This window comes from Saccharothrix luteola, from assembly GCF_020859565.1.
Classification (GTDB): Bacteria; Actinomycetota; Actinomycetes; order Mycobacteriales; family Pseudonocardiaceae; genus Actinosynnema; species Actinosynnema luteola.
Window position 1 is genome coordinate 1 of record NZ_JAJHUO010000042.1, and the last position, 92,322, is coordinate 92,322.

Below are 92,322 nucleotides of genomic sequence, written 5' to 3' on the forward strand. Positions count from 1 at the left end.
TAATGACACCGGTCCCGACACAGACGCGTCAACGGGATGAAGGCGTTACGGCTGTAGGTCACCACCCCCGCACGACCCTCCGCCAGCAGGTGCGCATCACGCACCCCACCCGCCGCCTGAAGCAACGCCTCCAGATCATCACCACGGGCGTGCAACAGCACCGCGGCCTCGGTCACGTCCAACACCGCACCATCAGCAGCACGGCGCAACGCACGTCGCATCGACGACCCACTGGGCGTCGGATCCGGCGGGGCGATCGAGATGTCCACAGCCACGACAACGACACTAGTGGCGGAGATTCCTGATCACGTTCAGTGTGATGTCCACCACGAAGCGCAATCGGTCACCGGACCGGCGCCCTCCCGGCGACGAGGAGCTCGGTGTTGCGGTCGGTCGGGGTGCCGACGGCGTTCGCGTTGGCGTGCGGGTCGTTGAACGCGAACTCACGGGCCAGCGACGCGAGGCCGCGCGGCGAGAAGTCGTCGTAGTCGGCCTGGTAGGGCGCGTCACCCTCGACGAGGGTCGTGAACAGGGACAACGTGCCGTCGCCGTTGTCGGCCAGCTCGATGATCCGGGCGTGCTGCGGGTGGTCGACGTGCGCGGCGGTGTTGATCTCCCAGAACGCCCGCTCGCCCGTGCCGTGCGGGACGATCCGGTTCTCGTGGGTGTGGCCGTTGACCCAGGCGACGACGTTCGGGAACCGGCCGAGGAGGTCGACGAGCGCCTTGCCGTCCAGCCTCGGGTCGAGCGGGCGGCGGCGGTCGGGCAGGACGTTGCCCATGGTCCAGCTGGTGTGGTGGCTGAACAGGATGAACAGCTCGTCGGTGACGTCCTGGCGGTGCGGGAAGCCGAGCACGTCGTAGTAGCGGGAGCTGCCGCGCTTGAGGGTGCGTTCCAGCCAGAGGTACTGGTGCAGGCCGATCGAGCCGTCGGCGAAGCCCGCGGTGGTCGTGGTGTCGAGGCTGACGCCGGTGACGCCGGGCGCGATCGGGAACGTGTAGAAGACGTCCACGCCGTCGGCGTTGTCGTCGGTGAAGCCGTGGCCGTGCGGGCCGGGGCCGGTGTGGCGCGGGTCGAGGTGCGCCTGGACGAACTCGGCGGTGGTGAACGGCCGGCGGCGCGCGTCCGGGGTGACCGTGCGGACCAGGCCGCCCTCGGCGACGACGGCTGCCGCGTCCAGCACGTGGGCGGGGTCGGTCATGGCCTTGACGAGCCGCTGCACCTGGCCGTCCGCGAAGCCCATGATCTTGCGGTTCGAGGTGTAGAGGCCGTCGACGATCGGGATGCCGTCGGGCAGCGTGCCGACCACGCTGTCGTCGTGGTTGCCGAACGTGCAGTACCACGGGATGCGCAGGCCGGGGCTGTCGAACGGGCGGATGGCGGCGTCGAGCAGGCCGGGCAGGTGCGGGAAGCCCTTGGCCTGGTAGTCGTCGAGGAGGGTGGAGTGCGGGTTCCAGTAGGTCTTCACGCCGGAGTCCTGCACGCCTTCGTAGCGGGTGGGGTCGCCGGTGTTGGCGGTGATCCGGCCGCCGTTGAGGACGGTGAGGAACCAGTCGAGCTCGATCAGCTCGTGGTTGTCGGTGTTGTCGCCCGTGGTCATCATGAAGTCGATCGGGCGGTTGGTGAACGGCCCGGTGCGGATCGAGTTGATCCGCTGGACCAGCGCCGTCGACGTGTGCTGGGCCAGCGTCTCGTGGGCGCGGAAGGCGCCGGCGCCCAGCAACGGGTGGGTGTACTCGAAGCGGGCGGGGCTCTGCGCGTCGACCATGTGCATGTCGGTGAACTGGACGAAGCAGGCCAGTGGCGTGCGCCGATCCGCTCGTCCCGCGCCGGGCGTCGCCAGGTCGGACCGCACCACCACCGGCCACCCCTGTCCCGCCTGCAACCTCCGGTACCCCGTGCCGCCGACCGCCGTGGCCGCCGCGTCCAGCGTCGTGCCGGTGGTCGCCGCCCAAGCGGGCCCACCCCACGACAACGCCGCACCCGTCGCCTGCAAGAAACGCCGCCGGCTGATCCCCATCGAACACTCCCGCGTCTCGGTTAGGTGAAAAGTTCTCACGAACCGGGGAGCGGGTCACGAACTCGGGGTGAAGTGCGGCCGAACGAGCGAAGTCGAACGTCGTGTTGACCGATTCCGTTGCGGTGCAACGAATCACCCTGACGACGGCCACCCGTCGAGCCGCCGGAACTGGCGCGGGTACCGCTCACAGCGGTCGCCGAAGTCGTCCGATCGCGGACTTCCGGTCAACCGGGTCCGCTCGACCACCTGGACCGGATCGGTCACCGGGGGCACGAGCATCCTGATGTCCTCGTCCCGGAACTCACCGCCGGCGCACTCGGCGAGCGCGGCCGGACCACCTGCGCCGCCAACTCCGGCCGGGTCAACCGCCGATCTTCTCCGACCCGCCGGCCCTCCTGATACCGACGCCCGCCGAACACCACGACCTCCGGCTCGCTCGACAGTGCGAGCAACTCGGCCAAGAACCGCTCGGCCGCCGCCACGAGGACGTCCAGCCGTACCGGCTGGGGCATGGTCGCCCCGAGATCAACGGACACCGACCGATGCGGGAGCGTGGTCGGACCAGCGCTCGGCGTAGGTGGCGGCCCGCTCGACCACGGCCGTGCGGGCGGTAGCGGCCAGGGCTGCCGTTGCGACCTGGAGATCGATCCGCAGCGGATGCGCGTTGTCGAACTCGTCAGTCGCCCGCCTGATCGAGCAGTCGGCGAAGCACCTGGTCCAACGCGGGCACCTTGTCGATGAGCGTCTGCCACACCAAAGCATCATCGACCGAGGCGTACCCGTGGATCAGGATGTTGCGGAACGCGACGATCCGGTTGACGTCCGGGATGGCCGACGCGAGTTCGGCATCAACCTTGCGAAGCTGGTTCAGGGCTTCACCGATGATCTCGAACTGCCGCTCGACCGCCGACCTCAGCATGGCGTCCGCCTCGTAATCCGTGAACGACTTGCCCGCACCGAACTGCCTCAGCAGCTCGACGGCCTGCAACGCGTCCCAGAGGTAGGCACGAGGGTCAGGCCGCATACAACTGTTCCCGGGTCTCCATCACGCGCTGCCGGAAGTAGGGATTGCGGATGCTGGAACCGCTCACGAGATCGACCGGGCGGTCAAAGATCCGCTCCAGCCCCTCCTTCAAGGCGAAGTAGCTGCCGAAGTAGTCGAAGCCCGGACCGGCGTCGAACTCCACGAGGATGTCCACGTCGCTGGACACCACGTCGAACGAGTCACCGACAGCGGACCCGAACACGTCGAGCCGGCGAACGCCCAACGCGCGGCACAGGTCCTCGACCTCGGACAACCTGGCCGTGATGATCTCGTGCACGGAGGTCACCTCCCGCTCACGATTGTGCCTGATCCTCGACCTTGGGCCAGTCGAAGCTCACCGTCACGGGAGCGTGGTCGGACCAGCGCTCGGCGTAGGTGGCGGCCCGCTCGACCGCGGCCGTGCGGGCGGTAGCGGCCAGGGCTGCCGTTGCGACCTGGAGATCGATCCGCCAGCCGGAGTCGTTGTCGAACGCCTTCCCCCGGTACGACCACCACGTGTACGGGCCCGCCACGTCCGGGTGCAGGGAGCGGACCACGTCGACGTAGCCCGCCTCGCCGTACACGCGGTCCATCCAGGCGCGCTCCTCCGGCAGGAAGCCGGACGACTTCTGGTTCGTCTTCCACGCCTTCAGGTCCTCGGCCCGGTGCGCGATGTTCCAGTCGCCGCACACCAGCACCTCGCGCCCGTCGGCGGCGGCCTTGTCGCGCAGTTCCACCAGGTACGGCAGGAACGCCGCCAGGAACCGGTCCTTCTCGTCCTGCCTCGGCGTGCCGACGTCACCGCTCGGCAGGTACAGCGACGCCACGACCACGTCGGCCAGCTCGACCTCGACGTACCGGCCCGAGTGCTCGAACTCCGCCACCCCGAACCCGATCCGCACGGCCTGCGGCGCCTCGCGCGTCAGCACGGCGACCCCGTTGCGGCCCTTGACCTCGGAGTACGCGTGCGCGACGTGCCAACCCTCCGGCGAGCGCACCTCGTCCGCCAACTGCCCCGGCTCGGCGCGCACCTCCTGCAGGCACACGACATCGGCCGCCGTCGCGGCCAGCCACTCGAGGTAGCCCTTCTTCGCGGCGGCACGCAGCCCGTTGACGTTGATCGAGGAGACGGTCAGCACCCGGGCAGCCTAACCGCGATCCGCGACCGCCCAGCCGTGCGGGTACTCGGCGCCGCAGCCCGTGCACGACGCGGTCAGGCCCCACATCAGCACCAACGGGCTGCTGCCCTCCGGCGACGGCACCCCCGCCATCTCGTGCCCGTCCACCACGGACCGCAGACCGGGCCACTCCGGCTCGCACGCGCACGTCACCACGCCACGCCGGAACGAACGCCACTTGAAGAACATCCGCCCATCACATCACGTGCAGCCGCTGTCCGAGGTGGGTGTCACGAACTCGGCCTTCACCCACCGCCCGTCCGACAGCAGCCGGAAGCCGTTCTCGACCCTCGCCTCCGCCCGCACCACCGCGTCACGCGGCATGGTCGCCACGATCGGCTGGGTGTCGGCCGGCCCGGACCGCACGTTGAGGACGTCGGCGATCACCGTCACCTTGCACTCGCGCGCGGCGGTCTCGTCCACCCCGAGCTTCTTGCCCTCGTTGGCGACGTACATCAACCCCGCCGCCGCGAGCACACCGACGACGACCATGCCGCGCACCGGAATCCCGAACATCACGCCTCCCGACACCTCTGCCGAAGTGCAGATATAGCGCGAGCCGGTGGGCCGCGGGCCGGTCGGCGGCGCATTCCACCCCACCGGGGAACCGGACGGGTGACGCCATCACGGAAACGGCACCGGAACGGTGCCCGGGGCAGCCCCGGGACGGAAAAGGGGACCGCCCGGAGGCGGTCCCCTGATCGTGCGAGCCGAAGGGCAGGCGTCAGCCGGCCATCTTCTTCTGCAGGTTCTCGTCCAGCGTGCCGAGGAAGTCCTCGGTGGTCAGCCACTCCTGGTCCGCGCCGACGAGCACGGCGAGGTCCTTGGTCATCCGGCCGCTCTCGACGGTCTCCACGATGACCTGCTCCAGCGTCTCCGCGAAGCCCGTCACCTCGGGGGTGCCGTCCAGCTTGCCGCGGTGCTTGAGGCCACCGGTCCACGCGAAGATCGACGCGATCGGGTTGGTGGACGTCGGCTTGCCCGCCTGGTGCTGGCGGTAGTGCCGGGTCACCGTGCCGTGCGCGGCCTCGGCCTCGACGGTCTTGCCGTCCGGCGTCATCAGCACCGACGTCATCAGGCCCAGCGAGCCGAAGCCCTGCGCGACCGTGTCGGACTGCACGTCGCCGTCGTAGTTCTTGCACGCCCAGACGTAGCCGCCCTCCCACTTCATCGCGGCGGCCACCATGTCGTCGATCAGGCGGTGCTCGTAGGTGAGGCCCGCCGCGTCGAACTGCGCCTTGAACTCGTCCTCGAACACCTGCTGGAAGATGTCCTTGAAGGCGCCGTCGTACGCCTTGAGGATGGTGTTCTTGGTCGACATGTACACCGGGTAGTTGCGCTGCAACCCGTACGAGAACGAGGCGCGCGCGAAGTCCTCGATGGACTTGTTGAAGTTGTACATGCCCATGGCCACGCCGCCGTCGGGGCCGTAGTTGGCCACCACGTGCTTGATCGGCTCGGAGCCGTCCTCGGGCGTGAACGTGATGGTCAGCTCACCCGCGCCGGGGACCTTGAAGTTGGTCGCCTTGTACTGGTCGCCGTGCGCGTGACGGCCGATGATGATCGGCTTCGTCCAGCCCGGCACCAGCCGCGGGATGTTCGAGATGATGATCGGCTCGCGGAACACCACGCCGCCGAGGATGTTGCGGATCGTGCCGTTCGGCGAGACCCACATCTTCTTCAGGCCGAACTCCTCCACCCGCGCCTCGTCGGGCGTGATGGTGGCGCACTTGACGCCCACGCCGTGCTTCTTGATGGCGTGCGCGGAGTCGATGGTGACCTGGTCGTCGGTGGCGTCCCGGTGCTCGATGCCCAGGTCGTAGTACTCGAGGTTGACGTCCAGGTACGGGTGGATCAGCTTGTCCTTGATGAACTGCCAGATGATCCGCGTCATCTCGTCGCCGTCGAGTTCGACGACGGTCCCCTGAACCTTGATCTTGCCCATACTCAGGGCGCTCCTCTCGCGACAATGCAAGCAAGACAAGCGTACTGCTATGTCGGGTTGCTTGCGTCCATCCGGGCGGAAAAAGGGAACGGCGTCACATCTGCGCCGAGGCCGTGACCGCCGGTGGCACGTGTGGTCTCCGGCCAATACAACCAGCCGCGCCGACGGGCCGCCGCACGGGGACGACCCGAGCCGAGGTTCGAACACGCGTTCGCGGAATGCGCCCTCCACACGCCCACGCCCCGCTAACCTCGACCCGTACGAGTGATCAAGGGGGCAGCGTTGTCGACGGGTCCGACCCACGCCATGAGCGGTCTGCTGGCCTGGGCGGCGGTGACCGCACTGGCCGAGAACCACCCCATCGGCCAGCTCACGCCCCAGAGCTGGGCGGTCGGCGCGGTGCTCGCCACCGGCGCCGCCCTGCTGCCCGACCTCGACCACCCGTCCTCGACGATCTCGCGCACGTTCGGGCCGGTCAGCGCGGGTGCGTCGGCCCTGATCAACACGATCAGCTCGTTCGTCTACCGCACGACCCGCACCCGCAAGGACTCCAACCGCGACGGCGGGCACCGCGGCCTCACGCACACGCTGGCCTTCGCCCTGGCCGCCGCCGTCGGCACGACCGCCGTGGTCCAGCAGTCGCAGAAGTGGGCGCTGCCCGCGCTGATGTTCGTGTTCGCGGGCCTGGCCGTGCGCGGGATCATGAACGACTGGTGCCCGCAGAAGGACGCCCTGCTCATCACGGGCGTCTCGGCCGCCATCACGGTCGCGTGCGTGGCCTGGACGGCGCAGACGCCCGCCAGCGCGGCGGCGTGCGGGGTCGCGGTGGGCGTCGGGTGCTTCGCCCACTACCTCGGCGACGCGATCACCGAGCAGGGCTGCCCGATCCTGTGGCCGATCCCGCTGATGGGCAAGACCTGGTTCCCGGTCGCGCCGCCGAAGATCATGCGGATGAAGACCGGCGGCACGGTCGAGATGGCGATCGTCGGACCGCTGGTCACGATCCTGAGCGTCTGGCTGTCCGCCGCCGCGTTGCAGCAGGCGGGCGCGCTCCCGTTCCTCGAAAGTTTCGACCTGCTCCCCATCTGATTTTCAGATAACGGCCATTCGGCGGCTACCACTTCATCACCCGAACGGACTAGCCTCCTCCGAAATCCTGTCCCGCGCCGATCGCGTCGAGGAGGACTTCGTGCCCCACCCCACGCACGACAACGTTGTCGAGGCGGCCGGATGACCACCTGGCTGGGCCTCAACGCCGGTCACGACGACCGGACGACCGCGGACGCCGTCGCGGTGTCGCTCTACGAAACGCTGCTGTTCCACGCCCAGCTCGTGTGCGTCCACGACGTGGAAGGGCGGCACGCGATGTCGTTCCGGCTCACCGAGGAGCCCTCGGAGAACACCGTGTCGACGCTGATCGAGCGCGGCTACGGCGTGGCGGTGCACAACGGCTCGCTGCAACGGCTCGCCGGGCCCGAGGAGCTGACCCGCGGCGCGCTGCGGGCGGCGTTGGCGCACCGCGACCGGCGGGAGGGCCGGGCGCTGCGGTTCCCCGGCCAGCGCACGCTGCGCGGCCGTTACGGGGTGTCGGACATCCTCGCGTTCAGCGCGATCGAGGAAGTCCTGCCGCACGGCACGAAGAGCGTGGACGCGCGCGGCGACCTGCAGCCCACGTTCGTCAACGGCAGGCTGGTGCTGGACTGCGGCTGAGACCGGCCCTCAGCCGGGGTGCGCGCCGACGGTGTCCTTGATCTCGGCGCCGAGGCGGTCCGCGCTGCGCGCGCAGTGCGCGCAGCAGAAGAACCGGCCCCGCACCTCGACTCCGTGGCCGAGGATGCGGCAGTCGCAGTGCTCGCAGCGCGGCGCCAGGCGTTGGATCGCGCACTCGAAGCTGTCGAACGTGTGCACGCCACCGCCGACCGTGCGGACCTCGAAGGCCATCCAGTAGTCGTTGCCGCAGACGTCGCAAGTCGCCATGGCCGAAGCGTGCGCCGGTCGCCGGGCACCGGCAACTCGAACCCCGGCCGACGACTGCCCGGACCTCGCGCGCACGAGGTCCGGCCGAGCGGACCAGGCCGGACTCGAACCGGCGTCCTCCCTCCCGGGGGGAGGGCGCGTCAACCACTGCGCTACATGGTCCCGAGCCGGGCCGGATTCGAACCGGCGTCCTCCCTCCCATGGGGAGGGCGCGACAACCACTGCGCTACCGGGCTCCTGCCCAACACTAACCATGACCGAGGTCCCGGAGACAGGGCCGCTAAGGTCTGCCCTCGTGCGCGGAGTCGACTACTACGAACTCCTCGGGGTCGGCCGCTACGCGTCCGAGGCGGAGATCAAGTCCGCTTACCGCTCCCTGGCCAAGGTCATGCACCCGGACGCGGGCGGGTCCTCCGGCACCTTCCGGATGCTGCAAGAGGCATATGACACCCTGCGGGATCCGGCCCGCCGACGTGACTACGACCGCGGGTGGTCGTTCACCCGTCCGGGCGCCCGGCCGACGTCGCCGACCCGCCCGCCGCGCTCCGGCCGGACCGGTCGGTTGCGGAACTTCGGCGAAGATCCCGACTTCGTACCTCCGAAGCCCGTGGTGGACCTCGGCGGCCTCGCGTGGTGGCACCTGGTCGACGTCGGCCAACGGGTCCGGTACGCGCCCGCCGCCGGTCCGGGCCACGCGCCCGCGCTGGCGGCCATGTGCGGGTGGTTCTTCCTGCTGCTGCCCGTGGTCGTCGTCGACTTCTCGCCGTTGGCGCTCGGCGTCTGGCTGCTGGTGGTGGCCGCCGCGGCGGCGGTGGCGTTCCGGCTCGTGCGGCGGTACCTGGCGGCGATCCGGGCCGACCGGTCGTTCACGTCGGACCACGACACGGGCGTGGTGCACGGGACCACCGACGACCGGGTCTGCGAACGGCTCACCGCCGACCTGCTCAGCCGGTACCTGACCCGGCTGCCCGGCGCGCGGATCTTCCACGGCCTCGCCTGGCCCGGCTCGGTGTTCGCCGACGTCGACCACGCCGTGCTGTGCGGGCGGAAGCTGGTGCTGATCGAGTCGAAGTCGTGGCTGCCGGGGCACTACGAGGCCGAGGACGACGGCACGGTGTGGCGCAACGGCCACCCGTTCCGGGGTGGCGGCATGCGGATGCCGCGCAGCCTCGCGGTGTACCGGAAACTGCTGCCGTGGCTGGAGATCCGGACCGCGCTGCTGGTCTACCCGAGCCGCGACGGCGTGGTGACCACCGAGGAACCGGCGGACGCCATCGTGCCGCCGATGACGCCCGCCCAGTTCGTGGAGGAGATCGGCGACTGGCTGGCCGAGGACCCGGCCACGGTGGACCGGGAGGCGTTGCGCCTGCTGATCGGCCAGGTCGTGCCGATCGTGCGGACGGCCGGCTGAAGACGGCCACCTCCGCGAGCGCGCGCGGGCTACGTTCCGACGAGCCCACGGGAGAGTCGGCTGTGAAGATCGACGTCTTCAACGAGATCCAGGACCCGCGCCCGTGGCAGGAGGGGCACCAGCACGCCCGCATCACGGAGGCGTTGGCGCAGGCGCAACAGCCCCACCCGCCGCTGTGGCAGGCGGCGGCGACCCCGGCGTCGTTCGAGGAGGCCGGGCGCCGTGGCGTCGGGGTGCTCGGGGCGTTCTTCACGTTCGTGCACTGCGCGGAGACCGACGAGCAGGCGATTGTGGTGATCGGCCGGGTCCTGCGAGGCGACGACGTGGCGCCGGACCCGGGCATCGACCGGCTGATGGCCTTCCACCAGGTCGACAGCCTGAAGCACGAGGACGTCATGCGGAGCCTGCAGCTGGTCGGCGACCTGATCCCGGAGTTCGACAAGTCGGGTTGATCCCCGGGTTCGGCGAGTGAAGTCGCGGGATCCGGTGGGAGGATGGCCCGCATGCCGAAGAAGCTGCGCCTGACCGGTGACCCGGCCGCCGACAAGCTGCTGAGCGACGACCCGTTCGCGTTGCTCGTGGGGCTGTTGTTGGACCAGCAGTTCCCGATGGAGCACGCCTTCGCCGGGCCGCGGAAGATCGCGGACCGGATGGACGGGTTCAGCATCACCAAGATCGCCGAGACCGACGTGGAGGCGTTCGTCGAGCTGTGCGTGCAGCCGCCGGCCATCCACCGGTACGGCGCGTCGATGGCACGGCGGGTCCACGCGCTCGCGTTGCACGTCATCGAGCACTACAAGGGCAAGGCGGCGAACATCTGGAAGGCCGGCCGGCCGGATGGCAAGGAGGTGCTGCGCCGGGTGAAGGAACTGCCCGGGTTCGGCGACCAGAAGGCCCGGATCTTCGTCGCGCTGCTCGGCAAGCAGCGCGGTGTGACGCCGGACGGGTGGCGGGAGGCGGCCGGTGCGTACGGGGAGGAAGGGTCGCGGCGGTCCATCGCCGACGTGACGAGCGCGGAGACGTTGGCCGAGGTGCGGGCGTTCAAGAAGGCGGCGAAGGCCGGCGGTCAGGCGGAGGCGCAGCCGGCGGTGAAGGCGGGAGCGAAGGGCAAGACCGCGGCGAAGGGGAAAACGCCGGGCAAGGCGGCGGCGAAGAGCTAGAGTCCCCGCGTGGAGTTGCCTGGTCTGACCGATCTCACGCCGTTGGGCCAGGGTGGTTTCGCCACCGTCTACCGGGCTCGCCAGGTGCAGTTGAACCGCGACGTCGCGGTGAAGGTCGACAACCGGGTCTTGCAGAGCGAGCGTGACCGGCGGCGGTTCCTGCGCGAGGCGCACGCGGCCGCCCGGCTGTCCGGCCACCCGCACGTGGTCTCGGTGCACGACGCGAACTTCACCCCGCAGGGCACGCCCTACCTGGTCATGGAGCTCTGCACGGGCGGGTCGCTCGCCGACGTGGTGCAGCGCGACGGGCCGCTGCCCGCGGCGAGGGTGCGCGAGTTGGGCGTGCAGCTGGCGGACGCGTTGGCCGCCGCGCACGCGGAAGGCGTGCTGCACCGGGACATCAAGCCGGGCAACATCCTGCTGGACCGCTACGGCACGGTGAAGCTGGCCGATTTCGGGTTGGCGGCGCTGCTGGACGCCGAGGGGTCGAGCACGGTCACGCGGGACGCGTTGAGCCCCAGCTACGCGCCGCCGGAGGCGTTCGCGATGGCTCCTCCGACGCCGGCGGCGGACGTGTACTCCCTGGCGGCGACGCTGTACGACCTGCTGGCGGGCAAGCCGCCGCGGCCGGTGCCGTGGCCCGTGGAGTCGTTCGACCAGTTGGGGCACGTGCTGCGCGCCCCGGTGCCGTGGGTGCCCGGTGTCCCGCAGGGGATGCACGAGGCGCTGGTGCGGGCGTTGGAGCCCGAGGTCGGTCGTCGGACGCCCACGGCGGCCCGGTTGCGCGACGAGTTGAGCCGGGTGGTGGAGGCGTCGGTCCCGCCTCGGGTTTCGGGGCCGGCGGCGGAGTCACCGGCCTGGGGGTCGCCGCCGCCGGCCGGGTCGCCGCCGCCGGCCGGGTCGCCGCCCCGGGACTCGCTGCCCCCGGCACCCTGGGACTCGCGGCCGGTGGCGGGCGCGCCGCCCCGGGTGTCGCCGCCGTTGGCGGGGTCCGGTTACGTCCGGCCGCCCGCCAAGAAGCCCTGGCCGTTGGTGATCAGCGCCGCGGTGCTGGCGACGCTGGTGGCCCTGGGCACGTGGTGGTGGGCGTCCAAGTCCACCGCCAAGTCCACCACGCCGACGCTCGAAGCCGGGGCCACCACCGAGAGCTCGGGCAAGCCCCTCCCGCCGCCCGACCTGGAGGAGTGCGCGACCGGTTACTGCGTCGCCGAACCGACCTGCTACCGCGGCATCGTGTCCGTCGGCGGCAAGGCGGCCAGTGCGCGCAAGGTCGGGAACTGCTCGGAGGAGCACTTCTGGGAGGCGTTCGCGGGCGGGTGGTTGTCCGGGCCGGTCCCGGACGTCGACAACGACGAACTGGCCAAGGCGCCCGAGGTGGCGAGCGTCTGCACGGCCGAGGTGATGGCGGCCAACACCCGGCCGACCGTCGACACCTCGGGCTGGAGGTTCACGGCGGTGGGCTTCACGGACGGCGACCTGGCTTACTTCCACTGCCTGGCCGCGCCGTCCGCGGGCGGCGAGACGACGACCAGCGCGTTCGGCGGGTCCTGACGCGGTTCGGGCTTGAGCGTGAAGATCAGCATCACGAGGGCCACCAGGGCGAGGACCGCGGCGATCGGGGCCAGCGGCACGAGTCCGACCCAGCTGATCACCACGCCCCCGAGCACGCCGGACAGACCCACGCCCAGGTAGATCGCGGAGGCGTTGAGCGACAGCAGCAGGCCGCTGTTGGCCGGCGCGAGCTCGATCAGCCAGCTCTGGATGGGTGGGTTCGCCGACCACGTGAGCGCGCCCCAGGCGAAGAGGGCGACGGCGGCCGACACCGGGGTCGTCGCGGTGAGGGGCAACGTCGCCAGCACGACGGTGAAGCAGCTGAACAGGACGACGAGCAGCTTGCGGGTGTCGAAGCGGTCCGTGAGGCGGCCGGCGCCCCAGTTGCCGAGCACGGAGCCCAGGCCGTAGGCGACGAGCAGGATGCCGATCGTGGCGCCCTCCACGTCAGCGGTCTCGGCGAGCAGGGGCGCGATGTAGTTGAAGACGCTGAACACGGCCAGGCACGCGAGCACGGTCAGGCCGAGGACCATCAGCACGCGGCGGTCGGCGGCGGGTGCGAAGCGCTGCCGCAGGCCGACGACGGGCGGGGCGTCGACGCGGGGCAGCCAGAGGCGCACGGCGATCGCGGCGAGCACCGAGACGACCGCGATCAGCGCGAACACGCCCTGGTAGCCGAGGGGTCCGCCGAGCAGGTTGCCCGCGGGCACGCCGAGTGCGAGCGAGAACGACAGGCCGCCGAAGACCAGGGCGACGGCTCGGCCGCGGTGCTCCGGCGGGGTCAGGACGGTGGCGACGAGCGTCGCGGCGGGTGTGTAGACGGCCGCGCCGAGCGCGCTGATCACGCGGGCGACCATGAGCAGCGGGTAGTTCGGGGCGAGCGCGGCCAGGAGGTTGCCGAAGGCGGCGACGCCGAGGGCGACGACGAGCAACTTGCGGCGCTCCCACCGCCCGGTGAGGACGGCGAGGAGGGGTGACGAGACCGCGTAGGCGATCGCGAACGCGGTGAGCAGCTGTCCCGCGGTGGCGTGCGAGACGTCCAGCTCCTCGCTCACGGCCGGCAGCACGCCGGAGACGATGTACCCGCTCGTGCCGATGGCGAACGCCCCGGCGGCGAGGAGGTAGGTGCGTGCCGACATGTGTGATCCCCCAGTCGAGTGCGTTTCGGCGGGGATCGTACTACGACGTTCATCGAAGTTTGATGGGGCTCGTAGTATGGGTGTTATGACTGTTGTGCTCCCCCACCCGGAGCGGGACGAGATCCGGATCGCGTCGGTGCTGCACGCGCTGGCCGATCCGGTGCGGCTCCGGATCGTGCGCGAGCTGGCGACGCACGAGGAGGGCCTTTCGTGCGGTGTGCTGCCGCTGGGGGTGACGGCGTCGACGCTCACCCACCACGTGCGGACGTTGCGGGAGGCGGGTGTGGTGCGCGTCCGACCGCAGGGGACTTCGCGGATCAGCTCGTTGCGCCGGGAGGACCTGGATGCGCTGTTCCCCGGGCTGCTCGACGGCGTGCTGGCGGCACGCCGGTGAGTGAGGCGAACGACTGGGAGTGGGTCCGGGTGCTCGCCCAGGGGCGGGTGTACGACGAGGAGCGGCCCGCCGTGAACCGGTTGGCGTGGGCGGCGGTGGCGTTGGCGGCCTCGCACGGCGGTGAGCGCAGCGGGGTGCGGCGGGCTCGGGCGGTGGCGGACCGGTTCGCGTTGCGGGCTCGGGTGGTGCGGTCGCTGGGGGCCTGGGCGGCGGATCCGGACGTGCTGGCGGCGGACGTGCTGGCCGAGGCCGGGTTGTCCGGGAGGTACGAGAAGGCGGTGGCACGCGCGGTCGAGCCGGTGGTGTCGCAGGTGCGGGACGACGGGTTGCGGCACCGGGTGCAGGGGTGGGTGTTGGCGCGGTCGTAGTCCCATTAATGAGTTGCGGTGGTTCCTAGGGTGAACAACCGTGCGCGCTTACGCCTTTCTAGCGCTGGCCGGATTCCGCAGATATTCCACCTACCGACAGGCGATGGTCGCCGGAATGGCGACGAACGTCGCGTTCGGGCTGCTCAGGATGGCCGTGCTGCTCGCCGCGGTCACGCAGGGGCCCGTCGCGGGCTATGACGTCGCCGCCACGGCGACTTACGTGTGGCTCGGCCAAGGATTGATGGCCGTGGTCGTCCTCTGGGGCGACAAGCACCTCTCCGATCGGGTGCGCAGCGGTGACGTGGTGGTCGACCTCTACCGACCGTGGCACTTGCAGCTGGCCTTGTTCGCCGAGGACGTGGGGCGCGCGGGGTACGCCGTGGCCGTCCGGCTCGCCCCGCCGGTGGCGTTCGGGGCGTTGTTCTTCCCCTTCCGGTGGCCTTCGGTCGGCACGTTGCCGGTGTTCGCGGTCAGCGTGGCGCTGGCGGTGACCGTCAGCTTCGGCCTGCGGTTCCTGCTCAACGCGACCACGTTCTGGCTGCTGGACAACCGCGGCGTCCAAGCGCTCTACACGGCGCTCACCTGGCTGTTGTGCGGGTTGGCGGTGCCGCTCGCGTTCTTCCCCGAGTGGGCGCTGCCGATCGTGTGGTCGACGCCGTTCGCGGCCATGCTGCAGGCGCCGATCGACATCTTCCTCGAACGCGGCTCGCCGTGGCCTTTCCTCGCGGGGCAGGCGTTCTGGGCCGTCACCGTGCTGGCCGCGGGTCACCTGGTGCTGACGCGGGCGGTGCGGAAGGTGGTGGTCCAGGGTGGCTGAGAGCGTGTACGTGAAGCTCGTCGGCGCGCGGTTGCGCGGGCAGATGTCCTACCGCGCGTCGTTCCTGATGCAGTGCCTCGCGCAGGCGATCAACCAGCTCGCCGAGTTGGCCGTCATCCTGGTGCTGTTCAACCGGGTGAGCGCGCTGGGCGGGTTCTCGGTCTCGGAAGTCGTGCTGATGTACGCGATCGCGGGCACGGCGTTCGGGATCGCCGACATGGTGGCGGGGCAGCTGGACGAACTGCCCGCGTACATCCGCACCGGGACGTTCGACGTGCTGCTGTTGCGCCCCTTGGGCACGTTGGCGCAGATGATGGCGTCCGACCTGCACCTGCGGAAGGTCGGGCGCATCGTCGCCGGCATCGGGGCGATGGTCTACGCCTTGAGCCACAACGACATCGCGTGGTCGGTGTGGACCGCCGGGCTGGTCGTCCTGGCGCCGATCAGCGGCGCGGTGATCTTCTCCTCGATCTGGGTGGCGGCCAACGCCGTGTGCTTCTGGGTCGTGGACGGCCAGGAGTTGGCCAACACGGTCACGTACGGCAGCAACGCGTTCACCTCCTACCCGGCCACGGTCTACGGGCCTTGGCTGCGGCGGTTCTTCGCGTTCGTCATCCCCGGCGCGTTCGTCGCCTACTACCCCGCCCTCGCCCTGCTGGACCGACCGGACCCGTTGGGCGGGCCCGCCCTGCTCGGGTGGATCTCGCCGGTGGTCGCGGTCGCGGCGGCGGTCGTGGCCGGTCTGGTGTGGCGGACGGCCGTTCGGCACTACCGAGGGACTGGATCATGATCGAAGTGCGCGACCTGCGCCGCGAGTTCACCGTCACCACCAAGGTCGGCCGATTCCGGCGGGAGAAGCGGGTGGTGCGGGCGGTCGACGCCGTCGCGTTCGACGTGGCGGCGGGCGAAGCCGTCGGGTACGTCGGGCCCAACGGGGCGGGCAAGTCGACCACCATCAAGATGCTGACCGGGATCCTGGTGCCCACCTCCGGTCACGTCCGGGTGTGCGGGGTCGAACCGTCGCGGGGCAGGCGGGAACTGGCGCGGCGGATCGGCGTGGTGTTCGGCCAGCGCAGCCAGCTGTGGTGGGACCTGCCCCTGCGGGACAGCTTCGAGTTGTTGCGGGCGATCTACCGGGTGCCCCTGGGCGATTACGGGAATCGGTTGCGGGAGTGCGTCGAGCTGTTGGAGCTCGGGCCTTTCCTGGACACGCCGGTCCGGCAGTTGTCGCTCGGCCAGCGGATGCGGGGCGAGGTCACGGCGTCTTTGCTGCACGGGCCGGAATTGCTGGTCCTGGACGAGCCGACGATCGGGCTGGACCTGGAGTCCAAGGAGCGGCTCCGGGAATTCCTCGCCGACCTGAACGCGCACCGGGGCACCACCCTCCTGCTCACCACGCACGACCTGGACGACATCGAACGCCTGTGCCCCAGGTTGGTCGTCATCGACCGGGGCACGGTGCTCGCGGACGGCGCGCTGGACGAGCTGCGCGCCGAGGTCGCGCCGGAGCGGGTGTTGGTGGTCGACCTGGAGAAGCCCAGCGGTGACCTGGCCGGGCTGCCCGGCGTGACGTCGAGCCGGATCGAGCCGAACGGTTTGCGACACCACCTCACGTTCCGCCGGGCCGACACCACGGCGGCGGCGCTGATCTCGGCCGTGGCCACCCGGGCGGACGTGCACGACCTGGTGGTTGTCGAGCCGGTAATCGACGACGTGGTGCGTCGGCTGTACGCGCGTCGGTAGAGTCGGACGAAACGGTCAACGTAGAACGGGAGCACCCTCATGCGCGCAGGTCGTCCGGTAGCCACCCTCTTGCTGGCAATGGGACTCGCCGCCGCGGTCTCGGGCTGCGAGGCCGTGCAGCAGGCCTCGGACACCGCGAACCAGGTCGGCGCCGCCGCGGACAAGGCGCAGCTGTGCATCGACGCGCTCAAGCTGGCCGGCTTCACGCCCGACGCCACCGACCCGCAGAAGGCGCTGGAGGAGACCCAGAAGAAGGCCGAGGAGCTGAACGCGCTCGCCGCCAAGGCAGGCGACACGACGCTGCAGGACGCCATCACCGGCGTCTCCGACACCATGGGCAAGGTGACGGTGGAGGACCTGAACCCGGCCAACATCGGCGCGTGGTCGCAGCAGAAGCTGGACCAGGTGGCGAAGCTGTCCAACGCCTGCGCCTGAGCGGAAACGTCAGGCTGTCGGTACCTTCGGAACAGTCCTACGCTGTGACGCACCGGAGGTGTTGCAGATGCACGCGACAGTAGGCGACCGGTTGCACATCCACAGCCGCGCGGTTGGTCTCGACGAGACGGTCGGCGAGATCCTCGAAGTGCGCGGCCCGGAAGGTGCGCCCCCGTATCGGGTCCGCTTCTCCGACGGCCACGAAGGGCTGGTCTACCCCGGCCCCGACAGCCTGGTGGAGCCCCGGACCCCCGAATCACCCAGGATCAAGGACTCGACCTCGGCGCGGTAGAGCAGTGCCGGGTCGATCCCCATCGGCCCGAACTGGCCGGAGACCTCCAGGCTGAGCACGCCGTGCAGCCTGGTGAACGCACGCAGGCCGGTGAGCAGCACGGCGGGGGGCACGTCGCCCTCGCCGCGCGCGCCCGCCCACCCCGCGAGCTGGGCGTCCAGTGTGGACGACCCGGCCGCGGCGGAGCCGTCGCGCGGCAGGACGCGGAGCAGCGCGCTCATGGTGCGGTGCGCCAGGAGGATCGTGTCCTGCGGCGCGTGGTAACCCGGTAGTGGCGTGCCGAACAACAGCAGGTACCGGTGTGGCTGGCCGACGCCCCACGACCGGAACCCCTCGGCGAACGCACGCACCCGATCGGGTGGTGGTGCGCCGCCCGACGCCGCCACCGCCTCCTCCACCGCTTCCGCGAGGTCCTGCCACGCGTCGCGGACCAGGTCGTTGAGCAGGTCGTCGCGACCCTTGAAGTACCGGTAGAGCGCCGGACCCGTCACGCCCATGCGCTTGGCGATGGCGTTGACCGAGATGCCGGCGATCCCCTGCTCGGCCAGCTGCTCCAGCGCGATGCGCTTGGCCTCGGCCTTCGTTTCCTCGCGGTACCGCTCTCGCCGGACGTTGACCACTGCTGCCCTCCTTGACAGAAGCACTCTAACTTGTGTTAGAACTTCTAACAGAAGTTACGGCTTGATACGGGGGGCGCCATGACAGCGGTCGTGCTGGGTGCGGGGCGGGGCATCGGGTGGGAGGTCGCCCGACAGCTGGTGGCGGACGGCCGCGAGGTGCGGGCTGTCACTCGTTCAGGTGGAGTTCCGGAGGGCGCGCGGGACGTGCGGGCCGACCTGATGGACCGGGCGTCGACGGTCAAGGCGGTGCAGGGCGCTTCCGTCGTCCACTTGGCGGCGAACGTGCTGTACTCGGACTGGGTCGAGATGCTGCCGACGATGGTGGAGAACACGATCGCGGCGGCCGAGGCCGCGGGCGCCAAGATCGTCTACACGGACAACCTGTACGCGTTCGGGCCGGTGTCGGGGCCGATGCGGGAGGACACGCCGGAACGGCCGGCAGGCGTGAAGGAGAAGCTGCGCAGCGAGCTCGGCAAGCGCTTGCGGGCGGCCTCCGTGCCGGTCACGACGTGCCGGTCGTCGGACTACTACGGGCCCGGCGGCACGGGCTCGCTGCCCGGTGAGCTGCTGATCAAGCCGATGGCGGCGGGCAGGGCGGGCATGTGGTTCTGGCCGCTGGACCTGCCGCACACGTTCGCCTACCTGCGCGACACGGCGCGGGCGCAGATCGTGCTCGGCGACGACGAGCGGGCCGACGGGAAGCTCTGGCTCACGCCCGCGGCGGAGACGTTGACCGTGCGGGAGTTCGCGGCGTTGACCGGGCGGGTGCTCGGCAACGCGCGCAAGCCGATGCGGCTGCCCGCGTTCTCGGTCGCGGTCGGTTCGCTGTTCGACAAGCGGCTGCGGGGCTCGGGCGAGATGGACCACCAGCGCACCGCGCCGTGGGTGGTGGACCACTCCGCGTTCGAGGCCACCTTCGGGCCGTTGCCCGTCACGCCGCACGAGCAGGCGATCGAGGAGACCGCGCGCTGGTACCGGGGTTGAGCGAAACGGCAACCTGGGAACGGTCTCAGCCCAGGATCGTGGTGATCAGGTCGTCGGCGAGGGCGGGCGTGGCGGCGGCGACGCCCGACCAGCGGCGGGACAGGTCGAGGTCGAAGGTCAGCGGCCGGCCCCGCACGTCGAGCAGCGCTCCCCCGGCGGCGGGCACGGTGACGAGGGCGGCGATCAGGTCCATCAGGCGGTGCGTGTCCGAGCCGGGGTCGGCGAACGCGTCCACCGCGCCCTCTGCCACCAGGACCGCTTCCAGGCACGTGGTGGCGAGGATCCGGACGCGGTCGGCTCGGTCGGCCACGCGCATCCAGGCGTCCTCGGTGCCGCGCTTGGGCCGCATCATGCAGATCGAGGCGCCCTTGAGGGCGGTGCGGCCGGTGGTGCGGTAGGGCGTCGGCCTGCCGGCGTGAGCAGACCAGGCGCGACCGGTGTCGAACCAGACGGTAAGGGCCTCCACCGGCTCGTCGTCGATCACCAGGGCGCCCGCGAAGCAGGACAGCGGCACGCCCATGGCGGCGTTCGCGGAACCGTCCACCGGGTCGACCACCAGGGTGGCGGCGGAGCCGTTGTCGAGGAACCCGGCCTCTTCGGAGAGCAGGTTCACGCCGGCCTGGGCAGCGGCCTCGGCGATCGCGGCCTCCACGATCGCGTCCACCCGCATGGTGGGCGTGCCGTCGGCGCCGTCGGCGACCTCCTCGCGCAGCTGCACGCGGGTGAACTCGCGCCGTGCGCCGTCGTAGGCGGCCGATGCGGCGCGCGCGGTGGCGGCGAGCGCCGGGTGCACGTCGGCGGGCAGGTTCGGGGTCGGCACGGGCCAGGTGTCCATGCCCCCAACATGCCACGGGAGGGCCACCGGCGGCGGCCCTCCCGTGGGCTGGTGCCGCGACCGCCGGCCTTCGCCCCGTGTTCCGCCGGTCAGACGGGCGGATCGCGGTGCCGGCCCCACGTCCTCATCCTGGCCGGGTGGGGGCGTGGGGCCGGTGCCGCGAGGCGCCCTGCTGAGCGCCGGAAGACGCGGTGAAGGTCGCCGGTCGCGGCACTGGGGCTCAGATCAGGCCTAGGGCCTTGACCGCGTCGCGCTCCTCGACCAGCTCGGCCACGGAGGCGTCGATGCGGGCGCGGGAGAAGTCGTCGATCTCCAGGCCCTGCACGATCGAGTACTCGCCGTCGGTCACCGTGACGGGGAACGACGAGATCAGGCCCTCCGGCACGCCGTAGGAGCCGTCCGACGGGATCGCCATCGACACCCAGTCGCCCTCGGCGGTGCCGTTGACCCAGTCGTGGACGTGGTCGATGGCCGCGTTCGCCGCCGACGCCGCCGAGGACGCGCCGCGCGCCTCGATGATCGCCGCGCCGCGCTTGGCGACGGTCGGGATGAACTCGTTCTCCAGCCAGGCCTGGTCGTTCACGGCCTCGGCCGCGACCTGGCCGTTGACCTCGGCGTGGAACAGGTCCGGGTACTGGGTGGCCGAGTGGTTGCCCCAGATGGTCAGCTTCTTGATGTCGGTGACCGACACCCCGAGCTTCTTCGCCAGCTGCGACAGCGCCCGGTTGTGGTCCAGGCGGGTCATCGCGGTGAACCGCTCGGCGGGCACGTCGGGCGCGTGCTGCTGGGCGATCAGGGCGTTGGTGTTGGCCGGGTTGCCGACGACCAGCACGCGCACGTCGTCCGCCGCGCCCGCGTTGATCGCCTCGCCCTGCGGCTTGAAGATGCCGCCGTTGGCCTCCAGCAGGTCACCGCGCTCCATGCCCTTCGTGCGCGGGCGGGCGCCGACGAGCAGCGCCACGTTGACGCCGTCGAAGGCGGTCTTGGCGTCGTCGGTGATGTCGATGCCGGACAGCAGCGGGAACGCGCAGTCGTCCAGCTCCATCGCGGTGCCCTCGGCGGCCTTGACGGCCTGCGGGATCTCCAGCAGGCGCAGGCGGACCGGGACATCGGGACCCAGGAGGTGACCGGAGGCGATGCGGAACAGCAGTGCGTAGCCGATCTGGCCGGCCGCACCGGTGACGGTGACGTTCACGGGCGTGCGGGTCATGTGCCTTCCCGAATGTTGTGGCTTCAGTCCTCGGGCACGACCACTAGGCAGGCTGACGACCTGTCAGCGGCGGTCTCTACTCCGGGACCGCGCACCGGGCGGGTTGCCCGGCAGGTCGGAGGTTACCAACTGGGCGGCGATGACAAGGTGTGACAGTGGACATCATCGGCGAGGACTACTCCGACGCGGTCTTGTACGGGCAGAAGTGGGAAGGCAGGTCGTTCGTCCGGTGCGACTTCACCGAGGCCGACCTGCGCGGGCTGGCGACGTCGGGCTGCACGTTCACCGACTGCACGTTCGACCGGACCGACCTGGGCGAGTCGACCCACAAGGCCACCGCGTTCCGCTCCTGCCGGTTCACCCGCGCCGTGCTGGGGTCCGCCGAGTTCACGTCGTGCTCGTGGCTCGGGTCGATGTTCGTGGACTGCGCGCTGCGGCCGATCACGTTGACCGAGACCGATCTCACGCTGGCCGGGCTGTCCGGCGCCGTGCTGCGGAAGGCGTCGCTGCGCGGGTTGCGGTTGCGGGAGGCCAACCTCCAGGAGGCGGACCTTCGTGAGGCGGACCTGCGTGACGCCGACCTGACCGGCGCCCGGCTGCGGGGGTGCAGGTTCGAGGGCGCGGACCTGACCGGCGCGCGGCTGGACGCGGACGGGCTCGTCCAGGCCACCCTGCGCGGTGCGCGGGTGGACCTGGACACGGCCGTCGCCTTCGCCGCGGCGCACGGGTTGCGCGTCGGCTAGTGCCCCGGGGCCTCCTGGCCCGCGACCTCGACCAGCACGCCGTCGGCGATCATGTCGTCGATCGTCTTCGGCATCAGGTAGGCCGTGCCGCCGCCCGGCTGCTCGAACCACGGCACGGCCACACCGGTCAGCACCTCGACCGGTCGGCGCAGCCGGTACACGTGGTACGGGCGGTTGACCCACGACGGCACCAGCGAGCGCTGCGGGAACGGGGTGCCCGCGGCGTAGACGAGGTTGCCCTCGCCCTCGCCGAAGCGGTCCACCTCCATGCCGGCGGGCAGCTCGATCATCGTCTTGTGCCGGAACAGGGTGAGCGGTGGTTCGCCGTTCATCGGGTTGATCGGCCACGACCGCTGGGGCTTGGGCTCCTGCGTCGACGTCGTGGTGCCCGAGGGCTGCGCCGCGCCCTGCTGCGCCTGCACCGGCGCGGGCGGTTCCACCGGCGGGCGCTGCGGCGGCGCGGGACGGCGCGGCGGCTCCTCGCGGAACCCGTTGTTCATCGGCGGGCGGGGGCGCTGCGGCGGCGGGGGTGGCGGCAGCGGGCGCGGCGGCCGGCGGCTGGTGAGCACCAGCTTGCCGGTCAGGTACGCGGCGGCGTCCTCCAGCCGGTCGAAGCGGACCGGGTTGGTCGGTCCGTGGTCGAACCAGGACACCTCCCAGTCCGGGCCCTCGGTGCGCAGCAGCCAGGCGCGGTCGGCGGGCTCGCCGAACCGGTAGGCGGCGGGCGGCACGTCGAGCTCGTCCAGCGCGCGGCGGATGGACGAGAGCTCGCGCTCCTCCTCCGGCGTGACCTGGCGCGGCTCGACCGGCGGCGGCTGGACCGGCGGCGGGGGCGGCGTCAGGCTCGGCACGGGCGCGGCGGCCGGGCTCACGTCGTCGAACGGCCGCACGGCCTCGGCGAACTCGGTCGCCTGGTCCGCGAACGGCGGCGGCACCTGTTCGACGAACTGCGGCTGGTCGGCCGGTTGGGCGTGGGCCTCGCGCCCGGAGTGGGCCTCGTGGCCGTCGTGGTCACCGCGCACGTCGTGGTCATCGCGCACGTGGTGGTCGTCGTGGTCGTCGAAGCGGGACTCGGGCTCGTCGTGCCGGTCGTCGTGCCGGTCACCTGCGGTCTGCTCGGCGAACAGCGGCTCGTCGGGGTGGGTGAACGCCTGCTCGGCCGGTTCCTCGAACCGGGACTCGGCGCGGTCGGCGAAGCCCGGCTCCTCGGCGTGTTCCGGCGTGTAGAGGCGGGCCTGGTCGACCTCGAACTCGGCGGTGACCTCGGCCTCGTCGGCGGAGTGGCGCGCGTCGACCTCGGGCGACCGCTCCTCGGCCGGCTGCGGCTCGTGCTCGACCTGCTCGTGCTGGTCGTACCCGGGCTCGTGCTGCTGCTCGTACACCGCCTCGTGCGAGGGCTGGTCGTACGCGGGCTGGTGCGGCGGCTGGTCGCCCGGAGCCTGGTCGTGCGGTGCGTCCTCGTGCGGTGCGTGCTCGTGCGCGGGCTCGTCGGTGACCGCCTCGACCTCGCCGGTCTCCTCGGCGGGCCGGGTCTCCGGTTCCTCCTCGGTGAACGGGCTCCAGGTCTGGGTGTCGTCGATCTCGGGCTGGTCGTCCTCCGCCTCGCGCTCGTAGGCGCCAGGCGCGAACAGGTCCATCCCGTCCACGTAGGACTCGCGCCGGTACCGGTCGTCGATCACCGGGCCGTCCTCGTCGAACCGCACCCGGTACGGCGGGCCGTCCTGCGCGTACTCGATCACGTCCGGCTTGAGCTCGGTGAGGTTCGCGGTCCTCTCGACGTCCACCGGGGCGGCCTCGGCGGGCCCCGGCTCGTCGTCCGGCAGCCCGGGCAGCGGCGCGGCCACGGTGGCGCCCACCTCGACGGGCGGCTCCACCGGCGCGGGCGCGGCCTCGGCGACCGGCAGCTCGGTGCCCTGCGGCGCGGCGGGCGCGCCCAGGTTCGCCGCGGCGGCGACCCGGGCCTCCTCGGTCACCTCGGGCAGCACGAAGTCCAGCGCCTTGGCCCGCTCGACCAGCTCCGGCTCCGGCGGCACGCCGTAGGCGCGCAGGTAGTAGCCGACCGCGGCGGGCCAGATCCAGTGGCCGTCGGTCTGGAACGCCACCGGCACCACCGACGGCGCGTCCGGGTTGAGCACGTCCGCGTCGAACCCGCGCCCGATCACCGCGACCGGCGCCCGGTCCAGGTAGCTCAGCAGCAGGGCGTGGTCGGCCTCGGCGATCGGCGGCCGGTTCACCGAGGGTCGACCGCCGGGGCCCGCGCCGTCGAACACCCGGGCCGTGCGGAACGCGCGGGGCGGCTGGTCGACGGGCGGCGGCGGTGGCGGCGCCTGCTGGAGCCGTCGGCGCAGCCAGTCCGGCACGTTCTCGTCGGTGCGCGGGAAGAACCGCATCTCGTCCAGGTACGCCTGCGGCGGCGGTGGCGTGGTCCAGGACGGCTCGGCGCGGTCGAAGTCGAGGTTGTAGCTGGACGGGTGGTCAAGCTGGTAGCGGGCGTTGGACCAGCTGCCCCGGCCGTCCCGGTACATGCCCGCGCGCAGCCGCGAGAACAGCCCGGCCACCTCCTGGGGCGGCGACCAGGCGCGCAGGGCGCCGTCGACGGTGCGCACCTCGGCGGCCAGCTCGAAGTACCGGCCGGTCGCGCGGTACTCCGCGGTCACGTGCCGCCACTCCTCCGGCGCGGCCCGCATCAGCGTCAGGCCGATCTGCTTGACCAGCGCATCCTGCTCGGTCGGGTTCAGCGGCTTCAGCTCGGACACGTGCAACATCTTCCCCCGCGACTCCCAGTGCCCGCACGGGCCCCCGCTGAGCCGAACGGAGTAATGACGCCACGCGACCGTGCCTAGACGCCCGGTTGCGGCTGCTGGAGCGCCGCCGCGGCCACCTCGACCAGGCTCCCGTCCGCCAACAGATCGCGCACGGAGCGGGCCAGGAAGTAGCCCGTGCCGCCGCCCACCTGCCCGAACCACGGCACCGCGACACCCTTGAGGGCCGGCACCGGCTTCTGCACCCGGTACACGTGGTAGCGACGGTTCAGCCAATCCGGTGGCAACGATCGGTGGCCGAACATGGTCCCGGCCGCGTAGACGAGGTTGCCCGGCTCCGCGCCGAACCGGTCGAGCTCGGCCCCGACGGGGATGACCACGTTCTCGCGGTCGCGGAACAGCGACAGCGGCGGCTCGTCGGGCATGGGCTGGATGTCCGCGACCGGCAGCACCAGTGCGCCCGTGTCCGCCGCCGCACGCGTGCGGTCCAGGTCGGCCCGCCACAGCAGCTCGGCCAGCAGCACCTTCGCCGCGTCGACGGCGTGCTCGTACACGCGCGGCCGACCGTGCGGCCCGCGGCTCGCGTCCCAGAACTGGACCTGCCAGCCGGACGGGCCGGGCGCGGGCTCGATGACGAACGCGTCGGGCTTCGGCTCGAGGATCCCGTACTCCGAGGCGTCGACCCCGAAGTGCTCCAGCCGCTCCTTGAGGTGGTCGAGCGCGCGCCGGTCGACCTCGGTGATCACGCGCGGCTCGTGCTCGGGCAGCGGCGCGCCCTCGGCCTGCCCGGTGGCGACGGCGACGGCGGCCTTCTCGGCCTCGGCGTCGACCGGCGGCACGGTGTAGCCGTTGTCCCGGATGTGCTGCACGAGCTGCGGCACCGGCGGCACGTGGTGGTTGCGCAGGTAGTAGGCCACCCCGCCGGGCCACACCCACGTGCCGTCGGTGTGGAAGGACAGCGGCACGGACGGCGTCGCCTCCGGCTTGAGCGCGTCGGGGCCGTAGGAGCGCGCGGCCAGCACGACCGGCGCGTGCTCCAGGTAGGCCAGCACGTCGTCCAGCTCCTGCGGGTGCACCGCCGGCCGGTCGTGCGCGGTCGGGTCCGGCCCGTCGAACAGCGGCGCGGCGAACACGGTGCCGCCTGCCGGGTCGAGGCCCGCGCGTTCACGGAGCCAGGCCGGGATCGCGTCGTCGTCGCGCGGGTAGAGCTCCAGCTCTTCGGCGTAGTGCTGCTCGGCGGGCGGCTGGGTCCAGTCCGGCTCGGCGTCCCGGTCGAACTCGGCGGAGTACGTGTCGGGGTGCACGAGGTGCAGCTTCATCGTGAACCACGTGCCGTGCCCCGGTCGCGCCATGCCGTCGCGCAGCTGCACGAAGAACGGCAGCGCCTCCGGCGGCAGCTCCCAGTCGAACGAGGAGCCGTACATGGTCAGCCCGGAGACCTGCGTCTCCACGTGCCGGCCCGTCATCCGGAAGTCGACGAACAGCTGCTCCCAGTCGCCGGGCAGGCGCTGCACCAGCAGGGTGGTGACGGAGCCGAGGATCGCGTTCTGGTCCTCGACGTCCAGCTGCGGTGCGGTCATGCGTTCTGCTCCTCGGTCGTCTCGCTCGCCTCGACCAGCTTGGCGCGCAGCCAGTCGGGGATGAAGGCCTCGTCGCGAGGGAAGGCCTGGAGGTCACGGGCGAAGTCGGCGGCCGGCACCGGCGGCTCGAACCGCGGGTCGTGGTCGAAGTTGTACGTGATGTCGATGCGGACCGGCGCGTTCACCACGCAGCGCGCGGAGAACCACGTGCCGCGGCCCGGCTGGTAGAGCACCTGCCGCATCTCCTGGAACGCCGGGATCAGCCCGGCCGGCGGCATCACCTCGGGGGTGGTGCGGTCGGGCAGGTAGACCTTCAGCGTCGCGTCCTGCACCGCCACGGTCATCCGCACCAGCAGGTCGATCCGCCGGAAGCCGTCCGGAGCAGCGTCCAGCAGCATGCCGCCGATGTGCTGGAGCAGCTCGTCGTGGCGCTGCTCAGAACCCGGCCGGCCAGAGGGCTGCGTTGTGCTCATTCGGGTAGCTCCTGACGTAGATCTCGGTCGTGCCGTCGGCGAGCGTCACACGCCACCGCGTCTGGTAGGTGTGCGGGTGGCGTTGCAGCGGGTCGCGCAGGGCGAACGTGTCGATCATCTCGACCGTACCGCCGGACTTCACGAAGGCCGCGCGGTCCCGCTCCATCCGGTGCCACGTCTCGGCGGTGACGAACGCCGGGCGCTCGTTGCCCTGGTTCTGGTCGCGCTGCTGGCTCGACTGGTTCGCCGCCTCGCCGGGACCGCCGGTCTCGTTGCCCTGGTGGTGCCCGCCGTCCGACAGCTTCTTGCCGTCCGCGTCGACCTCGCCGTGGTTGCCGACGTCGAGCTGGGCGCTGCCGTCGCGCCGGATCGCGCCGCCGGACTTCAGGTCCGGCCGACCGGTCGTGGCGACCGTCTCGCCGTCGCCGTTGGTGCGACCGCGCCACGCGTCGTTGTCGGCGACCAGCACCGCGTTGGGCAGCGGGTTGTTCAGGTCCGGGCTGAACGGCCGGAACGTGTGCACGTGCGAGGCCGTGCCGTCCGGGCCGGTCTGGAACGTGCCGTAGCCCTGCTTCTTGTGGTCGTCCAGCACGAACCGGGTGCCGGGCGGCAGGTCGGCGCGGCCGGCGAACGGGTCGGCGTTGGAGAACGGCCTGGTCACGGCGGCGCGCTGCTCGGGCGTCCAGCCGCTGGTGTCGCCGCTGACGACGTGCACCGAGTAGACGTAGCCGTCGTCGGTCTTGGTGCGCCGCATGGCCAGCTCGACCTCGCCGTTGGCGGGCGCGGGCCAGCTGCGGGTCGGGTTCTCGGCCTTGCCGAGGCCGTAGAAGCCGTCGGACGTCACCTGGGCGTGCGACGGCGCTTGGGTGATCTCGGCGTTGACCCGGCTGCGCTGGCCCGAGTGGGTGTCCTCGAAGACGACGTGGCCCGACTCGTCGGTGAGGAACCGGCCGCGGTGCTGGCCGTGCTCGTCGGTGACGAGGTACTCGGTGCTGGGGTCGTGCACCTGGCCGGGCCGGCTGAACGGCTCGCCCTGCCGGAGGTCGGTGACCGGGGCCTGCCTGGTCGTGGTCGGCTCGGTGCGCTCGACCGCGTGCTGCGGGTGGCCCTCGGCGTTGGTGGTGAACTCCTGGTGCAGGGGGCCGCGGTCGATGTTGTAGTTCGTGCCCTGCGAGGTGTGCTGGACCTCGGGGTTGCGGACGTCGGTGGACAGGTAGTCCGGCGCGGCCACCCACCTCGGCTTGCCGTCCGCGTCGGTCTGGACCGTGCCGCGGTAGGTGCCCTCGGTGTCGTGGACCTCCATCCGCGTGTTCGGCGGGAGGTCGGTGCGTGCGGTGAACGCCTCGTCCGGTCTCGGCGCGAGCGGGTGGTCGCGGTCGATCACCTGGCGGCCGTCGGCGGGCTCGGGGATCGGCTCGATGATCACCGCGCGGTCGATCGCGACGACCCGGTCGCCGATCTTGATCGTGTCCTGGGTGGTCTGGCGGGTGCCGTCGGCGTTGGCCACGAAGACGTCGTGCCGGTGGCCGAGCTCCACGCGGTAGTGGGCGTTCGGGGCGGGGTGCCGGACCTCGGGGTTGTCGCCGTGGCGGGTGTTCGGCGCGATGGCGTCGACGTGGACGTTGCCGTCGGCGTCCACGTGCACCACGGTGCGGACGGCGCCGTCCTCGCCCTGGATCGTGATCCGGGTGTCGCGCGGCAGGTCCTGGCCGCTGTGGAAGAACGACTGGTCGTCGCGCAGCCGGACGTTCTGCTCGTTGGTGGTCTCGGGGGCCGTCCACGGCTGCTGGACCTGCGGCTCGATGTCGAGCCGGCCGCGGTGCTCCTGGCCGTCGGTCGCGAGGTCGCCCTTCGGCTCGTGGCCGGGCGGCATGCCGTTCTCGCCGACGGGCGCGTGCGTGCCGTCGGGCTCGAACGCGTGCCAGCCGCCGTCGGGCGGGAGCTTCGGGCCGGTGCCGGCCTCGTCGGGCGCGCTGGAGTAGACGTTGCCGTCGCGGTCGGACCAGGCCAGGTTGTCCGGTGCGATGACGCGCTGGCCGGTCTCGCGGGCGACGTGCGCGGCCAGGCTGTTCTCGCCGCCCGTGCCCGCGTCGCAGCCGACGAACATGATCGGCCGGTCGGCGAGGTCCGGGTGGTTGGTGATCAGCTCGACGAGCTCGGCGCGGGTGTAGTGCGTGTCGCCGATGCGGACGCCGTCGCCGTCGGTGTGGATGTCGAGGACGACGTGGCCGTCGTTCGCGGGGATCCGGCTCGACAGGTCGCGCAGGCGGTCCTCGGTGTGCAGCGCGACGCCCGAGTCGGTGACCTGGCTGTTGCGGATCGCCTGGTCGACGCGCTGGGACACCTCGCCGATCGGGATCGGACCCTGGTGCGCGACCGGGCCGAGGTCGGGGTTGGGGGTGAGGGTCGCGGGCGGTTCGGCCGGGGTGTAGTTGTCGAACGCGCCGTTCTGCGCGTCGGCGACGGTGACCGGGTCGGGGGTGCGGACGTTGCCGTCGCGGTCGAAGGTGCCGAAGTCGGGCGGCAGCACGCGACCGTCGGCCGGTGGCACGTCGACCTCGTGCAGGACGCCCAGGTCGATCAGGCGCTGGACGCTCATCTTGCCCGTGGCCGGGTCGGCGAGGGCGGCGTCGAGGACGGGTTGGAGCTGGCGCGCGCCGCCGTTCTGGTCGAAGGCCGGTGCGACCGGGGCCAGTTCGACGGTGAGCGGGGCGTCCAGGACGTAGACGTGGTAGCCCTTGCCGAGGCTGTCCGGCATGATCGCGCGCTCGCCGAACCCGTACGCCTGGCCGTCCGGGCGCAGCGGGGAGAGGAAGTCGCCGTTGGGGCTGCCGAACCGGTCGAGCACGGTGCCGGCGGGCAGTTCCACGACGACCCGCGGGCCGTCCGCGCCCTGGTTCGGCGGCCAGTCGATGCTGCCGTCGGGCTTGGAGTGGGCGTCGCGGAACGACTGGTAGTCGCCGTAGGGGCCGTAGGGCTGGTAGGTCGGCTCGATGAGGGCGGCGGCGCGCTGGTCGTACGTGCCGACGGACTGGTCCGTGGGGCCCGTGCTCTCGTGGACGGGGATGTAGGGGCCGTCGTGGGAGAAGCCGGGGACGACGCCCGCGGGCTGGCCCCAGACGTTCTTCTGGGGGAACGGGTCCGCGGCGGTCTCTGCACCGGTGCCGGTTCCGGTGCCGGTCTTCGGGTCGGTCGTGGTGTCGGTCTCGGCGGGCCACTCGTGGCTGGAGGCCGGGGTGTGCTCGTCGCCGGGCTCGCCGACCAGGTCGCTCGGCGTCTCGGTGTTGTCGGTGCTGTCGGTGTCCGGGGTGCCGTCCGTGGCGTCGGGCGTGCTGTCGACCGGGGCGCTGTCCGACTTGGGGCCGTCCGTGGACGGCGCGGGGCCGTCGGTGGCAGGCGTCGGGCTGCTGGTGGCCGGCGTCGGGCTGTCGGTGCCGCGAGCGGCGGGTGCGGGTCCGTCGGTGCGGATCGGAGCCGTCGGCGGCTGAGCGGTAGCCGGCTGAGCCGAACGTGCCGCGGGTTCCGGCCCACGCGTCGGGGCGGAAGCATCCGGTCGAGCCGGTGCGCCAGGTTGCGGACCGGCAGGTGCGGGTCCACCGGGCTGCGGGCCGAATCCACCGGGCTGGGGGCCGAACCCACCGGGCTGCGGCGCGGGCGCGGACGTCTGCGGTGCAACGGTGGACGCGGGCCCACGCTGCTCGGGCATCGACACAGGACCGGTCGCGGGCATCGGCTGCACCGGCATCCCGGTCAAGGAACTGGCACTGACGGCGTCGTTCCCGCGCCCGGTCTGATCCCGGCTGGAAGGCGAGCCGGAAGACGCCGGAGGAGCGGAGGGATCGGCCACGAAGCCACTGGCCGCGGGCCCGGCAGGCCCACGCCCACCACCGGGCGCACCGCTGGTCGGAGGCGCAACACCCCCAGCCGCGCCCGCCATCGGAGCCCCAGCCGCCGGAGCCCCAGCCGGCGGAGCCCCGGTGCCCGCGGCCGGACCACCACTTCCACCCGCCACCGGCGCAGAACCGGCGGGTGCGGCGCTGGAAGGCGCGGATCCCGGCGTAGGCCCGCCCGTCGTCACCGGCCCACCAGGCGTAGATCCACCAGGCGTCGACCCACCGGACACCGACCCGCCCGGAGCAGCCCCACCGGGCACAGCCCCGCCAAGCGGCATCCCACCGGCCATCACACCGCCGGCAACCGCCCCACCGGCCATTGCCCCACCGAGAGGCGCACCACCCGGCACCGACCCACCAGCGGCCGGACCACCAGGAACCCCGCCACCGGGCACCGACCCACCGGGCACCGCGCCACCAGGCGTAGCCCCACCGGGAACCGCCCCGGGCGTCGGCCCACCAGGCACAGAACCGCCAGGCATCGATCCACCGGGCGTGGCACCACCCGGCAACGCACCGCCAGGTACCGAGCCACCGGGCACCGAGCTACCAGGCACAGCTCCGCCAGGAACCGGTCCACCAGCGGTCGCGCCACCGGGCATCGAGCCGCCAGGTGTCGCACCACCCGGGACAGGCCCGCCGGCAGTCGCACCGCCGGGAGTCTGACCACCGAGCGGCGAACCACCGAACGCGGAACCACCCGGCACAGACCCACCCGGCGCAGACCCGCCCGCGGCGAGCCCACCAGGCATCGCACCACCCGGCACAGACCCACCCGGAGATCCACCCAGAGCGGGCCCCCCGGGCATCGCCCCGCCCGGCCGGAGACCGGGCGCGGCGGACGCGCCCTGAGATGTCGCGGCAGGACCGGCGGGAGGGGAGCTCAACCCGTTCGGCGGACCGCCGGCCGTTCCAGGCGAGAACGCCGGACCGCCGGCAGGCAGCCCACCGGGCATCCGGGCGCCGGCAGCACCCGGACCAGGTGCCGAACCGGGAGCCGAGGCAGGAGCTGAGCCGAGAGCCGGACCGCCGGGCGCGCTGCTCGGGGCCGGTCCGCCAGGAGCCGTCCCCAGCCGACTGCCGATGGAAGGACCGGTCCCACCACCACCGGGTGACGTCGGCACCGACGCGCCGCTGCGCCCACCGGGCGTCCCGGCCGGACCGTTGAAGGCCGAAGGCGTCGGAGCACCACCAGGCGAAGACCCGCCGTGATCACCGCCGACCGAAGGCGGCGCACTGACCCGAGGCCCGGGCGCGGGCGGCGCGGCCACGGACGAGGTCGCGGTCGTCCCGGCAGGCGGCCGGTTCAAGCCGTCACGGTTCACCGGCGGACCGGACGGCGAACCCCCGGGCGCACCACCTGGCACACCACCGGGAACGCCGCCCGGCGTCGGCCCGAGGTTCGGCGGACCGCCGTCCGGTCCGCCGGCGTTGACCCGCGGCGGCTCGACCGAGATCCCGTCCTTCGCACCGCCGATCCCACCGGACACCGCACCGGCCGACGCGCCCATCAGCACGTCCCGCGCCGAGATGTCCTGCCCCATCACGGCCGCCGTGCCCACCGTGGACACCGCACCCTCGACCGCGCCACGCGTCGCGCCGACCGCCACCTGCCCGGCCAGCCCACCACCCTCGAACTTCAGCCCGCCCGACACACCGCCGACCAGCCCGGACACCGCGCCCGAGACCGCCGCCTCGGTGGTCTTGCCCCAGTCCCACGACTCACGGTCCCCGCGCGCCACCTGGATCGCCTGGATGGCCGCGTCGATGCCGACCGAGATCGCGACCTCCTTGAGGATCGCGATGATCAACTGCCGGAACGTGAACTGCACGATCAGCCTTGTCGCCTGCTGCGCGATCGGGATGCCGGCGGTCGTCGCGCCGAACGTGCCGAACGCCGCCGCGATCAGCGCGGCGATCTCGATCGCCAGCGCGATCAGCGACGCGATGATCGACAGCTTGGTGTACTCCACCTCCAGCGCGGTGTTGTCGCAGCTGTCCGCCAACTGCTCGCAGATCTTCTGCAGCTTCGGCAGGTAGGAGTCGTCACCCTCGGAGAACTTCTTCCAGTACTCCTCGAACGCCTTGACGGCCTCACCGGTCTGGCTCGCGTACACGGTGGACGCCGCGCCGTTGCCCTCGTCGATGACCGCCTTCACGCCTTGCGCGGCCGTGCGGTAGGCGTCGGCCATCCGCCGAAGCGCCGTCTCGTCACCCTCCGGCCAGCTCTGCCCGACCACGATCGGGAAGAGCCAGGTGACCTCGCCCGGGATCTCGATGCCCACCGCAGTGCCCCTCAGTAAGTCCGGGAGATCCCGGTCGCGTTGCCCTGGTCGGAACCCTCGTAGGCATCGGCGGTCTGCTCCACGCCGGTGCGGATGTCGGCAAGGGCCGTGGCGAGGTTGCCGAAGGCCTCCAACGTCGCCTGCGAATTCGGCACGTACTCCTTGGCGAACGCCTGCCCGGACTCGTCACCGCCCCAGCACTGGCCCTCGGCCTGCAACGCCGAGCTCAACGCCTGCAGCACGCCGCCCAGCGAATCACCCGCCGCTCCGAACTGACCCGCGCCTCGGCGCAGGCCGGACACGCTGACGTCGAACCCGCTCACCAGCCACTCCTGTCCATGAAGCTGTCGCCGTCGTCATCGTCGGACCGCGGCGCGGGACGACGCGGCTGCGTCGACGGCTGCTGCACGACGGGCGGCTGGGGGATGAGGTCGGCCAGTGACGGCACGCCGGGCAGCATCTCCGACAGGTCGATGCTCGGACCTCCCTGCGCGGGCGCCAGCACCTCGTTCAGCTCGGTCCTGGCCTTGGCCACGGCCTGCTGCACGGTCTCGGCGGTGAGCCGGGCCAGCTTGTCGGGCGTGGTGCGCTCGAACGCGTTGGCGGAGAACTCCAGGGACGTCAACGCGCCGGCGGAGTCGACGGTGGCGCGCACGGAGCCGTCCTTGGACACCGCGGTCGCCGTGATCGCCATGGCCTGCGCCTGCGTCTCGCGCAGCTCGTCGGTCTTCTTCCTCAGTTCGGCCAGGAGGGAGTCGACCTGCTCGCGCATGGCCGCGTTCCGCGCCTCCAACTCGGCACGTCGTCCTGTCGGATCGGTCACAGCGGTCCCCTCGTGAGCGCTCTCCAGAGGTGCTGACGCTAACCGAGGCCCCCGGGTTCCCGCGGATATTCGGCGGTGGGTTGTCGGTGGTTGCGGGCAGAGTGTCACCGTGCTCCGTCCGTACCGGGAACTCGCCGCCGTGCCCCACTTGCCGTGGCTGCTGGTGTGGTCGGTGATCGGCCGCATCCACCTGCCGGGCACGCCGCTGGCGGTGTCGTTCCTGATAGCCGGGTGGACCGGGTCGTACGCCCTGGCAGGCGTGGTCGGCGGGGCGTTGACGTTGGGCATGGGTGTGGCAGGTCCGTTGCGGGGTCGTGCGGCGGACCGGAGCCCGGCCGGGCGGTTGCTGCTGGTGACTTCGGCGGGCTACGGCGTCGGCATCGCGGTGCTCGGTGTGCTGCCCGCCGTCATGCCCGGCGGGATGTGGCCGTTGGCGGTGGTGGCGGCGTTCCTGACCGGGCTGTTTACGCCACCGGTGACGGCGATGAGCCGGGCGAGCTTCCCGCGGCTGGCGACGGGGCCCGCGCAGTCGGCGGTGTTCACCGTCGAGGCGTCCATGCAGGAGGTCATGTACATCGTCGGTCCGGCGCTGGCGGCGACCGTGGTGGCGGTGTGGAACGCGCAGGTCGCGCTGTGGTTGTGCGGCGCGCTCGCGGTGCTCGGCGCGCTCGGCTTCGGCGGGGCGCTGCGGCGGGCGGGGCTGGACCGGCCGGTGGCGCGTGAGGCCGCGCGCGGTGGGCCGACGTTGCTGCGCGACGGTTCGCTTGCGCTGGCGCTGCTGACCGCGCTGTTCCTGGTGGCCTCACTGGTGGTGATCGACATGGTGATCATCGCGTGGGCGCGTGACCTGGGCAGACCCGCGATGGCCGGTGTGCTGACGGCCGTGTGGGGCGTGGGGTCCGTGGTCGGCGGGTTGATCGCGGGAGGGCTCGTCGGGCAGGCCCGGTTCACGAGACGGATGCTGTTGACGGCGCTGGGCGTCGCGCCGCTGGTGCTGGTGCTGCCGCCGGTGATGGACCCGTCGTCGGCGTGGTTGATCGGTGCGGTGCTGGGTGTGGGCGGCATGGCGATCGCGCCCGCCATCGCGGCCAACAACCAGCGGATCAGCGGGCTCGCGCCGGACGACCGCAAGGCCGAGGCGTTCGGCTGGATGGGCACGTTCACCACGGCGGGCTCGGCGTTGGCGCTGCCGGTGGCAGGGTCCTTGCTGGACCACTTCGGTCCGGCCGCGGCGGCCGGTGCGAGCACGGTGGCGGCGCTGGTCGGGGCGTTCCTGGCGAGCCGGGTGCGCGAGCGGGAGGACGTGCCGGTTGGGTGACCGGGTTCGGCTGGTGGGTGCGCTGCTCGCGTTCGTCGGCGGGGCGTTCCTGGCTGTCCAGGGGCGGTTGAACGGCGAGTTGGGGCACGTGTTCGGCGACGGGTTCCTGGCCGCGCTGGTGTCGTTCGGCGGCGGGTTCGCGTTGTTGCTGCTGGGCGTGCCGACGACGGCGGCCGGGCGGGCGGGGCTGGGTCGGCTGTGGTCGTCGCTGCGGGACGGGCGGATCCGCTGGTGGCAGTGCGTCGGCGGGGCGTGCGGGGCGTTCTTCGTGGCCACGCAGGGGTTGACGGTCGCGGCGCTCGGGGTGGCGGTGTTCACCGTGGCGGCGGTGGGCGCGCAGGCGGTGAGCAGCCTGCTGGTGGACCGGGCGGGCATCGGTCCGGCCGGACGGGTGGCGTTGACCTGGCCGCGCGTGGTCGGTGCGGCGTTGGCGGTGGTGGCGGTCGCGGTGGCCGTGTCGGACGAGGCCGGTGACGCGTCGGCGTTGTGGTTGGCGCTGCTGCCCGCGCTGGGCGGGTTCGGGCTCGGCTGGCAGCAGGCGGTGAACGGGCTGGTGCGCGAGGCGGCGCAGAGCACGCGCGTGACCACGTTGGTCAACTTCGGCACCGGGACGGCGGTGCTCCTCGTCGTGTGCGCGGTCGACGTGGCGGTGCGCGGGCTGCCCACCGCCGCGCCGAGCGAGCCGTGGTTCTACGCGGGCGGGGCGCTCGGGGTCTGCACCATCGGCTCGGCGGTGCTGGCGGTGCGGTGGCTGGGCGTGCTGCTGGTCGGGCTGTGCCAGGTCGCCGGACAGCTCGTCGGCGCGCTCGCGGTGGACGTCATCGCTCCCGCCGCAGGTGAGGAGGTGTCCGTGCTCGCGCTGGTCGGCACGGCGTTGACGCTGCTCGCGGTGGTGGTCGCCGCGTTGCCCGGTCGGCGGTGATGAGAGGATGAGGCACGTGACTGCGACGATCCTCAACGGCAGGGCCACCCGGGACGCGATCTTCGAAGACCTGCGGGCGCGGGTCGGCGCGTTGCGCGAGCGGGGGGTGACGCCGGGGCTGGCCACCGTGCTGGTCGGTGACGACCCGGGCTCGCACTCGTACGTCCGGGGCAAGCACCTGGCGTGCGAGAAGGTCGGCATCACGTCGATCCGCCGCGACCTGCCCGCGGACACCACGCAGGCGCAGCTCGAAGAGGTCATCGACGAGCTGAACGCCGACCCGGCGTGCACCGCGTACATCGTGCAGTTGCCGCTGCCCAAGCACCTCGACCCGAACCCGATCCTGGAGCGCATCGACCCGCGCAAGGACGGCGACGGCCTGCACCCCGTCAACCTGGGCAAGCTGGTGCTCGGTGACGAGGCCCCGCTGCCGGCGACGCCGCGCGGGGTGGTGGAGCTCCTGCGCCGGTACGACGTGCCGCTGTCGGGTGCGAACGTCACCGTCGTCGGTCGCGGTGTGACGGTCGGCCGCCCGATCGGGTTGCTGCTGACCAGGCGTTCGGAGAACGCCACGGTGACGTTGTGCCACACCGGCACCAAGGACCTGGCCGCCGAGGTGCGGCGGGCGGACATCGTCGTCGCGGGCGCCGGCAGCCCCGGCCTGATCACCGCGGACATGGTGAAGCCCGGCGCGGCCGTGGTCGACGTCGGCATCACCCGCACCGAGGCCGGTCTGGTGGGCGACGTTCACCCGTCCGTGGCGGAGGTGGCGGGTTTCCTCGCGCCGATCCCGGGTGGCGCGGGTCCGATGACCATTGCGATGCTGCTGACCAACACGGTCGAAGCGGCCGAGCGCACGACCTGAGGCGGGAAGCGGTGGAGTTGTTGCCGGAGCAGCGCTGGCGGTCCGCGGCGGGCAAGCACCTGCCGTTCGCGCTGGTGCTCGTGGTCGTCGGGCTCGGTCTCGTGCGGATCGTCCAGTACCACTGGCGGCAGGGTGCGGTGCTGATCGGCGTCGCGCTCCTGGTCGCGGCGCTCCTGCGGGTGCTGGTGACGGACGAGCAGGCAGGGCTGATCGCGATCCGGGGGCGGAGCGTGGACGCGCTGCTGTACTCGGGGTTGGGGTTCGCGGTGATCTTCGTGGCGATGACCATCATCGGTGGTCCGTTGGACCGGTGATCGGTGATCGGTCATCGGTGATCGAGGGCTGGGGTCCGAGCTGCGCGGTCGGGCCGGGTCAGGGCTGCTCGGTCACGTTCGATCGACCAGGGCTGTGATCAGTTCCGTCATCTCCTCCTCCGGCAGCACGTCGGGCAGGGTCAGGTGCTCCACCATCAGCCCGCTCATCGCCAGGTAGAGCGACACCACCGTGGTGCGGTCGCCGGGTAGGCCCGCGTCCAGGTGGAAGCGGACGTTCTGCTCCAGGTTCTCGCTGATCGTCTTGGTCAGCGCGGCTTGGAGCTCGGGGCGCCTGGTGGCCTCCAGTCTCAGCTCCAGCAGGGCCAGGTAGCCCGTGCGGTCGACTTGGAGGCGTTCCAGCAGTTCTTGCAGCAGGCGCACCACGAGGCTCTTGTCCGGTGGCGCGTCCATCGTCCTGGCCAGCCGCTGCGCGTCCGGGGTGAGCCGGACGTGGATGTGCTCGCCGACCTGCCGCAGCAAGTCGTCGCGGCTGGTGAAGTAGTTCGACGCGGTGCCGTTGGGCACCCCCGCCTCCTGGTCGACGGCGCGGAACGTCAGGCCTCGCGCGCCCTCGCGCGCCAACACCTCGACCGCCGCGTCGACCAGCGCCATTCGCCTGTTCGGGTTCCTGACCACGGTTCCTCCTTGACAACCACTCCGTTCATAGTACTACAGTCGGATCACTACGGGTGGAGTGGTTGGCGAGGTTTTCGCGCCGAGCCCGAGCCCGAGAGACGAGTCCCGAGACCTCCGGAGGAATCCACCATGCGAACCCTGACCTACTTCGTCGCGACCTCGCTCGACGGCTTCATCGCCGACCCGAAGGGCGGTTTCGGCGACTTCCTGTTCGAAGGCGACCACATGACCGCCCTGGTCGAGGAGTACCCCGACACGCTGCCCGCGCAGGCCCGTGAGGCCATGGGCATCGACGCGCCCAACCAGCACTTCGACACGATCCTCATGGGTCGGGCCACTTATCAGGTGCCGGGAGGGCTACCGAGTCCCTACCCACACCTGCGCCAGTACGTGGTGTCGACACGGCTGAGCACGACGCCCGAGGACGTGCAGGTGGTGGCGGATCCGCTGGCCGAGGTCCGTGAGTTGAAGGAAGAGTCGGACGGTTTGGGCATCTGGCTGTGCGGAGGGGGCAGGCTGGCTGCCGCCCTGTTGCCCGAGATCGACGAACTGGTGCTCAAGGTTCACCCGATCGTGTTGGGAAAGGGGATCCCCCTGTTCGCGGGCGATTTCCCCACGGCGCGGTTCGCGAAAGCGTCGACCAGGGTTTTCGACTCGGGTGTTGTGTTTGCTTCTTATGTCAAGGCGGACGTTGTGTGATCTGCGAGTGAGTTCGTTTCTCGCCCGCTCGGGTTCGGCCCGATTTGACATGGGGCCCTCACGGGCACCCCAGGCTGGTCGAAGCCATGTCGAATCGGGCCTGGGTGGGTGAGCGGTTTCGGTGGGGTGCGGCGGGTCCGTTGTGGGTGGGCTGGGTGAGTGGATGCGGTGGGTGGGGTGGTTAGCGGAAGTCTCGGGATCGTGAAGGGATGCGCAGGTCCAGTTGTTGCAGGCGTTCCGCGCGGATGCTGATCACTCCTTCGGCGGACTCGACGACGCCTCGGATCAGCAGAGCGGGGCTGGTTCGGGCGACTTTGCGGTAGCGGGCCCACAGGCCCGTGGTGCAGACGACGTTGACCATGCCGGTCTCGTCCTCGATGTTGAGGAACGTGACGCCGCCGGCGGTGCCGGGGCGTTGTCGGTGGGTCACCGCGCCGCCGATCAGCACCCTGGTGCCGTTGGGCACGGTGGCCAGGTCCGCGGTGGACAGGGCTCCCAGCGCGGTCAGGCGGTCGCGGACGAACTCGGTGGGGAAGCTGCCCGGGGACAAGCCCATCGCCCAGACGTCGGCGACCGCCGACTCGACCTCGTCCATGCCGGGCAGGGCGGGTGCCTCGGTGCCGACCACGGTTCCCGGCAGGCGGTCGGGCCGGATCTTCGCGACGGCTCCCGCCGACCAGAGGGCGGCGCGTCGGTCCAGCCCGAAACACCCGAACGCACCCGCCGTGGCCATGGCCTCCACCTGCGCCGTGGTCAGGCGGACCCGGGCGCCGAAGTCCGCCATGTCCCGGAACGGACCCGATTCCCGTTGCGCGACAACGTCTTCGGCGACCTTCTGACCGATCGTCCGGATACCGCCCAGGCCGATGCGCACGGCTTGCTCACCGTCCACGAGCTCGAGGGTGGCGTGCGGGAGGCTCGCGTTCACATCCGGACCGAGCACGCGCACGCCGTGACGACGGGCGTCCGCGACCAACGACTGGGGGGAGTAGAAGCCCATGGGCTGAGCACGCAGCAACGCCGCGCAGAAGGCGGCCGGGTGGTAGAGCTTGAACCAGGCGCTGACGAACACGAGGTGCGCGAAGCTGAGCGCGTGGCTCTCCGGGAAGCCGAAGTTGGCGAACGCCAACAGCTTCGCGTAGATCTTCTCGGCCGTCTCGTGACCGATGCCGTTGGCCTTGGCGCCCTCGTAGAAGCGCTCGCGGAGGCGTTCCATCCGGTGCGTGGAGCGCTTGGCGCCCATGGCACGGCGCAGTTCGTCCGCCTCGGCGGGGCTGAAGTCGGCCACGTCGACGGCGATCTGCATGAGCTGCTCCTGGAACAGCGGCACGCCGAGGGTCTTCTTGAGCGCCCCCTCCAGCAGGGGGTGGTCGTAGTCCCACTGCTCCTTGCCGTTGCGCCGGCGGATGTAGGGGTGCACCGAGCCGCCCTGGATCGGGCCGGGGCGGATCAGCGCGACCTCCACCACCAGGTCGTAGAACGTCCGCGGCTTGAGCCGGGGCAGGGTCGCCATCTGGGCGCGGCTCTCCACCTGGAACACACCGACGGAGTCGGCGCGCTGCAACATCTCGTAGACGTTCCGGTCTTCGAGGTCGAGGTTGCCGATGTCGACCTCGACGCCCTCGTGCTCGCGCACCAGGTCGATGGCGTAGTGCAACGCCGAGAGCATGCCGAGGCCGAGCAGGTCGAACTTGACCAACCCGATGGAGGCGCAATCGTCCTTGTCCCACTGCAACACCGTGCGGTCGGCCATCCGGCCCTTCTCGACCGGGCACACCTCGCTGACCGGCCGGTCGCAGATGACCATGCCGCCGGAGTGGATGCCGAGGTGCCGCGGGAAGTTCTCCAGCTCGGCGGCCAGTTCCAGCACCGGGCCGGGAATGCCGCCCTCGTCCGCCGTGGACCGCAACGGGCCCCAGCGGTCGATCTGCTTGCTCCACGCGTCCTGCTGGCCGACCGAGTAGCCGAGCGCCCGCGCCACGTCGCGGATCGCCGACCGGCCGCGGTAGCTGATGACGTTGGCGACCTGCGCGGCGTGCCGCCGTCCGTACTTGCGGTAGACGTACTGGATGGCCTCCTCACGGCGGTCGGACTCGATGTCGAGGTCGATGTCGGGAGGGCCGTCGCGGGCGGGCGCCAGGAAGCGCTCGAAGAGGAGGTCGAAGCGGACCGCGTCGACGTTGGTGATGCCGAGGGCGTAGCAGACGGCGGAGTTCGCGGCCGACCCCCGGCCCTGGCAGAGGATGTCGTTGCGCCGGCAGAACGAGACGATGTCGTGCACGACGAGGAAGTAGCCGGGGAAGTTCAACTCCTCGATGATCTTCAGCTCGTGCTCGATCTGCTGGTACGCCCTGGGGTTCTCGCCGATCGAGCGGTAGCGGCGGGCCGCGCCCTCGTAGGTCAGGTGACGCAGGTAGCTGTTCTCGTCGAGCCCCTCCGGCACGTCGAACGGCGGCAGTTCCGGCGCGATCAGCTTGAGGTCGAACTGGCACTGCAGGCCGAGCACGGCCGAACGGTGCACCGCACCGGGGAACCGGGCGAACCGGCGGGCCATCTCCTCCCCCGACCGCAGGCACGCCGTGCGGCCGGGCGGCAGCCAGCCCGCCATCTCGTCCAGGCTGCGCCGCGCCCGCACCGCCGCCATCGTCGCCGCCAACCGACCCCGCGCGGGCACCGCGTAGTGCACGGCGTTCGTCGCCACGGTCGGCAGCCCCAGGTCGTGGGCCATGCCCCACAGCAGGTCGTTGCGCGGCCCGTCCTCGGGGTAGCCGTGGTCGGTCAGCTCCACGAACACCCGGTCCGCCCCGTACAGGTCGACCAGCCTCCGCAGCTGCGCGAACGCCGCCTCCGGCCCTTCCCGCGCCAACGCCCGCCGCACCGCGCCCTTGCGGCAGCCGGTGAGCACGACGCAGTCGTCCCGGGTGTCCGCGACGACCTCCTCCAACCGGTACACCGGCCGCCCCTTCTCGCTGCCCTCCGCGAGCTGACCGGTGGTGATCGTGCGGCACAACGCGTGGTAGCCGTCGCGGTCGGTGGCCAGCAGGAGCAGGTGTTCGCCCTCCGGGTCCGGCACGCCGTTCTGCGGCTCGGACAGCCCGAGGCTCAGCTCCGCGCCGAACACCGTGCGCACGCCGAGCTCCTTGGCGGCCTCGGCGAACCGCACCACGCCGTACATGCCGTCGTGGTCGGTCAACGCCACCCCGTCCAGCCCGAGCTGCTGCGCCGCCTCCACCAGCTCCTCCGGGTGGCTCGCGCCGTCGAGGAAGCTGAAGTTGGAGTGGCAGTGCAGCTCGACGTACGGCACGCGGGCGCGGGTCGCCCCGAGGTCGTCCACCTTGACCGCGAAGTCGGGCGGGGCCTCGTAGCGGTCGCGGTGGCGCGTCCACGCCGGGCTGTCGCCGCCGTCGGGCACCGGGGGCTTGCCCGACAACGCGCGTTCCAGCTCCGACCACCGGACCGGCGGGTTGTTCCAGCCCATCAGCGCGAGTCGTCGAGTGCTCGCCGAGGCGAGGGGATCGACGGCGCCGCCGGTGGCAGCCGTGCCGGCAGCCAGCCGAAGCTCACCACGTAGGCCGGTCCACCGCGCTGGTCCGGCACCTCACGCCGGTCCGGCACGGCGCAGTCGTCCAGCCACTCGGCCAGGCTCCGGCGATCCTGCTCGGAGAAGTCACCGCTCATCAGTCGTACACCCCTTCCACCGCCCACTTGCCACCCGCGCGGATCAGCAGGAACGCGAGCTCCTCGCCGTCCGCCGCGGTTCCCAGCACTTGCAGTCGTGCACCGCGCATCGCGGTCTCCGCGTCCCACCAGCGCTCGTCCACCGGCCACGGCCCCGACCACGCCACGACCTGCCGCGCACGGCCGCCGTGCACGATCCGGTGCGGCCGCACGACCAGCTCGGCGTAGCCGGTGACCACGACGTCCGCGCCGGAGGAGTCCAGCAGCGCGACCGGTTCGGGTTCGGCGAACACCGTCGCGGGCGACGGCCCGGGCAGCTGCCCCGGCCACGGCTGCTCCGCGTCGGCCGCCGGGGTGCGCTCGTCGCCCCACGGCACCAGCCGCACCCGCTCGACCGGTCCGCGTCCACCGCCGAGCACGGGCGTGAGCACGGCGTCCGGTCCGAGCAGGCCCTGGACGTGCACCATCGCGCGCGCCGCGCGTTCCGCCGCCTCACCCTGGTCCTGACCCGCGCCCGGCCACAGGCCCAGTTGCAGCGCGGTGGCGTCGACCACCTCTTCGGGGTCCAGGCGCAGCAGGTGGATGCCGGCGGTCGGGCCGGCCCCGAGGTGGGCACGGGTGAGCCAGCCGTCGAGCTGCCAGCGGACGCGGTCGGCGATGCCCTGCGGGGTCAGCGGCTCGGCGCAGCGCCACAGCCGGTGCAGTTCCTCGCCGTTCTCGGTGGTGGCCCGGATGCCGAGGCGGGTGCACGCCAGACCGCGGTCGGCGAGGCCCGCGTGCAGGCGTTCGGCGAGGCCCTTCGCCGCGAACGCCGCCGCGTCGACCCGGTCGATCGGCGGGTCGAGTTCCCGGGTGACCGACAGCTCGGGCGGCGGACGGCGGCGTGACCTGGGACGTTCCTCCAGCCCGGCGGCCAGCCGGTGGGCCAGCACGGCGGCGCGGCCGAAGCGGGTGGCGACGTCGCGCTCGGGCACGGCGGCGAACGCGCCGAGCGTGCGCAGGCCGAGGCGGCGCAGCAGGTCGACCAGCGCGGCCCGGTCCTCCCGGCGTTCGGCGGGCTGGTCGAGCTCGTGGACGCCCAGCGGCGCGAGGAACTCCCGGGTCCGGCCCGGCGGCACGACCAGCCCGCGGTGCGCGGCCAGGGTCGACGCGAACAGCCCGTCGGCGAGCCCGACCTGCGCCTCGACCCCGGCCCGCACCGCGATGTGGTCGACCACGCGCTCGGCGGCCGACTCGGCGGACCCGAAGTACCCGACCGGCCCTTGGGCGGCGACGACCACCAACCCCGGCCGGACCACCTCGATCCCGGGCGCGAGCTCCTCCACCGCCGCCGCGACCGGCTCGAAGAGACGGGCGTCGCGCACCTCGTCGTACTCGAAGACGGCCAGCTCGGGACACTGCCCCTGGGCCGCGCGCCGCCGCATCCCGCGCCGCACGCCTTCGGCGCGGGCGACCGCCGAACAGGCGACGACTTCACCCGATCCCATGACGGCGGCAGGGACGTGCGGCGGGAGGGAAGCCTCGGCGGAGGCCGCCACCACCGGCCAGTCAGGGCACCAGACGGCAAGCGTGTACAGGGGATTCACCTCTTCGACGGGTTCGTTCGACGGTTGGAGGGACGGGTGGGGACGGGTTGGGAGGCGCGCACGGCTCACACCGCCTCGACGGTGGCCGCGAAGGACGGGCCTGGTAGATCGGGCGGGCCGGTGGAGGCGGGATGCGGCACGCCGGCGGGCGGCAGCGGCGAGTCAGTGGTCGGCAAGGGGACCAGGGAGGGGCGTGCCGGTGGTTCCGCGGCGGTCCCGGGCAGCACCAGGCTCGTTTGCCGCGGCCTCGCCGCGGCGCCTCGGCCCGTCGCCTGGACGCTGACGGTCCGAGAGGTCAGGAGGCCGTGGCCCGCTGCCAGCCCGGTCCACCGGCCGGAGGTCGCCGTGAGCTCCACGTCCGCACCCGGCCACGAGACCGTGAAGGGCAGCAGGACCGCTTTGCGGTGACGGGCCCGTGCCGAGAGCTTGCGCGAAGTCGCCGCGGTGACCGGCGTGGCCAGCACGACCAGGTCGAACCCGTCCAACAGGGCCGCCACGGTCTTCTCGACCTCGCCCTGGTCCCTGCCAGGTCGAGGGACCAGGGCGAGTCGATGGACGGCCACGCCCAACTCGGCCGCCGCGAGTGCCCCACACCCCGGCAGGCCGACCACGGCCGCCCAGCATCCTTCCGCGGTCGCCGCGGCCATCAGCGCGAACAGCAACGATGTCGACCCTCGCACCGACACCGTGCTGCCCCGCCGCAGGCCACCCCACGGGAGGAGCCCTGCCAGTTCCCCGCGAACCGGCAGGGCCCGGTCCGGTGCCTTGGTCAGCTCGCCCGCCGCGCCTACCCCGAGCGCGGTCAGCGTCGCCGTTGCCGACCTGGACACCAGCCCTCCTCCCACAGATCCGCGCGCACCCCTGTGCGCGGATCGCCGTGGGAAGTCGGCGACCTGTCTGTCGAACATCTGTTCGAACGACACGGTGATCTTATCCCTAAGCAGCCACCCCCTGTCAATGCCGGCAGCGTCCACGATCGGGTGGCCGGCAGACTGCTGCTCGCGACACCGACCGGCCACACGGGGGGAACCGTGAACGCACCTCAGAACCCGCAGAACTGGCCCCAGCAGCCACCACCCGGCTACGGTCCGCCTCAGCCCGGCCCCCAGCAGCCCGGACAGCCGGGCGGGTACGGCCAGGGCCAACCCGGCGGCTACGGACCGCCCGGTTTCGGACCGCCCGGCCCCCAGCAGCCCGGTTTCGGCCCGTACGGCCCCCAGCCGCCGAAGAAGAGCCGGACCGGCCTGGTCGTCGGCATCGTGGTCGCCGTCGTCGTGCTGGTCCTCGGCGGTGTCGCCACCACGTTCCTGCTGGACTACTACGAGCAGCCGGGCGGCGGCCCCGGCGAGCAGCCGATCGCCGAGTGCGACCTCAGCGCCGACCTCAAGTCACAGGCGCACGTCAGCAGCTTCCGCCTGGTCGAGAAACCGGCGCAGGACCAGGGCCTGAAGCGCTGGAACTGCCACTGGCAGCAGACCGGGGGCAAGGACGGCCGCAACCCGCGCAGCATGGCCTTCTACATCTACGACTACCGCGACTTCACCGACAAGTCGAACCAGAACGTCGAGCACGCGGAGAGCACCTACGACGACGCCGCCGGGTTCGCCAACGGCCTGCAGACCAAGCCGGTGGAAGGCCTCGGCGACGAGGCGATGCTGATCATCGAGCCCACGCCGCGCGACTCGATCGACGTGAAGCTGATCGCCCGCCAGGACGCGGTGGTCTGGAGCATCACCTACAGCGGGCGGGACAAGGGTCTCATCAGCGACTCGCCGATGCCGCTGGCCGACGCGGAGGCCGTGGTCCGCAAGACGGCCGAAGAGCTGATCGCGAAGCAGTGAAACGCGGGGGCTCCCCGTCAGAGCCGACGAGGAGCCCCCGAAAGCGCTAGTGCGCGAAGTGCCGCGTGCCGGTCAGGTACACGGTCACGCCGGCGGCCTCCGCCGCCGCGATCACCTCGGCGTCGCGCACCGAACCACCGGGCTGCACGACCGCGCGCACACCGGCCTCCACCAGCACCTCCAGCCCGTCCGGGAACGGGAAGAACGCGTCCGACGCGGCCACCGCACCCCGCGCCCGCTCACCGGCACGCGCCACCGCCAGCCGGGCCGCGTCGACCCGGTTGACCTGGCCCATGCCCGCGCCGACGGTCGCGCCACCGGACGCGAGCAGGATCGCGTTCGACTTCACCGCCCGGCACGCCCGCCACGCGAACGCCAGGTCGGCCAAGCCCTCCTCGTCCAACGGCGTGCCGCACACGTGGGTCCACTTGGCCGGGTCGTCGCCCTCGGCCTCGATCGTGTCCGCCGTCTGCAGCAACAACCCGCCCGACACCGCACGCATCTCGACGCCACCGCGCTCGGGCGCCGGCGCGACCAGGATGCGCACGTTCTTCTTCCGCGTCAGCACGTCCACCGCGCCGTCGGCGTACGAGGGCGCGATGACGACCTCGGTGAAGATCTCCGCCACCTGCTCGGCCATCTCCACGGTCACCTCGCGGTTCGCCGCGATCACGCCGCCGAACGCGCTCACCGGGTCGCACGCGTGCGCGTTGCGGTGCGCCTCGGCGATCGCGCCCGGACCGTCCACCTTGGACACCGCGATGCCGCACGGGTTGGCGTGCTTGATGATCGCCACGCACGGCAGCTCGTGGTCCCACGCCGCCCGCCACGCCGCGTCGGCGTCGACGAAGTTGTTGTAGGACATCTCCTTGCCGTGCAGCTGCTCCGCCGTCGCCAGCCCGGAGCGCCCGTCGCCCTGCGTGTACAACGCGGCCCGCTGGTGCGGGTTCTCGCCGTACCGCAGCACCTGCTTGCGGTTCCACGTCGCGCCGACCCAGCCCGGGAAGCCGGAGCCCTCGTCGTCCGCCGCGACCGCGCTGCCCAGCCACGAGGCCACGGCCACGTCGTAGGACGCGGTGTGCCGGAACGCGTCCACGGCCAGCCGCTGCCGGTCCGCCAGCGTGAACCCGCCTGCCTCGACCTGCTCCAGCACCCACGAGTACCGCGACGGGTCCACGACGACGGCCACGCTGGCGTGGTTCTTCGCCGACGCGCGCACCATCGCCGGGCCGCCGATGTCGATCTGCTCCACGCACTCGTCCGCCGACGCGCCCGAAGCCACCGTCTGCGTGAACGGGTACAGGTTCACCACGAGCAGGTCGAACGGCTCGATGCCCAGCTCGCGCAGCGTCTCCAGGTGCGACTCGCGCCGGGTGTCGGCGAGCAGCCCCGCGTGCACGCCGGGGTGCAGCGTCTTCACCCGACCGTCCAGCGCCTCCGGGAACCCGGTGACGCCCTCGACCGGCGTGACCGGCACGCCCGCGTCGGCCAGCGCGCGCGCCGTGCCGCCGGTGGAGACGATCTCGACTCCGGCCGCGTGCAGGCCGGTGGCCAGTTCCAGCAGCCCCGACTTGTCGGAAACCCCGATCAGGGCCCGGCGAACCGGTCGCCTCTCGGCAGGAGTGGTCACGGGATGCTCACCTTTCGTCCGTTCACGGTGCAGCCCTCGCGGGCCAGGCGGGCGACCACGTCGACCAGCAGCCGCCGCTCCACCACCTTGATGCGCTCGTGCAGGCTTTCGACGTCGTCGTCATCGGCGACGACGACCGCTTCCTGGGCCAGGATCGGCCCGGTGTCCACACCGCCGTCCACCAGGTGCACGGTCGCGCCGGTCACCTTCACGCCGTAGTCGACGGCGTCGCGGACGCCGTGCGCGCCGGGGAAGGCGGGCAGCAGCGCGGGGTGGGTGTTGACCATCCGGCCGCCGAAGCGGGCCAGGAAGGCGGGTCCGAGGATCTTCATGAAGCCGGCGGTGACCACCAGGTCCGGTTCGTGCGCCTCGACGGCGTCGGCGAGCGCGGTGTCCCACGCGTCGCGGTCGGTGTGGTCGCGCAGCTTCACCGCGAAGGAGGGGACGCCCGCGCGCTCGGCGCGGCTCAGGCCCTCGATGCCGGCGCGGTCCGCGCCGACGGCGACCACCTCGACCGGGTATCCGGGGTCGGCCGCCGCGTCCAGCAACGCCTGCAACAGGGTGCCGGAACCGGAGACGAGGACGACGACCCTGGCGGGGACGGGAAGCCGGAGTGTGGTCGCGGCGCTCAGCGTGCTCTCCTTGCTGGGGACTGTCACAGCAGCTCAAGAGCAGCCTAGGCGTTGCCTAGCGGGGCTTGTCGGCCAGGTCCTCCGGGTCGGCCTCGTCGCCCTCGTCGGGGTCGGGGTCCTCGCCCGGGTCGTCGGGGTCGGCGTCCTCGGCCAACTCCTCTTCGAGGTCGTCGTACTCGTCGAGGTCGTGGTCGAACTCTTCGTCATCCTCTTCGTCGAGCTCGTCCTCGTCCTCTTCGTCGAGCTCTTCTTCGAGCTCCTCGTCGAGCTCCTCGCCGTCTTCTTCCTCGTCGAACTCCTCGTCGAGTCCTTCGGCTTCCTCGTCGTACTCGGCTTCGTCGTCGTAGTCCTCTTCGTCCACGACGGCCTCCGGCTCGGGCTCGGCTTCCACCACGCGCGGCGGCCGGGGCCCGGAGAACCAGGCCACCACCGCGCCCGGCACGGTCACCCAGCCGAACGTCAGCACGGCCAGCAGCCCGGCCGGGATGGTGACCGGGTTGAACACCCCGCCGCCCAGCGCGCCGCCGGCCACCGCCGCCAGCACCAGCGCGCCGACGCCCGCGGTGACCGCCGCGACCAGCACCGCGCGCACCCGGGCCCGCGGCGTCTCGGCCGCGTCGCGCAACGAGAACCCCGCCACCACGCCGATCACGCCCGGCAGCACGAGCACCAGCGGCAGGTAGGACGCCTGCTCCTCGGGCAACGCGGCCAGCAGCGGCACGGCGGGCACCGGGCCGCCGACGAACTCCAGCGGGCCCACCACCGCCGCGCCGATCGAGAACCCCGAGCCCACCACGTACGACAACGCGCCGACCACCGCGTTCGGCAGGTACGCCAGGCACAGCAGCCAGATGCCGAGGACCGTGCCGATGGTGCCGCCGCTCTGGTCGAACAGCACCGCGGTGGTCGACCACGAGAACACCAGCCCGAGCGCCAGCACCAGCGCACCTGCCGCGACCAGCGCGAACAACGCCAGCGCGCCCGTGCGCAGCCCGCGCCGCGCCACCGGGTCGACCCGCTCGAACACGACTTCCACCAGGCCGCAGCGCTGCGCGACGCCCGCGACCGCCGCCAGCCCGGACACCACCGCGCACCCGAAGAACGCCCCCGCGGGCGTGGCCCGGACCGGACCCTCGTCACCCATCAGGAACGCGATCACGCTGCCGACCACGGCGTGCGCGCCGGCGATGCTGAACACCACCGACCGCGCCTGCAACGGCTCGAACAGCCCCAACCGGTCCGCCGCGCCCGCCGCCGCCCGGTACACCAGCAGCATCACCAGCGCGGTCGGCAGCAGCGGCAGCAGGCCGAGCTGCCCGCCGTCGAAGCGCAGCGGCACGTGGTGCGCGACCAGCCAGCCCGGCGCGGCGGCGGTCAGCACACCGGTCGTCGAGAACGACGCGTGCGCGGCCGTCGAGGAGATCAGCGCGAGGAGCGCGGCGACGCCCGCGTAGCCGATGACCACCGACCCGGCGGCGGTCATCGTGAGCACGCGCACCCGTTCGGCGCGGGAGAACTCGGGCGGGCGGACGGAGTCCGTCACGACACCGTGCGAGGTCGTTTGCTGCACCGACATCCTCCCACTGTCCCAGTAGCGGTGAGCCGTTCGGTCGAGACTCGCCGGACATGCGAAGAGGGGTGGCGACCGGGTTCCGGCGCCACCCCTCTCACGACGTGCTCAGCCCTGCTGCGGGCCGCCGAACCCGCCGGGCGGCGTGCCCTGGCCGGGCTGCTGACCGGGCTGGCCGAACTGGCCGGGCTGCGGCATGTAGGACGTCGGCTGCGGCTGGCCCGGCTGCTGGACCTGCTGCTGCGGCGGCGGCGCCTGCTGGCCGAACTGGCCGGACGGCGGGCCGAACTGCTGCGGCTGCTGGCCCTGCTGCGGGAACGCGCCGGACTGCGGGTTCCAGCCACCCGGCTGGCCGTAGACGTTCGCGGCCTTCGGCTGGAGCTTCACGATGCCGGTCTCGAGCAGCAGGCTCATCACGACCGCCGCCGACACCAGCAGCGACACGATCAGCAGCACGATCTGCATGCCCTGGACGTCGGCCTCGGTGGTGATCAGACCCTGGAGCAGGCTGAGCGTGGGGATCAGCGCGAACGGCACCGCCGCGTACAGCAGGCCCTTGGGCGCCTGCGGCAGCACGGACAGGCCGGCGAGGATGCCCGCCGCGTACAGGTACTCGGACGACGGCACGTCGTCGGCGAACGCGAGCAGGAACGCGATCAGCGCCAGACCGGCGGCGACCAGCGGAAGGATGAGGTTCAGGTTCACACCCACCGCCGGCTGCGCCGGACCCGGCTGCTGCTGAGGGGCGCCGTACGGCTGGGACATGATGCGGTCTCCTCCACCTGCGGAACTGATTTCGGGTCGACAGAACGCTAGCCGATGCGCACTCTCCGACGGCGACCGGACCTCCGTGGTTCCCCCCAATGTGCGCATTGACTCGTCCCGGGACGCACCGAGGGCCACCTCCCGGGGGAGGTGGCCCTCGATGTCGCGCACGAACGGCCCAGTGTCAGCCGATGGACTGCATGATCTCCCGCATCAGCGCGGCCGTCTCGCTCGGCGTCTTGCCGACCTTGACGCCCGCCGCCTCCAGGGCTTCCTTCTTCGCCTGCGCGGTGCCGGCCGAGCCGGACACGATCGCGCCCGCGTGGCCCATCGTCTTGCCCTCGGGGGCGGTGAAGCCCGCCACGTAGCCGACGACCGGCTTGGTGACGTTCTCCTTGACGTAGGCCGCGGCCCGCTCCTCGGCGTCGCCGCCGATCTCGCCGATCATCACGATCGCCGCGGTGTCCGGGTCGGCCTCGAAGGCCGCCAGCGCGTCGATGTGGGTGGTGCCGATGATCGGGTCGCCGCCGATGCCGATGGCGGTGGAGAACCCGAAGTCGCGCAGCTCGTACATCATCTGGTAGGTCAGCGTGCCGGACTTCGACACCAGACCGATCTTGCCCGCGCCGGAGATGTTGGCCGGGATGATGCCCGCGTTGGACTGCCCGGGGCTGATCAGGCCGGGGCAGTTCGGGCCGATGATCCGGGTCTTGTTGCCGGTCGCCACGGCGTGCGCCCAGAACGCGGCGGTGTCGTGCACCGGGATGCCCTCGGTGATCACGACGGCCAGGCCGATGCCCGCGTCGATCGCCTCGATCACGGCCGCCTTGGCGAACGCCGGCGGCACGAAGATCACGGTGACGTCGGCTCCGGTCGCCTCCATGGCCTCGACCACGGAACCGAACACCGGCAGCACGTTGCCGTCGAAGTCGACCTTCTCGCCCGCCTTGCGCGGGTTCACGCCGCCGACGATGTTCGTGCCGGAGGCCAGCATCCGCTTGGTGTGCTTGGTGCCCTCGGCGCCGGTCATGCCCTGGACGATGACCTTGCTGTCCTTGGTGATGAAGATAGCCATCGTCAGACCCCCGCAGCCGCGAGCTCGGCGGCCTTGTCGGCCGCGTTGTCCATAGTGTCCACCACGGTGACCAGCGGGTGGTTGGCCTCGGCGAGGATCCGGCGGCCCTCCTCCACGTTGTTGCCGTCCAAGCGGACCACGAGCGGCTTGGAGGCCTCGTCGCCCAGGATGCCCAGCGCGGCCACGATGCCGTTGGCGACCGCGTCGCACGCGGTGATGCCGCCGAAGACGTTCACGAAGACCGAGCGCACGTCGGGGTCGTGCAGGATGATGTCCAGGCCGTTGGCCATGACCTCGGCCGACGCGCCGCCGCCGATGTCGAGGAAGTTCGCGGGCTTGACGCCCTTGTGCTTCTCACCCGCGTACGCCACCACGTCGAGGGTGGACATCACGAGGCCGGCGCCGTTGCCGATGATGCCGACCTGGCCGTCCAGCTTGACGTAGTTGAGGCCCTTCGCCTTGGCCTTGGCCTCCAGCGGGTCCTCGGCCTGCTTGTCCACCAGCGCCTCGTGGGCGGGGTGGCGGAAGGAGGCGTTCTCGTCGAGGGTGACCTTGCCGTCGAGCGCGACGATCTTCCCCTCGGGGTCGCGGACCAGCGGGTTGACCTCGACCAGCGTGGCGTCCTCGGAGACGAAGGTCTCCCAGAGCTTCACGATGACGTCGGCGACCTGGTCGGCCACCTCGGCGGGGAACTTGGCGGCGGCCACGATCTCGTCGGCCTTCGCGCGGTCGACACCGGTGATCGCGTCCACCGGCACCTTGGCCAGGGCCTCGGGCTTGGTCGCGGCGACCTCTTCGATGTCCATGCCGCCCTCGACGCTGGCCATGGCCAGGAAGGTGCGGTTGGCGCGGTCGAGGAGGAAGGAGAAGTAGTACTCCTCGGCGATGTCGGACGCGGGCGTCACCAGCACGCGGTGAACGATGTGCCCCTTGATGTCCAGACCGAGGATCGCCTCCGCCTTGACCTCGGTCTCCTCCGGGTTCTCGGCGAGCTTGACGCCGCCGGCCTTGCCGCGGCCGCCCGTCTTGACCTGGGCCTTGACCACGACGGTCTGGCCGAAGCGCTCGGCGATGGCCTTGGCCTCGGCGGGGGTGGTCGCCACGTCGCCCGGAAGTACCGGGACGTCGTGGGCGGCGAAGAGGTCCTTCGCCTGGTACTCGTACAGGTCCACTCGGGTCTCCTGCGACGTCGGTGTCGGACACCGCGTCCTGTTCGTGCGGTCCTCTCCAGGTCCCGGCGCTCCAGGCTGGGGCCTGGTGCGCACACGTACCAGGCATCACCTGGAACGCCGGCACAGCCGTGGGGGGACCGGCTCGACGCGGCTTCGCAAGACACTATCGACCGGTCCGGAGTCCACCGCACCCCACGCCCGTGAACTCCGTCATAGAGGTGGTGAGGTCGATCACCAACGCCGGCGGGCCGACGCCCTCACGACCGGTTCAGCGGGCCGTGCGCAGGGCCGCGGCGACGACGAACGCGGCCGTCGCGGCGGCGGCCAGCCACAGCCCCGGACCGGGGGCGGCCTCGGCGGCACGCGCCGCGGTGAGCGGGTACTCCCAGGCGCGGACGGCCGTGACGACGGCCGCGCCGAGCAGCAGCGCCGCGCCGCGGCTCGGCCTGGCCCTGAGCGCGACCACCGCCGCGACCACGACCGCGATCAACGCCACCAGCAGGCCGAACGAGCCGACGCGCAGCCCGAACGCGCCGATCGCCACGTAGTCCGGCGCCCGCAGCACGGGCAGGCTGAACGCGCCGACCGCGAGCAGCGCGGCGATCAGGGTGGCGGCGACCAGCGGCAGCGCGGGCTCCGTCGTGGCCGTGCCCACCTCGTCCCGCTCGACCGCGCCGGCCAGGGCGGCGGTCACGGCGGCGACCGCGGCGGCGACCACCGAGCCCGCGGTGAACCAGACGCCGACGCCCGGCCCGACCACGTCGACCTGCGTCGCGGTGAAGACGGCGTCGAGCGCGCCGGCGGCGCTCAGCGGGATGGTGGCGACGGCGACGGTGAAGGCGGGCCGCACGGCGGCCTTGGCCAGCAGCGCGGCGGCGAGCACGCCGGTGGCGATCGCGGCGGGCCACAGCAGGCGCGCGGCGTAGTCGGCGGGCGGCGGGAAGCCGTCGGGGAGGACCAGGTGGTCGGTCGACGCGCCGATCGCGGCGGTCGCGGCGGCGACCAGGCCGAACGCGCCCGCGATCACGTGCAGGCGGCGTTGGCCCGGCAGTTCGACGTCGTGCTCCCCGTCCTCGTCGTCCTTGACGGCCCGCTGCGGCCAGGCGAGCGCGACCGCGGCGGTGAGGACCAGGAACGGACCGACGGCCGGGCCGACGGCGTCGACCGAGAAGGCGGTGGCGATCGGCGGCACGGCGAAGCCGAGCAGGACGGCGGCCAGGCCGAGCAGCCCGCCCCGGCGTGCCTCGTGGGTGGTGGCGCTGGCGGCGAGGACGGCGAGCGCGGGCGCGGCCAGGGTGACGACGAGGCCGCTCACCAGCGGCAGCGTCGGCGAGTCCAGCGTCCCGTGCGCCGGGATCAGCGCGTCGGACGAGGTGAACGGCGCGGTGAACAGGCCGATGCCCGCGACGATGCCCGCCGTGGCCGGCAGGGCGAAGCTCGGGCGGTCGCTGCGCACGTCCGGTTCCGCGCCGAGGGTGGCCAGCGCGCCGGCGGCGATCAGCAGGACGTGCCCGGCCAGCAGCAGCCACAGGCCGATCGCGGGCGCGGGCGGGTCGAGGCTCGCCGCGCGCATCAGCTCGGGCCGGGCGGCGTCGATCGGGTCGACGAGGAGCTGCAGGTCGTCGAGCAGCCGGCCGACGGCGAACACGGCGGGCGCCACGAGGGCCGCCGCCGCGGTGAGCTCCTGCCCGCGGGAGAGGAAGACCACCGCCAGGGCGGTCGGCAGCAGGGCGAGCAGCGCCAGCAGCGGCCAAGCGGTGAACGCGGGCGGCGCGGAGCCGTCGACCACGCCGACGGCCGGGGCCACCGCGGTGAGGAGCGAGCCGGCCACGGCTGCCGCAACCGCCGTCCGGAGCCTCGTGCGGATCGGTGAGACCGGTTCAGCGGTTCGCATCACCGGTCGGACGCTAGCAAAACGCAGCAGGCGGCGACGGGCGGCCGGTCGGGACCACCGGGGGTTGTGGGCAGCCGCAGTCGGGTACTGATCGCGGGTGGGGGCATCACTTACGTTCAGCCTTATGAGTGACGCGGCGCGGCGGCTCGTGGAGACCTGGTCCGACCGGGTCGGCGCCGGCGTGGACGCCGGGCTGGGCGTGGCGGGCGAGGCCCTCGGCCTCGCGGGCGGCGTGCTCCGGGCCGTCGCTTCCCCCGGCGGCGTGCGGGGTGTCGCCGTCGAGGCCGCCTGGCTGGCCGCGCGCACCGTCCTCTACCCGTGGGGCGTGGCGGAGGAGCGGGTGAAGCCCGAGGGGCACTACCGCACCGACCACCTGTCACCCCGCCGGCGCGGCCTCCTGGTTTCGGCCCTGGACGCGGCGGGCACCCCGATCGTGCTGGTGCACGGCATCGGGGACAACCGGTCTGCCTTCGCAGTGCTGTCGGGGGCACTGCGAAGGCGTGGCTTCGGATCGGTGCACGCGGTGAACTACAGCGTGCTGACCGCGTTGACGGGGGACGTCCGGCGGTCGGCGGCGCTGCTCGGGGAGCACGTCGAGCGGATCTGCGCGGAGACCGGGTCGGACCGGGTGCACGTGGTCGGCCACTCGCTGGGCGGCCTGATCGCCCGCTACTACGTGCAACGCCTGGACGGCGACGCGCGCGTGCGCACGCTAATCACCCTCGGCACCCCGCACGGCGGCACGTTGGCCGCATACCTGCTCCCCACGGCGCTGACCAGGCAGTTGAGGCCCGGTTCGGACCTCCTGGCGGAACTGGCCGAACCGTCCCGGCCCTGCCGCACCCGGTTCGTCGTGGTGTGGAGCGAGATGGACCAGGTGATCGTCCCGCAGCGGAACGCCCGGTTGGAGCACCCGGCGTTGGTCGTCGAGGAGCATCGGATACGTGATTCAGGTCACCTTTCGCTATCGGTTGACACCCGCACCCTTCACCTCGTTGTGACGGCCATCACGCGTTCGGATGACGGTGGGGTTCACCCCATCGTGCCTGTACGTGAGGGGTTTTCGTAGCCCGTCCATGACCGTGAGTCACCAGTCATACGCGCGGATGTCCCACTGACCGCTAAACGGTCATCCTCGGCTTCGGGGATTGCCCTTAAGGGCTCCGCGCCGTTATCTTCCCCCGGTCCGTTGTCACGGTCTGGTCACAAGCAGGACGACGAGCCGGTACCCCGACCGGCTCAACCGGGATCCCCCGCCCGGTAGTCCGACCGGACTCCCCGAAGACGGAAGGCCAGGTTTTGTCTCAACACCGCTCCCCCGGCGGCCATACGAGTTCTGCTGTGCTCGAAGAAGCGGTGGACCGCGCTTCGACCCGCACGGTGAGCACGCACCGGCTCCCGCCTCCGCCCTCGGCGCTGCGCGGACGGATCGTGGTCGCCGCGGTCGCCGTCGGCGCTTTCGCCGCCGCCGGCGCAGGGCAGACGCTCCACGCGCTCGGCTCCGACTCGCCCGCCTCGGCGGACGAGGTCACCCCGCTCGCGAACTCCGCGGCCGACGGCGCCGCCGCGTTCGGCGTCGGTGGCACCGGCCCCGCCTCCCCGCAGGTCCTGCCCGTCGCCAAGACGGTCGACCCGGCGGCCGAGGCGCAGAAGCTCGTCAAGAGCCAGCACATCACCGAGACCCGCGAAGCCGAAGAGGCCGAGGCACGGCGACCCAAGTTCGCCCGCCCCGCCGCAGGCGACTTCACGTCCGGGTACGGCGGTCGCTGGGGCGAGATGCACTACGGCATCGACATCGCGGGCCCCATCGGCACGCCGATCCTGTCCGCCGCCGATGGTGTCGTGATCGAGGCCGGTCCGGCAAGCGGTTTTGGCCTCTGGGTCAAGGTCGAGCACGCCGACGGCTCCGTGACCGTCTACGGCCACGTGGACACCTACTCGGTGCGCAAGGGCCAGCGGGTCCTGGCGGGCGAGCAGATCGCGCGCATGGGCAACCGCGGCTTCTCCACCGGTCCGCACCTGCACTTCGAGGTCTGGAACGCGGACGGCAAGAAGATCAACCCGCTGGGCTGGCTGAACTCCAAGGGCATCAGCGTCTGAGCCGACGAGGCTCGTCACGATCATGGAAAAAGGTGGGGCCGGGGGGGGGGGGCCCCCCCCCCCCCCCCCCCGGGGGCCCCCCCCCCCCCCGGGGGGCCCCCTCGGCGGCTGGCGGGGCTGGCTTTCTCTTTTTTTGGGGGGGGGGGGGGGGGGGGCCGGCCCCCCCCCCCCCCCCACCACTGTGCGGAACCGCCCCCGAAGGTGATCCCCTCTTGCGGTCACCGCCCCGACGCGGATCCCGCCCCTCTGCCTACCCCCGTAGGCACCCCCTGCTGCCGCCAAGCGACTCTCTCCGGCCGGTTCACCCCGAATGACCCGTCCATCCCGCTTGTGACACCCCTATAGACGCACGTGCGGGATTCGGGTTGCACGGGAATTCGGCCACGTTCAGGTGAACACCGGTCGACCTCCAGGGACCGACCGGGACACCTCTTATATGCGTAAGGCAGCGAACTACGGCTGAGCGCGCCTCAGAGCTTCACGAGGGGCACGCCGCCGATGAGCATCAGCCGCACCGTCCCCGCGCCGCCGAAGTCGATCGTGGCGGTCGCACGGGGCCCCGAACCGTCGACGGCCACGACCCGGCCGAGGCCGTACTTGTCGTGGCTCACGCGGTCGCCCACGTCCAGCTTCAGCGCGGGCGTGTCCTTCCAGCCCGCGTTCGTCGGCGCCGGGCGCGGCGTGCCCGAACCCCGACCGCCGCCCCACGACGTCGGCGCGGACGGCGCGGAGCGCTTGGGCTCCGTCCGCCGCCAGTCGAGGAGGTCCGGCGGGATCTCGTCCAGGAACCGCGACGCGGGGTTCGTCGACGGCTGGCCCCACGCCGAGCGCACCAGCGCCCGCGACAGGTACAGCCGCTTCCGGGCGCGCGTGATGCCCACGTAGGCCAGGCGCCGTTCCTCGGCCAGCTCCGTCGGGTCGCCGAGGGCCCGCATGTGCGGGAAGACGCCGTCCTCCCAGCCGGTGCAGAACACCACCGGGTACTCCAGGCCCTTGGCGGTGTGCAGCGTCATCAGCGTGACCACGCCGTCGGACTCCGCGTCCGGCACCGAGTCGGCGTCCGCGACCAGCGCCACCCGCTCCAGGAACGCCGCCAGGGAGCCCTCGGCGGGCAGCTCCGCGACATCGGGAGCTGCGGCATCGGCCGGCGCGGGGGTGTTCAAGTCGCCGAACTCGCGGGCCACCGTGACGAGCTCGTTCAGGTTCTCGACCCGGGTGTGGTCCTGCGGGTCCTCGCTGGCCTCCAGCTCGGCCCGGTAGGCGGTCTTCTCCAGCACCGCTTCGAGGATGTCGGCCACGTCGTCGCCGCGCTCGACCAGCTCGCCGAGCTCGTCCATCAGCTCGACGAACCCGGCGATCGCGTTGCGGGAACGCGGGTTGAGCAGCGGCACCTTGCCGGTCACCGCGTCGCGCAACGCCGCCGCGAAGCCGATCCGCTCGCGTTCGGCGTACATCGACACGCACGCCTCCGCGCGCTCGCCGATGCCGCGCTTGGGCACGTTCAGGATGCGCCGCAACGACACCGTGTCGTCGGGGTTGGACAACGCCCTCAGGTACGCCAGCGCGTCGCGCACCTCGCGCCGCTCGTAGAACCGGACGCCGCCGACCACCTTGTAGGGCAGGCCGAGGCGGATGAAGATCTCCTCGAACACGCGCGACTGGTTGTTGGTCCGGTAGAACACGGCGATCTCGCCGTTGTTCGCCTCACCGCTGTCCACCAGGTGGTCGATCTCGCGCGCGACGAACGCCGCCTCGTCGTGCTCGTTGTCCGCGACGTAGCCGACGACCTTCTCGCCGTCGCCGAGGTCGCTCCACAGCCGCTTGTCCCGGCGGTCCGGGTTGCGCGAGATGACCGCGTTCGCCGCGCTCAGGATCGTCTGCGTGGACCGGTAGTTCTGCTCCAGCAGGATCGTGGTGGCCTGCGGGTAGTCGCGCTCGAACTCCACGATGTTGCGGATCGTCGCGCCGCGGAAGGCGTAGATCGACTGGTCGGCGTCGCCCACCACGCACAGCTCGCCCGGCGGCACGCCGTCGGAGCCGGTGCCGATCAGCTCGCGCACCAGCGTGTACTGCGCGTGGTTGGTGTCCTGGTACTCGTCGACCAGCACGTGCCGGAACCGGCGGTGGTAGTGCTCGGCCACCTCCGGGTGGTTCTGCAGCAGCTCGACGGTCCGCATGATCAGGTCGTCGAAGTCGAGTGAGTTCGAGTCGCCGAGCCGGCGCTGGTAGCTCTCGTAGACCTCGGCGACGCGGCGCTCCAGGTCGTTGGCCGCCCGCTCCTTGGCGGTGGCGGCGTCGACCAGCTCGTTCTTCAGGTTCGAGATGTGGATCGCGAGCGTGCGCGCCGGGTAGCGCTTGGGGTCCAGGTCGAGGTCGCGCGCCACCAGCGTGATCAGCCGGCGGGTGTCGTCGGAGTCGTAGATCGAGAAGCTCGACGACATGCCGAGGGTCTTGGCCTCGCGGCGCATGACCCGCACGCACATCGAGTGGAACGTGGACACCCACATCGAGCGGGCCCGTGCGCCGACCAGGTCGGCCACGCGTTCCTTCATCTCGGCGGCGGCCTTGTTGGTGAAGGTGATCGCCATGATCTCGCCGGGGTGGACGTCGCGGGCGGCGAGGAGGTAGGCGATGCGACGGGTGAGCACGCGCGTCTTGCCCGAGCCCGCACCCGCCACGACCAGCAACGGGGCGCCCGCGTGCTCGACGGCCCGTCGCTGGGACGGGTTGAGGTCTTCGAGCAGCCGCGCGGACCGGGGGGAGGGGGGACTTGCGGGCAAGTCGAACAAGGCGCTCATCGCCTGTCCACGTTACCGGGTACCCCCGACAGTCCGTGGCTGTGGCATGATGAACCGGTGCGCATGGCCCACTTCGAGTTTTTTTACGGGAACCGGACTCCGGCTCCCGTGGACCGCTAGCGCCGACAAGCCACCACGAAGCCCCGGAGTCCTCGGACCCCGGGGCTTCGCTGCTGCCAGGGCTGGGACTCCAACCAGAGTCGAGAGGTCGTCACCAATGAACAGCACCGAAGCCGCACCGGACATCGACGCGCTGCGCCAGGAGATCGACCACCTGGACGCCGAGCTGCTGAGGCTGGTCAAGCGGCGGGTCGAGGTCTCCAAGATCATCGGGGCGGCGCGGATGGCCGCCGGCGGCACGCGGATCGTGCACAACCGGGAGATCGACGTGATCAACCGCTACAAGGACCTCGGCCCGGACGGCCGGGACCTGGCGATGATCCTGCTCAAGCTGGGCCGCGGCCACCTGGGGCGGTGACATGGGCCGCTGCTCCGCAGACGGCGGCGAGGTCGCGGGGGTGGTGCGGTCTCCGGATGCGGGGCGTCGGTGGTCAGTCGCGGGCGAACGTCCAGCTGGTCAGTGCGGACCGGGCCAAGGCCAGGTCCGCGCTGACCAGCTGGGTGTCGTCCGGCACGTAGGCGAGCGGGTCGTCCAGCAGGTCGAGGTCGAGCAGGCCCTCCACCAGCGCGTGCAGGCACAGCGCCGAGTAGCCGCGCAGGTAGCCGCCCTCCTGCGTGAGCACGGTCGGCAGGCCCAGCCCCGACACCGCCCGGCCGATGTCCCGGTAGCCGGCGGCGGTGAGGTTGTGCCTGCCGTTCGGGTCGAACGCGGAACCGTCGAACCCGGACGCGCAGACCAGGAAGTCCGCGCCGAACTCGGCCAACGCCGGGAGCGCGATCTCCGCCAGCGCCCGCCGGTACGCGCCGTCGCCCGCGCCGAGGGACAGCTCGACGTTGATGTTCGAGGCCCCCGACTCGGCCGGCGCGCCGGTCTGTGCGTGGTTGGCGCCCCACGGGCCGTGCCGCATGTGCACCGACACCGTGAGCACGTCGTCGGTGTCGCGGAACACCTCCTGCGTGCCGTTGCCGTGGTGCACGTCCCAGTCGAGGACGGCGACCCGGTGCCCCGCGCGGCGGGCCGTCTCGGCGACCAGCGCGGCGTTGTTGACCAGGCAGTAGCCGTCCGCCATGGTCGGCTGGGCGTGGTGGCCCGGCGGGCGGACCAGGGCGTACGCCAGGCGCGTCCGACCGGCCGCGACCGCCTCGTACGCCGCCAGCGCGGTGCCCGCGGCGGCGCGGATCGCGTCCCACGAGCCGGGGCCGACGACGGTGTTCACCTCGACGGCGGTCCGCCGTTCGCACGCGGCCCGGAGTCCGGCCAGGTAGGACGGCGCGTGGACGCGGGCCAGCTCCTCGTCCTCGGCGAACCGGCCGGTCGACCAGGACAGGTGCGGCGCGACCGGCCCGTGCGCCAGCGCGTGCCGGAACGTGCGCAGCCTGGCCGCGTTCTCCGGGTGCGGTTCGGCCACGTCGAGCCACTCCCACCGGCCGGGCAGCTCCCACAGCCCCGTGCCGGTGTCGTGCTCGAGGCAGGCGTCGTGCCAGAAGACCTCCACCCCTGGGAGATATCAGGGCGATCACGGATGGTCCAGCGGGTTTGACCACGGGCACACTGGTGTCATGGTCATCGGTCTCATCACGGGCCTCATCGCGATCATCGGTGTGCTCGCCGCGCTGGCGCACGACGGTTACCTCGCGATGCTCGGTTCCGCCGCCAAGTCCAAGCGCGCCGCGGGCGCGCCCATCGCCCAGTACGTGCGCAGCCGGTGGACCGTCGCCGGGGTGACGACGATCATCGCGCTCGTCGGCCTGCTGATCACGTCCGGCGCCTCCACCTCGGGCGACATCATCGGCGCGCTGATCGCGGGCGGTGCCGGCCTGGCCGCCACCAACGCGCTCCAGAGCACCAGGAAGAAGCTGAACAGCGGGAGCTGAAGCTTCACTCTTACGTGTGTCGCTGGGCCCCACAAGGCTGATCAGCGCAGCTCTGCGTGCACCCTGCACCTACTCTGAGGCAGCGGCGGGGTCCTCGGCGTCCCACCCCCATTCCCCGCGCCACCTGAAGCCACAGGTGGACTCGATCCACCAGGTGAACCGCGAGGGCCGACAGGTCGGGGGGCGGGAGGGGTCTGCACAGCATGGACATCGGGGAACCGGAACGGTCGGGTCGGCATCGGCTGGAGGACGGGGCGGCGATCTGGCTGCCCATGGGCGGGGAGTTCGACCACACACCGCTCGACCGCGCGGCGCGACCGGCGCCGGCGCCATCGCCGACAGCGCCACCGCCCCCGCTGCCGGAACCGGACCCGTTCGTCGACACCGACGCCATGGGGCTGCGCAAGTTCAACATCGGCCTGGTGCCCGCCTCGGTGACGCCACCGCGGACGTGGAAGCGGGCCGCCTGGTTCACCGTGCTGTCGTCGGCAGGCGTCCTGGTGGGGCTGGCCGTCGCGGCGTCCAACCTGGTCGGCACGAACGGCCCGGCCGAGCGCATCGGGTTGCCGGGCTACCCGACCGACGTGCCGCTGCTGACCGGCTTCCCCACCGCACCACCCCCGCCGACCTCGTCCACGGCGCGCCGCGTGCCCGCCGAGCCCGTGGCGAACGGCCTGGTCCCCGCCGGCGGTGACCGCGTCGCCGCGGCGGGCAGCGCGTCGACCGGCGACCCGGTGGGCGCCCCGGGATCGGGGACGTCCCCGCACGTCAGCACGGTTCCCGCGGAGTCCGCGCCGGTCGTGGACGCCGAGGCGATCGCGGTGAGCACCGAGCTGTTCTACGAAGAGGTCGCCGCGAACTCCGACGGCGCGCTGGCGCTGGTCTCGGAGGGGTTCCGGGAGGTGATCGACCTGGAGCGGGAGTTCGCGGACGTGACGCGGATCGAGGTGCGGGAGATCAGCGTCGACCCGACGCGGGGCGTCACCGTGAGCACGTTGGACGTGACCCGCGAGGACGGGTCGCGGACCACGGAGACGCGGGAACTGGTGTTCACCACCGGCGGCACGCCGCTGATAGACGGTGAACGGCCCGCGGGCGGCACCTGAGACCACCGGGGGTGGGCATCGCTCCGTAGTCCTTCCTCCGTTCGAGGTACGGACGTCGACCACTGGCCGCCACGAACGAGTGAAGTCCCACGCTGAGCTGGATTCCCGCCGCTCCCCCACGGTACGAGTCTTGGCGACTACACGACCGAGGGAGTCGCCAGTGCAGCGCCCTACGACGAGCGGTCGCAGGCACAACCGCGAGGGTTCGGTCACGGTGGCGGAGCTGATCGGGAAGCAGCCCGCGCCGGTGCGGATCCGGTCCCGCCGGCAGGCCGCCACCCATGGCCTGATCACCGATCCGTTGCGTGAGGAGAACGACACGGCTCCCTCGGCAAGACGTCCCACCCGGGCGGCGAAGCTCGCCGGCGTGACCACCGGGGCGGTCGTGCTGCTCGCCTCGATCGCCGCCACCGCGGTGCTCGCGGGCAACCGCCCCGAGGGTCCCACCGGGCCCCTGGTCGAGCCGCCCGCGGCGATCAGCGGGTCGTCCGCGCTGCGACCGGACCTGCTGTCGGCCCAGCTGGGCGCCGGCCGGCCCGACCGGCTGCCCGCGCAGGCACGCCTGGCCGTGCCGTCGGCCGCCGACGCGCCGACGGAGCCGCCGAGGATGGTCCCGCCGCCGCAGGTCGACGTCGGCCCGGAACCGGAGGTCGACATCGTGCGGAAGTTCTTCGAGCTGCTGCCCGCCAAGCCCTCGCAGGCGGCCCAACTGCTGTCGCCGGAGCTGCTCGGCGGCAGCGCGCGCGACTTCGTGGAGTCCTGGGGCCACGTGCAGGCGATCACGATCGAGTCGACGTCGCGACGGCCGGACGGCGCGGTGCTCGCGGTGGTGTCGATGCAGGGGCGCACGGGCCGGTGGCTGCGGGTCGAGCAGCTCTTCCGGTTGACCGACACGAGCGTTCCCCGCATCGTCGCGACCGAAGTCCTATCAGCCCATCGGGGTTGACCGAGCGTAGCGAACACGCCCCAGCTGTTCACTCAGCGTTCAATTAGCCCGCGATTCCGTAGGAAACTTCACTCAAAGGGGTTACGTAGACGGTCACGATTCGGTATCCATGGTCCCGGTCAGTAGCGCAACGCTCTCCCCCGGGAAAGGTGTCCAGCGGTGTCGAACGACGACAAACGCCGTCGACAGGATGGCTCGACGGCCAAGCTGTCGGTCGCCGACCTGATCGCCAGGCGCGAGGCGGAGACGCAGCCGATCCCGCGGGTCACCGACGGCGGAGCCGTCAATCGGATGGCAGACGGCCGAGTCGCCGGCCGGGCGGTCGAGGACAGAGCCGCTGGGCGGAGCACCGACGACGAAGAGACCGTGCGCTTCTCCGTGGCCGCCCTCTCGGCCGCGGCCGGCAAGACGGGCCTCTCGAACCTCTCGGGCCGAGAGCTGCACATCACCGAGCTGCTGCGCCGCGAAGGCCGCGCCGGTGAAGAGGAGCGCAGCGGCGGGTTCTCCGTGCCGAAGCTCGTCGCGATGGCCAGTGGCGGCGTGGTGCTCGCCGGCACCGTCGCGTTCACCGCGACCAACCTGATGTCGTCCCCGGACGAGCGACCGCTGGCGGAGGTGCGCTTCGACGCCCGCCCGGCCGCCCGCGCCACCAACACCCTCACCAAGGACCTCGCCGCAGCCGCCGCCCAGCAGCAGGCGCAGCAGACGCAGGCCGAGACCACCACGACGACGCCCGAGCAGGCGCCGGAGACGACGACCCAGCGCCCGCAGCGGCCCGCCACCCAGCAGACGACGACCACGACGCAGCAGCAGCAGACGCAGCAGGCGCCGTCGAGCACGACCACGCAGCCGCCGAGCTCCAGCAGCCCGCAGACGACGACGCCCCCGCCGCCGAGCACCACGACGCCCGCGCCGCCGAGCGACAGCACGCGGCCGCCGTCGTCCTCCACGCCGCCGCCGTCCTCGTCCAACCCGAGCACCCCGCCGTCCGACGACGGCTCCGGCCTCGACCTGGGCCTCGAACTCGACCTGGGCGGGATCCTGAACCCGATCGGCGGGTTCGACTTCTTCGCCCCGGCCAGCTGACCGCCTCACCGACGTCCCGCGATCCCGCCGCTCGGGCACGCCGAGTGGCGGGTTCGCGCTGTGCGGTCCGACGGCCCGGGGCGGCGGGCGGGCGTCCGGTGTCGCCTCGACGCGTGACTCGTGCCCCCGAACGGGTGAGATGTCACCCGATTAGCCCGTTCGGCCGTAAAACTGGTGATCTTCGTGCGAACGGGTGTCCTTACGGCCCGGTATCCGGTATCCCTTCCCGGTCACCCCTCGGCTCACGTGACCTGCGCAACGGCTCGAAAGGCGTAGTCACGGCCGGGGTAGGCTCTGCGGGCGAGCGGTGGCCTAGCCTGTTCCGCGCACCGATCCGCACGACGAGGAGCCCGAGCGTGAGACCTGCTGCCCTTGCCGCGGTCACGCAGCGCCCCAGCGAGGTGGTCCGGTGAGCAACGACGATCGCGTCATCGCCGAGCGCTACCGGTTCCTGGACCGGATCGGCAGCGGTGCGATGGGCGTCGTGTGGCGCGCCCAGGACGAGCGCCTCGGTCGCATCGTGGCGGTCAAGCAGCTGCTGCTGGCCCCGAGCCTCGACGAGCGCGAGCAGGACGAGGCGATCCAGCGCGCCATGCGCGAGGGCCGCATCGCCGCCAAGCTGCACCACCCCAACGCCATCGCCGTCTACGACGTGGTGGAGGAGAACGGCGCTCCGTGCCTGGTCATGGAGTACCTGCCGTCCTACAGCCTGGCCGACACGATGGCCGAGCACGGACCGCTGGACCCGATCGAGGTGGCGCAGATCGGCATGCAGGCCGCGTCCGCGCTGGCCGCCGCGCACACCGCCGGGATCGTGCACCGCGACGTCAAGCCCGGCAACGTGCTGCTCGCCGACAACGGCCTGGTCAAGATCACCGACTTCGGCATCTCCCGGGCCAGCGACGACGTCACGGTCACCAAGACCGGGCTGATCGCCGGCACGCCCGCCTACCTGGCGCCGGAGATCGCGCGCGGCCAGGACCCGACGCCCGCCTCGGACGTGTTCTCGCTCGGCTCGACGCTGTACGCGGCGGTCGAGGGCGAGCCGCCGTTCGGGCTGTCGGAGAACACGCTGGGCGTGCTGCACGCCGTCGCGGCGGGGCGGATCAACCCGCCGACGGTCGACCACCCGTTGACCGACGTGCTGCTGCGGCTGCTCAACTACGACCCCGCCGACCGGCCGACCATGGCGCAGGCGCGCGACATGCTCAGCGCCGTCGCGCACGGCCGCAACCCCAGCCTGACCGGCCTGCTGCCGGCCAGCTCGCCGGGTTTCGCGCCGGTGCCCGCGGGGGCCACGGCCCTCATCGACGCCGACCGGACCCGCGTGGTGCGGCCCGGACCGCGGTCGACGGGCGGCGCCACGCCGGTCGCCCCGCCGCCGCCGAAGTCGAGCGGCAACCGGCCGCTGGTGATCGCCGCGGTGGTGCTGGGCATCGTGCTGCTGCTCGGCTTCCTGGCGGTGGCGCTGGACTGGTTCGGCGGGAAGGACCCGGTCACGCCGCCGGCGGGCGGGTCGAGCTCGGCGTCGGCCACGCCGACCACCACGACCACGACGCAGACCCCGACGACCACCGTGGAGACGCAGACGGTCACGGTCGAGCCGACCACGACGACCCAGCCGACCACCACGACGACGGCCCCGCCCACCACCACGACCACCACGACGACGAGCACCACGACCACCACCACGACGACCACCACGACGCCGCCGACCACCACGACTACGACGACGGTGGCGCAAGGAGGGCCGTGAACCTCGTAAGGTGGTGCCGAACCCGATCGGGTGACGCAACGTTCTTGTCCTAGTGGCGTCTTGTCGTTCGCCACTGAATGAAGCCCTAGCAGCTACTGGGAGCACGCCGTGAGCGACGATGGCCGCCTGGTTGCCGGCCGCTACCGACTTGGCCGGCGGATCGGCAGCGGTGCGATGGGCATCGTCTGGGAAGCGCACGACGAGCGCCTGCACCGCACCGTCGCGGTCAAGCAGCTGCTGCTCCAGCCCGGCTTGGCCGAGTCCGACACGGACGAGGCGAAGCGCCGCGCCATGCGCGAGGGCCGGATCGCCGCACGCCTGCAGCACCCGCACGCCATCGCGGTGTACGACGTGGCGGAGGACGACGGCCAGCCGTGGCTGGTGATGGAGTACCTGCCGTCCAAGAGCCTGTCCACGGCGCTGTCGGAGCGCGGCACGCTGCCGCCCCGTGACGTGGCGTCGATCGGCTCGCAGGTCGCCTCGGCGCTCGCCGCCGCGCACAACGCGGGGATCGTGCACCGCGACATCAAGCCGGGCAACATCCTGCTCGGCAACGACGGCACGGTGAAGATCACCGACTTCGGCATCTCCCGGGCCACCGGCGACGTCACGGTCACCGCGACCGGGATGCTCGCGGGCACGCCCGCCTACCTCGCGCCCGAGGTGGCCAAGGGTTACGACCCCGGCCCTCCCTCGGACGTGTTCTCGCTCGGCTCGACGCTGTACGCGGCCATCGAGGGCGCGCCGCCGTTCGGCCTGAACGAGAACACCATCGCCCTGCTGCACCAGGTCGCGTCGGGCAAGGTGGTGCCGCCGAAGCAGGCCGGGCCGCTGACCGCGCTGCTGATGCGCCTGCTGCGCGCCGAGCCGGAGGACCGGCCGACCATGGCCGAGGCCCGCGAGGCGCTGGCCGCGGTGGCGGCGGGCCGGGCCGCGCCGGAGTTCCCGGTCGCGATGCCGCAGAGCCACCCGCCGTCGTGGCAGGGCGCGCCCGTCCAGGCGCAGCCGACCCACGCGCTGGCCCCGGCCGGCCGGCAGAACCCGCCCGCCGCGCAGAACGCCCCGCAGAACAACCCGCCGCACGCCGCGACCAGGGTCGCGCCCGCGCCGACCCCACCGCCCGCACCGCAGCGGCAGGTCAACCACAACCCGCCGCCCGCCCGTCCGACCGGTGCGTCGAGACCCGCCGGCGGTCCGATGAAGAGCAAGCGGTCCACGGTGCTCACCGCCCTGGCCATCGCGGGCGCGGCGGTCGTGGGCATCCTGCTGGCGAGCATGCTGGCCGACAGCGACGAGGCGGGTGGCAACCAGGCCGGTTCGACCACGACGACCGCCGCGCGGGAAGCGGGCGGCGAGGCGTCGGTCACGCAGTCGAAGAAGCCGTCCACCCCGACCGCGAAGATCACCGTCATGCCGACGCCCCAGCAGCAGGAGCAGGCGCTGCGCGACTACTTCGCGCTGCTGCCGGAGAACGTGGACGAGGGCTACAGCCGGTTGACCGCCAAGATGCAGGCCACGGCCGGCGGCCCGACCGGGTACCAGGGCCTGTGGGGCCAGGTGAAGTCGATCGAGCTCAAGAACGTGCGGGAGAACTCGTCGTTCGCCTACGAGGTCGACATCGCCTACCACATGAAGGACAACTCGGTCAGCACCGAGCGCAAGCTGATCATCCTGAAGTGGGAGAACCAGGGCATCTACATCGACGGTGAGCAGAAGCTCGGTCAGCCGTAGGTCGCCGGGTCGGGGTTCTCCGGGTCTGGGTCTCCCGGGTCAGCGCGACGACGCCTTCAGCGCGTCGAGCAGGCTGGTCACCGCCGGTGAGCCCGCCCCGTCCTCGCGGATCGCGGCGCAGATGGTCCTGGTCGGCTCCGGGTGGCGCAGCTTGCGGATCACCACCCCGGGGTGCACGACGCCGAGGCTGAGCTTCGGCACGATGGTCACCCCGAGCCCGGCCGCGACGAATCCCTGCGCGGTCGGGTAGTCGTCGGCCTCCACCACGACGTTGGGCGCGAACCCGGCGCCCGCGCAGGCGTCGAGCACGATGTCGCGGCACGGCCCGGGCGGCGCCACGGCGTCCACCCACTGCTCCCCGGCCAGGTCGGCGAGGTCGAGCACCCGCTTGCGGGTCAGCTCGTGACCACGCCGCAGCACGGCCAGGTACGGGTCGTCGAGCAGGTGCACGAGCCGCACGCCGCGCGGCGGCTCGCCGTCCCGGTGGTGCACGACGATGGCCACGTCGGCGCGACCGGCCTCCACCTCCACCATCGGGTCGTCCGGCTCGGTCAGCTTGAGGTCGAGCTGGACGTCGGCGTGCCTGGTCCGGAACAGGGCGACGGCGGGCGGCACGAGCGCCGCGCCCGCCGTGGCGAAGTAGCGCACCCGCAGCCGCCCGGTGCGGCCCTCGCGCAGGTCAGCGAGCGCCGCCTCCGCCTCGACCAGCCGGTCGGTGATGTGCGCGGCGTGCTCGGTGAGCAGCCGGCCCGCCACCGTCGGCCGCACGCCCCGCCCGACCCGGTCCAGCAGTGGCAGGCCCGCCTGCTTCTCCAGGGCCGAGACCTGCTGGCTGACGGCCGAGGGCGTGTACCCGAGGTTGACCGCCGCGGCGGTGATGGAGCCGGTGGTCACCACGGCCCGGAGCACCTGCATGCGTCGCACGTCCAACATGACACAACCTTACAGCTGTGCTTAAGTGATGTGCAGTTCTATTCACTTGTGCTGATACTTCGGGACCGCGCAAAGTGTGGTCGTGAACAAGCCTGGCACGCTGATCAGGATGGCTGTCCTGGCCCTGCTCTGGGGTTCCAGCTTCCTGTGGATCAAGATCGCGCTCACCGGCCTCTCCCCGGTCCAGATCACCCTCACCCGCACCGCGCTCGGCGCGTTGGTGCTGGTCGCGCTCGTCTACTGGAGCAAGCAGCGGCTGCCGCGGGACCGGGCGTCCTGGCTGCACCTGGGCTTCGCCGCGCTCTTCGGCAGCGCGGTGCCATTCGCGCTGTTCGCGTTGGGCGAGCAGACGGTGGACTCGGGCGTGGCCGGTGTGCTCAACGCCACCACGCCGCTGTTCGCGCTGGGCATCGGCTTGGTCCTGGGCACGGAGCGGCAGCGCAACCCGGCCCGGTTCGCGGGCCTCGCGCTCGGCTTCGCGGGCGTGCTGATCATCTTCGCGCCGTGGCAGAAGGCCGGGCTGGCGAGCTGGGGCGCGCTGGCGTGCCTGGCCGCCGCGGCGTCGTACGCGGTCAGCTACGCCTACATCGGCCACAAGGTGTCCGGCCGGGGCCTGACGCCGATGCAGATCTCCTCGACCCAGCTGGTGGCCGCGGCGGGCATGACGGCCTTGGTGGTGCCGGTGGCCGGGTTGCAGCCCGTGCAGCTGTCCTGGCAGCCGCTGGTCGCCGTGGCGATCCTGGGCGTGTTCGGGACGGGCGTCGCGTTCGTGCTGAACTACCGCGTGATCGAGGACGAGGGCGCGACCAACGCCACGATGGTCGGCTACCTGCTGCCCGTGGTGTCGGTGCTGCTGGGCGCGATGTTCCTCGGCGAGGCGCTCAACCTCCGCGTCGTGCTGGGCATGGTCGTGGTCCTCGTCGGCGTCGCGCTGACCCGCAAGCAGCCCGCGACGGCGATCGTGCCGCTGCCCGGGGCCGCGGCGGAGGGGTCGGAGGCTTCGGGGGCGGCTCCGGAGACCAAGGTCGCTACGCTCAAGTGACCTGCGATAACGCAGTGTTACCCGCCGGTATGGCAGGGTCGTGGGCCAACTGAGACACCCGTCCTGGCCAAACGGGTGGACTTGAGACCCAGGTCTCCCCCGATCGCGTGGTGTTCAGGCGATACGCGTCCTGATTCGCCCTCTCGGACGTCTCCTCACATGAGAGGGACGACTTCGGAAGGGAACCCACAGGCCATGAGCAACGACAGCATCACCATCACGACGACGTTCCACCTCCTCGTCCCGGGCGTGACCCCGGCGCCGGTGGAGGCCGAACTCCACTACGAACCCGAGGACCCGTACGCGGTAGCCGTGCTGTTCCACACCGGCCAGGGCAAGGTCGAGTGGATCTTCGCCCGGGACCTGCTCGCCGACGGCCTGCTGACGTCGTCCGGCGAGGGCGACATCCTGGTCCGGCCGGCCGCCGACGACCCGGAGCGGGTCCTGGTGGAGCTCAACGCGCCGACCGGCTTCGCCATCCTGTCGGCCGACGCCGAGGACATCGCCGAGTTCCTGGACATGACCTACGACGTGGTCCAGCCCGGCGAAGAGGACCTGTGGATCGACTTCGACCGCGAACTGGCCAAGCTGGTCTCGACCAACTGAGACCATCGAGGGCCACGCCATCGCTTAACCTGCTGGCGTGGCGGAGTCCGGGGGGACAGGAACAGGGACGGGGACGGTCGGCGGCCGGTACGCGCTGGTCGAGCGGGTCGGCAGCGGCGCCATGGGCGTCGTCTGGCGGGCGCGGGACGAGCTGCTGGACCGCGAGGTGGCGGTCAAGCAGCTCCGGTGGCCCGACCTGACGGCCGACGAGCTCGAGGTGGCCAGGGCGAGGGCGATGCGCGAGGCGCGCAACGCGGCCCGGTTGCAGCACCCCGACGCGATCTCCGTGTTCGACGTGGTGGTGGAGGACGGCCGGCCTTGGCTGGTCATGGAGTACCTGCCCTCGCGCAGCCTGGCCGGGCTGCTGGCCGAGCGGGGCAGGGTGAGCCCGGACGAGGCGGCCAGGATCGGTGGTCGGGTGGCCACCGCGCTGGCCGCGGCGCACGCGGCGGGCATCGTGCACCGGGACGTCAAGCCGTCGAACGTGCTCATCGGGCACGACGGGGCGGTCAAGCTCACCGATTTCGGCATCTCACGGGCCGCCGGCGACGGCACGCTGACCGACAGCGGCATGATCACCGGCACCCCGGCGTACCTGGCGCCCGAGGTGGCGAGGGGTGAGCAGCCGGATCAGGCGTCGGACGTGTTCTCGCTGGGCGCGACGCTGTACGCGGCGACGGAGGGGCAGTCGCCGCACGGGGTGAGCGACAACAGCTTCGGGCTGCTGTACCGGGCCGCGGCGGGGCTGATCGAGCCGCCGACGCGTTCCGGGCCGTTGACGGGTGTGCTGACGAGGTTGCTGGCCGCGGATCCGGCCGAGCGGCCGACGGCGGTGGAGGCGGCCGAGTTGCTGGCCGACCCCCTGCCCGCCGAGCCCTTGCCCGTCCAGCCGCCGACCGCCGGGCCGCGGTCTTCGGGACGACTGCCGGTCGAGCCGCCGCCTGCCGCGGACACCTCGACGGCCGGGCCCGAACCGGCCCCTCCTGGTCCGCACGTCGAACCGGACCCGGAGCAGGCCCCGGCGGACAAGCCGCGGAAGCGGTGGCAGGCGCCCCTCGTGGCGGCGGTCGTGCTGCTGCTCACCGCGGGCGCGGTCGCGGTGGCGGCGCTCCAGCCGTGGACGACCCGCGAGGCGGCCCCGACGACGACGTCCCTGGGCCTCACCGCGAGCGACGCGGCCGAACTGGTGCGCAGGCACTACGAGGCGCTGCCCGAGGACACGGCGGCGGCCTACGCGAACCTGGCCGTGCCGTTCCAGCGGCCGTTCGAGGAGTACCAGGCGTTCTGGGGCCAGTACGACGACGTGCGCGTGGAGGGCATCGTGGTCGTCGAGATCAGCCCCGCCAGGTACGCCGTGCGGGTGGACGTGAACTTCACGCACGCGGGCACGGCGTCGCACGGGCGCTACGAGCTCGGCGTGTGGCCCGACGGCGGCAGGTTGCAGATCTTCTCGTCCCAGCAGCTGGAGTAGCTCAGGGCAGGTCAGCGGCTCCAGGGCCGGGGTCGAGCCCGTCAGACCAGCCTGCGGTCCGAGGCCCAGCGCGACAGCTCGTAGCGGTTCGACAGCTGCGTCTTGCGCAGGACGCTCGACACGTGGGTCTCGACCGTCTTCACCGAGATGAACAGCTCGGACGCGATCTCCTTGTACGCGTAACCACGCGCCAGCAGCCGCAGCACGTCCCGTTCGCGCGGGGTCAGCAAGTCCAGCTCGGGGTCGCTGATCGGCGCCGCGCCGGGGCGGTCGGCGAACGCGTCCAGCACGAACCCGGCCAGCCGCGGGCTGAACACCGCGTCGCCCTCCGACACCCGCACGACCGCGCGCACCAGCTCCTGGCTGGAGATGGTCTTCGTCACGTACCCGCGCGCACCGGCGCGGATGACCGCGATGACGTCCTCGGCCGCGTCGGACACCGACAGCGCCAGGAACACCACCTCCGGCAACGCCGTGCGGACCTGTCGCAGCACCTCGGCGCCGCCGCCGTCGGGCATGTGCACGTCGAGCAGCACCACGTCCGGGCGGTGGTGCCCGATGCCGGCGACCGCCTCGCCGACCGAACCGGCCTCGCCGACCACCTCGACCTCGTCGGTGATCGAGTCCAGCTCGGCACGCACCCCGGCGCGGAACAACGCGTGGTCGTCCACCAGGAACACCCGAACGGTCATGTCCTGGCCCCCGTCTCTCGCTTGTCTGCGGTCTTCCTCGGCATCATCAGCTGCACCTCCGTGCCCTCACCCAGCCGGGTGCGGATCCGGACTTCGCCGCCGTGCCGGTCCATCCTCCCCCCAATCGAGTCCGCGAGGCCATGCCGGTCCTCCGGCACGGTCTTCGGGTCGAAGCCCTTGCCCCGGTCGCGGACGAACACCGCCACCCGTTCGGGCTCGACTTCGCCGTACACGCTGATCTCGCCGACGCCCGCGTGCTTGGCCGCGTTGACCATCGCCTCGCGGGCCGCCTGGACGAGGGCGTACAGGTTCGGGTCGAGCTCGCAGTCGCCGACCACGACCTGCTGCACGGCCAGCGCGAAGCTGTCCTCGACCTCGCCGGCCGCCTTGGCGATCGCGGCGGACATGGTGGTCGGCTGGCTGTTCTCCTCCACGACCCGCCCGTACAGCCACTCACGCAGCTGCCGTTCCTGGCCGCGCGCCAGGCGCTTGACCTCGCGCGGCTGCTCGGCCTGCTTCTGGATCAGGGCGAGGGTCTGGAGCACGGAGTCGTGCAGGTGGGCGGCGATCTCGGCGCGTTCCTCGGTGCGGATGCGGACCCGCCGCTCCTCGCCGAGGTCGTTGATCAGCTTGATCCACAGCGGCACGGTGAGCACCGCCACGCCGCCGAGGGTGGCGACCACGGCGAGCAGCGCGAAGCGGAGCTGGTCGATGCCGTAGCTGTTGACGAGCAGCACGCCGATGCCGATGGCGACGAGCGCCACACCGGCGAGGACGCGCACGATCGTGCTGCGGCCCGTGCCGCCGAAGATCCCGGACTTCGCGCCGTCCCGCCAACGGCGGCGCTGCGCCTCGTCCGCCTCGCGCCAGACCACCGCCGCACCGACCAGGGCCACCGCGAGCGGCCCGGCGATCCAGCCGCTGACCGGGCCGGAGAACAGGCCGGCGAGCACGGCCGCGGCGATGCCGAGGGCGACCAGGCCGAGCGCCTGCTGGCGTTCCCTCGGGTTCGACGGCCCTTCCGGCTCGCCGGCCGCGCGTTGGGGCACGAACAGCCACAGCAGGCCGTACGCGATCACGCCGACGCCGTTGAGCGCGGTCAGCGCGGCGAACGCCGCCCGCACCCAGAACACCTCGATGCCGAGGTGGTCGGCGACACCGCCGGCCACACCCGCGACCACCCGGCCGGTCCGCCTTCGGCGCACGGGCTCGACGGCCTTCGTCTCCACACTCACCCGTTGATGGTCACACGCTGGTCCGGGCCGGTCATCAGGGTTCCACCCGATGCGCGGTTCAGGGTGGGCCCCCGATGTGCGGACGGCTCGCGTTGAGCAAGCTTGTCGTCGTGAGCGGGAGCATCAGCGCAGCCAGCGTCGAAGAGACGCTGAAGGACTTCTGGGCCACGCGGCCCAGGCGGCCTCACGACGGTCGCAAGATCGCCGGTGTCGCCGCCGGTATCGCCCAGCGGTACCAGATCGACCCGGTGATCGTCCGGGTGGCGTTCGTGGCCATGGCGTTGTGCAACGGCGCCGGAGTGCTCATCTACCTGCTCGGCTGGTTGTGGCTGGCGCAGGCCGACGACGAGGTGTCGGCGGCGGAGGCGCTGATCGGGCGCGGGCGCAGCTCGACCCCGACGGCGTTGACGGTGCTGCTGGCGATCGCGGTGATCCCGGCGACCGGGTTCTTCGTGGACGGCGGGTTCACCATGGTCGGCGGCGTGCTGCTGTCCGCGGGTGCGATCTACCTGCTGCACCGCGGTCGGGGGCAGCTCAACCGGCCGGAGCCGACCGCGGCTTTCGGCGGCGGGGGTGGTGGTGCCGGGGTCGGACTTGGAGTCGGTGACGGTGAGGGTGTGGGGGGCAAGGTGTCGACGGACGAGCAGACGACCGATCGCGTGACGCCACCGGCTTGGGACCCGCTCGGCGCGGCGCCGTTCGCGTGGGACCTGCCGGAGCCGGCCGGTGCGCCGGAGCCGGTTGGCGCGACGCCCGCGCCGGTGGCGGTGCGCCGCCGCAGGTCGCGGGTGGGGTTGGCGACGTTCGGGGCGTCGCTGGTGGTGCTGGCGGGGTCGCTGGTGGCCTCGTCGTACGCCGACTGGTTCCACGCCCAGCACGTCATCGGCCTGCTGGTCGCGGTGATGGGCGCGGGGATGGTGCTCGGCGCGTTGCGCGGTGGCGGTGGGCGCGGGCTGATCTGGCTCGTCGTGCCGCTGTCGGTGGTGGGCGTGCTGTTGACGTCGGTGGACTTCGAGCTGGACGGGAAGTCGATGGGCAGCAGCTTTGCCCGCCCGATGACGCTGGAAGAGGTGCAGGACCGGTACACGGCCGGCCTCGGCGAGGTGCAGCTGGACCTGTCCTCGCTGCCGAACAGCGGGTCCGTGACCACCGCCGTCGAGGTGGAGGTGGGCAACGCGCAGGTCTGGGTGCCCCACAACGCGGACGTGACGGTGAACTGCCGGACCGACCTCGGCTCGGTGCAGTGCCTCGACCGCGCGTCGGACGGTAAGAGTCGACACGAGGAGGTCACCGACTACGGCCTTGACGGGCCCGGTGGGTTGAAGATCGTGCTCGACGTGCGCAGCGATCTCGGAACGGTGGAGGTGCGTCGTGCCTGAGCAGGATTCGATCGAGAAGCGCGGGGTCGACGTGGTGGGTTTGGTGTTCGGGGTCGCGGCCCTGGTCGCCGCCGCCTACATGCTCTCCGACGGCGCGTCGTGGCCCGCGTTCCTCGACCTGAGGTGGGCGTTGGCCGGAGGGGCGATGGTGATCGGGTTGGGGTTGCTGGCGGGGTCCGCTCGACGTCGCCGGTAGAGGGGTTCGGGGTAGGGGGATCGGAAAGGGAGAAGGCCCGTCCTGGGGAGGACGGGCCTTCTCTGGTTTTTGTGCCGCTCTACTACTCCCACTCGATGGTGCCCGGCGGCTTGCTCGTCACGTCCAGGACCACGCGGTTGACCTCGTTCACCTCGTTGGTGATGCGGGTCGAGATGCGCTCCAGCACGTCGTACGGCAGGCGGGTCCAGTCCGCGGTCATGGCGTCCTCGCTGGACACCGGGCGCAGGACCACCGGGTGGCCGTACGTGCGGCCGTCGCCCTGCACGCCCACGCTGCGCACGTCGGCCAGGAGGACGACCGGGCACTGCCAGATCTGGCGGTCGAGGCCTGCGCTGGTCAGCTCCTCGCGGGCGATCGCGTCGGCCTTGCGCAGGACGTCCAGGCGCTCCTGGTTGACCTCGCCGATGATGCGGATGCCCAGGCCGGGGCCGGGGAACGGCTGGCGCTGCACGATCGTCTCCGGCAGCCCCAGTTCGGTGCCGACGCGGCGGACCTCGTCCTTGAAGAGCGCGCGGAGCGGCTCGACCAGGGTGAACTGGAGGTCCTCGGGGAGCCCGCCGACGTTGTGGTGGCTCTTGATGTTGGCCGCACCCGTGCCGCCGCCGGACTCGACCACGTCCGGGTAGAGCGTGCCCTGGACGAGGAACTGGTAGTCGCCCTCGGCCTTGAGGTCGCGTTCGGCCTGCTCGAACACCCGGATGAACTCGCGTCCGATGATCTTGCGCTTCTGCTCGGGGTCGGTGACGCCCTTGAGCGCGTCGAGGAACCGCTCGCGGGCGTCGACGGTGACGAGGTTGACGCCGGTGGCGGCCACGAAGTCGCGCTCGACCTGGGCGCGCTCACCCGCGCGCAGCAGGCCGTGGTCGACGAAGACGCAGGTCAGGCGGTCGCCGATGGCGCGCTGGACGAGGGCGGCGGCCACCGCGGAGTCGACGCCGCCGGACAGGCCGCAAATCGCCTTGCCGTCGCCGACCTGCTCGCGGATCAGCGCCACCTGCTCGTCCACGATCGAGGACGTCGTCCACTGCGGCCGGATGCCCGCGATCTCGTGCAGGAACCGGCGCAGCACCTCCTGGCCGTGCGGCGAGTGGCCTACCTCGGGGTGGTACTGGACGCCCGCGAAGCGGCGTTCGGCGTCCTCGAAAGCGGCCACCGGCGCGCCTTCGCTGGTCGCGGTGACCGTGAAGCCCTCGGGCGCCTTGGTGACGCAGTCGCCGTGGCTCATCCACACCGGGTGGTTGGCGGGCAGCTCCTCGTGCAGCAGGCCGCCCGCGTGCTGGACGCCGAGTTCCGTGCGGCCGTACTCACGGGTGCCGGTGTGCTCGACCGTGCCGCCGAGCGCGCCCGCCATGGCCTGGAAGCCGTAGCAGATGCCGAAGACGGGGACGCCGACGTCGAACAGCTTCGGGTCGACCTGGGGTGCGCCGGGCTCGTACACGCTGGACGGGCCGCCGGACAGCACGATGGCGGCCGGGTCGCGTTCCAGCAGTTCCGCCACGGGTGTGGTGTGCGGGACGACTTCCGAGTAGACCTGCGCCTCCCGGACTCGCCGGGCGATCAGCTGCGCGTACTGCGCGCCGTAGTCGACTACCAGCACAGGGCGGTTGCTGCTCTCGGCCACTGGGGGAAAACCTCTCGTCTGGCGGATCCGCGCAGGTGAAGGATGTCATGCGTGGAAGAGGAAGTGCTCACCGGAGGCGGGCTCAACGAGGTCGTGCGGATCGGGTCGACGGTGCGGAGGCCGACCGGTCCGTGGACCCCCGCCGTGCATCGGTTGCTGGAACACCTTGCGCCGCTTGGCATTGCGCCGGTGGTGCACGGGGTGGACGAGCGCGGGAGGGAGGTGTTGTCGTACTTGGAGGGTGAGGTCGGCCACCCGCCGTTGGGTGAGTCGTTGCGGTCGGACGAGGTGCTGGTGGCGGTGGCGCGGATGGTGCGGCGGTTGCACGACCGGTCGGCGGGGTTGGTGGAGGCGAGGTCGGGCGGCGGGTCGGATGGGTGGCAGTTTCCTGCGGTTTCGCCGGTGGAGGTCATCTGTCACAACGATCTCGCGCCGTACAACATGGTGTTCCGGGATGGGATCCCGGTTGGGGTGTTCGATTTCGACGGGGCTCGGCCGGGGCCCCGGTGGTGGGATGTCGCGTACACGGCGTATTGCCTGGTGCCGTTTTCGCCGGAGTTCGGGACGGTTGAGGAGCAGTGGCGGCGGGCGGGGTTGTTCTGCGAGGCGTACGGGTTGCCGGAGGCGGTGGCGGTCGAGGGGATGGGGTTGAAGGTGTTGGCGAGGTTGGAGGACATGGTCGCGATGATTCGGGAGAGGCCCGAGTTCTGGCGGCAGAGGGAAGAGGGGCACGAGGAGTACTACCTCGGGCACGTCGAGTACGTGCGGGAGAATTTCTGCTCGGCTGAGTCCGGCTCGATTTGACAGGTCTGCGGTCTGCGTGCGCCGGTCGCCGTCCTCCCGAGGTTCCGGCCCCCGGCGACACCGCTGGGGTCCAGGGGGTCCCGCGGGATGTACCCGGCGTGGTCGGGGGGTGGCGTACGGGGGGAGTTCGAAGATCAATAGGTCGAAGTGCGCGGGTCGGGCATACGGTGTTCGGCATGGACGCGTTTACGCCGCAGCCACGGCCTTGTTGGATTGCCGGACACGCCGAGCAGGGCGTTTCCGCCCTCACTGTCCATCACCCGTTCGATGGAACAGAGGTGGCCTCGGTCGCGGTGCCGGGGGTGGAGCAGGTGGAGCGGGCCGTTGCCGCTGCGGCGGCGGTGGCGAAGGAGTTCAGGCGGACGCCGGCGCACGTGCGGGCGGGCGCGCTGTTGCAGGTGTCCAGGGCGTTGGAGGAGCGGGCCGAGGAGATCGCGGAGACGATCACGGCGGAGAACGGCAAGCCGTTGAAGTGGGCCGACATCGAGGTGAAGCGGGCGGTCAACACGTTTCGGTTCGCGGCGGAGGAGGCGCGGCGGTTCACCGGTGACTTGCAGCGGTTGGACACGGATGCCACCGGCGAGGGGCGGTTGGCGGTTGTTCGGCGGGTGCCGCGTGGGCCCGTGTTGGCGGTGGCGCCGTTCAACTTCCCGTTGAACCTCGTGGCGCACAAGGTGGCGCCGGCGTTGGCGGTGGGGGCGCCGGTGATCGTGAAGCCCGCGTCGGCGACGCCGTTGTCGGCGTTGTTGTTGGGCGAGTTGTTGGCGGAGACGGATTTGCCCGAGGGTGCGTTCTCCGTGCTGCCGGTGCGCGGGTCGGACATGAAGGCGTTGGTGACGGATGAGCGGTTGCCCGTCATTTCCTTCACCGGGTCGACGGAGGTCGGGTGGTCGCTGACGGATTCGGCGCCGCGCAAGCACGTGGTGATGGAGTTGGGGTCGAACTCGGCGGCGATCGTGTGCGCGGATTGGGATGACCTGGACTTCGCGGCCGGGAGGATTGCGACGTTCGGGAATTACCAGGCCGGGCAGTCGTGCATCGCGGTGCAGCGGGTGTTGGTGCACCGGGACGTGGCCGACGAGTTCGTGCCGAAGTTGGTGGAGGCGGTTCGGGCTCTGAAGACCGGGGACCCGCACGACCCCGACGTGGAGGTCGGGCCGTTGATCGACGAGGACAACGCCCGGCGGGTCGAGGAGTGGGTCTCCGAGGCCGTGGCCGGTGGCGCGGTGCTGCACGTCGGTGGTGGGAGGTCCGGCACGTCGGTCGAGCCGACGGTGGTGCAGGACGTGCCCGTGGACGCGAAGCTGTGGCACCAGGAGGTGTTCGGGCCCGTGCTGGCCGTCGCCGTGGTGGATTCGGTGGACGAGGCGTTCGAGCAGGCCAACGCGACGGAGTACGGGCTCCAAGCGGGTGTCTTCACCAAGGACGTGACGGTGGCGTTCGCGGCGGCGGCGGAGTTGGAGGTCGGCGGGGTGATCATCGGCGACGTGCCGTCCTACCGGGCCGACCAGATGCCGTACGGCGGGGTGAAGGGGTCGGGGACCGGGCGGGAAGGCGTCCGGTCGGCGATGGTGGACTTCACCGAGGAACGCACGATGGTGCTCACCGGCATCACTCTTTGAGCGCGCCCTTGGCGAGCATCAGCAGGCCGTTGACCAGGTCGTCCGTGCCGGAGCCGGTGGCGAGCGCGCGGAGCTTGAGGCCCATCACCATGCCGACGACGGCACTGGCGACCTGGTCGGCGTCCTTCACGCCGATGGACGCCAGGACCGTTTCGGCGAGCTTGTCGTAGGCGGCGAAGCACTCGGCGGCGGCGGCCCGGAGTTCCGGGTCGCGGCCGGCGTGCAGGTAGAGCTCGTAGGGCGCGATGCGCTCGCTGTCGGTGCCCGTGGCCTCGGCGACCTGGCCGACGATCTCGACCACCTGGTCGAGGTCGGCGCACTTGGTGTCGTTCCGGGTGGCCAGCTCGCCGAAGCGCCTGGTCTCCTCGGTGACGAAGTGCCGCAGGCTCTCCCGCAGCAGGTCCTGCTGGGTGGCGAAGTGGTAGGTGACGGAGCCGAGCGAGACGCCCGCCTCGTGCGCGATGCGCCGGTTGGTCACGCCGGCGACGCCGTCGTCACCGATGATCCGCAGCACGGCCGCGATGATCCGCTGCCTCGTCTCGGCCGGTCTCGTCATGTCGTTCATTGTCCGCCATGGGACGGATCGACGGATCCGCGATACTGTTCGTTCGAACGAACAGTATCGGGAGGGCGCATGCGGGTCTCGGGATCGACCGTGTTGTTGACCGGCGCGACGGGTGGGATCGGGCACTCGATCGCCCGCGCGCTGGCCGGTCGCGGTGCGAAAGTGGTGTTGACCGGGCGGAAGGTCGCCGACCTGGAGCGGCTCGCCGACGAGGTCGGCGGGCGCGCGGTGGCGGCCGACCTGGCCGAGCCGGGGGCGGTCGGGCGGTTGCTGGACGAGGCGGGGGCGGTGGACGTGCTCGTCGCCAACGCCGCGCTGCCGGCCAGTGGGGCGTTGGTGGACTTCACGGCCGAGCAGGTGAAGCGGGCGTTGGCGGTGAACCTGGAGGCTCCGATCGCGCTGGCGCACGGGTTGGTGCCGTCGATGGTGGCGGCGGGGCGTGGGCACGTGGTGCTCATCGGGTCGTTGGCGGGCAAGGTGGCGTCGGCGCACGCGTCGCTGTACAACGCGACGAAGTTCGGGCTGCGCGGCTTCGCGCTGGGGCTGCGGGAGGACCTGCGCGGCAGCGGGGTCGGCGTGTCGGTCGTGCAGCCCGGGTTCGTGCGGGACGCCGGGATGTTCGCCGACACGGGCGCGAAGCCACCGGCGGGGATGCGGACGGTGTCGCCCGAGCAGGTCGCGGCGGCGGTGGTGCGGGCGGTCGAGGAGGACCGGGCGGAGGTCAACGTGGCGCCGGTGGAGCTGCGGGCGGCGAGCCTGCTCGGCGGCGCGTTCCCGGCGTTCTCGGCCGGGTTGCAGCGGCGGATGTCGAACGACGAGGTGATGCGGCGGATGAGCACGGCGAACCGGGGGAAGCGATGACGGCCGCGGTGATCCCGCACCCCCGGTGGCGGGTGCCGTTCCTGGGTGACGTGCTCGGCACGAACCGGCGGACGCCGGTGCAGGACACCATGCGGATGGGGCGGGAGCTCGGTCCCATCTTCACGCGGCGGTTCCTGGACCAGGAGATCGTGTTCGTGGGCGGGGCGGCGTTGGCGGCGGACCTGGCCGACGAGTCGCGCTTCGCCAAGCACCTGGCGCTGGGCGTGGAGGCGTTGCGGGATGTCGGTGGGGACGGGCTGTTCACCGCGTACAACGAGGAGCCGAACTGGAAGGCGGCGCACGAGGTGCTGCTGCCCGCGTTCACGCAGAGCGCCATGCGCGCCTACCACCCGACGATGGTGGACGTGACCGCGCAGCTGGTCGGGAAGTGGGACCGGGGCGGTGTCGTCGACGTCTCCGGCGACATGACGAAGTTGACGTTGGAGACGATCGGGCGGGTCGGGTTCGGGTACTCGTTCGAGTCGTTCTCGCGGTCCGAGACCCACCCGTTCGTGCGGGCGATGATCGGGTCGTTGCGGTACGCGCAGCGCAAGAACTTCGTGCTGCCACTGCTGCGCCGGGTGTTCGGGCGGGAGGCGGAGGAGCGCTACCAGCGCGATCTCGCCTACCTGGCGCAGGTCGTGGACGAGGTGGTGCGGTCGCGGCGCGGGTCGGGCGGTTCCGACCTGCTCGGGCTGATGCTGTCGTCCGGCGAGCTGGACGAGGTGAACATCCGCAACCAGGTGATCACGTTCCTGATCGCCGGTCACGAGACGACGTCCGGCGCGCTGTCGTTCGCGCTGTACTACCTGTCGCGGCACCCCGAGGTGGTCGAGAAGGCCCGCGCCGAGATCGACGCGGTGTGGGGCTCGGCGGAGGTGCCCGAGTTCGAGCAGGTCACGAAGCTGCGGTACGTGCGGCGGGTGTTGGACGAGGCGTTGCGGCTGTGGCCGACGGCGCCGGGGTTCGCGCGGGAGGCCCGTGCGGACACCGTGCTCGGCGGGCGGTACCCGATGCGGGCGGGCCAGTGGGCGCTCGTGCTGCTGCCGCTGGTGCACCGTGATCCGTCGGTGTGGGCGTCGCCGGAGTCGTTCGACCCGGACCGGTTCGCGCCGGCGGCGGTGAAGGCGCGGCCCGCGCACGCGTACAAGCCGTTCGGGACGGGGGAACGGGCGTGCATCGGGCGGCAGTTCGCGGTGCACGAGGCGACGTTGGCGCTGGCCACGGTGTTGCGCCGGTACGAGCTGGGCACCTCAGCCGACTACGAGCTGCGGGTGGCGGAGATGCTGACGTTGAAGCCGGACGGGTTCACCGTGACGCCTCGGCGGAGGTGAAGCCCTTGGCCCGGCGCAGCGCCCGGTCGAGGTCGGTCGCGGTGGCGGCGGTGTGGCCGTCGGGGCGGACCAGGGCATCCCCCTCGACGGTGAAGCCGGGGCCGTAGCGGCGGCTGTTCGGGCGGAGCGCGCCGTCACCGTTGGTGGTGAGGGGCGAGTCGCGGTAGGCGAAGGGCTCGAAGAGCTTGCCGGAGTCGATCTGCCCGGTGAGGCCGTGCTCCAGGACGTGGCGGCGGTGTGCTCGTTCGGCCGGGGTTCGCGGCACGAGGAAGCGCATGGTCGCGCCGGTGATGCGGAGGTTCTCGTCGGCCGCCGCGGCACGTTCCAGGTGGTAGGACTCCAGGAGGTGCGGGCCTGCCTCGCCGGCGCGGTCCAGGGCGATCTTCCACGCGGCGTTGTCGGCGTCGCAGATCCCGGAGTTGAGGCCGCGCGCGCCGAACGGGCTCATCACGTGCGCGGCGTCGCCCGCGAGGAGGACCTTGCCGACGCGGAGGCGGGCGGCCCGGCGCTGGTGGAAGCGGTAGGTGGACTGCCAGAGGATCTCGTACGGGCGGTCGCCGGTGATCGCCCGGACGTGGTCGGGCGTGAGCTCGAAGCCCTCCGGGACCTGCCAGTCGACGCGGTGGACGCCGTCGGGCTGGGGGTGGACGAGCACCTGGCGGCCGGGGTGCCACGGCGGGTCGAAGTAGAAGCGGCGCTCCGGCTCGGGGTGGCCCAGGTCGACCCGGATGTCGGCGATGACGAACCGGTCGGTGAACGAGTGGCCCTCGAACGGGACGCCGAGCAGGTCGCGGACGGTGGAGTGGGCGCCGTCGGCGGCGACGCAGTGCGTGCCCTCGAACGTGCGGTCGCGGGTGTGGACGGTGACCGTGTCGGCCTGCCGGATCCGCACGGCCCGCCGGCCGTAGTGGAGGTCGATCAAGGGCTCGGCCAGGGCTTTCGCGTGCAGGATCTGCTCGACGGTGGTTTGCGGGGTGTTGACGAACGGCGGGAAGCCGTCGGTCCGCGGCAGTTCGACGGTGAGCACCTCGCGGTCGCGGAAGTAGGTCCGGCCGCGGTACCAGGTGACGCCGGCGTCCACGACGGCCTGGCCGACGCCGACGCGTTCGAGGATGTCCAGGACGTCCCGGTGGACGCAGATCGAACGGCTGCCGATGGCTTCGCGGTGCGCGGAGGCCTCCAGGACGGTCGTCGGCACGCCGGCCCGGGCCAGCAGGAGCGCGGTGGTCAGGCCGACCGGACCCGCGCCGACGACCAGCACCGGGATCATCGCAACGCCGCCCACACCTCGCGGTCCCGCTCGGCGGTCCAGATCCGGGGCCAGTCGACGCCGTCGCACTCGTCCCAGTACCGCTGCACGTTGAACGGCATGCAGTGCTCGAAGATCGGCCACCGGCCGTAGCGCGGCGCCAGGGCGGCGTGCGCGGCCTCGAACGCGTCCTTCACGGTGCCGCCGCTGAGGTGCGTGCTCCCGACCGTGCGGCGGAGCTCGTCCAGGAAGTGCCTCGACTGGGCGATGGCCGCGTCGACCTCGGTCCGGTCACGGGCGGGCGCGCCGCGCCCGCCGACGAGTTGCTCGGCGCCCAGCGCGGCGACCCGGTCCAACGTCGACGTGGCCCACTCGTCGTGGAAGGCGTCGCCGGTGTAGAGCGCGGCCCGCGCCTCGACCAGGTCGCCCGCGAACAGGATGCGCTGGTGCGGCAGCCAGGCCACGACGTCGCCCGCGGTGTGGCCGCGTCCGCAGAAGCGCAGCTCCACCTCGCCCCGGTCGCCGCCGAGCGGGATGGTGAGGCGGTCGGAGAACGTGACGGTGGGCCAGGTGAGGCCGGGGATGGTCTCGGGCTCCTCGAACAGGCGCGGCATCCGGCCGTACTCGCTGAGCCAGTCCTCCCGGCCGCGTTCGGCGATCAACGCCCTGGTGTTCTCGTGCGCGATGACCTCGGCGGCGTCGAACGCGCTCGCGCCGAGCGTGCGGACCGCGTGGTAGTGGGTGAGGACCAGGTGGCGGACGGGTTTGTCGGTGCGCTCGCGGAGCCGGTCGAGCCAGCGCCGTGCGGCCGTCGGCGTGGCCCTGGCCTCGATGCAGACCAGGAAGTCCTCGCCCTCGATCGCGCCGACGTTCGGGTCGCCTTCGGCGGTGAGGGCGTAGACGCCGTCGGCGAGCTCGACGAACTTCTCGTCCTTGGGCGTGAGGTCGGCGCTGGACGCGAACGGCTTCGTTGCCACACAACCCACCATAGGGCGATCAGGTCGACTTGACCTCCACGATCGGCAGCCGCAGCGCGCCGGGCGCCCCGGCCGGGACGGCGGGGTTCTTCGGCGCAACAGCGGCGATCCGCCGGTAACCCGAGGACTGGTCGGGGCGCTGGTCCGGCTCGCCCTTGTTCGGCCACACCGAGAACGCCCGCTCGGCCTGCGCGGTGATCGTCAACGACGGGTTCACGCCCAGGTTCGCCGAGATCGCCGAGCCGTCCACGACCGACAGGCCCGGGTAGCCGTAGACCCGGTGGTAGGGGTCGATGACGCCGCCGGCCGGGTCCGAGCCGATCGGGCAGCCGCCGATGAAGTGCGCGGTCAGGGGGATGTTGAACAGCTCGCCCCACGTGCCGCCGGCGATGCCGTCGATGTGTTCGGCCGCCCGCAGGTTGGCCTCGTGGCCGGCCTCGATGAACGTCGGGTTCGGCTGCCCGTGCCCCTGCTTCGAGGTGAGCTTGCGACCGAACAGGCCCTTCTTGGTGAACGTGGTGATGGAGTTGTCGAGGCTCTGCATCACCAGCAGGATCACCGTCCGCTCGCTCCACCGGTGCACCGACATGAGCCGGGCCAGCCGCAGCGGGTGGCGGACCGCCTGCGCCAGGAACTGCAGGATGCGCGGGGTGGACTTCGCACCGTCCGTGGCCAGCGTCTGGAGCAGCCCCATGGCGTTGCTGCCCTTGCCGTAGCGGACCGGCTCGATGTGGGTCTGCTCGTCGGGGTGGATGGAGGACGTGATCGCCACGCCTTGGCTGAAGTTGCGCTCCTCGTCCACCGTGAAGCGGGCCGCGCCGATGATCGACTCGGAGTTCGTCCTGGTCAGCTCACCGAGCTTGGGCGAGAGCTTCGGCAGCGCGCCGTCGGCCTTCATCCGGTGCAGCAGCTGCTGGGTCCCCCACGTGCCGGCGGCCAGCACGACCTGGCCCGCCGTGATCGTCCGCCTGCCCTTGCGCAACTTGCCGCCCGTGCGCCGGGTGCCGACCGCCCACGTGCCGTCGGGCGCCTGGCGCAGGTCGGTGACGGTGGTCAGCGGCAGCACCCGCGCGCCGTTGCGCTCGGCCAGGTAGAGGTAGTTCTTGACCAGGGTGTTCTTCGCGCCGACCCGGCAGCCGGACATGCACGCGCCGCACTGCGTGCAGCCGGTCCGGCTCGGGCCCGCGCCGCCGAAGTACGGGTCCTCGGCCGGCTTGCCCGGCTCGCCGAAGTACACGCCGACCGGCGTCGGGTGGTAGGTGTCGGCCACGCCCATGTCCTCGGCGACCTGCCGCATCACCACGTCCGACGGCGTGGTGGTCGGGTTCTCCACCACGCCCAGCATCCGGCTCGCCTGGTCGTAGAACGGGGCGAGCTCGGCCTCCCAGTCGGTGATGTGCGCCCACTGCCGGTCCGCGTAGAACGGCTTGAGCGGCCGGTACAGCGTGTTGGCGTACACCAGCGACCCACCGCCGACCCCCGACCCGGCCAGGATCATCACGCTGCGCAGGGCGTGGATGCGCTGGATGCCGTAACAGCCGAGCGCGGGCGCCCACAGGTATCGCCGCAGGTCCCAGGACGTCTCGGCGAACTCGTCGTCGGCGAACCGGCGGCCGGCCTCGATGACGGCCACCCGGTAGCCCTTCTCGGTGAGCCGGAGCGCGGCGACGCTGCCGCCGAAGCCCGACCCCACCACCACGACGTCGTAGTCGGTGTTGTTACCGGCGAGTTCACCCATGGTTGGCAGATTAGGCGTAACTTCCGGTAACAGGCTAGTGCTCGATCGGTTCAGGCACTTCCAGGCACGAAACAGCCCCCGCCCGGAGCAGGGGCTGGTTCGCGTCGTCAGCCGCGGATGGTCAGGCCGACCTTCTGGAACTCCTTGAGGTCCGAGTAGCCGGTCTTCGCCATCGCCCGGCGCAGCGAGCCGAACAGGTTCGTCACGCCGCGCGGGTCGACGGACGGGCCGAACAGCAGCGTGCGCAGGTCGACGACCTGGTCCACCCCGGTCGACACGTGGCTGCGCGGCACCGACGGGTGCGCCGACGCGGCCGTCCAGTACAGGCCCTGGCCGGGCGCCTCGGACGCCGCCGCGAGCGGCTCGCCCAGCATCACCGCGTCCGCGCCGCAGGCGATCGACTTCGCGATGTCGCCGCTGGTCAGCACGCCACCGTCGGCGATCACGTGCACGTACCGGCCACCGGTCTCGTCCAGGTAGTCCCGGCGGGCCGCGGCGGCGTCGGAGATGGCCGTCGCCATCGGCACGCCGATGCCGAGCACCGAGTCCGTCGTGGTCACGCCCGGCGTGTAGCCGTAGCCGACGATCACGCCCGCCGCGCCCGTGCGCATCAGGTGCATCGCGGTCCGGTAGTCGCCGACGCCGCCCGCGATCACCGGGATGTCGAGGTCCGCGATGAACGACTTGAGGTTCAGCGGCTCGCCGTCGCGCGAGACGTGCTCGGCGGAGATGATCGTGCCCTGCACGACCAGGATCTCCACGCCGGCCGCCAGCAGGTCCGGCGTGAGCTCGGCCGCGCGCTGCGGGCTGACCCGCACCGCCACCGTGACGCCCGACTCGCGCACCTGCTTGATCGCCTCGGCGATCAGGTCCATCCGCACCGGCTCGGCGTGCAGCTCCTGGAGCACCCGCACCGGCGCGGCCGGGTCGTCGGTGTCCTCCACCGCCTGCACCAGCCGGAACAGGGCCTCTTCCACGTCACCGTGGCGGGCCCACAGGCCCTCCGCGTTGAGGACGCCCATGCCGCCCAGCTCGCCGATCGCGACCGCCGTGCCCGGCGACACGATCGCGTCGGTGGGGTGGGTGATCAGCGGGATCTCGAACCGGTAGGCGTCGATCTGCCACGCCGTCGAGACGTCCTTCGAGGATCGGGTCCTGCGGGACGGGATGATCTCGAGGTCGTCCAGCTCGTAGGCCCGCCTCGCGGTCCGGCCCATGCCGATCTCGACCAGATCGCGCACCTTTGTCGTCCTTCCGTGGAGCTGATGGTCCCGGGGGAAGCCGGCGGAACCTGCGAACACTAGCCCAAGGCGATCCGATTCAGCGGGTCGTGTAGTTCGGTGCCTCGACGGTCATGGTGATGTCGTGCGGGTGGCTCTCCTTCAGCCCGGCCGCCGTGATCCGCACCAGCTGCTTGCGCTGCAGGTCGGCGACGGTCTTCGAGCCGGTGTAGCCCATGGCCGCGCGCAGGCCGCCCACCAGCTGGTGCACCACGGTCGACAGCGGGCCGCGGAACGGCGTGCGGCCCTCGATGCCCTCGGGCACCAGCTTGTCCTCCGACAGCACGTCGTCCTGGAAGTAGCGGTCCTTGGAGTAGGACTTGGCCTCGCCGCGGCCCTGGAGCGCGGCCAGCGAGCCCATGCCCCGGTAGGTCTTGAACTGCTTGCCGTTGACCAGCACCAGCTCGCCCGGCGACTCGGCCGTGCCCGCGAGCAGGCTGCCGAGCATGACCGCGCTCGCGCCCGCCGCGATCGCCTTGGCGATGTCGCCCGAGTACTGGATGCCACCGTCGCCGATCACCGGCACGCCCGCCGGCCCGCACGCCAGGCTCGCCTCGTAGATCGCGGTGATCTGCGGCACGCCGACGCCCGCGACCACGCGCGTGGTGCAGATCGAGCCGGGGCCGACGCCGACCTTCACGCCGTCCGCGCCCGCGTCGACGAGCGCCTGGGCGCCCGCGCGGGTGGCGACGTTGCCGCCGACCACGTCGACCTCGTCGCCCAGTTCCTTCTTCACCTTGGCGACCATCTCCAGCACGTTGCGCTGGTGGCCGTGCGCCGTGTCGACCATGATCACGTCGACGCCCGCGTCGGCCAGCGCCATCGCCCGCGCGAAGCTGTCGTCGCCCACGCCGATCGCGGCGGCGCACAGCAGGCGGCCGTCCGGGTCCTTCGAGGCGTTCGGGTACTGCTCGGTCTTGACGAAGTCCTTGACCGTGATCAGGCCGCGCAGCTTGCCGTCGCCGTCCACGATCGGCAGCTTCTCCACCTTGTGCCTGCGCAGCAGGCCCAGCGCGGCCTCCGCCGACACGCCGACCTGCGCCGTGACCAGCGGGCCCTTGGTCATCACCTCGCTGACCTTGCGCGAGTGGTCGACCTCGAAGCGCATGTCGCGGTTGGTGATGATGCCGACGAGCTTGCCGCTCGCGTCGGTGACCGGCACGCCGGAGATCCGGTAGCGCGCGCACAGCTCGTCGACGTGGCGGATCGTGTCGTCCGGGGTGCACGTGACCGGGTCGCTCACCATGCCCGCCTCGGACCGCTTCACGGTCTCCACCTGGCGGGCCTGCTCCTCCAGGGACAGGTTGCGGTGCAGCACGCCGATGCCGCCCTGGCGGGCCATCGAGATGGCCATCCGGCCCTCGGTCACGGTGTCCATCGCCGCCGATGCCAGCGGCACGCGCACCGTGATGTTGCGTGAGAGCTTGGTGCTGGTGTCCACGCCGCTCGGCACGATTTCCGACTCGGCGGGCAGCAGCAGTACGTCGTCGAAGGTCAGTCCCAGCATGGCGAACTTGGGCGGGACTCCGTCAGCGTTGAGCTCGCTGGTCATGGCGGCTGGCTTGCCTTCCGTCGTGCGGCGATCCCGCCGCCGCGGATCGGGTTCCACGCAGCGGCGATGGGTTCAGGTCATGGTATCTGGACGTGGCCGGGGGTCCGCCCGGTACCGTGCGGGGTCGTGCCGCACGACGCGTTGCCACCAGACCCGTTCGCGGGCGACCCGGAGGACCCGGCCCGGGCCCTCGGCGAACCCGACCACGACCACGACCACCCGCCGATGGACGACGCCGAGCGGGCCGAGCTGGTCGGCGACCTCAGCGACCTCGCGGTGTACCAGGCGCTGCTCGAACCCCGTGGTGTCAGGGGAATCGTGGTCGACTGCGGCGAGTGCCAGGAGCCGCACTACCACGACTGGGCGCTGCTGCGGTCGAGCCTGGAGCAGCTGCTGGCCGACGGCCGGATGCGCCCGCACGAGCCCGCGTACGACCCCGACCCGGCGGCCTACGTCAGCTGGGAGTACTGCCGCGGTTACGCGGACGGGGTCACCGCGACCGAGAGCGCCCGCTGACGATGTGACGAAGCCCGCCCCCGGACGAGGGGCGGGCTTCGTCACACGCGTGCTCCGGGTCAGCCGCCGGAGGTGGTCTCGCCGTCGGTGCCGCCGGGCGTCTGCGTCTCGCCCCTGTTCTGGCCGTTGGTCGGCTCGCCCGAGGTGGGCGGCGGCGGCTGGGCCGTGCCGTCGGTGGTCGGGACCGTCGCCGTGGTCGTCGTCGGCACGGTCGTCGTGACCGGCTCGGGCGTCGTCGTCAGGCTCGGTGACGGCAGGCTGGGCTCGGTAGTGGGCAGCACCGGCGTCGTGGACGGTCCGACGGTGGTCGGCGTGTTCGGCGACGGCGTGGTGCTGGTCAGCTCCTCCAGCAGCGACTCGTGCTTCTGGGTGAGGTCGTCCTTGCCGTCGTCCGGCGAGACCGACGGCAGGCTCTCGCCCGCCTTGAGCAGCGCGTCACGGGCCTCGCTGTACCGGCCGTCGCGCAGTGCCGCGCGAGCGGTGTCGAGGTCGGTGCGCACGGCGACGGCGGCTTCCACCGACCGCGCGTGCTCGGAGTACAGGACCCGGGTCAGGCCCCAGAGCGCGTCGCCCGGCTGGGCGTCCCGCGCGACCAGGCTCATCCCGGTGAACGCGATCGCCAGCACGGCGGCGGCCGCGGCGAGGGGGATGAGGAGGCGCTGCCTGCCCCTGGGCTGGGTGCGGGCGGCGGCGATCGTGGCCACCGCCGTGTCGGTGTCGACCAGCTCACCCATGGGTGGGCGGTCGACCTCGCGCCGCCAGGCCAGCAGCAGCGCGTTCAGCTCGTCGTCGACGAGCGATTCCGGCTGGTCGCCGTCACGCCCGCCCAGCACGTCGAGCAGCACGTCGTCAGCCCGGATGCCCGCGAGGTCGTCCCCCGGCTCGGCCGCGGTGTCCTCGGCCAGGGTGTCATCAGACTGCGGCGGTCTCTCATCTCGTCCGCGCACGACTTCTCCGTTGCCCTTCTCGTGCTGGTCGGCCACTCAGACCACCTCCTCCGCTGCCAGCGTCTTGCGGAGGCGGGCCAGGGCGCGGTGTTGCGCCACCCGAACCGCGCCCGGCGTCGAGCCGACCGCGTCGGCGGTCTCTTCGGCCGACAGGCCGACGACCACGCGAAGCAGCAGGATCTCCCGCTGCTTCTCCGGAAGGACCTTGAGGAGCAGGGCCATCCGCTCCGACAGCTCGCCCTGCATGGCGCGCTGCTCGGGACCGGCCTCCGTCTCGGGGGCGTCGGGCACCTCCGGGACCGGTTCGGACCGGTTCCGGGCTGCGGAGCGATGCGCGTCGGCCACCTTGTGCGCGGCGATCCCGTAGACGAACGCCAAGAACGGCCGACCCTGGTCGCGATAGCTGGGCAGGGCCGTCAGCACCGCGAGACACACCTCCTGGGCCACGTCGTCCGCCGAAGCGAAGGACCTCTCCTGCCTTCCGACTCTGGCGCGGCAGTACCGCACCACGAGGGGTCGGATGGATGCCAGGAGCCGCTCGATCGCGTGGCGGTCGCCATCGACGGCTGCGCCCACTTCGGCGTCCAGTCCGTCCCCCAAGTTGGTCATCGCAGACAACTGCCCTGGTGTTACGCGTAGGCGTACCGACAAAGAACAGCACGGGACGATCGACGTCGCCCGTACTGGTGATGCTCACCGTACCGGTCGTCCGGCCGAATGTTCCGCAATGGGGTCCAGATGGGGTCTTTCGACCTCACCTGACCAGCCGACACGCCACAGGCGGGCGAGGCCCGCGGACACCCGGGAACCGCAACCTTGCGGACAGCCCGCCGACGCCGCACCGGCCCGGCGATCCCATGACGGCCGGGCGGCGCGTGGGGCGCACGGCGACCTCACACGTCCCGGTCGAGCCCGGGCCCCTCACCGTCCCTATAGACGCACGGCAGCCTCACAGCACCTCTGGGTGCACGGCGGCGGCGCGGCGGCCTCACGGCGACTGGTGGACGCACGGCGGCCCGGCGACGCCTGAAGACGTCGCCGGGCCGTGGCTGGAGGAAGGGGTGCCGGTGTGCGACTCGCCTGACGAGTCCGACGAGCCTGTGCCCCGAGCCCTGGGTCCCGTGCGCTAGGACACGAGGCCGCGCCGGAAGCCGTGCGCGACGGCCTGGGCGCGGTCGCGCACGCCGAGCTTGCGGAACAAGCGCCGGGCGTGCGTCTTCACCGTGTCCTCGGACAGGTAGAGCTCGCGCCCGATCTGCCCGTTGCTCTTGCCCTGGCTCATCCCGCGCAGCACCTGGAGCTCGCGCTCGGTGAGCTGGACGCCCGGGTCCGACGGCTGGCGCGGCGCGGGCACGCTCGTGCTCGCGAGCGTGTGCGCCAGCGCGGCGACCAGCTCGGGGCGCGAGGCGTCCCAGCGCAGGTAGCCGCGGGCCCCGCCGGCGATCGCGGCGGCGATGCTGCCCGCGTCGTCCGGTGCGCCGAAGACGATGACGTTTGCCTGCGGGTTGGCCGAGACGAGTCGCCGGGTCGCTTCGACCCCGGTCGGGACGGCGCGCTGGGTGCCAACCAGTACGACGTCGACCGGCTGCCGAGAGAACCGAGCCAACAACTCGTCACCGTGCGCTACGCAGTCGATGCGGCTAACCCCTGGGACAGCCGACATCACGCGGGTGAGACCCTCCCGCACACTGCGCCGGTCGTCGCAAATAAGGACCGTGGTCACGGGGACTCCTTCCTGCAGCCGAGTGACGTTCCACATCCCCTATCGGACGCTAGATGTATGAGGCCATGACGTTGGTGACGCCGGTGTGGAGCCGTGTGGCTGGTGGTCGGTTTCCGGCGGCGGTGTGGGGGCGATGGTAGTTGTAGTGCACGTTCCAGATCGTCAGGGCGTCGGTGCGTTG

Annotated in this window: 86 protein-coding genes, 2 tRNA genes and 2 pseudogenes; 40 read left to right on the plus strand and 50 right to left on the minus strand. The window is 72.0% G+C overall.

What is annotated here, in order from left to right:
* The 8 genes from LNK82_RS41310 to LNK82_RS41350 form a co-directional block, all read right to left on the minus strand.
* Positions 1 to 221: hypothetical protein (locus LNK82_RS41310; protein ID WP_230572407.1), on the minus strand; the 221-nt coding region annotated here is incomplete at its 3' end.
* A gap of 122 nt (positions 222 to 343) precedes the next feature.
* Positions 344 to 2,020 (minus strand): TIGR03767 family metallophosphoesterase, encoded by a 1,677-nt coding sequence (locus LNK82_RS41315; protein WP_230572330.1) that lies wholly within the window; start codon positions 2,018 to 2,020, stop codon positions 344 to 346.
* A 676-nt stretch (positions 2,021 to 2,696) separates the two neighbouring features.
* Complete coding sequence (locus tag LNK82_RS41325) at positions 2,697 to 3,044, minus strand: HepT-like ribonuclease domain-containing protein (protein WP_230572331.1); 348 nt, start codon at positions 3,042 to 3,044, stop codon at positions 2,697 to 2,699.
* Positions 3,034 to 3,342, minus strand: coding sequence for a nucleotidyltransferase family protein (locus LNK82_RS41330; protein WP_230572332.1), 309 nt, complete (start codon positions 3,340 to 3,342; stop codon positions 3,034 to 3,036). The genes LNK82_RS41325 and LNK82_RS41330 overlap by 11 nt, the downstream gene beginning before the upstream one ends.
* Positions 3,343 to 3,358: 16 nt before the next feature.
* A complete protein-coding gene (locus LNK82_RS41335) occupies positions 3,359 to 4,183 on the minus strand; it encodes an exodeoxyribonuclease III (protein WP_230572333.1) in 825 nt (274 codons plus the stop codon).
* A gap of 9 nt (positions 4,184 to 4,192) precedes the next feature.
* Complete coding sequence (locus LNK82_RS41340) at positions 4,193 to 4,411, minus strand: hypothetical protein (protein WP_230572334.1); 219 nt, start codon at positions 4,409 to 4,411, stop codon at positions 4,193 to 4,195.
* Between the two features lie 12 nt (positions 4,412 to 4,423).
* A complete protein-coding gene (locus tag LNK82_RS41345; RefSeq protein ID WP_230572335.1) occupies positions 4,424 to 4,738 on the minus strand; it encodes an SH3 domain-containing protein in 315 nt (104 codons plus the stop codon).
* Between the two features lie 208 nt (positions 4,739 to 4,946).
* Positions 4,947 to 6,167 (minus strand): NADP-dependent isocitrate dehydrogenase, encoded by a 1,221-nt coding sequence (locus LNK82_RS41350; protein WP_230572336.1) that lies wholly within the window; start codon positions 6,165 to 6,167, stop codon positions 4,947 to 4,949.
* A gap of 282 nt (positions 6,168 to 6,449) precedes the next feature.
* Here LNK82_RS41350 and LNK82_RS41355 point away from each other — a divergent pair, with 282 nt between their 5' ends.
* Entirely contained in the window at positions 6,450 to 7,256 is an 807-nt protein-coding gene (locus LNK82_RS41355; RefSeq protein WP_230572337.1) for a metal-dependent hydrolase, read from the plus strand.
* A 141-nt stretch (positions 7,257 to 7,397) separates the two neighbouring features.
* Positions 7,398 to 7,877, plus strand: a complete 480-nt coding sequence (locus LNK82_RS41360) for a hypothetical protein (protein ID WP_230572338.1) — start codon at positions 7,398 to 7,400, stop codon at positions 7,875 to 7,877.
* A gap of 9 nt (positions 7,878 to 7,886) precedes the next feature.
* Here the strand turns inward: LNK82_RS41360 and LNK82_RS41365 are convergent, their stop codons facing one another.
* The 3 genes from LNK82_RS41365 to LNK82_RS41375 form a co-directional block, all read right to left on the minus strand.
* Complete coding sequence (locus LNK82_RS41365; RefSeq protein WP_123745389.1) at positions 7,887 to 8,144, minus strand: metallothionein; 258 nt, start codon at positions 8,142 to 8,144, stop codon at positions 7,887 to 7,889.
* Positions 8,145 to 8,233: 89 nt separating this feature from the next.
* Positions 8,234 to 8,307, minus strand: a tRNA-Pro gene (locus tag LNK82_RS41370).
* Positions 8,308 to 8,381 (minus strand) — tRNA-Pro (locus tag LNK82_RS41375).
* 58 nt (positions 8,382 to 8,439) lie between these two features.
* On the opposite strand from LNK82_RS41375, the gene LNK82_RS41380 reads away from it, so the two are divergent.
* From LNK82_RS41380 to LNK82_RS41395, 4 genes are all read left to right on the plus strand, one after another.
* Entirely contained in the window at positions 8,440 to 9,555 is a 1,116-nt protein-coding gene (locus LNK82_RS41380) for a J domain-containing protein (protein ID WP_230572339.1), read from the plus strand.
* A 62-nt stretch (positions 9,556 to 9,617) separates the two neighbouring features.
* Positions 9,618 to 10,007, plus strand: coding sequence for a hypothetical protein (locus tag LNK82_RS41385; RefSeq protein ID WP_230572340.1), 390 nt, complete (start codon positions 9,618 to 9,620; stop codon positions 10,005 to 10,007).
* A gap of 51 nt (positions 10,008 to 10,058) precedes the next feature.
* On the plus strand, positions 10,059 to 10,715 hold the full coding sequence (locus tag LNK82_RS41390; protein WP_230572341.1) for an HhH-GPD-type base excision DNA repair protein: 657 nt from the start codon (positions 10,059 to 10,061) through the stop codon (positions 10,713 to 10,715).
* Positions 10,716 to 10,724: 9 nt separating this feature from the next.
* Complete coding sequence (locus LNK82_RS41395) at positions 10,725 to 12,266, plus strand: serine/threonine-protein kinase (protein WP_230572342.1); 1,542 nt, start codon at positions 10,725 to 10,727, stop codon at positions 12,264 to 12,266.
* On the opposite strand, the gene LNK82_RS41400 is transcribed toward LNK82_RS41395, so the two are convergent.
* The gene (locus LNK82_RS41400) at positions 12,197 to 13,405 is read right to left on the minus strand and encodes an MFS transporter (protein ID WP_230572343.1); all 1,209 of its coding nucleotides are present in this window, start codon (positions 13,403 to 13,405) and stop codon (positions 12,197 to 12,199) included. The genes LNK82_RS41395 and LNK82_RS41400 overlap by 70 nt on opposite strands.
* A 76-nt stretch (positions 13,406 to 13,481) precedes the next feature.
* Here LNK82_RS41400 and LNK82_RS41405 point away from each other — a divergent pair, with 76 nt between their 5' ends.
* The 7 genes from LNK82_RS41405 to LNK82_RS41435 all read left to right on the plus strand — a co-directional run bounded on the left by LNK82_RS41405 (position 13,482) and on the right by LNK82_RS41435 (position 17,454).
* Entirely contained in the window at positions 13,482 to 13,799 is a 318-nt protein-coding gene (locus LNK82_RS41405) for an ArsR/SmtB family transcription factor (protein WP_372470784.1), read from the plus strand.
* A complete protein-coding gene (locus LNK82_RS41410; RefSeq protein WP_230572345.1) occupies positions 13,796 to 14,167 on the plus strand; it encodes a hypothetical protein in 372 nt (123 codons plus the stop codon). Before LNK82_RS41405 ends, LNK82_RS41410 begins: the two co-directional genes overlap by 4 nt.
* 115 nt (positions 14,168 to 14,282) lie before the next feature.
* On the plus strand, positions 14,283 to 14,984 hold the full coding sequence (locus tag LNK82_RS41415; protein WP_230572346.1) for an ABC transporter permease: 702 nt from the start codon (positions 14,283 to 14,285) through the stop codon (positions 14,982 to 14,984).
* Complete coding sequence (locus tag LNK82_RS41420; protein WP_230572347.1) at positions 14,977 to 15,774, plus strand: ABC transporter permease; 798 nt, start codon at positions 14,977 to 14,979, stop codon at positions 15,772 to 15,774. Before LNK82_RS41415 ends, LNK82_RS41420 begins: the two co-directional genes overlap by 8 nt.
* Entirely contained in the window at positions 15,771 to 16,727 is a 957-nt protein-coding gene (locus LNK82_RS41425; protein ID WP_230572348.1) for an ABC transporter ATP-binding protein, read from the plus strand. The genes LNK82_RS41420 and LNK82_RS41425 overlap by 4 nt, the downstream gene beginning before the upstream one ends.
* 39 nt (positions 16,728 to 16,766) lie before the next feature.
* Positions 16,767 to 17,162 (plus strand): bacteriophage spanin2 family protein, encoded by a 396-nt coding sequence (locus LNK82_RS41430; protein WP_268997958.1) that lies wholly within the window; start codon positions 16,767 to 16,769, stop codon positions 17,160 to 17,162.
* A gap of 67 nt (positions 17,163 to 17,229) precedes the next feature.
* Positions 17,230 to 17,454 carry a DUF1918 domain-containing protein gene (locus tag LNK82_RS41435; RefSeq protein WP_073885810.1) on the plus strand — a complete coding sequence of 75 codons (225 nt, stop codon included), beginning with the start codon at positions 17,230 to 17,232 and terminating at the stop codon, positions 17,452 to 17,454.
* On the opposite strand, the gene LNK82_RS41440 is transcribed toward LNK82_RS41435, so the two are convergent.
* Positions 17,376 to 18,074 (minus strand): TetR/AcrR family transcriptional regulator, encoded by a 699-nt coding sequence (locus LNK82_RS41440; protein ID WP_230572350.1) that lies wholly within the window; start codon positions 18,072 to 18,074, stop codon positions 17,376 to 17,378. The two genes, LNK82_RS41435 and LNK82_RS41440, sit on opposite strands and share 79 nt — an antisense overlap.
* A gap of 78 nt (positions 18,075 to 18,152) precedes the next feature.
* Here LNK82_RS41440 and LNK82_RS41445 point away from each other — a divergent pair, with 78 nt between their 5' ends.
* Complete coding sequence (locus tag LNK82_RS41445) at positions 18,153 to 19,058, plus strand: NAD(P)H-binding protein (protein WP_230572351.1); 906 nt, start codon at positions 18,153 to 18,155, stop codon at positions 19,056 to 19,058.
* Between the two features lie 25 nt (positions 19,059 to 19,083).
* On the opposite strand, the gene LNK82_RS41450 is transcribed toward LNK82_RS41445, so the two are convergent.
* Positions 19,084 to 19,893, minus strand: a complete 810-nt coding sequence (locus tag LNK82_RS41450) for an inositol monophosphatase family protein (RefSeq protein WP_230572352.1) — start codon at positions 19,891 to 19,893, stop codon at positions 19,084 to 19,086.
* Between the two features lie 220 nt (positions 19,894 to 20,113).
* Entirely contained in the window at positions 20,114 to 21,103 is a 990-nt protein-coding gene (locus LNK82_RS41455) for a malate dehydrogenase (protein ID WP_123745374.1), read from the minus strand.
* A gap of 155 nt (positions 21,104 to 21,258) precedes the next feature.
* Here LNK82_RS41455 and LNK82_RS41460 point away from each other — a divergent pair, with 155 nt between their 5' ends.
* A complete protein-coding gene (locus tag LNK82_RS41460) occupies positions 21,259 to 21,846 on the plus strand; it encodes a pentapeptide repeat-containing protein (RefSeq protein WP_230572353.1) in 588 nt (195 codons plus the stop codon).
* Here LNK82_RS41460 and LNK82_RS41465 read toward each other — a convergent pair.
* The 7 genes and pseudogenes from LNK82_RS41465 to LNK82_RS41500 all read right to left on the minus strand — a co-directional run bounded on the left by LNK82_RS41465 (position 21,843) and on the right by LNK82_RS41500 (position 33,662).
* Positions 21,843 to 24,602, minus strand: coding sequence for a TNT domain-containing protein (locus LNK82_RS41465; protein WP_230572354.1), 2,760 nt, complete (start codon positions 24,600 to 24,602; stop codon positions 21,843 to 21,845). The two genes, LNK82_RS41460 and LNK82_RS41465, sit on opposite strands and share 4 nt — an antisense overlap.
* An 83-nt stretch (positions 24,603 to 24,685) precedes the next feature.
* Entirely contained in the window at positions 24,686 to 26,188 is a 1,503-nt protein-coding gene (locus LNK82_RS41470; protein ID WP_230572355.1) for a TNT domain-containing protein, read from the minus strand.
* Entirely contained in the window at positions 26,185 to 26,661 is a 477-nt protein-coding gene (locus LNK82_RS41475; RefSeq protein WP_230572356.1) for a hypothetical protein, read from the minus strand. The genes LNK82_RS41470 and LNK82_RS41475 overlap by 4 nt, the downstream gene beginning before the upstream one ends.
* The gene (locus LNK82_RS41480; protein ID WP_268997959.1) at positions 26,624 to 30,406 is read right to left on the minus strand and encodes a glycohydrolase toxin TNT-related protein; all 3,783 of its coding nucleotides are present in this window, start codon (positions 30,404 to 30,406) and stop codon (positions 26,624 to 26,626) included. The genes LNK82_RS41475 and LNK82_RS41480 overlap by 38 nt, the downstream gene beginning before the upstream one ends.
* A gap of 2,043 nt (positions 30,407 to 32,449) precedes the next feature.
* Positions 32,450 to 32,839 (minus strand): annotated as a pseudogene (locus LNK82_RS48670) (WXG100-like domain-containing protein); the annotation flags it as partial.
* Between the two features lie 11 nt (positions 32,840 to 32,850).
* Entirely contained in the window at positions 32,851 to 33,162 is a 312-nt protein-coding gene (locus tag LNK82_RS41495) for a WXG100 family type VII secretion target (protein WP_230572357.1), read from the minus strand.
* Positions 33,159 to 33,662, minus strand: coding sequence for a YbaB/EbfC family nucleoid-associated protein (locus LNK82_RS41500; protein WP_230572358.1), 504 nt, complete (start codon positions 33,660 to 33,662; stop codon positions 33,159 to 33,161). The genes LNK82_RS41495 and LNK82_RS41500 overlap by 4 nt, the downstream gene beginning before the upstream one ends.
* A gap of 109 nt (positions 33,663 to 33,771) precedes the next feature.
* Between LNK82_RS41500 and LNK82_RS41505 the strand changes: the two genes are divergently transcribed.
* From LNK82_RS41505 to LNK82_RS41520, 4 genes are read left to right on the plus strand one after another with little or no spacing between them, the layout of a single operon-like run.
* Positions 33,772 to 34,980, plus strand: a complete 1,209-nt coding sequence (locus LNK82_RS41505) for an MFS transporter (RefSeq protein WP_230572359.1) — start codon at positions 33,772 to 33,774, stop codon at positions 34,978 to 34,980.
* A complete protein-coding gene (locus tag LNK82_RS41510; RefSeq protein ID WP_230572360.1) occupies positions 34,973 to 35,902 on the plus strand; it encodes a DMT family transporter in 930 nt (309 codons plus the stop codon). Before LNK82_RS41505 ends, LNK82_RS41510 begins: the two co-directional genes overlap by 8 nt.
* Before the next feature lie 16 nt (positions 35,903 to 35,918).
* Positions 35,919 to 36,767: a bifunctional methylenetetrahydrofolate dehydrogenase/methenyltetrahydrofolate cyclohydrolase gene (locus tag LNK82_RS41515; protein WP_230572361.1), complete on the plus strand. Its 849-nt coding sequence runs from the start codon at positions 35,919 to 35,921 to the stop codon at positions 36,765 to 36,767.
* Positions 36,768 to 36,787: 20 nt separating this feature from the next.
* On the plus strand, positions 36,788 to 37,081 hold the full coding sequence (locus tag LNK82_RS41520; protein ID WP_230572409.1) for a DUF3017 domain-containing protein: 294 nt from the start codon (positions 36,788 to 36,790) through the stop codon (positions 37,079 to 37,081).
* Between the two features lie 72 nt (positions 37,082 to 37,153).
* Here the strand turns inward: LNK82_RS41520 and LNK82_RS41525 are convergent, their stop codons facing one another.
* Positions 37,154 to 37,717 (minus strand): TetR/AcrR family transcriptional regulator, encoded by a 564-nt coding sequence (locus tag LNK82_RS41525; protein WP_230572362.1) that lies wholly within the window; start codon positions 37,715 to 37,717, stop codon positions 37,154 to 37,156.
* A 129-nt stretch (positions 37,718 to 37,846) separates the two neighbouring features.
* Here LNK82_RS41525 and LNK82_RS41530 point away from each other — a divergent pair, with 129 nt between their 5' ends.
* Positions 37,847 to 38,416: a dihydrofolate reductase family protein gene (locus tag LNK82_RS41530; protein WP_230572363.1), complete on the plus strand. Its 570-nt coding sequence runs from the start codon at positions 37,847 to 37,849 to the stop codon at positions 38,414 to 38,416.
* A 181-nt stretch (positions 38,417 to 38,597) separates the two neighbouring features.
* Here LNK82_RS41530 and LNK82_RS41535 read toward each other — a convergent pair whose 3' ends face one another.
* From LNK82_RS41535 to imuA', 4 genes are all read right to left on the minus strand, one after another.
* Positions 38,598 to 41,894 (minus strand): error-prone DNA polymerase, encoded by a 3,297-nt coding sequence (locus LNK82_RS41535; RefSeq protein WP_230572364.1) that lies wholly within the window; start codon positions 41,892 to 41,894, stop codon positions 38,598 to 38,600.
* On the minus strand, positions 41,894 to 42,094 hold the full coding sequence (locus LNK82_RS41540) for a hypothetical protein (RefSeq protein WP_230572365.1): 201 nt from the start codon (positions 42,092 to 42,094) through the stop codon (positions 41,894 to 41,896). Before LNK82_RS41540 ends, LNK82_RS41535 begins: the two co-directional genes overlap by 1 nt.
* Positions 42,094 to 43,680, minus strand: a complete 1,587-nt coding sequence (locus tag LNK82_RS41545; RefSeq protein WP_308257495.1) for a DNA polymerase Y family protein — start codon at positions 43,678 to 43,680, stop codon at positions 42,094 to 42,096. The genes LNK82_RS41540 and LNK82_RS41545 overlap by 1 nt, the downstream gene beginning before the upstream one ends.
* A gap of 65 nt (positions 43,681 to 43,745) precedes the next feature.
* Positions 43,746 to 44,510, minus strand: a complete 765-nt coding sequence (imuA', locus tag LNK82_RS41550; protein ID WP_230572367.1) for a DnaE2-dependent mutagenesis accessory factor ImuA' — start codon at positions 44,508 to 44,510, stop codon at positions 43,746 to 43,748.
* A gap of 201 nt (positions 44,511 to 44,711) precedes the next feature.
* Here imuA' and LNK82_RS41555 point away from each other — a divergent pair, with 201 nt between their 5' ends.
* Positions 44,712 to 45,521 (plus strand): hypothetical protein, encoded by an 810-nt coding sequence (locus LNK82_RS41555; RefSeq protein ID WP_230572368.1) that lies wholly within the window; start codon positions 44,712 to 44,714, stop codon positions 45,519 to 45,521.
* Between the two features lie 46 nt (positions 45,522 to 45,567).
* On the opposite strand, the gene purH is transcribed toward LNK82_RS41555, so the two are convergent.
* The 7 genes from purH to LNK82_RS41590 all read right to left on the minus strand — a co-directional run bounded on the left by purH (position 45,568) and on the right by LNK82_RS41590 (position 54,196).
* Positions 45,568 to 47,151 (minus strand): bifunctional phosphoribosylaminoimidazolecarboxamide formyltransferase/IMP cyclohydrolase, encoded by a 1,584-nt coding sequence (gene purH, locus LNK82_RS41560; protein ID WP_230572369.1) that lies wholly within the window; start codon positions 47,149 to 47,151, stop codon positions 45,568 to 45,570.
* Positions 47,148 to 47,810, minus strand: coding sequence for a phosphoribosylglycinamide formyltransferase (gene purN, locus LNK82_RS41565; RefSeq protein WP_230572370.1), 663 nt, complete (start codon positions 47,808 to 47,810; stop codon positions 47,148 to 47,150). Before purN ends, purH begins: the two co-directional genes overlap by 4 nt.
* A 28-nt stretch (positions 47,811 to 47,838) precedes the next feature.
* A complete protein-coding gene (locus tag LNK82_RS41570) occupies positions 47,839 to 49,359 on the minus strand; it encodes a cell division protein PerM (RefSeq protein WP_230572371.1) in 1,521 nt (506 codons plus the stop codon).
* A 102-nt stretch (positions 49,360 to 49,461) separates the two neighbouring features.
* Positions 49,462 to 50,118, minus strand: a complete 657-nt coding sequence (locus tag LNK82_RS41575) for a DUF5336 domain-containing protein (protein ID WP_230572372.1) — start codon at positions 50,116 to 50,118, stop codon at positions 49,462 to 49,464.
* Between the two features lie 184 nt (positions 50,119 to 50,302).
* Positions 50,303 to 51,193, minus strand: a complete 891-nt coding sequence (gene sucD, locus LNK82_RS41580) for a succinate--CoA ligase subunit alpha (RefSeq protein WP_230572373.1) — start codon at positions 51,191 to 51,193, stop codon at positions 50,303 to 50,305.
* A 2-nt stretch (positions 51,194 to 51,195) separates the two neighbouring features.
* Positions 51,196 to 52,365: an ADP-forming succinate--CoA ligase subunit beta gene (sucC, locus tag LNK82_RS41585; RefSeq protein ID WP_230572374.1), complete on the minus strand. Its 1,170-nt coding sequence runs from the start codon at positions 52,363 to 52,365 to the stop codon at positions 51,196 to 51,198.
* A 268-nt stretch (positions 52,366 to 52,633) separates the two neighbouring features.
* A complete protein-coding gene (locus LNK82_RS41590) occupies positions 52,634 to 54,196 on the minus strand; it encodes a hypothetical protein (protein ID WP_230572375.1) in 1,563 nt (520 codons plus the stop codon).
* 187 nt (positions 54,197 to 54,383) lie between these two features.
* Here LNK82_RS41590 and LNK82_RS41595 point away from each other — a divergent pair, with 187 nt between their 5' ends.
* Positions 54,384 to 55,328: an alpha/beta fold hydrolase gene (locus LNK82_RS41595; RefSeq protein WP_230572376.1), complete on the plus strand. Its 945-nt coding sequence runs from the start codon at positions 54,384 to 54,386 to the stop codon at positions 55,326 to 55,328.
* A gap of 272 nt (positions 55,329 to 55,600) precedes the next feature.
* Positions 55,601 to 56,359, plus strand: a complete 759-nt coding sequence (locus tag LNK82_RS41600; protein ID WP_230572377.1) for a M23 family metallopeptidase — start codon at positions 55,601 to 55,603, stop codon at positions 56,357 to 56,359.
* 470 nt (positions 56,360 to 56,829) lie between these two features.
* On the opposite strand, the gene pcrA is transcribed toward LNK82_RS41600, so the two are convergent.
* The gene (gene pcrA, locus LNK82_RS41605) at positions 56,830 to 59,157 is read right to left on the minus strand and encodes a DNA helicase PcrA (RefSeq protein ID WP_230572378.1); all 2,328 of its coding nucleotides are present in this window, start codon (positions 59,155 to 59,157) and stop codon (positions 56,830 to 56,832) included.
* A gap of 49 nt (positions 59,158 to 59,206) precedes the next feature.
* On the opposite strand from pcrA, the gene LNK82_RS47340 reads away from it, so the two are divergent.
* Entirely contained in the window at positions 59,207 to 59,635 is a 429-nt protein-coding gene (locus LNK82_RS47340; RefSeq protein ID WP_268997979.1) for a chorismate mutase, read from the plus strand.
* 73 nt (positions 59,636 to 59,708) lie between these two features.
* On the opposite strand, the gene LNK82_RS41615 is transcribed toward LNK82_RS47340, so the two are convergent.
* On the minus strand, positions 59,709 to 60,773 hold the full coding sequence (locus LNK82_RS41615) for an arginase family protein (protein WP_230572380.1): 1,065 nt from the start codon (positions 60,771 to 60,773) through the stop codon (positions 59,709 to 59,711).
* A gap of 64 nt (positions 60,774 to 60,837) precedes the next feature.
* On the opposite strand from LNK82_RS41615, the gene LNK82_RS41620 reads away from it, so the two are divergent.
* From LNK82_RS41620 to LNK82_RS41645, 6 genes are all read left to right on the plus strand, one after another.
* Positions 60,838 to 61,152 (plus strand): hypothetical protein, encoded by a 315-nt coding sequence (locus tag LNK82_RS41620; RefSeq protein ID WP_230572381.1) that lies wholly within the window; start codon positions 60,838 to 60,840, stop codon positions 61,150 to 61,152.
* Between the two features lie 203 nt (positions 61,153 to 61,355).
* On the plus strand, positions 61,356 to 62,258 hold the full coding sequence (locus LNK82_RS41625; RefSeq protein ID WP_230572382.1) for a hypothetical protein: 903 nt from the start codon (positions 61,356 to 61,358) through the stop codon (positions 62,256 to 62,258).
* A gap of 160 nt (positions 62,259 to 62,418) precedes the next feature.
* On the plus strand, positions 62,419 to 63,204 hold the full coding sequence (locus tag LNK82_RS41630) for a hypothetical protein (protein ID WP_230572383.1): 786 nt from the start codon (positions 62,419 to 62,421) through the stop codon (positions 63,202 to 63,204).
* 159 nt (positions 63,205 to 63,363) lie between these two features.
* Positions 63,364 to 64,290, plus strand: coding sequence for a hypothetical protein (locus LNK82_RS41635; RefSeq protein ID WP_230572384.1), 927 nt, complete (start codon positions 63,364 to 63,366; stop codon positions 64,288 to 64,290).
* Positions 64,291 to 64,699: 409 nt separating this feature from the next.
* Positions 64,700 to 66,046, plus strand: a complete 1,347-nt coding sequence (locus LNK82_RS41640; RefSeq protein ID WP_230572385.1) for a serine/threonine-protein kinase — start codon at positions 64,700 to 64,702, stop codon at positions 66,044 to 66,046.
* Between the two features lie 108 nt (positions 66,047 to 66,154).
* Complete coding sequence (locus tag LNK82_RS41645) at positions 66,155 to 67,777, plus strand: serine/threonine-protein kinase (protein ID WP_230572386.1); 1,623 nt, start codon at positions 66,155 to 66,157, stop codon at positions 67,775 to 67,777.
* 39 nt (positions 67,778 to 67,816) lie between these two features.
* On the opposite strand, the gene LNK82_RS41650 is transcribed toward LNK82_RS41645, so the two are convergent.
* Entirely contained in the window at positions 67,817 to 68,710 is an 894-nt protein-coding gene (locus tag LNK82_RS41650) for a LysR family transcriptional regulator (RefSeq protein WP_230572387.1), read from the minus strand.
* 109 nt (positions 68,711 to 68,819) lie between these two features.
* On the opposite strand from LNK82_RS41650, the gene LNK82_RS41655 reads away from it, so the two are divergent.
* The 3 genes from LNK82_RS41655 to LNK82_RS41665 all read left to right on the plus strand — a co-directional run bounded on the left by LNK82_RS41655 (position 68,820) and on the right by LNK82_RS41665 (position 71,829).
* A complete protein-coding gene (locus LNK82_RS41655) occupies positions 68,820 to 69,752 on the plus strand; it encodes a DMT family transporter (protein WP_230572388.1) in 933 nt (310 codons plus the stop codon).
* Positions 69,753 to 69,947: 195 nt separating this feature from the next.
* Entirely contained in the window at positions 69,948 to 70,358 is a 411-nt protein-coding gene (locus LNK82_RS41660; RefSeq protein WP_230572389.1) for an SsgA family sporulation/cell division regulator, read from the plus strand.
* Between the two features lie 37 nt (positions 70,359 to 70,395).
* The gene (locus LNK82_RS41665; protein WP_230572390.1) at positions 70,396 to 71,829 is read left to right on the plus strand and encodes a serine/threonine protein kinase; all 1,434 of its coding nucleotides are present in this window, start codon (positions 70,396 to 70,398) and stop codon (positions 71,827 to 71,829) included.
* 41 nt (positions 71,830 to 71,870) lie between these two features.
* Here LNK82_RS41665 and LNK82_RS41670 read toward each other — a convergent pair whose 3' ends face one another.
* Together LNK82_RS41670 and LNK82_RS41675 are read right to left on the minus strand one after the other, a co-directional pair.
* On the minus strand, positions 71,871 to 72,521 hold the full coding sequence (locus tag LNK82_RS41670; protein ID WP_230572391.1) for a response regulator: 651 nt from the start codon (positions 72,519 to 72,521) through the stop codon (positions 71,871 to 71,873).
* On the minus strand, positions 72,518 to 73,756 hold the full coding sequence (locus LNK82_RS41675; RefSeq protein ID WP_230572392.1) for an ATP-binding protein: 1,239 nt from the start codon (positions 73,754 to 73,756) through the stop codon (positions 72,518 to 72,520). Before LNK82_RS41675 ends, LNK82_RS41670 begins: the two co-directional genes overlap by 4 nt.
* A gap of 110 nt (positions 73,757 to 73,866) precedes the next feature.
* Here LNK82_RS41675 and LNK82_RS41680 point away from each other — a divergent pair, with 110 nt between their 5' ends.
* Both LNK82_RS41680 and LNK82_RS41685 read left to right on the plus strand, forming a co-directional pair.
* Positions 73,867 to 75,135: a PspC domain-containing protein gene (locus LNK82_RS41680; protein ID WP_230572393.1), complete on the plus strand. Its 1,269-nt coding sequence runs from the start codon at positions 73,867 to 73,869 to the stop codon at positions 75,133 to 75,135.
* Entirely contained in the window at positions 75,128 to 75,331 is a 204-nt protein-coding gene (locus tag LNK82_RS41685) for a hypothetical protein (protein WP_230572394.1), read from the plus strand. Before LNK82_RS41680 ends, LNK82_RS41685 begins: the two co-directional genes overlap by 8 nt.
* A gap of 82 nt (positions 75,332 to 75,413) precedes the next feature.
* Here the strand turns inward: LNK82_RS41685 and guaA are convergent, their stop codons facing one another.
* On the minus strand, positions 75,414 to 76,973 hold the full coding sequence (guaA, locus tag LNK82_RS41690; protein ID WP_230572395.1) for a glutamine-hydrolyzing GMP synthase: 1,560 nt from the start codon (positions 76,971 to 76,973) through the stop codon (positions 75,414 to 75,416).
* Between the two features lie 51 nt (positions 76,974 to 77,024).
* Between guaA and LNK82_RS41695 the strand changes: the two genes are divergently transcribed.
* Complete coding sequence (locus tag LNK82_RS41695) at positions 77,025 to 77,777, plus strand: aminoglycoside phosphotransferase family protein (protein WP_230572396.1); 753 nt, start codon at positions 77,025 to 77,027, stop codon at positions 77,775 to 77,777.
* Positions 77,778 to 77,953: 176 nt separating this feature from the next.
* On the plus strand, positions 77,954 to 79,399 hold the full coding sequence (locus tag LNK82_RS41700) for an aldehyde dehydrogenase family protein (RefSeq protein ID WP_230572397.1): 1,446 nt from the start codon (positions 77,954 to 77,956) through the stop codon (positions 79,397 to 79,399).
* Here LNK82_RS41700 and LNK82_RS41705 read toward each other — a convergent pair.
* A complete protein-coding gene (locus LNK82_RS41705; protein ID WP_230572398.1) occupies positions 79,389 to 79,955 on the minus strand; it encodes a TetR/AcrR family transcriptional regulator in 567 nt (188 codons plus the stop codon). The two genes, LNK82_RS41700 and LNK82_RS41705, sit on opposite strands and share 11 nt — an antisense overlap.
* Positions 79,956 to 80,033: 78 nt before the next feature.
* On the opposite strand from LNK82_RS41705, the gene LNK82_RS41710 reads away from it, so the two are divergent.
* Together LNK82_RS41710 and LNK82_RS41715 are read left to right on the plus strand one after the other, a co-directional pair.
* Complete coding sequence (locus LNK82_RS41710; RefSeq protein WP_230572399.1) at positions 80,034 to 80,825, plus strand: SDR family NAD(P)-dependent oxidoreductase; 792 nt, start codon at positions 80,034 to 80,036, stop codon at positions 80,823 to 80,825.
* Positions 80,822 to 82,159: a cytochrome P450 gene (locus tag LNK82_RS41715; protein ID WP_230572400.1), complete on the plus strand. Its 1,338-nt coding sequence runs from the start codon at positions 80,822 to 80,824 to the stop codon at positions 82,157 to 82,159. Before LNK82_RS41710 ends, LNK82_RS41715 begins: the two co-directional genes overlap by 4 nt.
* Here the strand turns inward: LNK82_RS41715 and LNK82_RS41720 are convergent.
* The 5 genes from LNK82_RS41720 to guaB all read right to left on the minus strand — a co-directional run bounded on the left by LNK82_RS41720 (position 82,134) and on the right by guaB (position 88,955).
* Entirely contained in the window at positions 82,134 to 83,429 is a 1,296-nt protein-coding gene (locus LNK82_RS41720) for an FAD-dependent monooxygenase (protein ID WP_230572401.1), read from the minus strand. The genes LNK82_RS41715 and LNK82_RS41720 overlap by 26 nt on opposite strands.
* Entirely contained in the window at positions 83,426 to 84,385 is a 960-nt protein-coding gene (locus LNK82_RS41725; protein ID WP_230572402.1) for an MBL fold metallo-hydrolase, read from the minus strand. Before LNK82_RS41725 ends, LNK82_RS41720 begins: the two co-directional genes overlap by 4 nt.
* Before the next feature lie 19 nt (positions 84,386 to 84,404).
* The gene (locus LNK82_RS41730) at positions 84,405 to 86,123 is read right to left on the minus strand and encodes an FAD-dependent oxidoreductase (protein ID WP_230572403.1); all 1,719 of its coding nucleotides are present in this window, start codon (positions 86,121 to 86,123) and stop codon (positions 84,405 to 84,407) included.
* A gap of 107 nt (positions 86,124 to 86,230) precedes the next feature.
* Positions 86,231 to 87,364, minus strand: a complete 1,134-nt coding sequence (locus tag LNK82_RS41735) for a GuaB3 family IMP dehydrogenase-related protein (RefSeq protein WP_230572404.1) — start codon at positions 87,362 to 87,364, stop codon at positions 86,231 to 86,233.
* A gap of 79 nt (positions 87,365 to 87,443) precedes the next feature.
* On the minus strand, positions 87,444 to 88,955 hold the full coding sequence (gene guaB / locus LNK82_RS41740; RefSeq protein WP_230572405.1) for an IMP dehydrogenase: 1,512 nt from the start codon (positions 88,953 to 88,955) through the stop codon (positions 87,444 to 87,446).
* 66 nt (positions 88,956 to 89,021) lie between these two features.
* Here guaB and LNK82_RS41745 point away from each other — a divergent pair, with 66 nt between their 5' ends.
* A complete protein-coding gene (locus LNK82_RS41745; protein WP_123745329.1) occupies positions 89,022 to 89,471 on the plus strand; it encodes a DUF5319 domain-containing protein in 450 nt (149 codons plus the stop codon).
* Positions 89,472 to 89,530: 59 nt separating this feature from the next.
* Here the strand turns inward: LNK82_RS41745 and LNK82_RS41750 are convergent, their stop codons facing one another.
* The 4 genes and pseudogenes from LNK82_RS41750 to LNK82_RS41765 form a co-directional block, all read right to left on the minus strand.
* A complete protein-coding gene (locus LNK82_RS41750) occupies positions 89,531 to 90,454 on the minus strand; it encodes an anti-sigma-D factor RsdA (RefSeq protein ID WP_230572406.1) in 924 nt (307 codons plus the stop codon).
* Positions 90,455 to 91,027, minus strand: coding sequence for a sigma-70 family RNA polymerase sigma factor (locus LNK82_RS41755; RefSeq protein ID WP_158844722.1), 573 nt, complete (start codon positions 91,025 to 91,027; stop codon positions 90,455 to 90,457).
* A gap of 517 nt (positions 91,028 to 91,544) precedes the next feature.
* Entirely contained in the window at positions 91,545 to 92,141 is a 597-nt protein-coding gene (locus LNK82_RS41760; RefSeq protein WP_015805222.1) for a response regulator transcription factor, read from the minus strand.
* Positions 92,142 to 92,190: 49 nt separating this feature from the next.
* Positions 92,191 to 92,322 (minus strand): annotated as a pseudogene (locus LNK82_RS41765) (IS481 family transposase); the annotation flags it as partial.

What these genes read in the sequence shown, in the direction of transcription:
- LNK82_RS47340 (WP_268997979.1), top strand. Translation starts at nt 59,207, where the DNA reads ATGAACCGGTGCGCATGGCCCACTTCGAGTTTTTTTACGGGAACCGGA.
- LNK82_RS41450 (WP_230572352.1), bottom strand. Translation starts at nt 19,893, where the DNA reads ATGGACACCTGGCCCGTGCCGACCCCGAACCTGCCCGCCGACGTGCAC.
- LNK82_RS41710 (WP_230572399.1), top strand. Translation starts at nt 80,034, where the DNA reads ATGCGGGTCTCGGGATCGACCGTGTTGTTGACCGGCGCGACGGGTGGG.
- LNK82_RS41650 (WP_230572387.1), bottom strand. Translation starts at nt 68,710, where the DNA reads ATGTTGGACGTGCGACGCATGCAGGTGCTCCGGGCCGTGGTGACCACC.
- LNK82_RS41715 (WP_230572400.1), top strand. Translation starts at nt 80,822, where the DNA reads ATGACGGCCGCGGTGATCCCGCACCCCCGGTGGCGGGTGCCGTTCCTG.
- LNK82_RS41415 (WP_230572346.1), top strand. Translation starts at nt 14,283, where the DNA reads ATGGCGACGAACGTCGCGTTCGGGCTGCTCAGGATGGCCGTGCTGCTC.
- LNK82_RS41405 (WP_372470784.1), top strand. Translation starts at nt 13,482, where the DNA reads ATGGGTGTTATGACTGTTGTGCTCCCCCACCCGGAGCGGGACGAGATC.
- LNK82_RS41400 (WP_230572343.1), bottom strand. Translation starts at nt 13,405, where the DNA reads ATGTCGGCACGCACCTACCTCCTCGCCGCCGGGGCGTTCGCCATCGGC.
- LNK82_RS41575 (WP_230572372.1), bottom strand. Translation starts at nt 50,118, where the DNA reads ATGTCCCAGCCGTACGGCGCCCCTCAGCAGCAGCCGGGTCCGGCGCAG.
- LNK82_RS41430 (WP_268997958.1), top strand. Translation starts at nt 16,767, where the DNA reads ATGCGCGCAGGTCGTCCGGTAGCCACCCTCTTGCTGGCAATGGGACTC.
- LNK82_RS41705 (WP_230572398.1), bottom strand. Translation starts at nt 79,955, where the DNA reads ATGACGAGACCGGCCGAGACGAGGCAGCGGATCATCGCGGCCGTGCTG.
- LNK82_RS41720 (WP_230572401.1), bottom strand. Translation starts at nt 83,429, where the DNA reads ATGATCCCGGTGCTGGTCGTCGGCGCGGGTCCGGTCGGCCTGACCACC.
- LNK82_RS41700 (WP_230572397.1), top strand. Translation starts at nt 77,954, where the DNA reads ATGGACGCGTTTACGCCGCAGCCACGGCCTTGTTGGATTGCCGGACAC.
- LNK82_RS41425 (WP_230572348.1), top strand. Translation starts at nt 15,771, where the DNA reads ATGATCGAAGTGCGCGACCTGCGCCGCGAGTTCACCGTCACCACCAAG.
- LNK82_RS41530 (WP_230572363.1), top strand. Translation starts at nt 37,847, where the DNA reads ATGCGAACCCTGACCTACTTCGTCGCGACCTCGCTCGACGGCTTCATC.
- pcrA (WP_230572378.1), bottom strand. Translation starts at nt 59,157, where the DNA reads ATGAGCGCCTTGTTCGACTTGCCCGCAAGTCCCCCCTCCCCCCGGTCC.
- LNK82_RS41655 (WP_230572388.1), top strand. Translation starts at nt 68,820, where the DNA reads ATGGCTGTCCTGGCCCTGCTCTGGGGTTCCAGCTTCCTGTGGATCAAG.
- LNK82_RS41360 (WP_230572338.1), top strand. Translation starts at nt 7,398, where the DNA reads ATGACCACCTGGCTGGGCCTCAACGCCGGTCACGACGACCGGACGACC.
- LNK82_RS41350 (WP_230572336.1), bottom strand. Translation starts at nt 6,167, where the DNA reads ATGGGCAAGATCAAGGTTCAGGGGACCGTCGTCGAACTCGACGGCGAC.
- LNK82_RS41620 (WP_230572381.1), top strand. Translation starts at nt 60,838, where the DNA reads ATGGTCATCGGTCTCATCACGGGCCTCATCGCGATCATCGGTGTGCTC.
- sucD (WP_230572373.1), bottom strand. Translation starts at nt 51,193, where the DNA reads ATGGCTATCTTCATCACCAAGGACAGCAAGGTCATCGTCCAGGGCATG.
- LNK82_RS41390 (WP_230572341.1), top strand. Translation starts at nt 10,059, where the DNA reads ATGCCGAAGAAGCTGCGCCTGACCGGTGACCCGGCCGCCGACAAGCTG.
- LNK82_RS41535 (WP_230572364.1), bottom strand. Translation starts at nt 41,894, where the DNA reads ATGGGCTGGAACAACCCGCCGGTCCGGTGGTCGGAGCTGGAACGCGCG.
- LNK82_RS41345 (WP_230572335.1), bottom strand. Translation starts at nt 4,738, where the DNA reads ATGTTCGGGATTCCGGTGCGCGGCATGGTCGTCGTCGGTGTGCTCGCG.
- LNK82_RS41325 (WP_230572331.1), bottom strand. Translation starts at nt 3,044, where the DNA reads ATGCGGCCTGACCCTCGTGCCTACCTCTGGGACGCGTTGCAGGCCGTC.
- LNK82_RS41745 (WP_123745329.1), top strand. Translation starts at nt 89,022, where the DNA reads ATGGGTTCAGGTCATGGTATCTGGACGTGGCCGGGGGTCCGCCCGGTA.
- LNK82_RS41540 (WP_230572365.1), bottom strand. Translation starts at nt 42,094, where the DNA reads ATGAGCGGTGACTTCTCCGAGCAGGATCGCCGGAGCCTGGCCGAGTGG.
- LNK82_RS41470 (WP_230572355.1), bottom strand. Translation starts at nt 26,188, where the DNA reads ATGACCGCACCGCAGCTGGACGTCGAGGACCAGAACGCGATCCTCGGC.
- LNK82_RS41315 (WP_230572330.1), bottom strand. Translation starts at nt 2,020, where the DNA reads ATGGGGATCAGCCGGCGGCGTTTCTTGCAGGCGACGGGTGCGGCGTTG.
- LNK82_RS41340 (WP_230572334.1), bottom strand. Translation starts at nt 4,411, where the DNA reads ATGTTCTTCAAGTGGCGTTCGTTCCGGCGTGGCGTGGTGACGTGCGCG.
- LNK82_RS41480 (WP_268997959.1), bottom strand. Translation starts at nt 30,406, where the DNA reads ATGCCGGTGCAGCCGATGCCCGCGACCGGTCCTGTGTCGATGCCCGAG.
- LNK82_RS41365 (WP_123745389.1), bottom strand. Translation starts at nt 8,144, where the DNA reads ATGGCGACTTGCGACGTCTGCGGCAACGACTACTGGATGGCCTTCGAG.
- LNK82_RS41755 (WP_158844722.1), bottom strand. Translation starts at nt 91,027, where the DNA reads ATGACCAACTTGGGGGACGGACTGGACGCCGAAGTGGGCGCAGCCGTC.
- LNK82_RS41435 (WP_073885810.1), top strand. Translation starts at nt 17,230, where the DNA reads ATGCACGCGACAGTAGGCGACCGGTTGCACATCCACAGCCGCGCGGTT.
- LNK82_RS41595 (WP_230572376.1), top strand. Translation starts at nt 54,384, where the DNA reads ATGAGTGACGCGGCGCGGCGGCTCGTGGAGACCTGGTCCGACCGGGTC.
- LNK82_RS41670 (WP_230572391.1), bottom strand. Translation starts at nt 72,521, where the DNA reads ATGACCGTTCGGGTGTTCCTGGTGGACGACCACGCGTTGTTCCGCGCC.
- LNK82_RS41455 (WP_123745374.1), bottom strand. Translation starts at nt 21,103, where the DNA reads ATGACCCGCACGCCCGTGAACGTCACCGTCACCGGTGCGGCCGGCCAG.
- LNK82_RS41570 (WP_230572371.1), bottom strand. Translation starts at nt 49,359, where the DNA reads ATGTCGGTGCAGCAAACGACCTCGCACGGTGTCGTGACGGACTCCGTC.
- LNK82_RS41625 (WP_230572382.1), top strand. Translation starts at nt 61,356, where the DNA reads ATGGACATCGGGGAACCGGAACGGTCGGGTCGGCATCGGCTGGAGGAC.
- LNK82_RS41660 (WP_230572389.1), top strand. Translation starts at nt 69,948, where the DNA reads ATGAGCAACGACAGCATCACCATCACGACGACGTTCCACCTCCTCGTC.
- guaB (WP_230572405.1), bottom strand. Translation starts at nt 88,955, where the DNA reads ATGACCAGCGAGCTCAACGCTGACGGAGTCCCGCCCAAGTTCGCCATG.
- LNK82_RS41475 (WP_230572356.1), bottom strand. Translation starts at nt 26,661, where the DNA reads ATGAGCACAACGCAGCCCTCTGGCCGGCCGGGTTCTGAGCAGCGCCAC.
- LNK82_RS41445 (WP_230572351.1), top strand. Translation starts at nt 18,153, where the DNA reads ATGACAGCGGTCGTGCTGGGTGCGGGGCGGGGCATCGGGTGGGAGGTC.
- LNK82_RS41730 (WP_230572403.1), bottom strand. Translation starts at nt 86,123, where the DNA reads ATGGGTGAACTCGCCGGTAACAACACCGACTACGACGTCGTGGTGGTG.